We start from the raw sequence: 115,343 nt of genomic DNA on the forward strand, positions 1-115,343 counted from the left end.
TTTCAGCGTGGCTTCGGCAAATCGTAATAGTCCCGGTTTCAGCAGTTTCAGCTTCACCAGCCCCGTCCCGACCTGATGGAAAAATCCGGTGTGGTTCAACATAAACCGGAGTACGGCCTGCCCCGCCCGAGTGCTGGTGGCCGTCCTGAACCAGGGATCGTCGGTAATGCCATCGGGTGCCAGCAGGATCAGTTGATCCATTCGCTCGGTAAACAGCTCAGCCGTGACCAGCGCAAACCGCCCGCCCATGCTGAACCCCGCCACTGAAAAGCGGCCGATGTGGTGCGCAGTCAGGAAATCGGCCAATAACCTTTGCCAGTAGGGTTTGGTTATGGTAGCAGGCCAGTCAGCGTCCGGCCAGTCAGTAGCCAGTTGATTAGGTCCGTGGAAGGGCAGATTCAGCGAGTAGATCGTATGCGTTTGAGCCAATCGTTCGCCGAAAGGCGCAAAGCAACTGGCATCCTGCCCAATACCGTGCAATGCCAGCCAGACCGTTGGGCCCGTCCCGTATTTGGTATACTGAAGGCTGGCAATCGAATTCGAATCGTTGGGCACAGACGGGCGGCGTTTGGTTGGTCGTCAAATATCCGGCATCTAGTATCCAGTATCCAATACGCATCATGCAAACATTCCCAAACCTCGCCGCTTTTACGGCCCACGCCGGACAGGAACTCGGCACTACCGACTGGGTTACGATCAGTCAGGAACAGATTCAGCAATTTGCCGACGCTACCGGCGATCATCAATGGATTCACCTCGACATCGACCGGGCAACCCGCGAATCGCCCTACCAGACCACTATTGCCCACGGTTTTCTGACGCTCTCGCTGGCCCCGCGCTTGCTGGCCGACGTGTATGGGGTCGAGTCGGTTAAGATGGCGATCAACTACGGCGCGAATAAGATCCGGTTTACCAACGCCGTTCCCAGCGGGAGCCGCCTGCGCATGAAAGCCTGGTTGCACCACGTGGAACCCCAAAATGCCAACGAGGAGTCGTCTGGCGTTCGAGCGATCATCGAATGCGTCTTCGAGGTCGACGGTCAGCAGAAGCCCGCCTGTGTCGCTGAACTGATTATGCTGTTATTTGAATGATTTTAACCGTAGAGCCGCAATCCCTTGCGGCTTCTCAGGCGTCAGCAAATAACACGGTTGGGGCTAATGCTCTACAGGGTCTATTGCTAACGCACGAGGAGCCGCAAGGGATTGCGGCTCTACATGAGATAACTCCTTTATAAATTATGCGTTTAGCCAACAAAACGGCCATCATTACCGGCGGAGCTCGCGGCATTGGCCGGGCCGCCGCCGAACTCTTCACCCGCGAGGGTGCCGCTGTCGTGATCTGGGATATGCTAGACGAAGGCGAAGACGCCGCCCAAGCTCTGCGCGATCAGGGCTACAACGCCACCTTCATGCGGGTTAGCGTGACCGACGTACCCAGCGTGGAAGAGGCCGTCCGGGCGGTGCTCGAGCAATACGGACAGATCGACATTCTGGTCAACAACGCGGGCATTACCCGCGACCGTACCCTATTGAAAATGAGCCACCTGGAATGGCAGCAGGTGATCGACGTGAACCTTACGGGCGTGTTCAACTGCACTAAGGCCGTGGTGCCGCACATGGTTGAGCGGAAGTTCGGCCGCATTATCTGTACGTCGTCGGTGGTCGGCATTCATGGCAATTTCGGGCAAACCAATTACGCTGCTACTAAAGCGGGCGTGGTAGCCATGTGCCGCACCTGGGCCAAGGAATTAGGGTCGAAGGGGATTACCGCCAATGCGGTAGCACCCGGTTTTATCCGCACCGACATGACCGACGCCATGCCCGAAGAAGCCCGGCAGGCCACTATTCAACTAATTCCCGCCAAACGGATGGGCGAACCGCTGGACATCGCCTATGCCTACCTCTACCTGGCCTCCGACGAGGCCTCATTCGTGAACGGGCAGGTGCTAGGCGTGAACGGTGGTCAGGCTTCGTAAGTAGCTATCCCTTTCGAGCACCTACAACTGCCATTGGTGCTCGAAAGGAAACACGTAAAGCTTCAGCGGGTTAGCGTGACCTTGCCGCCAACACCACCCAGGCTCACTTCCATTTTGTTACACTCATTGGCATCGATTGATCCCGATAGCGTGCTGTTGACGTTCGTCGATCCACTTGTTCCGCTGAGTGTTAGCGTGAGCATATTGTTCTGCACAGCGTAGGTACGTTTGGTAACCGGTACGTTATAGATCGTAGTGGGCACCAGCAGGCTATTGCTTTCCTGAAAGGTACCATCTGTGTTGAACGTGATGTTGCTGGTTGCGGTGGCCGACGACGGCAAGCTGGCTTTCCAGGTACCAAGGATGTTCTTGTCGGCCGAAGGGGCTGTGCATACGGCAGCAGGTTCGCTTTTTTTGCAGGATAAGGTTGCTGTAAAGGCAATAGCGGCTATGAGTAGCCCATAAATACGGGTATGCATGCGTTTTATTGGTTGTAAAGAGGCCAAAATTGAAGACCAAACCTATACCCTGCCATCCCTGCATGCGGCTATCTACTGGATGGTAGCTTTTCAAAAACCGTATGCATGCATACTATTTCTGAAAAAATTGTAGTTTTGTGAAGGTTACGGTGGCAGCGGCGAAACGAACAGCACCGCTATCGGTACGTAGACCGACACCAGATGAAAAAAGAGAAAACCGTTGATTTCCATATAAAATGGGCCTGGCATGCGATCTCCCGCATGTACAACGCCCATGCCGGTAGCTTCGGCCTGACGATGGCAACGGGCTACGTGCTGCTTAACATTGATACGGAGCAGGGCACACCGGCGACCAAAATTGGCCCGCTGCTGGGCATGGAACCGCGCAGCCTGGTCAGGATGCTGAAAGGCCTGGAAGAGCGCGGGCTGATCCGGCGCGAAACCGACGAAGCCGACAAACGCTTCGTGCGCATCTACCTGACCGACGAAGGCCGCGCCAAGCGCGAAATGGCCCGCGAAGGCGTCATCGAATTCAATAAAATGATTCGGGAAAAGATCCCTCTCGACAAGCTGGTTGTGTTCTTCGACGTCATCAAAGAGATCAACCTGCTGGTCGAAGAGGAAAATAACAAACTCAAAGCCACCAACGCCCCGGTGGAAGACGTAGTATAATGACTATGGAACGCGGATGACGCCGATAAACCGAATTGATTCGGATTCTTTTTTGACACCTAACCAAATCAAAAATCCGTGTAAATCCGGTTCATCGGCGTCATCCGCGTTCCATCCCCCCTTTAATCTCATGGAAGCAACACTTGCAAAACCACAAACCCAGACGAAAAACCGCAATATCCGGCGTGTAGCCGTGTTGGGCTCTGGCATTATGGGCTCACGCATCGCCGCACATTTCGCCAACATCGGCGTCGACGTGCTGCTGCTCGACATCGTTCCGCGCGAACCCAACGCCGCCGAAGCCGCTAAAGGCCTAACCACCGATAGCCCTGCCGTGCGCAACCGACCCGTCAACGATGCCTGGCAAACGATGCTGAAAGCCTCACCGGCCTCGTTGTACACGCCCAAATTTGCCGACCGGGTCAAGCTCGGCAACTTCGACGATAACCTCAAAGACATCGCCACCTACGACTGGGTGATCGAAGTCGTGGTGGAGCGGCTCGACATCAAACGCTCCCTGTATGAGCGGGTGGAGCAGTTTCGCAAGCCAGGTACGTTGATTACCTCCAACACGTCGGGCATTCCGATGCATTTGCTGGTCGAAGGCCGGTCCGACGATTTCAAGCGGCATTTCTGCGGTACGCACTTCTTCAACCCGCCGCGCTACCTGCGCCTGCTCGAGATCATCCCCGGCCCCGATACCGACCCCGCCATCATCGATTTTCTGATGAGCTACGGCGATCTGTATCTGGGAAAAACCACCGTACTGGCCAAAGACACGCCGGGCTTCATCGCCAACCGGCTGGGCATTCATTCGCTGATCCAGACGATCCGCGTGGCCGAAGAGATGGAGTTGAGCGTTGAGGCGGTCGATAAGCTGACCGGCCCGGTGGTGGGGCGGCCCAAGTCAGGTACGTTCCGGCTGTCGGACGTGGTGGGGTTGGACACGACCGTCAACGTGGCGAGCAACTTGGTGAAGCTCGAATACGACGAGTCGCACAAGGCGTTTGAACTGCCTTCGACCATGCAGAAACTGAGCGACAACAAGTGGCTCGGCGACAAAACGGGGCAAGGTTTTTATAAGAAAATCAAAGACGAAAAGGGCAAATCGGTCATTCTGGCCCTGAACCTCAAAACGTTTGAGTACGAGCCGTCGCAGAAAGTAAAATTCGCGACGCTCGATAGCACCAAGGCTGTCGAAAGCCTGCGGAAGCGCTTCCCGATCCTGCTCGCCGGTACCGATAAAGCGGGTGAGTTTTACCGCCGCACGTTTGCCGACGGCTTCCAGTATGCCACCAACCGCATTCCCGAAGTCGCCGACGAACTCTACAAGATCGACGAAGCTATCAAAGCAGGTTTTGGCTGGCAGATGGGCCTGTTCGAAACCTGGGATGCGATTGGCGTGCAGGCCGGTATCGACATGATGGAGAAACTCGACCGGAAGCCTGCCCAGTGGGTGTACGACATGGTGGCTAGCGGCGCGACGAGTTTTTACAAGACGGAAGGCGGCAAGAAACAGTACTACGACATCCCGTCGAAGTCGTACAAGACGATCCCTGGCACCGAGTCGTTCCTCATTCTGGAAAGCCTGAGCGATAACGTTATCTGGAAAAACGCGGGATCTGCCATCTACGACCTTGGCGACGGCATCATCAACCTCGAATTCCGCTCGAAGATGAACACCTTCGGGGCGGAGGTGATCGAGGGGCTTAACAAAGCCATTTCACTGGCGGAGAAAGATTTCCGCGGCCTCGTTATCGGCAACGACTCAACAGAGGCTTTCTCGGCGGGGGCCAACCTGGCGACGCTGTTCATGTTTGCCCTGGAGCAGGAATACGACGAGATCAACCTGATGATCGCGCAGTTCCAGCAGACGATGATGCGGGCGCGGTATTCGGCCATTCCGGTGGTGGGTGCACCCCACTCGCTGGCGCTGGGTGGTGGCTGCGAAATCAACCTTCACTGCGATCGCGTTGTAGCCCATGCCGAAACCTACATGGGCTTGGTGGAAGTAGGCGTTGGCCTGATTCCGGCCGGGGGTGGCACCAAAGAAATGGCGGCCCGCTGCTCAGACCTTTACCAGACGGGCGACCCGGAGCTAAACATCCTGCAATCGGCCTTTATGAACATCGCTACAGCGAAGGTATCGACCTCGGCGCAGGAGGCCCGCGAGATGAACTACTTGCTGCCGTCGGCGCAGATTGTGCTGAACCGAAGCCGTCAGATTGCCGAAGCCAAGCAAGTGGCGATCGAACTGGCCGAAAACGGTTATACGCAACCCAAACAACGTACCGATATTAAGGTACAGGGCAAAACGGGCATTGCCTTGTTCCGGGCGGGTGTGACGGCCATGAAGATGGGCCGTTTCATTTCGGAACACGACGAAAAGATTGCCAACAAGCTCGCTTACGTGATCTGCGGCGGCGACCTCAGCAGCCCGCAGCTGGTATCGGAGAAATACCTCCTCGACCTGGAGCGCGAAGCCTTCCTCTCCCTGACCGGCGAGAAGAAAACCCTCGAACGCATCCAAAGCCTGCTGCAAGGCGGCAAGCCGTTACGGAATTAAGTAATACTTAAACCTATAAGGGCTGGGCGCCCCCGTCCAAGACCTTATAGGTTTTATAAAAAGAGGCCGTTTCCAGCAATGGGAACGGCCTCTTTTTATAAACCAGTTATGGGCATAACTTAGCTAAAAGAACCTTAAACTAACTTTTTCTCAATGTTTAGCAAACCTTTTACTTGACAGATATTTATATTTGTCAAGTGCTTTAATACAAAAGCCCCCTGTTCGTCAAAACAGAGGGCTTTCGGTAAGCGTGGACTGCTTACTGATGTCGATAGTAGGATATCAACATCGAGAAAGTAGTCCGTACCAACGTCGCAATCGTATTGATTAGAGGTTGGTACTTTTTAAGCTGGCTCAGAATTCGCTTTTCTAAGCTGTGCTTGTTTGACTTAGCCATAATAGTAGTTATGGTCTGGGTTGAACATAGTGACACGCTCTCCGCGCGTGACAACGGTTAAAAGGGCTGCGTCAACAGCCCTTTTTCTGTTTGCAAGATAACTCACTAAGGTATTGTTAAGCAGAGCAGAGATCTCTCTTTTCGACGTCGTTGGTGTAGATCCGCAACGTCGATCTTATGCTTCACAGGAAATTACTTGGCAAATAATAAGGTTTTGTTAGCTATTAGCTTTCAAAGCACGATCAGCTAAGCATTGATATATTTGGGAACTGTTCTCTACCAAACATCGGAAATACCGTACTATCTATTAAGGAGTCAGTATAAGTTGCTATGACCCCACCACGTACCTGCGCTCGTTGCCAGTCGGAGAAGATTATGTTTCCGGTGCGGTTCAACAACCACATCCACGAAATCTACGCGCAACCAGGTCTGTACCTGACGTCGCCCAAAGAGCCAGATGCCTGGTTTCAGCTTCCCGATGTGACAACATACCCAATGGTAGCAGCCGTTTGCGGAGCCTGTGGCTTCGTGGAACAGCACATCGTCGCACCCGACAATGCGTGGGCGAAATGGCAGAAAGGCTACAGGTAGTACACCGAACCGATCGCAACGAAACAAAGGCTGCTTCTTTTTGCTTATAGCTGCACAAGTCGTTTGGCTATCACTTCATCATGGATTTCGGAAAAGTCGCCAATACCGCCACCCTGGATAGCGCCACGCTTTCGCTGCCACCCGGCCATGCGTTCAACGCGCGGGTGTGGGCCAATGTGACACCCAATACCCGGCCCGAGGTGTTTATCGGCGGGCCGGTTTGGGCCAACAAAGACTACGTGGGCAAGGTGTACCCGAGCACGGCCAAGGAGAAAGATTTTCTGCATTACTACGTCCGGCAGTTCAACACCATCGAACTGAACCTCACGCACTACCAGATTCCCACCACGGCCATGATCGACAAATGGAAAACCGAAGCCGCTGGTAGTGGCCGACCGTTTGTCTACTGCCCCAAGTTTCCACAGATTATCAGCCACGAACGGTTGTTGCAGGGTGCCGAATCGCTAACCGACGAGTTTATCAATGCCATTTTTGGATTGGAAGAATTTCTGGGCATGTCGTTTCTACAATTGCCGCCCGTTTTCGGCCCCGACAAATGGCTGATTCTTGAACGCTACCTACGGATGTTGCCCGACGACCTCGACGTGGCCGTTGAATTCCGCCATCCCGACTGGTTTAAACCGGCCATCTGGACGCAGACGCTGGAACGGCTCCACGCGTTGCATCGGCATACCTTGATTACCGACGTAGCCGGCCGGCGCGACGTGCTGCACATGGGGCTGAGCAGTCCCGTGCTGACGTTGCGGTTCATCGCCAACGAAGGCCACCGAACCGACTATAGCCGTAGCGACGCCTGGATCGAGCGGCTCAAAAAATGGTTTGACAAGGGGCTGCAAACGGCCTATCTGTTCATCCACGGCGGTGGCGACAACGACACCGCGCCCGAGCTGATTCGGTATTGGGTACGTCAGCTCAACGAACACTGCGACCTGCACCTACAGGAACCCGTGCTACAACCTCAGGTCGTGCAGGGAAGCTTGTTTTAATGGCCTTCGATAAACCAACGGCAGCTATCCATGCAACGTACCTGACGAGGTATAAAAAAAGCCCCGCTTGGGGCTTTCTGTTTTTGTAAATTGGGGGAAACTAGGCTGCCCGTGAACTCACCGCTTTGCGCAACGTACCCGGCCGGATGGCACGCGGGTTATTGGCCTCTTCAACCGCCTCATCAGAAACGGCACCCATATGCTGCGCCCGTTTCAGCACATAGTCGAACGGCAGGTTGAAGTAGTTGGCCACTTCACTACGGAACGAGTCGGGGAAACGCGACAGCCGGATACCGAAGAATTTTTTCATCTCGGCTTCGGGCAGCAGCGACGCCAGCCCTACACGCTCGGCTTCGGCCAGGAGCTCGCGGCGGTTCGCGTAAAGGTGTTCCAGCCCTACAGAGGCCGTCAGAATCGTCAGGAATAGGTTTTTGTACATGCCTGATAACTCAGCGGGCAGGATAATCCAGCCCTGTTCCCGGAACTTCGCCGAGAAGCCCGTCAGGCCTGGTGTGCCGCGCAGTTCGCCCGCGATCATGTCGGCGGGGAAAACCAAACGATCGTCTTGCTTCTTAAGCCGGTAGACGACCGCTTCCACGGGGCTTTTTTGAAACAGCAGATCGGCCGGAATCACGCGGGTGCTCTCCCACTGATCAGTCATACGCACGAACAGGGCCTCATTTTGCGGCAGGTTTTCGGGCGTACCCAGACTAACCAGCATCTGGCGGAAAGCGGCCAGAAAATCAATCTGAAGTTGACTCGGATGATATTTGGTGCGTGCCATAAGCGCGAAAAAGCCGGAGTGTCGCCCAATAGGCGTTCCGGCATTCATTAGTGTTGTTAGTAGGCTTAAACTGTAGAGTAAAGTTAACCTACACACGGCACATTTGCAAGCCCGCAACCCAACTGACTGTCAGAAAAATAAGGCTCCTGTAAGCACTTATTTATTGCTCGTTGAACCTGGCAACGTACCTGACTCATACTGCCTGTCCAGGTACGTTGTAAAGGCCGATTTTGTGTGTTAGTTTGGTTGTTGGGGCAAGGTTTTCAGCCACGCCAGATTGAAGCGGTAGTGCAGGCTGCTGCTTAGCACATGAATCAGGTTGTCGGGCGTTTGGGTCATGGCCAGATAGCCTTTCGGTTCGGTATGGGTCTTATCCATCTGGAACGCGCCCGTCCAGGCACCGCCGTTCAGGTAGCGCTCCTGCCCATCGGTGAGGAGTTTGACAATGGGCCAGGTTTTACCGTCGTCAAACGACAGGGCAGCATACATGCCAAACCCCTGATAGGTGTTACCGCCTGCCGTTTTGAACGACATACCGGCGGTCTTTTCGTCGGGATGATGCGTGAACGACACCAGCAGCAGCGGCCCTTCGTTGAGTCTTGACAACACTAGCCGCTGCCCACTCCAGACCGGCGGAAACGGCGACGGCGCGTAGGTCCAGGTTTTGCCCATATCGTGCGACAGGCTCATCGGCATCCGCAGCCCTGAACTGTCGGGGGCAGGAATGTCATTTTTACGACCGAAAGCCAGCAGATCGCCGTTGGTCAGTTGCACCACCCCGGCATGAATACCCGCAATAAGCCCGCCTGTCTCGCCCGCCCGGAAACCGGGCGTTTGTTCGCCTTCATACGGGTTGGTCCAGGTACGTCCCCCGTCCCGGCTGATGTGGATCGCCGTGCCGCCCGTTGGCCCCGGATCGGCGTCGGCGGGCTGCACCAGCCAGCCTTCTCTGGTCTGCATCATCCCCGCAATGATCTGATGGTGTTTGGTGTGCTCAGGGGCTATTAACGCGGGGGCCGTCCAGGTGGCGCCATTGTCGCGGCTGGTTCGCAGCACCATCGCCAGGTCCTGCCAGTCGCCGTCGGTTTCCACGCCGTTCGTGTGGTAGAGAGTGCCCTTGCCGTCGTGCAACAGCGAAGCCCCAGTCATATTCCGGTCGGGCACCTTGAAAAACTCCGCCGGTTCGTCCCACTGCCCGGCCCGAAATCGGCTCGAGAGCACGGTCATTTCGCGGCCACTTTCCTCATCCGTCGAAAACCAGATCGCCAGCAGATCACCGTTGGGGCACCAGGTAACCGCCGGTTGATGGTTATGGCTGTAGAAAGGCACCTTGCGCCCACAGTCGGGTTCAAGCACGTAACGCAGTGGTTCGTGAAAAATGGGTTTTGCCGGGTCGACGCGTGACCACAAGGCTTTCTGTTGCGAAATGGCGCGGGGATAAGGTGGAGGCACTGCAACCGGCAGCGGAGCAGACGCGGGCATCGGTGCCTGTACCACCCGAAAACCAACCAGCCAGTTTTTATCGGCGGGAATCATCCCCAACCGGTTGGCCGATCGCAGAAACATAACGGGCGTGCCGTGACTGCCGCCGCGCGTTACCCGATACAAGCCCGAGACCCGCCCAACTGGGTCGCGCTGTTGACCAGACTGGTATGGCCCATACCAATCGAGGCACCACTCTTCCACGTTGCCGTGCATATCGAACAGCCCCCACGGGTTGGCGGGCGTCTGCCCTACTCGCAGCGGCACAACCTTGGCCTCACGGCTGGTTGCCTGACTTTTATGGTAGGCCACCGGCAGCGAGTTACCCATCGAGAAATCACTGATACTGCCCGCCCGGCAGGCATACTCCCATTCGGCTTCGGTGGGGAGGCGGTAGGGCTTCCCTTCCTTTCTTGATAGCCAGGCACAAAACGAGACCGCTTCCGGGTAGCTCACAAACACAACGGCTTCGTCGTCACCCGCGGAGAAACCCCGCTTCCCTCGAAGTTGGCGGTGCGCCGGGTCGAAAGCTTCATACTGGGCGTTGGTTACCTCGGTAGCCCCCATCAGAAAGCCACTGGTCATTGTTACGCGGTGTACAGGGCTTTCATCTATGTCTTTGCCCTTGCGTTCGGAACCCATGTAAAACGAGCCCGCCGGAACTGGCACAAGCGGCATGCCCAGCGAATTGGTGGCCTGCGCCAGACAGGTTGTTGTAAAGGTCGATAGTAGTAAAAGCACAAGTAGCAATGCTCGGGTAATCATGCGGATGAGTAGTTGATCTCTTGAATCAGCTTAGACAAGCCGATAGAGCAATCTACACACAACCCGCTATTGCCTCCATCGTAATGGCTTCGTTATCCGGTCTGAAAAGCCTCTGATGCCCAGCAAGTACCACGCCGAACGTACCCAGCAACAACTTGTTTAAGTTTTTACACACAACGTTAAACAAATTTTTTGCACGCTACGTTGATCAAGTGGTAACGAAGCCGGGTGAACAGCGGCCCGAAAAACGGGGTTTTACCTTGTTTGCGTAGCGGTTGGCCTGTACTTTTGCGCGGTCTTGGCGGTCCCGTAAATTGGCGGGCACGTAGGGACTTAGTCTGGTGTTTTTCAACTGTATATCTGTCACAATAACCTATGTCTTGGGTAACCCAAACGTTAGCCAGTTCGCTGGGCCGGAAAGTGATAATGGCACTAACCGGCTTGTTTCTCTGCACATTCCTGATCGTTCACGTAGCGGGCAATCTGCAATTGTTTAAAGGCGATGAAGGGCGGGCGTTCAACGAGTATAGCTACTTCATGACGCACAATCCGCTGATCATGACGGTCTCCTACCTGCTGTACACGTCCATTATTGTTCACGCGTTGATGGCCCTCATCCTGACGCGCCACAATCAGGCTTCCCGCCCGGTAAAATACGCCTACCAACGCCCTGAAGCCAACAGCCCCTGGTCGTCGCGCAACATGGGTATTCTGGGAACTATCCTGTTGATCTTCATCGTGATCCACATGCGGACGTTCTGGTACACCATGCACTTTGGCCCCATTCCGGTAGCCGAGTATGATGGTAAGGAATACAAAGACCTTTACAAAATTGTGGTCGAGGCGTTCTCCAACTGGTGGTACGTGCTGCTGTACGTCATCTCGATGGGTGCGCTGGGCTATCACCTCGTTCATGGCTTCAAGAGCGGTTTCCAGACGCTGGGCCTCCGCCACAAAAAGTACACGCCCCTGCTCGAATTTCTGGGGATATATGTTTTTGCCATCTTGATCCCGGCTCTGTTCGCAGCCATGCCGGTTTATTTTTACCTGAAACACGTAGGTGTCATCGGATAATTAGCTTTCCTAACTACGAGCGTCTATGAACTTAGAGTCAAAAATTCCGGAGGGACCGCTGGCCGAAAAATGGTCGCGGCACAAGTTTAGCCTGAAGCTGGTCAACCCAGCCAACAAGCGTAAATATGAAGTCATTGTCGTTGGAACGGGCTTGGCTGGGGCTTCGGCCGCTGCGTCGCTAGCCGAATTAGGCTACAACGTGAAAGCCTTCTGTTTCCAGGATAGCCCCCGCCGGGCCCACAGCATTGCGGCACAGGGTGGTATCAACGCGGCGAAAAACTACCAGAACGACGGCGACAGTGTGTTCCGTCTGTTCTACGATACGATCAAGGGCGGCGATTACCGCGCCCGTGAAGGCAACGTCTACCGCCTTGCCGAGGTCAGCGTCAATATCATCGACCAATGCGTGGCGCAGGGTGTACCCTTCGCCCGTGAATATGGCGGACTGCTGGCCAACCGGTCATTCGGTGGCGCGCAGGTAAGCCGCACGTTTTACGCACGGGGCCAAACCGGGCAGCAATTGTTGTTGGGGGCTTATTCGGCCCTGAGCCGGCAAGTTGCCAGCGGCAAAGTGAAGATGTTCCCCCGCACCGAGATGCTCGACGTGGTGGTAGAAGGCGGCAAAACGCGCGGCATCATCACCCGCAACCTGGTAACGGGCAAAATCGAGTCGCACTCGGCCCATGCCGTTCTGCTTTGCACGGGTGGTTACGGCAACGTATTCTACCTCTCGACTAACGCGATGGGGTCGAACGTCACGGCTGCTTGGCGGGCGCACAAGAAAGGGGCGCTCATGGCCAACCCATGCTTCACCCAAATCCACCCGACCTGTATCCCCGTAAAAGGCAAGTACCAGTCGAAGCTGACCCTGATGTCGGAATCGCTGCGGAACGACGGTCGCGTGTGGGTACCGAAGCGCAAAGAAGACGCCGAGAAGATCCGGAAAGGGCAGTTGAAACCAACCGATCTGAAAGAAGAGGACCGCGACTACTTCCTGGAGCGCCGGTATCCGTCGTTCGGTAACCTGGTTCCCCGCGATGTGGCGTCACGCAACGCGAAATACGTGTGTGACGAAGGGCGCGGCGTAGCGGCGACTGGTCTGGCCGTATACCTCGACTTTGCCGATGCCATCAAACGCGACGGCCGCAAGACTATCGAAGCCAAGTACGGTAACCTGTTCGAGATGTACGAAAAAATCGTCGACGACAATCCGTACGAGACGCCGATGATGATCTACCCCGCCGTGCACTACACGATGGGCGGTCTGTGGGTCGACTACAACCTGATGACGAGCATCCCCGGCCTCTACGCGCTGGGCGAAGCTAACTTCTCCGACCACGGCGCCAACCGCCTCGGGGCTTCGGCGCTGATGCAGGGGCTGGCCGACGGCTACTTCGTAATTCCTTACACGCTTGGCGACTATCTGGCGACCATCGGTCCGGCCGATAAACTACCTGTTGATGCACCCGCCTTTAAAGAAGCTGAGCAGAGCGTGAAGCACATGATTGATCGGCTGATCAACAGCAAAGGCGAACGTACCCCGGAAGAAATTCACCGTGAGTTGGGCCACATCATGTGGGACTACTGCGGCATGTCGCGTACGGCTGAAGGCCTGAAGAAAGCTAAAGGGCTGATTCAGAACTTGAAGCGTGAATTCTGGACGAATATGCGCGTGGTAGGCGACGCCGAAGAAATGAACCAGGCCCTCGAACAGGCTGGCCGCGTGGCCGACTTCATCGAGCTGGGCGAACTGATGGTCGACGACGCCCTCAACCGGGAAGAATCGTGCGGCGGTCACTTCCGCGAAGAACATCAGACCGAAGATGGTGAAGCCCTGCGCGACGATGCCAACTTTGCCTATGTGGCGGCTTGGGAATACAAAGGCGACAATCAGCCCGAGGTGCTTCACAAAGAAGAGCTTGCCTTCGAAAACGTGAAACTGACACAGCGGAGCTACAAATAAAAAATTAATCAGTTCACTGTCTTCTGTCCGCTATGGCTTCGCCCACCCGACTGGGTATGTTAGCAAAGCAACAGCGGACAGAAGACAGAGGACAGTGAACTGTTGACAAATGAAAATCAACCTCAAAGTCTGGAGACAAAAAAACGGGAATGCGGCGGGCAAACTCGTTGAGTATAGCTTAGATAACATCTCGCCCGACATGTCGTTCCTGGAAATGTTCGACGTGCTGAACGACGAGTTGATGCATAAAGGCGAAGAGCCGGTGGCCTTCGACCACGACTGCCGGGAGGGTATCTGCGGCATGTGCTCGATGTACATCAACGGCCGGGCGCACGGCCCCCAAACCGGCGCGACTACCTGCCAGTTGCATATGCGGAGCTTTGCCGATGGCGACACCATTATTGTCGAACCCTGGCGGGCACGGGCTTTCCCGGTTATCAAAGACCTGATGGTCGACCGGGCTGCTTTTGACCGCGTAGTACAAGCCGGTGGTTATATTTCGGTAAACACCGGCTCAGCCCGCGACGCCAACGAAACGCTGATTCCGCGCCCCATTGCCGACGAAGCTATGGATGCGGCTCAGTGCATTGGTTGCGGGGCCTGCGTAGCCGCCTGCAAAAATGCCTCGGCCATGCTGTTTGTCGCCGCCAAAGTATCGCACCTGGCGGTGTTGCCACAAGGCAAAGCCGAAGCCACTCAACGTGCCGAGAAAATGGTGGCCCAAATGGACGCCGAAGGCTTTGGTGCCTGCTCGTTTACGGGTGCCTGCTCGGTTGAGTGCCCCAAATCGATCTCTCTCGACCACATTGCCCGCCTCAACCGCGAGTATCTGGGGGCGAAGGTTACGTCAGAAGCCATATAGCGGATCCGGCTTTGCAATTCATTCCAAAAAGCCCCTGTACCAAACAGGGGCTTTTTTACTTTATTTAGGGAATGAAATCCATCTGGCCCTTCCTGCTTTTCTGCTTGCTAAGCCTATCAGCGGGAGCGCAGGTCTTTCGTCTGGACAGCCTGCCAGCAGAGGGCGTATGGCTTGATAAAGGCTGGCGATGGCAGGCGGGGGACAACCTCAACTGGCGGGCGCCGGCATTTGATGACAGCCGTTGGGATACCATCCCGGCTTTTCCAGGTAGCGACAGCCTGCCCGGATATCGGCAACATCGCATCGGCTGGATACGCATAGCGGTGGAAATTAGCCCTCGTCTGGTAGCGCAGCCCATTGCCATACAGGTGTATCAACGAGGCGCTGCCGACCTATATCTCGATGGACAGCTCATCCGGCGGTTTGGCAGCATTGGCCCTGGCGGGCAGCTACAGAGGGCCGAGGCATCGTATACCGACGAATACACCATTTCATCAAAGCTTACGACCGGGCGGCATGTGTTTGCGGTGCGGCTGGCAAAGACAGATTTGCCAGGTTATGTTCCCTCCTCTGTTGACCGCACGGCCACTGTATTGGCTCTAAAGCTGGCACCGACAGCGGGACTGGTGAAGCAAACGGCCAACAGGGCCTTTTTAAAAGCCGCCAACACGTTTTGGGTGCTGGGTTTTTTTCTGGCTCTGGCCGTGGTCCATCTGTTTTATTTCATCTACCGGCGTCAGCGTGTGAGCCTGGTCTTCGTGCTGACGATGCTGCTGGGAGCTGCCTACATTGGCCTGATGGACGGCGTACGTTTCATTACCAATCCCGTGATGTGGGCCTGGCTGGCACTGATCCGGGGCGTGGCGCTGGCGCTTTACCTCATTAGCCTGTTACTTACCTACCATCTGTTGCTGCGCTTCCGGCTCAATATTTTCTTCTGGATAGGGAGCGTGCTGATGCTTGGCAACGTGCTGCTCGACGGCTACACCTCTTTCCGGCACGGCGATACGCTGTTTAGCATTGGTATATCGGCCATGTTTACGTCGGGAATGGCGCTCAGCATCCGGGCGGTAAAAGCCCGTCAGTCAGACGGCTGGGTGACACTCGGCTGTATGATTGTGCTGATCATGGCCATGACCACACAGCTCTTTGTCAATCTGCTGTTTCCGGCAGCGTTTGCCGCCTACGCAGCCACGCTTAATGAACTGACCAGCTTTGTTTTTTTGCTTACGGTGCCGCTTACCCTGGCGCTGTTACTAGCCCGCGAGAACGCCAAAACCAATCAGCAGCTAGCGCAGAATCTGGCCGAGGTAAAGCAGTTGTCGGCCGAAAAGGAAGACATTCTGACGCAGCAAAAAGCCTTGCTGGAGCAGCAGGTAGCCGAACGTACCCAGGCCCTCCGCCAGTCGCTCGACGAGCTACGTACGACGCAGCAACAACTGGTGCAACGCGAAAAAATGGCATCGCTGGGTGAATTGACGGCCGGCATTGCTCACGAGATTCAGAACCCGCTCAACTTTGTCAATAATTTCACGGAAGTCAGCATCGAACTCGCACAGGAATTGGGCGAGGAACGTACCCGACCCGAACGCGATGAAGCGCTGGAGACCGAACTGCTAACGGACCTGACCCAGAACCTGGAGAAGATCGGCCATCATGGTAAACGGGCATCAAACATCGTGCGCGGCATGCTCGAGCACAGCCGAAGCAGCACCGGAGAGCGGCAACCCACCGACCTCAACGCGCTGGCCGACGAGTACCTGCGGCTCAGCTATCACGGCCTGCGCGCGAAAGACAAATCATTCAACGCAAAGCTTGTTACGGAGTTCGACCCGACTCTGCCGCGGCTATCGGTGGTTGGGCAAGACATCGGGCGGGTGCTGCTTAACCTCTTTAACAATGGATTCTACGCCGTTCAGGAGCGGGCCCGGCAGGCCCCGGCGGGTTACGAGCCAACCATTTCGGTAAAAACCGAACAGCTGCCCAACTGGGTACGTATCCGGGTCAGCGATAACGGGATGGGCATTCCGACGGCGTTACGGGAGAAAATCTTTCAGCCTTTTTTCACGACAAAACCCACTGGGCAGGGTACTGGTCTGGGACTTAGCCTCAGCTACGATATCATCAGTAAAGGCCACGCCGGTACGTTGCGCGTGGAGTCGGACGAAGGCGTAGGAACGACGTTTGTGATCGAATTGCCGACTAAAACTAGTGTCACCGGTAATTAGTTTTCCAAAGCTCAACTTATTTTCCTCATATCCAGTTATCTATATATCAGATTAGTGAAAGTCGCGACACCAACTACGTTTTCTGTCGACCGGTGCTTACTAAGCGGATATCACTCATCAGCGGGGCCAACCCGCTTTTCCCCCCGGTAAATGGAGACTTTCAGCAAAAAAGAGAAAGAGAAATTACGTCAGAAAAAACGCAAAGACAAAGAAGAAAAACGCGAGGAGCGCAAAGCCACCGCGAAAAAAGGCCTTAGCCTGGAAGAGATGATGGTCTATGTGGACGAGAATGGTAACATTACCTCGACACCACCCGACCCCAAACGCCGACGCGACATCAACCAGGAAGACATCCAGATTGGGGTGCAGCGGCAGGAAGACCGCGAGGCAGAAGACCCGATCCGCCAGGGTGTGGTTACGTTCTTCAATGCCTCAAAAGGGTATGGCTTCATCCGCGACCTTAAGAGCCAGGAGAGCATTTTTGTGCACATGAACGGGCTGGTGGATGCCATCACCGAAAAAGATAAAGTGACGTTTGAGATAACCATGACACCCAAGGGTGCCAGTGCTATCGGCGTTAAGAAAGTAGCCGCGTAGACAAGGTGTCCCTACGTCAGAGTTTATCATCCTTCACGTTTGCCAATTATGAGCGACAAGCCTGTTTATACGTCCATCCCGCCTACTACCGATAATGTGTATTGGCAGCTGAAGTTTTCGGATGGAAAAACCAGCATCTACGTACCTCGCGACAAGGAACTCGACCGGAAACTGAAGATTAAATTTCAGGCCGAAGTCGCCAGCCGCACCGCGCTCAAACGCAAACGAGGCAACTAATCGACTTAGCTAGCCTGCATCTGACTGCACAAAAAAGCCAATTGGGCCGACCCAATTGGCTTTTTCGATTATTCGTCTCTGAGGCTTAAACGCCCACTTCGGTTTCTACCAGGTCGTGTTTCATCAGGTATTCGGCAATCTGCACGGCGTTGGTAGCGGCCCCCTTGCGCAGGTTATCGGCCACGATCCAGAGATTCAGCGTGTTAGGCTGGCTTTCGTCGCGACGAATCCGGCCCACGAAGACCTCGTCTTTACCGTGTGCCGTCAACGGCATGGGGTAAATTTTGTTAGCCGGGTCGTCCTGCACAACGACACCTTCGGCTTCGCTCAACAGGCGAGTTACCTCAGCCAGATCGAAATCGCGCTCGAATTCAATGTTGACCGCCTCCGAGTGGCCACCGATCGTCGGGATACGCACCGTCGTGGCCGTAACCCGGATCGAGTCGTCGCCCATAATCTTGCAGGTTTCCTTCACCATCTTCATTTCCTCTTTCGTGTAGCCATTGTCGAGGAACACATCGATATGGGGCAGCACGTTCAGGTCGATGGGGTGCGGGTATACCTTCGCTACCGACTCATCGCCGTTGCGTTCGGCAAACAACTGATCAACAGCGGCTTTACCTGTGCCCGTTACCGACTGGTAGGTTGAGACAACCACGCGCTTGATGCCGTATTTTTCGTGCAACGGCTTCAGCACCACCACCATTTGAATGGTCGAGCAGTTCGGGTTGGCAATAATCTTATCGGCGGCGGTGAGCGTATCGGCGTTTACTTCGGGTACCACCAGTTTTTTGGTGGGGTCCATACGCCAGGCCGATGAGTTATCGATCACCGTGATGCCGGCTTCGGCAAAACGCGGGGCCAATTCGAGCGAGGTGCTGCCACCCGCCGAGAAAATGGCAATCGCGGGTTTCCGGGCAATGGCTTCGTCGTAGCTGACCACCGTTACGGGTTTACCCTTAAACATCACCTGTTTACCCACCGACCGCTCAGAAGCAACGGGAATCAACTCGGTAACGGGGAAATTCCGCTCCTCCAGCACCTTCAACATCTCGCCACCGACTAAGCCTGTGGCCCCAACGACTGCGATTTTCATAGAAATTGTTCGGTTTTATTGAAAAATTGACCGCAAAAGTACGCTCATTTTTGGAGAGTTGTTCGTTTGGCTGGAATATATATACTGGCTTTTATAGCGTATAGATATGCTTAAAACGCAAAAATCCGACTTGCCTATGCAAGTCGGATTTTCATACATTACCAAACCTGTTAGTTCCCGCCGAAGAAATAGCTTAGCGAAATACCGAACGCAGAGTTTTTGATGGTCACGTTAGTACCACTGTTACTGGGTGCCAAATTAGCCAGCCCCGGTGAATAATAGGCACTGATGCCAAGTCCTGAATTTAATTCGTAGCCCGCTGAAATATTCAGTCCAAAGTCGAACCGTTTCTGCGCGTCTGAATCGTTGAAGTCCAGATCCTCGGTTTCGCTCTGCCCGTTAACGGTGACCGTTGCCTTTCCACTCAGGGCATAAGCAAGATAGGGCCCTGCCCCCAGCACTACATTACCATCACCCGCTTCGATAGAGTAGGCTAGTTGAATAGGTACTTCGAGGTAATTGATGACCGCTTTTGTTTCTCCATTGCCCCCGAAGGTTGATCCCAATAGTTTGAGGCCTTTCGTCGAGTAAAGCAGTTGCGGACGAATCGACAATTGGTCAGTAATCGGTGCTTTCAAAATAAGCCCGGCCTGGAACCCTAATAGATTCTCGCCATTGATGGATATCCCCGAGGAGGTAATCTTTTCGTTGGCAAATTGTAAGCTTCCTTTTAAGCCGATAGCTACCTGAGCCATTGACGATGTGATTCCGACGGCAGAAATAGCGGCGGCCAGAAGTAATCTTTTCAGCATACTGATTAGTGATTTGATAAACCAAGTTTTTATATCAGTTGCAACAATACACAAAAGGCCCAGCTTCACGCAAAAAGCTACCACTTTCCATTGCCTAGTTTACTAAACGTGCATGGATCCTTGCGTACAGTCGTGGGTACGTTGCCGTTGTCAAGCCGGTAGTTAATTGCCACCAAAAAAATAACCGACGGAGAGCCCAAATGCTCGGTGATAGGCGCCACCTGTGTTTGCGGCCGAACCTGTTGAGGGGATAGTGGAACCAGCGGCTAAGTTGGCCAGACCCAGCGAATAGTAGGCCGAGACGGTAATGCCCATCGGCAGTTCATAGCCAGCCGAAGCATTGAGGCCATAATCGATTCGTTTTTCGTCTGCCAGATCATCTTTCAGGGTCTTCCCGTCGAACGTGTTGCTAACCCCTAACAAATACGCGGCGTACGGACCAGCCCCCAGCATAACCCGGCCAGGACCCGCGTCGAGCCCGTACATGACCTGAACGGGTAACTCCAGAAAATTGTAGTTGAGTGTTAGATCCAGCTGATTAGGATCAACGCCTGTAGGAACACCACCAAGCAGACCGCCCAGATTAAGCTTAGTGCCTTTGACAGAATAAAGCAGTTGCGGACGGACCGACAACTGCTCCGACACCGGAATGTCGGCCATTACTCCCGCCCGAAAACCCAATCGCTGCTTGGAGTAGTCAGTATAACTAGTCGCTCCCTGCCCTTGCGAAACGCTGGCGACGATATTGGCGAACTGACCGCTGCCCTGTACTCCAAACCGAACCTGAGCGAATAAGGCGTTGGTCATCAGCATGCAGCTGACCAGTAGATAGATGACTTTGCGCATGAAGAAAAGTTGAGAAGATATTGATTTGCGTACTGACTAATCCTAGATAAGGCTCACACCAGTTTGGTAAGGGTTGTTAGCGTAACCAGCAAGGGCTCAACGTAACCTGGTGGCAGCAATACGATCTCGGCTATGTTCCTTATAAACTAAAACTGCTACCTAATTGCCTGCGCCAAAGAAGTAGCCCACTGTAAGCCCGAAGGTCCGGTTATAAGCGTTAACACTGCCGCTGATTGTGTTGGGGGTTTCTACACCGGTACTCATGTTGGCTAACCCTAATAGATAATAGGCCGAAAGGGTAAGTCCACCCGGTAGCTCATATCCTGCAGAAGCCGTGAGCCCATAATCCAGCCGGTCCCCATTGGCCAGATTTGCCTGTACTTTGTTTCTACTTTTGATGGTTGACTCGCTGGCACTTAGCAGATACGCTACGTAAGGGCCAGTTCCCGCAACAACCTGCCCAACGCCTATCTTCAGGCTGTATGTTACCAGAACAGGTATCTCGAGATAATGGTAATCTAACGTAGAATTGAAGTCATTGAGGTCAACACCCGTTACAGTCGATAAGTGACTGAAATCGAATTTTGACCCTCTAGCAGCATAAAGAAGTTGGGGGCGTAGTGCCCATTTATCCTTGAGCCGAATGTCGGCCATTATACCAGCTCGAAAGCCAACGATCGGTTTGAAAAAGTTAGTTTCAAAGGTAGCTAATGCCGGTAAGTCGGAAGGAGCAATAAGCTTGAAACTGGCTATTTGGCCGCTACCCTGAATACCAAATCGAACCTGCCCAAAAGAGCCGGTAGCTCCTAATAGCAGGAACAGGGTAAAGCTGTATTTTTTTTGCATAACGTTGACACCGATGAAACTAGGATCAGTTTATACTAGATATGGATTACTATAGTTTGGTGAGTGTTTTCGTTAGCTACAACACGGTTGGGTACGTTACTGCTACCTAATTACCAGCGCCAAAGAAGAAACCTAGCGAGAGGCCGAAAGCGCGGGTATTAGCGGTGCCAGCCCCGTTGATGCTCAGCGACGGCGTAGCCCCGCCCGACGAGGATACACCCTGATCGGAGGACAGGTTAGTGAGGCCGTGTGAGTAATACACCGACGCCGTGATACCCATCGGCAACTCATAGCCAATCGACGCCTGCGCGCCTAGATCGATACGTTTGGCGCCGGTCAGGTCAACATCTTGTGTATCACCCGAAAACGTCACGTTGGCGTTGAGCAGGTAACCCACATAGGGGCCAACACCCAGCACTACCCGCCCCGGACCGGCGTCGAGCCCATACATCGCCTGGATGGGTAGTTCGATGAAATTGTAGTTAATCGGAGCCTGAAACACGCTTTTATCGACACTGCCGATACCACTTAGTAGGCTGCTCAAATCGAGCGTCGTGCCTTTTACCGAATAAAGCAGTTGGGGCCGCACCGACAGGTAATCGGTGATAGGGATGTCGGCCATCAGACCCGCCCGGAAACCAAACTTGGGTTTTAGATACGCTGATAGATCCGACACAATCTGCCGCCCGCCCACGGGTGCCGTTACGGCAATATTGGTCGACTGACCGCTTCCTTCAATACCAAACAGCACCTGCCCAAAACTGGTGAAGGCACTCAATAAACCAACGGTGGATAAGAGGTAAATTTTCCGCATGTACTTGCATTACTGATGAAACAATAATGCAAACTAATTGGCTGTTTCGTAGAAAAACAATAAACCAATTTATGATTTTTCGCTTATAAAAGCCCACCAATTTACTTGCATTGGCTCGACACAGGCAGCCAGCGGTACGTCGGTAGGCTCGACGGCATCTATGCGGGGGGTAGCCGGAAAAAACGACAGGCCGATGGTGGGGCAGGTGGGCGGAAGCTGGGCCAGAAACCGGTCGTAGTAGCCACCACCGTAACCTACCCGATGCCCCTGCGTATCGAAGGCCAGCAATGGTACCAGCACCAGCGTTGGCATAGGTACGTTGGCGGTCAGCGCTCCTTCTGGTTCGGGAATGCCCCAGCGGTTTTCGGTCAGGATCGTATCGGGGGTAAGCCGAAACGAGGTTAGCGTGTGCGTTGCCGGGTCGGTAATCGACGAGAGCACTACGACTTGCGACCACTCGGCCCAGATACGCCGGATGATAGGCCAGCTGTCCACTTCGTTCTGCCGACGGATGGGCAGGTACGTATGCAGCACTGCGTCAGGTACGTTCAGGTACGTTCGAATCCGATCGTCGGCAAAAAACCGATCGGCCAATTGCTGGCTTATAGCTGCGACGTCATCGGGCGATAGTTCGGCGCGGCGGGCTTTATAGTACTGGCGAATCTCGGCCTTTGTCATGATCCGTTAGCCCCTTACCAGCTTCTTTTCTTTAAGATAATCGTTGGTCAGTACAGGTTTATCGGGGTTCAGCACGACCTGTTTCAGCACTTCACAAACAAACAGTTCATGGTCGCCGGCGTCGATACTGTCGAGCACGCGGCATTGCGCGTAACCAACGGCTTCCGTCAGGTAAGGGCAGCCTCGTTCGTCGAGGGCATGGGGCAGGCGCACGAATTTGTTTTTGTCGCGCCCCGACTGCTGCCCGAGCTTGCGGATTAGGCCCGTTTGGTCCTGCGCCAAGAGGTTCACGTTGAGCAGGCCGCTTTCGCGCACCAGTTCGATCGTATAATCGACTTTGTAGAGCGCCACCGCCAACCGACCCCCGCCCAGCGCCGTCTGCATGACCCAGGTGGCAATGTTGGCGTTGCGCCGCTCACCCGACGACGTCGTTGCTGCGGTCGTAATCGAGTGAACGTCGTAATTCTTGAATTTGTGTAAACGCTTCATAATACAATAGGAACACGGATGAAGCGGATCGGGTGAATAATCACAGATTTATTCTTTTTGATAATGCAGTTGGCTAGTATCTATGAACAAGCTATCTGCAAACATCTGCCGGATCCACTTCATCCCTGTTCCGTTTTATCTCAAAAATCAGCAAGGCCAGCACAGGTACGTATTCGACGAGAAGCAGGACCGGTTTTTCATAGACGGGGCTGTATTGATAGGCGGCGTAGGACACCCAGATGAGACCCGACCAGAGCAATGGGTAGCGAAACGGGCGCGCGGTATCCGTTGCCGTAAAGACCGCAGCCGCCACCAGTGAGGTGATGTACCAGGGGTGTACCGTTGTGGCCATCAGAAAGTAGAGCGTCAGCATCCAGAGTGCCCGAACCGCCACCGGCACCCGTCGCCCCAGCCGGTTGAAGGCAATCAGTAACAAGCCGCCGGTGGTCAGCAACGACAGCCAGCCCCCGATGCTACTGAGCCAGTTATAATCGTAAAACCAGTATCCCGCCGCCCGAATAAGGTAATACAGGCTGGCGTTGAACTCGAACTTCCGAAAATACAGGTCGATGCTCATGAACATGTGCTGCACCATGTCGAGGTCGAAAAAGGGGATGAACAGCAGGGCTACCAGGCCACCCACCAGCCCGCTATACAGCATTCCCCGCCGCCAGCCCAACTGCGTGATAGCCAATGGCAGCAGCATCAGCGGGATCAGTTTAGTGCAAACACCCAGCGCAAACGCCCCGGCCGACAGCCCCATCCGGCTTGCCGCTGACCGGGGCGTTGGGGTCGGACGTACCCAGAGCCAGATCGCCAGCAGCACGAAGCCGATCATCATACCTTCAAAATGAACGTTGCCCGTCAGTTCCAGAATCACCAGCGGGTTGAGGGCGTAAAGCAGGGCCAGATTGGGGTCTTTTTTGTAATGTATCAGCAGTTTCACCATCAGCCCTATCGTCCCGATTTCGGCGAGGATAATCAGGCTGCGCATCAGCACCACGCTACCCAGCAAGCTGTTTGGCGATGCCCAGGCCGCCAGCGCAAAAATGGCTTGGTTGACAGGCGGATATACCGTGAAATAGTTGGGCGAATTGAGCAACGCATACAGGCTGGCGTCGATCGGGATAGTAGGTCCGGCCCCACCGGCCATCAGTTCAGACGGCAAATACCGAAACGGGTTCACGCCACTTAGCAGCAGGCGACCATCCCAGATAAAGCGGGCATAATCGTCGGACAGCGCGGGGAGCGCTCCGATCAGCAGCAGCCGAAACAGCAGGGCCGACCCAAACAGGAACCGATCGGGTTGGGGGTGCAAGGCCAGCGGCACGGTCGCCTCCAGCAGCGGCCGAACGCGCAGGTTATAGCCCCAGAAGAGCAGGAAGTAAAGACCAATCAGCCCCGAAAACTGTGTACGGGCAATGGTGTAACCCAACAAGCCAAACAGGCAGGCCGACAGCAACAGCCAGCCCCAGCGAAGAAACAAGGTATTCGTCATTTGCTGCGCGTTAGTGGTCGCTGGTCAGGGTGGGTACGTGCCGCGTAACCGATACGGGCAGGGAACCGACCAGCAACGCTCAGGCGGGCGTGTAGCGGCGCACGGTATGCAGCAGCGAATATACGAACACCGTGCCGAAGCCGACGGTCAGCATCCAGTGGAAAAACAGCATCCGGTAATCGTGCAGATGAAGACCCAGCGCAATCCCTGCGATGAAGTACAGCATCATGCCTCCTTCCAGCAAGGTTAGCCAGGGGAGCCCCTGCGTGATGTAGACATTGCCCCGCCAGTTATCCGAACCCTTCTGCACGTTGAATTTGGGCGTGCGGACAAACGGCGTTTTACGGCCAATGTATCCTTCGATTACGGCAATGGTGTTGTGCAACGACAGCCCCATCATCAGCGACGAATACATGGGGAAGAACCAGATAAACGCCGCGGCTCCAACGCCCGACTGCCGACGGGTAAGCCAGAAGGGAATGCCGTAGAACAGAATCAGGATGACCAGATTGAGCTGGAAAAAATTGATGAGGTAATACACCGTATCCCACTCGGGGTGGCGGCTGCGGATATACAACACCGGCACACTCAGCACGGCCAGCATAAACACCAGCAGGAAAGTAGAGCTACTGAACAGGTGAAAAAAGGCGTGGAGTTTGTTTACCAGCGGCACACGAGGCGAGCGCAACACGCTCATCATCAGCCGTCGGGCACATTCGGCGGCGCCCTTCATCCAGCGGTATTGCTGCGATTTGAGTGCATTCATCGCCACGGGCAATTCGGCAGGCGAGCCTACATCTTCGCGGTAGACGAACTTCCAGCCCTTTAGCTGCGCTCGGTAGCTCAGGTCGAGGTCTTCGGTAAGGGTGTCGCTGCTCCAGCCGCCGGCGTCGTAAATGGTTTGCTTGCGCCACACCCCGGCCGTTCCGTTGAAATTCATAAACAGATCGGCAGCATTACGCCCCCCCTGTTCGATGAAAAAGTGAGCATTCAAGCCAAACGCCTGCAACTGAGTCAGCAGCGAGTAGTCTTCGTTGAGGTGCGTCCAGCGGGTTTGTACAATACCCACCTTTTGATTGCTAAAATGCGGCACCGTTTTGATCAGGAAATCGGGGTCGGGCACGAAATCGGCGTCGAAAATGGCCACGAATTCACCCATCGCCCGGTCGAGGCCATACGCCAGCGCGCCTGCTTTAAAGCCAACCCGTTCGGGGCGACGAATCAGTTGAATATTGACGCCCCGTTGCTGGTACTCGACCACCTTCTTTTCACTCAGCAAAATCGAGTCGTCGGTCGAGTCGTCGAGCACCTGAATCTCCAGCTTATCGGCGGGATAATGCAGCGCGGCCACGGCGTCGATCAGCCGTTCCACCACGTAGCGTTCGTTGTAAAGGGGCAGTTGTACCGTTACTGTGGGCAACGAGTGCCAGTCGACCGAGCCGGGCATAATGATCTTCGCCTTCCGCTGCCGACCCGACCGGAGGTAAATCACAATGAGACTAAGTTGCCCGAGGTTATACGCAAACAGCAACAGAAGAATGGTTGCGTATAGGGCAATGATGAGCGATTCCATAAACAGACAACCAAGGTCTGACGAGTCTATAACGTTAGATGGCAGCGCTACCGATACCGAAAAATTGTGCTCAAAATCTTGTACCCGGCCAGCACCGTGCCTTTCAACGTACCTGAGATCTTCGAGTGACCAATCCGGCGGCGATACCGCACCGGCACTTCCCGACAGCGGAGGCCTAACTTGGCCGCTTTAAGTTGCATTTCCACCGTCCAGCCGTAGGTCTGATCACGCATATCGAGGGCCAGCAAGCTATCGAAGCGGATCGCCCGGAACGGACCCAGGTCGGTAAAGCGCACGTCGTACAGCCAATCCATCAGCCGGGTAGCCAGCCAATTGCCAAAAACCTGCTGCGGTGTCATGGAGCCCCGCTGCCGTTGCCCCAGTGCCCGCGACCCAATCACCAAATCGGCCTGATCAGCGAGCAGCGGCGCTACCACCTCGGTCATGTCGGTTGGGTAATCGGAGTAATCGGCATCGAGAAAAACGACGATGTCGGGCTTTTGTTGGCGATTTCGAGCGTAGGCGATACCCCGCAGGCAAGCCCGCCCGTATCCCTGCACGGGTTCGTCGAGCACGGTGGCGCCAGCGGCGGCCGCCTGCACCGCCGTTTGGTCGTTGGAGTTGTTGTTAACAACGATGACTTCGCTCACCAGTCCGGCGGGAATTTCACGAATAACCTGGCCTACGGAATTCTCTTCATTAAAGGCCGGGATGATGACGACGATGACGGGCGGTACAGCTGGATTCACAAGGATATATACAACAAAACCGCCGTAAAGGTGTCGGTGGCTCCACTCCTACCGGCTTTTCCTGCCTATTGCCACCTCCGCTGATGCAACCACTCGCCAAGTGAGTACCGACCGGCCCCGTTGAGCAATAGAAACAGACTGATTACCCAGAGGTTGAGCGACGGAAACGTAGCCTCATAGCTGTCGCCTATGCTGACGTGGGCCAGCATGACCGCCACCGTGAAGTTAATCAACAAAAACGCCGACGCCAGCCGGGTCTGGTAGCCAAGCACCCATAACAACCCGCCAATCAGTTCGGTGTAAATCGCCAGATAAGCCCCGACCGTCGGGAACGGAAACCCGATCGTACCCAGATAACCCATGAACTCGGGCATTTTTACCGACGGCGACGAGGCATAACCCCAGGCCCCACTAATCAGCTGATATCCAAAGGCCAGCCGGATGGCCAGCACGCCCAAATCACGATGTAGTTGCATAATGGTGTTAACTTAATTTTCCTTTCAGATCAGCCATTTCGGAGGCGGGCGAGGCCCCTTCGTAGAGAATGCGGTACACGGCTTCGGTGATGGGCAAGGATACGTTGTGCTCCTGATTGATGGCGTGAATACTCCGGACGGCGTAGTAGCCCTCGGCAATCATGTTCATCTCCATCTGCGCCGACTGAATGGTGTAGCCCCGCCCGATCAGGTGGCCAAAGGTACGGTTCCGACTAAACGGCGAATAGGATGTTACCAGCAAATCGCCCAGATAGGCCGAGCGGCTCAGGTCGCGCTGCATGGGGTACGTGGCATCGACAAACCGCCGAATCTCCTGCATGGCGTTGGAGACCAGCACGGCCTGAAAGTTATCGCCGTAGCCCAGCCCGTGTGTAATGCCGCAGGCCAGTGCGATGATGTTCTTCATCACGGCGCTGTATTCAACGCCATACAGATCGTTGAGCGGCGAGGCCTGCACGTAGCGGCACGTGAGCAGTTGGGCTACCTCTTCGGCGCAGTGCGTACCGGCGCTGGCGATGGTGAGATACGATTGCTTTTCGAGGGCCACTTCCTCGGCATGGCAGGGGCCGGCAATGCAACTGATCTTGCCGCTGGGTACGTCGTAGACGTCAGCGACCCAGTCGGTCACCAGCTGGTTGCTGGTAGGAATCATGCCTTTGATGGCCGAAATAACGCTTTTACCTTCGAAATGGCTGGCCTTCAGGCCTTTCAACGCATCGGCGATGAAAGCCGCTGGCACGGCCAGAATTACGTAGTCGGCATCCCGGATGGCCTCCCGAATCTTGGTGCAGACCTTCACTTTGCGCGTGTTGATCTGTACGTCGCTGAGGTAGCTCTTGTTGTGATGAAAGCGTTTGATGTGCTCGGCATCGGCCTGACTACGGAGCCACCAGCGAATGCTGACGTTGCCTTCCGACAAAATTTTGACGAGTGCCGTAGCCCAGCTACCGCCGCCAATCATGGCGAAGCGAACAGGTGTTGAGGGTTTCATACCGCAAAAAAAGACGAAAGTCTGGAAAGTCTGTTTTCGACCTGTCCGGGCGATCACCCAGTCAGGCATCAGCGCTCACCGGGTTTTAGCGCTTTTTTGAGGCACTAATTGTTATTCTATTGGCGTTGTAGGATATGCGTATGAGATATGTTCGTGTCGTAGGGTTGGTGAGTATGTGGCTCCTATCCCTAATAAGCTGTAACCGATCGGCCCTTCCCACAACCAAAACCGCCGACGCTAAAAAATCAACCGTTGCCCCCCTGCCCGAAGCAGCACAATGGCGGGCCAAACGCCAGACAGGCATCGATTTCGTGGCTGCTGGCATTACGCCAGCCGAGTGGTCGATGGACATCGATTTTTCGCGGCAGATTCTGTTCAAACCGTATAGCAGTGCCGCCCTGGTAGCCGAGATGCCCAAGCCGCAGCCCATTGGCAAGCGGAGTGGTGTATTGCTCGATGCGCGCGTTGGTCCCGGCCTGGTGGCTACCGCCAGCCGCAAGACTTACGCCGCCAATCGCCCCAGCCGTATGAAGGTATATATCGAGCCAACGGCCGCCCGCGATAACCTGACGGGGCGTACCTACGCCTACACCGTGCGGGTGGATGCCAACGGTCGGCGATATCTGGGCTATGGTTCCTTCATCAAAGGCAGCGACCGCCTCGACGGCATCTGGACGCTTGAAACCTTCAAAGGGCAGCGGGTGCGGGCCGGTCAGTTTCCCAGCAACGAACTGCCTCAGCTGATGATCGACCTGAATGATAATAAGGTGGAAGGCACCACAGGCTGCAATAAGCTGAAAGGCGAAATCATCGCCGATGGTGATCACGTGCAGTTTACCGTGAAAAACACGACGAATAAAAAGTGCGCCAATTCGTTTGAGGAGACGTACCTGGAAGCGCTTCAGCAGTCGACCCTTTTCCGTATCGGCAAAGATCGCCTGACGCTGCTGGCCAACGGGCAGTATGTGATGACGCTGACCAAAGCTCAGTAACCGGTCGAACACCGGTAATGGCTTCGGTTGTACATTCGTTCGGTATTTCTGCCCGCTGAACCCACTCTGGCTTTGCTTTACACCGTTACCGAACGCACCACGCTGCGCCGTGCCAGCGATGCCCCCAACGGACCATCGTTGCCCGACGAATTGCTGCTGCCCGACGAGGCGTTCGATACGGTGAAACAACTAGCCGCCACGCTGCCCGACGCCGATGGCCTGCTGACCTACTCACTCCACCGAAACCGCGAGATGATTCGGCTGCGTAACTACGTGGGTCTGCTCGAGCTGCGCGGCGGGCTTACATTCGATATACAGCCGCGCGTGGGCTACCTGCCTTCCTTGCTGCGGCACCTGACTGACCCACCCTTTCGGTATATCAATACGGCCCACAGCGGTCCCAGCCCGTTGCCGCTTTGGGAGGTATTTATTGATGCCTTTCTGCGGGAAACGGCGCAGGCGCTGAGCGGCGGTCTGGCCCGCGCCTACGTAACGCAGGAGGCCGACCTGCCTGTCTTGCGCGGCAAGCTGCGCCTCGCCGACCAACTTCGTCAGTACCGCCCCGATCAGCTGGCCGTTCGCTACGATGACCATACGCCCGACATTGCTCCTAACCGGCTGCTGAAATTGGCTTTGCTGCACGTTGCACAACGTACCCGGACTACCAGCAACCAGACGCGCTGCCGCCAATTGCTGGGTACGTTGGCCGACGTATCGACCCCGGCCCACAACCCTAATCGGCCGGGCGGGCTCGCGCCATTGCTGGCATCGCTGCATCAGGTCGGCCAGACCAGTCGGCTGCCCCGCACCTACGAACCGGCGTTGCGGCTGGCCGGGTGGCTACTGGGCGGCCGGGGAGCCAGCCTCTGCGAAGGCCCACAGGTATCGGCCTGCCTGCTGTTTCCAATTGAGCGGGTATTTGAGCAGTACGTAGCCGCGGGGTTCCGGCGGGTGGGTGCCGAGGTACAATCGGCCTCGGCCCATTTGATCGACGAGCACGAAGGCCAGCCCCGGTTCAAGCTTCGCCCCGACCTGTTGCTACGCCGCAACGGCCAGACGATCATCCTCGATACGAAGTGGAAGACAATCAACGCTCAGGACACCAACGGCCACTACGGCATCGATCAGGCTGATTTGTACCAGTTGTATGCCTACGGCAAAAAATACGACGCTACCCAACTGGTGCTGATCTACCCCGCCCACGAACACTTCCGGCAACCGCTGCGGGTTTTTGGGTATGATCCGTCACTCCGGCTCTACGTGGTGCCTTTCAACCTGGACAACCCGCTGATGGACGAAGTAGACGCCGTGCTGGCCGCGATCGAATCATAACATAATCCGCCGTAGAGACGCAATCCCTTGCGTCTAACCATCAAGATTACGCCGTTACGCACCAGCCGTCAGGGCCAGATACACGCCGTTTGTCCAGCCAAAGCCATCCTGGTTGGGATACTCGCCGCCACCTGTGGTAAGAGCCGCATCGACCACGTTGTATTTCTCCATCATCTTACCCGTCGCCCGGAATACCTTGTCGTTGAGGGTGAGCCACCGGTCGCGGCCTTCGTGGGCCGTTTGCGTAAAGCCATAGTTGATCAGGCCCTTGTACACAACCCATTGCAGAGGGGCCCAGCCATTGGGCCAATCCCATTGTTGCCCCGTTTGTCGCAGGGTAGTTACCCAACCACCAGCTTGCAGAAAATCGGCGCGGAGCCGGTCGTGCACGCGAGCTGCCTGTTCGGGAGTCGCAAATTGGCAAAAGAGCGGAAAAGCGGCGGCGAGCGTTAGGGCGGGGGTTAGTCCATTAGCATCTATATCGTAGTCGTGGAAAAAGCCCGTTTCGTCGTTCCAGAACGTACCCAGAACAAGCGATTGGCGGTCCGCCGCCACTTGCGTAAAGGCTTCCTGTTTCGCCGTATCACCCATTATCCCATAGGCTCGGGCCAGCGTTTGTTCAAGCGTGTAGAGCAGACAGTTCAGGTCGACGGGTACGATGTCGGCGGCGCGAATCGTTGCCATCTCCTGTTCGTCGGCAAACCACCGGCTACTGAAATCCCAACCCGATTCGCAGGCCGCCCGGATATGGGTATAAAGGGTTTCGGGCAACGTACCCAGCTGCTGGGCGTCGGGCGTCAGTTCCAGTTCCTGCCGATACGATTCGGGGCGGGGCGTGGGCGATGGATCCCAATGCCGATTCAGGATGGCTCTATTGGGCAGGCGCACGACCCGTTTACCAACCGGGCTGTCGGCCGAGAGCGCATCGGCACCCAGCATCCAGAAATCATACTCGCGTTGCAGTTGTGGCAGGTACGTTGCCAGCACGTCGGGACCATCTATCTCGGCCAGCAGTTGCACCATCAGCCCGAAAAACGGCGGTTGCGACCGGCTCAGAAAATACGTCCGGTTGCCATTAGGAATGAACCCGACGGTGTCGATGAGATAGGCGAAATTGGCAATCATATCCCGGATCAGGTCCGTGCGGCCCGATTCGCGCAGGCCAAGCATTGTGAAATAGCTGTCCCAATAGAAGATTTCGCGAAAACGCCCACCCGGCACCACATACGGGTGCGGCAGCGCCACGCGTGAATCGTTCGGCACAGGTACGTCGGCGGGGCGCGTGAGCCGCTCCCACAGCCGGTCGATATGTGCCGACGTGCTCAACCGGGTATCGCTGACATAATCGGTAGCGGGGCGTTCGGGCAGCGTAAAATGAGCCAGCACAAACGCCGACAGATCAAAATCGGGCTGTTGGCGGGCCTGTTCGTAGGCCGCTTCAATCACGGCCGGCTCGCCTTTGGGTATGCAATCGACAAACGTTTTCTGGTCAGGAAAAACCCGACCCATTTGCACGTCGTGGAAAAGAGACATAGAAACGTGGTTTTACCGCAATGGCACGACGGACGACGCGCAGGACGGACCCAATAAATTATATACTTTCTTCAATACGGGTAAGGCCCGAATGGTTGCGTTCTTTGCGTAATCTTCGCGTCTTTGCGGTAAAAATTCTCCACCATGCGCATAAAGCTTTCCCTCTTTCTCAATTACGTCGTGTTTGCGATCCTGCTCAACAGCGTTGGGACGGTGATTTTACAAGTACAAAACAACTACGGTGTATCGGCCACGGGCGCGTCGGTGCTCGAAGCGTTCAAAGACCTGTCGATTGCGTTTGTTTCGTTTGCCGTGGCTTCCTACATAACCCGTATCGGCTACAAACGAGCCATGCTCACGGCGCTGGGGTTGGTTACCGTTGCGTGTCTGCTTATGCCGCAGGTGCCCGCTTTCTGGACAACCAAGCTGCTCTTTGCCGCTGTCGGTGCCAGTTTTGCGCTAATTAAAGTCTCGGCCTTCGCCACGATCGGCCTTGTCACGCGCGACGCCGACGAACACGCCAGTTTCATGAATTTTCTGGAGTCGATTTTTATGATCGGCGTGCTGTCGGGGTATTTTCTCTTCAGCGCCTTTGTGGATAGCACGCAACCCCAATCGGCCAGTTGGCTGCGGGTGTACTACGTGCTGGCCGCCATTTCGGGAGCCGCTTTTTTATTGCTCCTGACCACCCCGCTCGACGAGTCGCAGGTACGTTCGGGCGAAACAGCCGTGGGGCTGAACAACATGGCCGATATGCTACGGCTGGCTATTACGCCCGTGGTGCTGGTATTCGTGCTGACGGCCTTTACGTATGTATTGATGGAGCAGGGCATCATGAGCTGGCTACCTACCTTCAACAACAAATACCTGAAACTGCCCGCGTCGCTGAGCATTCAGATGGCGAGCATTCTGGCGGCGAGTACGGCGCTGGGGCGTTTCTTGGCTGGTTTTATGCTACAGAAAGTATCGTGGTACTGGCTGCTGATGAGCTGCTTGGTAATTGCGGGCGGGTTGGTGCTGCTGGCACTTCCCCTGGCCGAACAGGCCGCGAACCAAGCTGTCATGAACAACGACTACGGTTGGGGCGACGCGCCCGTGGCGGCGTTTATTTTCCCTCTGATCGGGCTATTCATCGCGCCTATCTACCCGGCCATCAACTCAGCGATTCTGAGTAGCCTGCCCCTGCGCCAACACGGGCCGATGGCGGGGCTGATCGTCGTGTTTTCGGCACTGGGTGGCACCACAGGCTCACTCATCACGGGTCGTGTGTTTGAGACTTACGGCGGACAAACGGCTTTCTACGCCTCGCTGGTGCCGATTACGTTGCTCTTAATCCTGCTCACCGTCTTCCGGCGGATGCAGTCGCGGGTTGCTCCGCCAGTGGCTTAATAGCCCCAAGCGAGCAGCCCACCATCGAGGGCAAGTACCTGCCCGGTGATGTAGCTGGCGGCGGGCATGCTCAGGAACGATACCGCCGAGGCGACTTCCTCGGGTTCGCCCACGCGCTTCATTGGCGTGCGGGCCAGAATACCAGCCAGTTTATCGGGGTTGTCGAGCACGGGCGCGGCCAACGGCGTCCGGATGTACCAGGGCGCTACGGCGTTGACCCGGATACCATCGGTAGCCCACTCCACGGCCAGATTGCGCGTGAGCTGGTTGATGGCTGCCTTGCTCATGCCATAAAGCGAACCGCTGCTCGTATGGGTTTGGCCCGACACCGACGAGACGAACACAATGCTGGTCTGGCCAACGGCTTTCAGCAGTGGGTACGTTGCCTGCGAGAGTTCGTAAGCCTGCCGCAGGTTGGTGTTCATCACGTAATCATAATCGTCGGCCGAGTAGTCGGCGGTGGATTTGCGCACGTTCGTACCGACGTTGTTGACCAGCACCGTGATGCTGCCCCAGCCGTCGCGCACGGTCTGCACCAGTTTTTCGACCGCGTCGGGCTGGCTCATATCGATGGCGAGGCCTTCCACGGTATAACCCTGCTGCCGGTAGTCGGCAAGCTGCTGCTGAAGCAGGTCGTTGTCGCGGGCAACCATAAACACGGCCGCGCCGAGTTGCAGAAATTGCCGGGTGATGGCTTCACCAATGCCTTTGGTAGCCCCGGTGACCAATGCCCGCTGGCCCTGTAGTGAGAATAAGGTGTTCATCGAATCAGTTGTTGTGTGTGGGTAAACTTAACGGCGTTGGGATAGCGTATCGTACAATCCTTTGCCAAAAACCAGCACCACCAGCCCCGGTAGCAGGATGGCTCCCGCCCGAAAACCCGAGCCGGTCAGTTTGTATACGCCCGAATTGAACTGCCCTACACTGGTAATAAACCAGTAGCCGCTCAGTACGAGTAGCATCAGTAGTAACGCCAGTGACACAGCGCGCCCGGCCCGGCTACCCACCCAGGCCAGCAAAACGGCTAGCCCGACTACGGCCGCCACGGTACCCAGTGCCCGGGGAAAGGTTTTGAGGTAATTATAATCATAGAAAAAGATGCCCGCGCGCCCCAGCAGATTGGGGTGCGACATGAGCCAGCCGTCGAGCAGAACAAGCACAAGCAGCAGCACGTAGAAGAAGGGGTTTTTCATTGTTCGCAAAGGTTCAGCCAGCCGCTCAGAAATGCAACCCACGCACTCAGGTTCAAGTCACCAAAATGCGACGCGGCATTGCCGTTGTCCAACTATATTTGGTGAATTGTCCTAAACTACCATGACGAATCGACTGCTGCCAGCACTGGCCCTCCCTCTTGTGGCAGGGCTGGCGTTTACCTTCCTGCCAACTACACGGATGGCCGGGCCACGAGAGACAGACCCGCCCATCAAAACCGCTGGCGTCACCAATTGGTCCGATTACCTCGGTGGTCCCGACCGGACGCATTACTCGTCGCTAACGCAGATTACACCCGATAACGTACAAAACCTGCGCGTAGCCTGGACCTACGACGCCCCCGATGCCGGGCAGATGCAGTGCAACCCGATCATTGTCGATGGCGTGCTGTATGGGGTAACGGCTGCCGTGCAGGCCTTTGCGCTCGATGCGGCCACAGGCCGTGAACTGTGGCATTTCGACGGCGACAAGCTGAAAGCGTGGCACAGCACGAGCCGGGGCGTCTCCTACTGGCAGTCGGCCGACGGCAGCGATCGGCGCATACTGTATACGATGGGCAGCTACATCTACGCCCTCGATGCCCGCACCGGCAAAACCGTTCCCACCTTTGGCGAAAACGGCCGACTCGACCTGCACACCGGTTTGGGCGATACCAATAAGGACAAGTTTATCATCTCCAATACGCCGGGCGCCATCTACCAGAACCTGATTATCATGCCCGTGCGGGTGTCTGAAGAAGCGGGGGCCGCACCGGGCTACATACGCGCTTTCGATGTACAAACGGGTCGACTGGCCTGGACGTTCCGTACCATCCCACACCCCGGCGAGGCGGGCTATGAAACCTGGCCTAAAGACGCCTACAAAAACCCCGACATTGGCGGTGCCAACTGCTGGGCGGGCATGGCCGTCGACACCAAACGCGGGATTGTCTTTGTGCCCACGGGGTCGGCCTCCTATGATTTTTACGGCGGCAACCGCAAAGGGCAGAACCTGTATGCTAACTGCCTGCTTGCCCTCGACGCCAACACCGGCAAGCGACTCTGGCATTTTCAGTTTTTTCACCACGACATCTGGGACCGCGACTTGCCCTCGCCCCCTACGCTGCTGACCATTCAACAAAACGGCAAACCGGTCGATGTGGTGGCGCAAACGACCAAATCGGGCTACGTGTATGTGTTTGAACGGACCACCGGTCGACCCATCTTCCCGATTAAGGAGATCCCCGTGCCAAAATCCGACGTACCTGGCGAGACGACCTGGCCCACGCAGCCCGTACCGACTCTGCCCGCGCCCTTTGCCCGGCAGACCCTTACTGTCGACCAGTTAAATCCGTATTCGGTTGATAAGGACTCAATTACGGCCTTGTTCAAACAGATCGACAGCCGGCCGTTTGCGCCCATCAATCGCGGGGCAGGTACGTTGCTGTTTCCCGGTTGCGACGGCGGCGCCGAATGGGGCGGCTCAGCGGCCGATCAGTCAGGTACGTTGTACGTCAACGCCAACGAAATGGCCTGGATTTTTAAACTCCGCGAAACGCCTAAAGCCGACGAGCTGGCGCACCTTAGCCCTGGTCAACGCGTATATACGCTCAACTGCCAGAGTTGCCACGGGCCCGAGCGCAAAGGCAACCCCAAAAGCGGCTACCCGTCGCTGGTTGATATTGGTCAACGCCGCGACCGGGCCTATGTGTCACAGATCGTGAGTGGCGGCAAAGGCATGATGCCCGGCTTTACGCAACTGACCGCCGACGAGAAGAAAGCACTGGTGGACTTTCTGTTCGGTGTTGAAAAGCAGGAGGTCAGCGCCTATGCGACGTCTGCCACCTCGCGGCAGCCCTACCAGCCCTATAAAGTGACGGGCTACAACCGCTTTGTCGATAGTCAGGGCATGCCAGCCATTGCACCGCCCTGGGGCACCCTCACGGCGATCGACCTCAATACGGGCAAGCACCGCTGGCAGGTGCCACTGGGCGATGTGAAAGCCATTTCCGAAAAGAATGGAGGCACCCCTACCGGCACCGAGAACTACGGTGGCCCGGCCGTTACGGCGAGTGGGCTGTTGTTCATCGGGGCTACTAAAGACGAGCAGTTCCGCGTGTTCGACACCAAAACGGGGAAGGTACTCTGGCAGACGACGCTCCCGGCGGCGGCCTATGCCACACCGAGCATCTACGAAGTCGGTGGCAAGCAGTATGTCGTGATCGCCTGCGGGGGTAGCAAGCTAGGCACCAAAACCGGAAAGCAGTTCGTCGCCTTTTCGTTGTAACGTCATCCAGACGATAGACCTTACCATGGGCAGCGGACCGAGTTCGCTGCCCATTATCTTTACCGCCATGTCGGGTTCAATTTATTTTAAAGGGTTCAACGGGGTCCGGTTTATTGCGGCATCGGCGGTGATTGTCCACCATCTGGAAGAATACAAAACCGTGTTTCTGCTGGGGCGCGAAGACCTCTGGGCCCGGCCATTCATCTATCAGCTGGGTCGGCAGGGCGTGTCGCTCTTTTTTGTGCTCAGTGGCTTTCTGATCACGTACCTATTGCTGGCCGAACAGCAACGCACGGGCCGGGTCGACATTCGTAAATTCTACATCCGGCGTGTTCTTCGCATCTGGCCGCTATACTTTCTCACCGTATTGACGGGGCTGTTTGTCTGGCCGCATGTGCCGCTGCTGCAAACGCCCACCGAATTTCTGGGGCAGATCGGCCCCGGTGTGGCGCACTTCTGGACGCAGGTAGCCCTGTACTGTAGCATTTTTCCGAATGTGGCCGTAGCCCTTTACGGTGCCGCGCCGATGGTCTCGCATACCTGGTCGATTGGCGTGGAAGAGCAATTTTACCTGATGTGGCCCTGGCTGATTCTGAGTCCCAATCCAAAACGTACCCTTCAGGTTGTGCTGGGCGTAGTGGCATTGCTGGCGGGCTGGTTTCTTTATGAACGGTTCATCGTGCGGGCCATATACAGCAGCGATCTGAACCGGGAAAGTGTGTTTGGCTTTCTGGCTTATTTTCTGGCGCAATTCCGCATCGGCTGCATGGCCATTGGCGGCGCGGGGGCATGGCTACTGTTTCGGCGGCATCCCGTGTTGCCACTGCTGTTTCGGCGCGATGTGCAGTTGGGCGTCTATGCGTTGCTAGGCTTGGCGCTGGTATTCAGCATCAAACCCACGGGCTTCAACTACGAGTTCTACGCCTTGTTTTTCTGCTTCGCCATCCTGAATCTGGCTGGCAACCCCCACTCCCTGCTTAAACTCGACAATCCGCTTACACGCTTCATGGGCGACATTTCCTACGGGCTGTATATGTACCATCCGCTAGCGCTGACCTTGCTACTCAACGTGCTCATACGTACCTGGCCCACGCCGATGGTCGTCAACGGACAGGTGGATAATTGGCTGACAGCTACCCTCTACGCAACCACCTTCGGGCTGACTACGCTATTAGCCTGGCTGTCGTACCGTTTTTTCGAGCAGCCGTTCCTGCGCCTGAAAGATCGTTTCGCCGTGGTGGCGTCGAGCCGACGGGCGCCAGTGTCCTGATCCTATTCTACCAGCTTATAGCGGGCTTTGGCCTGGCGGCGGGAGAGTGCGTTGAAGTGCCACCATTCATAATTAATGGGCATAAATCCGCCTGCCTGCATGGCCTGACGCAGCAACCGCCGGTTATCAACCTGCTGCCGGGTGAGCTGCCCCGCTTGCAACAGTCGCTGTTCCTGCGTGGGATACGCTTTAGGGCCAAAGAAATCGTAAGGCGTACCCATGTCGAGCGGTTTTCCATCGGCGGTGGCGAGGGTCAGGTCAACGGCGCAACCGTAGCTATGGATGGAGCCCTCGCGCGGGTCGGCCACGTAGGTACGTCGCTGGCGTTCGCTGTATTGGGGCAGGGCATTCCAGAGTTTCCACTGCGCCGATTGAGGCCGGGCGGCATCGTACACCAATAGCCGCAAATCGGGCCGACGTACCTGAAGCCACTTGCTGGCAGCCACCAGTTTGCGGGCCGCCATCGGTTGCAGGTAGGCTTGCGTCAGGTCGCCATAGACATCTTTCTTGACGAAATTATCGGTTGTTGAGTATTTCAGTTCGACCAGAATCGACGGGTCGAGTTGCTGCACATCAACTAGTTGTGAATGAGCGGATGAGTGAATGAGTGAAAGTACAAGCAGGATACAGACGAAGCGGCGCATGAAGCAATGGGTTGTTTGCTGACGTTTCCGACTGTAAACTTACATCGGAACGAAGGCCTGCTCGCACTTTCGCTCATTCACTCTTTCGCTCATTGTAGTCCATGGCCCTCAATTACATCTGGGTAGGTTTTTTCATCGTTGCGTTTCTGGTCGCCCTGTTCAAACTCATCGTATTAGGCGACACGGAAATTTTCAAACTGCTGGTTGAGGGCCTGTTCGATTCCAGCAAAGTAGCGGTGATGGATATTGCCCTGCCACTCGCCGGCGTGATGACCTTCTTTTTGGGCCTGCTCAACATCGCCGAAAAGATTGGGGCGATCGGGGCGATTGCGCGGGTAATCGGGCCGTTTTTCAATAAGCTCTTTCCCGAAGTCCCCAAAGATCACCCCGCCAACGGGCAAATGATCATGAACTTCTCGGCGAATATGCTCGGCCTAGACAACGCCGCCACGCCGTTCGGGCTGAAAGCCATGCAGAGCTTACAGGAGCTGAACCCCACTAAAGACACGGCAAGCAATGCGCAGATCATGTTTCTGGTTCTGCACACCTCCGGCCTGACGATCATTCCGCTGGGGATTATGGCGCAACGGGCCATTTTAGGCGCCGCCGACCCGTCCGACGTGTTTATTCCCTGCCTTATCGGAACCTACGTCGCTACCGTGGCCAGCATCTTGATCGTAGGAATCAAGCAACGGCTTAATCTGATAAACCGAACCGTGCTGGGCGGTATCGGTGGCGTAACGGCCTTTCTGGGTCTGGCGCTCTGGTACCTGGGTCAGTTACCGAAAGAGCAATTGGAAACCGTATCGAAGGTAACGGGCAACGTACTGTTGATGAGCATCGTCGTCACGTTTCTGATCGGTGCCATTCGGCAGCGGATCGACGTGTTCGACACGTTTATCGAGGGGGCTAAAGCCGGTTTCGAGACATCCGTGCGCATCATTCCCTATCTGGTAGGCATGTTGGTGGCCATTGGTGCCTTCCGAAACTCCGGGGCGATGACCTACGTAGTCGATAGCATGAAATACGTAATTGGCCTGACGGGCGTCAACACCGACTTTACCGATGCGCTGCCCGTTGCGCTGATGCGGCCGCTGAGTGGTAGTGCTTCGCGAGCGTTGATGATCGACGCCATGAAGCAGTTCGGCCCGGATTCGTTCGTCGGTCGCCTGAGCTGCATTTTCCAGGGAGCCGCCGATACCACGTTCTACATCGTAGCTCTGTATTTCGGCTCGGTCGGCATCAAGAAAACCCGTTACGCCATCGTTGCCGGTCTGCTTGCCGACCTGATCGGTGTTATTGCGGGTATTGCCCTCGGGTATTTCTTTTTTCATTGATCAGGTACGTTGCCGGGCGAGCAGACCGGATGGCCTTAACTCAGCAACTTGTCCAGATTCAGGTCCGCTGACGCGGTTGTGTCGGCGCTCAGCACGCGCTCCATGTAGGCCAGCGCCTGTTGCGTGTTTCCGGCTGATCCGGATGCAATGCAGTCGGCGGGTACGGCTAGTTTCAGGTCACGCATGTAGGCGTCGATTGCCGAAAACTGAATGCACACGTCGGCGGCGATACCCGTCAGGATGAGCGTTTGGGTTTGCAGGTACGTTAGCAGTGTCTCGAGTGTCGTCGAGAAGAAAACCGAGTGTTTGGGTTTCAATACGATATAATCGTCGGCAGCGGGTTTCAGGCGTTCGACGATGGGTTTACCACGTACCTCGTCCGTAAGGCAATGGTGTAGCAGGTCATCGAAGCTCGATCGCCACTTACCGAAATTGTCGTTCACGTAGATCACCGGCACACCGGCGGCTTTGGCCCGCTGTTTCAGGGCCGCAATTCGATCGGCGGCGGCCAACGATGGCGCCAGAAAATCGGGGCCTTCGGGAAACTCCAGATCGTTGATCATATCGACAATCAGCAGCGCGACTGGCGACGAATCCGGAGCATTGCCATGCAGGTCTTCACTGGTACTGTTCATCGGTCAGTTGAGGGGAGGTTGGATGAACACAACCCGCACCGGCTCACAACGTACCTGAGAATTTAGGAAATGGATGGCCTACACCTTGATGATGATCCGGCGACGGTACATGATCCAGAGAATGACGGCCCAGATGCCCACGAACGTCAGCGCACCTACCAGCGACGACAGCCGCGGATCGATGGGGTCGAACGGCGGAGCAATGAACGTGCGGTACAGGTATTCTCGCAGGCCCATTTTGGTCCCCTCGGGGCCTTCAACCAGAATCAGGCTCATCATGCGCGGAATCAGGCCCGACAGGAAGAAGACGGTGATCGCATTGACGCCAAACGCTACGAATAATCCGCTCAGTTGAAACGCCCGGCGCACGTCGATGAGGTAGTAGAAAATAGCCAGCCCACACATCGCCAGCCCGCCCGCCAGCAACACGTAGCTGCTCGTCCAGAGCGCCTTGTTGATCGGAAAAACCGTATCGAACAACGTACCCACGAAGGCCATCAGCAGCCCGGCCAGAAACAGAAACAGGGCTTTCTGGCTTTCGCGCACGGTGGTGCCGTATCGCGTAGAGCGCAGCCACCGCCCTGTCAGCAGCCCCAGCAGGCCCGTCGCAATAGCCGGAATGGTGCTCAACAGGCCTTCGGGGTCCCACACTTTGGCTGAGCGGTAGCAGTGGGCCGGGGTCAGGATGGTCCGGTCGACCCAGGCCGCCAGGTTCGTTTCCGGCTCGAGGTTGGCATACCCGATTCCCGGCACCGGCACCATCGTCATCAGCAGGTAATAGCCAATCAGAATGAGCAAAATTAAATTGACCTGCTGCCGGGGCGAAGTGCGCAGAAACACCAGCGCACATACCGTGTAGACGATCCCGATGCGTTGCAAAACGCCCATGATCCGAACGTTGGCAAAGTCGAAACGGGGGAACAGGTTGAGGAAAAAGCCCAATGCGAACAGGGTTAACCCCCGCCGGATAATCTTCAGCCGTTGCGTCCGTTCGTCTTCCAGCAAACTTGTCTGCTTTTTGCTGAGCGCAAACGTAATCGATACGCCCACGATGAACAGAAAGAACGGGAAGATCAGGTCGGTGGGGGTCCAGCCGTTCCAGGGCGCGTGTTTCAGCGGGGCATAGCTGTGCGCCCAGTCACCGGCATTATTGACCAGAATCATGGCAGCGACAGTCAGGCCGCGAAACGCATCGAGCGAACGAAGGCGGGGGGTAAGAATCAGGCTCAAGGTTGGCTAATCGAAGTTCAACGTTCAAAGTAGCAGATTGTCGCGGAAACTTGGTTCTGCCGCCCTCATTAAACCTCGTTTGAGTTCCACATCACTCCCTCGCCGTAGCCCTGACCGCCGTAGCCAACGACCGGGACGCCGCCCTTATCAGCGGTTTACCCTGCAAGGCCTGAATGAAGATCGCCAGTGTTACGGCGCCATACAGCACACTTACCAACACCACCTGCCAGACATCTTTCAGCAGGTAGTACGCCAGCAGCGGTACCACCTGCAAGGCATGCATCCCCAGAAAATGCGCGATCCGGAGGTCACCGTAGCTTGTGCTCCAGTTTACGACGGGCAACCCAGGGCCACCATCGGCACCGCCAACCGTGTGGGCCATCCGACCACCCATAGCCAACCCCTGCATCGAAAAGAGCACAAACAGCACCAGCCCCAACCGAATTCCCCAGACATAGGTCGTGGGCAGTTCGGGAAAATCGTGCCGGAAAAACAACAGCCCAACTCGCGCCGTCCAGATCGAGATCCCCACCGCCGACACGGCCATAATCATCCAGAACGAAGCGGTTACGGGTGTACCTACGTTGAAATGCGATTGCTGCCCCCGCGCCGCCTGTACCACGATATACACCAGCTCAATCCCGAAGAGCGCCACCATGCCCCACGAGTACCAGGTGACGGTACTCCGCTCGGCCAGATACCCGGTGTACCAGGCCATCGACCAGACAAACACAGCCGTCGACAGGAAGAACTTCAACGGTTTATACCACGCATTGATACCCAACACCTGTATACGCGTAAACCAGATCAGGACAACACAAGCCAGCGCCAGCAGCAGGCAGATCAGGCCAAATTGAAAAAGCAGTTCGTTGCGTTCCCGCAATACAGTCAGCATCGATTTCATGAGTGAAAACTGGTTGGTGAATGAATTAACAGCGATTCAGCATTCTTTTTGAACTATGATTTACTATTGAACAATGTTCATTTTTAAGGCAAAAAAAATTATGACCGGTCGAGGATAAGCAACAACTCGGCAAACCCCTCTTCCACAGGTTTCTCCAGACCAACAACATCGGTTCGGTCAGCAATGGCCAGATGGCACATTCCGTGCACCGTGCTCCAGATCATAAAGGCCAGCGGCTTAGCCCGATGCCCCTTGAAATAGCCCGCCGCCAGACAGTCCTCCACAACGTGCAACAGAAAATCGAAGGCCGATTGCCCCTCGTTCCATGCTTCGTCGGCGCAGTCTTTCACAAAATCCAGTGGCGCTTTCATATTGAACATCAGGTCGTACATATCCGGGTTGGCTGCCGCAAACTCGATATACAGTCGACCCGACGCCCGCAACCGGTCCATTGGGTCCGATACCTGAGTCAGCGTCTGAAACTGATTACGTAGCGCGGCGAACCCTTCGATATGTAGCGCATGCAGGATCGCGTTCTTATCTTTGAAATAGACGTACACCGTGCCAACGCTGTATTCGACGGCTTCAGCAATGTTGCGGATCGTTACGTTCTCGACGCCTTTCTCGGCGAAAAGCGCCATAGCACCGTTCAGAATCAAGGTTCTGAGCTCTTCCTTTTCCCGCGCTTTCCGTTCCGATATTCCCATGACTTCACTTTACTCATGTAGATGACACAAACATACTGAACATTGTTCAAAAAAATAATTTGCGTTCAAATTTCCGATAAGCAGTATGACAAATAGCCTTTCATCCATCTATCCGGCACGTATGCCAATAATCCGATTACAGCGCGAATTCATCGCCAACGCTGTATCTTCAATCGACCATCTATTTGACTTAACCGATTCATGAACCCTGTTATTGACCTTGTTAATCTGGAGCAGTATTACGGCTCAACGAAAATTCTGAAGGGCATTAACCTCAGCGTGGATGCGGGCCAGGTTGTGGGTTATATTGGCCCCAATGGTGCAGGTAAATCCACCACGATCAAAACGCTGATCGGGATGCTACCCGATTTTCGGGGGGAGGTGCGGGTGCTGGGCCACGACCTGCGTACAGACGCCATGACCGTGAAACGGCGCATTGGGTACGTACCTGAAAACGCGGCGCTCTACGACCTGCTTAGCCCGATGGAATACCTGCGCTTTGTGGGACAACTCTACGAACTCGACAACGCCAGTATCGAACGCAAAGCCGCCGACCTCCTGCGCCTGTTTGGGCTGGAGTTTCAGGCCAACGACCGTATGACCACGTTCTCGAAAGGTATGCGGCAGAAGGTGTTGCTCATTTCGGGGTTGCTTCATAATCCTGACCTGCTTTTCCTCGACGAACCGCTCTCCGGACTCGACGCCAACGCGGTGGTGCTGGTGAAGCAGATTATCCGTCAGCTGGCCGACGCCGGCAAGACCGTCTTCTACAGCTCGCACATCATGGATGTGGTCGAGAAAATATCCGACCGCATCATCATCATCAATGCCGGTCAGGTGGTGGCCGATGGCTCCTACGCTCAATTACAGGCTCAGCGCGATTCCGAATCGCTCGAACAACTTTTCGGGCAGCTTACCGGCACCGGTACGCAGGACGCCGTCGCCGAAGAATTCATTCACACCCTCAATCAATAGGCCTGAGCACGTTTCTCGCCAGGCCCAATGCCTTTTTATGACTCTCTGGATTACTGACCGGCTGCTACCCCTATGGCGATTGCTGGGGGTGAATTATACCCAGATGCGGGCGATTCTGGCCGTAAAACTTTCGTTCGACAACCGCCGCCCCACGCCAGCCTTTACCAATTGGCGACAGAAAGAAGGCCATAGTACCAATGGGTACTGGAAGGCCATCGGCCTCTATGCATTTATGGGGCTGTTTGTGGCAATCCCGCTCGCCTTTGTGGACCCAACGGCCATTCTGGTGCCCGCCGTGCTGTTCTTTGGCTATGTTATGGCCATCTGCGCCATGACGCTTATCACCGACTTTTCGGCGGTTGTGCTCGACTCCACCGATAACCAGATTCTGCTGTTCAGGCCGGTAGATGGGCGCACGATTTTGGCCGCCCGGATCACGCACATCGCCAGCTACCTGCTCACGTTCGCGCTATCGGTGGGCGTGGTTGGTATCCTGATCATCGCCAGCCGCTTTGGGCCGGTGGCCGGGCTGCTGTCGCTGCTGCTGATTGTGCTGGTAGCGATTCTGTCGCTCTTCCTGACCAACGTATTTTACCTGCTGCTGATGCGCTTCATGAGCGAAGAACGGCTGCGCGAAACCATCAATTATTTCCAGATTGCGCTGGGTGTGCTGTTCTACGGCAGCTTCCAGTTGATGCCACGTTTTTTCGAAAACACCGATCCGCTCCACCCATCGTTACTGACTGGGCAATGGTGGATGCACCTGATTCCGCCCTTCTGGTGCGCCGCCAGCCTCGACCTGCTCGTTAACCGGGCTTCCGATAGCTGGCACTGGTTGGGCCTGGCCCTTATCCTGACCGTTCCGTTTCTGGGCCTTTGGGTCATGAGCCGTGTGTTGGGGCCAATTTTCGGCAACCGCATGGCTACCCTCGATCTGGCCACCAACTCAGCGGCTGCTCCCCAAACGGTCGTTGCCAACGTATCTGGCTCGCTGGCAAAACCATCGCTGGCCGATCGGCTGGCCGGCTGGCTGACGACCTCGGCCCTCGAACGCGCCACCTTCACCATGATCTGGCACCTCACCAGCCGCGACCGGAAGTTCAAGCTGAAAACGTACCCATCGCTGGCGTTCGGCATCGTTTATATCGTGATGATGAGCAGCCGACGATCGGGCATGGCTTCGTTCTCACAATCGCACCTGTTCATTCTGTACCTCAGCAGTTTGTATATGCTGGGCGCCATTATGCAGATTACCATTTCGGATAATTACAAAGCCGCCTGGATTTACGCCGCCACGCCTATCACCCGGCCCGGCGAACTACTGTCGGGTGGGCTGAAGGCCGTGATCGTGAAGCTGATGCTGCCTTACTTCGCCCTGCTGTCGGCCTATGTATTTTACCGAAAGGGCATCGACGTTCTACCCGATGTGTTGCTGGCACTAACGGGCTCGCTGGTGATGCTGCTGATTTCGGTGACGATGGGCGAGCGCAGTCTACCATTTTCGATGACACAGGACGCCGTGCAGCAAAACATAACAACGCGCTCGCTCCTCAGCATGCTGGTTATCGGGCTGGTGGGTGCGGCGCACTGGGGTCTGAGCTACATCCCGTATGGCGTGTGGGCGGCCATTCCCGTTATGCTGCTCATCGCATGGCTGCTGTTCCGGTCGTATCGCCAGACCGACTGGAGCGGCATCACCGTTGTCTGATCTTATTTCAGACTTTCGATCACGATCTCTTCAAAACCGGGGAGTGTCTTGTAGGCATAGGTAGCCCGCCAGAGCGTGTCCTTGTAGTCGTACGATACCTCCAGATAGGGTTTCTGCGATTTCCCGTCTGTGTCTGACACGCGTGTGTTGATGCGGACAGGAATGTTGTCGTAGTACTTGAAGTAGTTGGGGTGCGTCAGGTAACCCAGCGGCGTGGTGTCCCAAGGCACGAAGCCATCGGTGCCGAAGAGTTTTTTGTTGAGCAACTGCCAGGGCCGCAGGGTTTGGCTCAACCAACGGTCGCCCGCCGAGCCCCGCGCCAGAAAGTCTAGGTCGGTTCGTCCCAGGAAGGTATACACACTACACTCGTAGCCCGACAGCACCACCTTTACACCCGAGTCGAACAGCACCCGAAACGCCTCGGGGTCCATCTCGAAATTGTAGTCGCCCACCGTCAGCGTTTCCAGACCGGGCCGAAACGGCAGCCCCGGCGTACGACCCGCGCAAACCACCACCGACTCGATCTGTTTCGCCAGTTCGGGGTGATTTTTTAACACAGTAGCGACATTGGTAAGGGGCCCGATGGCTAGAATTGGCATTTTTTCGCGACGTAAGGCGGCTGCCATCGCCCTACTGGCATCCGTTTCGCGCCCAATGTCCCGCAACGTATCGGAGCCCTTATAAACCGGAATCTGACGTCCGGTTTTATTGTAATAGCCCAGCAGTTTCTGAGTAATTTCTTCCCCATACTTTACGTAAGTGACTGTACTGATACCGACCAGTTGCACTTTATCGGTATGTCGCAGGGCCATCATCAGGGCAATGGCATCGTCCACTTCACGAGCGCCGCTTTTATCGGGCATACCTACCATAATATCAGTATCGATCCAGATCCGTTTGGGAGGCGTTTGTGCAGGCAACGTACCTGGCTGAGCCAGTGCCCAAAGCATTAGTAAAAAGGAGAAAACGGCACTTACCCGGTATGCGCCCCGGCAGTTGCATGTTATGTGTTTCATGTGTTGTGAATGAACAGCTTCGGCGCCTGTTACGCCAATACCAGTTGCTCGCCCAGCGCCAGCAACGCCACTTTTTCGCCAAGCGACAGCGTAAGTGGCAATTGAGCCAGGCCAATCAGGCGGCGGAGTATCTCGATGCCCGTAAACTGGTTCAGAAGGCGCTCATCGAAGCCTTCGTGCCGAACGTACCCAGTCCTGACCAGCCGGATCAGGTCAGCACCCTGCCGGGCCATGTGCATGTGCGCCAGCATGACGCCTAGGTCAAATTCGGCGGGGCCGTAGAAGCAAAACTCCGGATCGATCACCCGTACCCCGTGGGCTGTCTGAAGCCAGCTGCCGGGGTAAAAGTCACCGTGCAACAGCGTCACCAACGTACCTGCGGGTGCTTCGCCAACATAGCGCTCGCCAAGGGTCCGCGCGGCCTCCTTCAAGGCTTCATTTTGCTTATACGGTAAGGCTGCATCCTGTAGACCCGGCTGCACCGTATCCAGGTCGAAGCCGTTCTCTTCGAGGAAAGGGTAACTGAAAATATGCTCATAATTGAGCCGCCTCATCGCTTCATTGGTAAACGCTGAATCAGGCTTATTCGTCTGGAATTGCGCATGCAGTAAGGATAAATACCCAACGAGCGTAGTTGCATCCTCGGCATGGATTTTGCTAGCCTGCTTGTAAAGCCAGGTGTAGTCGCTAGACGTACCCAAATCGTCCAGTACCAGAACCGATTCGCCCTCGTCCATACCCAGTAGTGCAGGCATAGCCTGCGCCAGTTGAGGGTTCGTTGCAATGCGCTGGTAAAACCGGCCTTCGATCACGGCGCGTTCGGTGGGGGCGGCAATACTTGGATATTTTTCAACGTACCCACGCGCCTGTTTGACAATCAGTGACCGGGTGTTAGTTTGTACCCGAAGCGTATAGTTCATATTGCCTTCACCGGGTTTGCTGAGCGCAACGATGGTTTCATCGTCGCAAAGCCAGCCGTTCCGGATCAGGTAGGTTTGCAGTTCAGTGGGATGCTGTGCATCAAGGTGCATAGTAGTCTGAGTTAATGGTGCAAAATTGTTTCCGCTGAGGAATAAACCGATTTAGCGCCTAATAAATGATTTTGTTTATCGTTCACCCATAAACGTATAGTGACAAATGAAAACCACCCCTACACATCTTAAGCAACTAAATTCAGGTATTCATTTCGTAAAGCTGGGCTTTCCCAGGGCAAGTTACTGCTGATTGACTGGTCTTTTGGACCGTTTGCTCCAATTGCCCGTCGGTTTGGGTACATCCCGTTGTAACTACCCGTTACGTCAACGATTTTCCCCTATTTTAGCCGTTCAAAAGGCCGTTGACCAGACTTAAAGCCCTTCACCCAGAAACGAAACAAACGCCTGTGTTACTGCCGTCTGCCCGCTGGGGCATCCTTCTTTTCCTGTGCCTACTGACTGATTTCGCGCTAAGTCAGGGAATGCCCACTGTACCCACCGAGGTTCAGTTTGCGGGCGTTACCGTGTACCTGACGGCCCCCAGTCAGCAGCGGGTTCAGCAGGAAATAGCCCGGCTTTACTCAGACCCAACAGGCCTGCGCAACGCCATTGAGCAGATGCGCAACATCGATTCAGTGCTGGAACCCCTGCTGGAAGAACACAACGCGCCCTCCGATTTCCGGTACGCCTGCCTCCCGTTCCAGCCCAACGGTGGTTATTGGGGACTCGACGCCACCCGCGCCAGCCTGTTGCACCTGCGGGTCGACAATATTGTTGATGAGCGGCTCAACCTGTCGTCGGCTTCCGATGCCACGCTCGCCGAACTTACCGCCCTGCTGCCCAAACGTACCAACTGGGCCCGTACCCTGATTGCCTTTCTGCAAGGACAACGCTCGACAATGGCCGCCGACGTACCGGCCAACGTACCCACGGCAACCAAAGGCACACTACAACTAGGTCTCGATAGCCCCGATGCCATCTGGACGGTATTGGCCCGCAAGCTGGTGTTTGAGCGCGAAGCACCACTCATCCGGCCGACCGATCAATTTCTACTCTACGACTACCGCCAGGGCCGGGGTAAATCGCTGGCTTCTATCGCCGCCGAGTTGGGCATCGAACAAAACCGGTTTGTGCCATTCAACGAGTGGCTCAAAGTACGCCTGATTCCTACCGACAAGACCTACCCGGTGCTGATCCGCCTGACGCCCAACGAGTATGTCTCGGTACGCAGCCAGGTGAATGCAACCGCGCAAACCCAGCAATCGCCCACGCAGCAATCCGTACGGCGCGACATGGGCTTCCCTATGTTGCGGCGTCTGCCTGTTTCCACCTCCAACGACCCGCTCACCCGGGCGTCGGCCATCTTCTACGAAATCAACGGGCATAAAGGCATTCAGGCCCAATCGTGCGACAACATTATTACCCTGTCGTATTACGGCGGCATGGCCCTCAAACGGTTTATGGAGGTCAACGACCTCACCGAGCGTGACCTGATCAGGCCCGGCGAGTTGTATTATCTGGAAATGAAAGACCGCAAAGCCAAGGTCCCTTTCCACGTTGTACAGCCCGGCCAGACCCTGCGCGATGTCTCGAACATGTATGGCGTTCGGCTCAAATCACTGCTGACGTTCAACCACATGGAGGCCAACCAGCGTGTGCAGCCGGGGCGCATTCTCTGGATGCAGGAACGCCGCCCCAAGAAGCAGCCGGTTGAATACCAGAAAATGCCCGATGTCTACCCCAACCCCGAACCGGCGCTCGCCCAGCGCAAACTCACGCGGGAAGATGAAGAGTCGGCCGTTGATAGTCCATCGCCTCCCAATTGGACCCTGTCCAACCCCGATTCGTCGCAACGAGCCATCTCGATGCGTATGGGAACGGCGACCCCACGTACCACCCCACCCGCCGACGGCGGCAATGCCAGCAAGGGGTTTGCATTTTATACCGTAAAGAAAGGCGATACACACTCCAGCGTCGCGCAGCAATTCAACCTGAAGCTCATCGACCTGATGTCGTGGAATAATCTGTCGTACCGCAAACCACTGGTTCCCGGTACACAGCTTATCGTAAGTCGCCCCCAGACGGTTGCCGATGAAGACCCCGCCCCGGCGCCCAGCCCGGTAGCCAACAACCCGAAACCGGCAGCTACGCCACCGACCGTGGCCGACAATGCAGCCCCGAGCCGCCCGGTGACTGGCGTACCGTCAACGACGGGCACGGCGGGCAACACGCGCCCAGCGACCCCACCCGTTACCACCCGCCCGGCCCCGGCCCCCACCAAACAGCGCGAGTACAGCGAATCGATCGTTGACATAGACAGCAAGTGGTCTGTTCCGCCACCCAGGTCAGTCATTCGGGCGCAGTCGAAAGGGGTGATCAACAATTTCCGGGTCGAGACGCCCAAGGTCAACGGCAAGCAGTTTTACCATGTCGTTCAGCCAGGACAAACGGTCTATCGGGTTGCGCTAATCAACAAAGTGAGCATCACCGACCTGATGCGCTGGAATAACCTGACCAACTATAACATTGAAGTTGGCCAGCGGTTATTGATTCGGAAGTAAGACAGCAGCGGCCCTGCTTTCCTACCGTATCGCTTCATCTGCTTTCTGGTATTTTGCCGTACATTTGTTATGTACGCTTCGGCCTGATTATTGTCTCTTGGCACGAAGCGTCAGTCAATTACCGTTCCGGCCCGACTGGCGCTGCATGGCAATACCAGCCCGTACTGAGGCGTTTGATAGGTAGCTTATTGGGTATGTATACGCGCACCACACAGGATACGAAAAGAAAAGCGGCGGCAATCGCGTGGCAACGGCGGTTGGTGGCGGTGAGCCTGGCCTGTCTCGTTGCTGGCGGCAGCGCGTGGGCACAGCAACGTACCCAGCCCGCAGCCCCGACGGCCCCCGCCTCCAGCACGCTCCCCGACAACGGAGCGATTGCTCAGCCAACCAGCAAATCGGATAAAGTCGTCGCCGAGGAAACCGAGTTTACCGACGCTTACCGGTATATTCTGGTCGACGAACCGACGAAGGCGATCACGGCCCTCGAAAAACTCATTCAGAAGAACCCCGCCAACGCTGCGGCTCAGTACGCGATGGCTACGGCGTTGATCAAGGCCGGTAAAACGAGCGAAGCGCTGCCCTTCGCGCAGAAAGCGTATCGCCTGAATTCGGGTAACTCGTACTACCTGCTTCAGGTAGCCGAACTGTATGTAAAACAGAAACGCTACGCCGAAGCCGAAGAACTCTACGAAACGCTGCTTCAGAAAGGGCAGGAAACCATCGAATACGGCGTCGAACTGGCGGCAATCTACCTCTTCGACGACAAACCCGACAAAGCCCTTGCTACCTACGACCGCGTGGAAAAGGCCATGGGCCTGAACGAAGAAATCACCCGCCAGAAGCAGCGCATCTACCTCAAGCAAAACAAGGTCGACAAGGCCATTGAAGAGGCTGAAAAGCTGATTGCCTCTGAACCCGCCGACCCCGATTTTCTGGTCGAGGGCGCCGAACTACTGGTAGCCAACGAGCGCGTGCCCATGGCCATTACCTGGCTCGAACGGGCGCTCAAGCTGAACCCCGACAGCCCGCAAGCCCACATGATGCTGGCCGACATATACCGCAAGCAGGGCAACATGGACAGGTCGGGCGAAGAATTGCAGAAAGTGCTGTCGAACCCGAACCTGGAAGCTGGTTTGAAAGCCCGCATTCTGTCGAGCTACATGGGTATAGCTGGCGACAGTCCCGTTGCTAAGCAGGACGCCCTGAAAATGGCCGAGAATCTGGCCAAACAGAGCCCCAACGACGCCAAAGCGCAGGTGATGCTGGCCGATTTGCTGACGCAGCAGAAACGGAAAGCCGAAGCCCGCGACGCCTATATGCACGCCGCCCGCCTCGACCCGTCGGTTTATGAAGTGTGGGGCGCCATCATCGAGCTGGACAGTGACCTCGGCCAGATCGACAGCGTTTTGGTGCACACTGAAAAAGCCCTTGAAGTCTTCCCGGCACAGGGGCGGCTATGGTTTGCCAATGGGTCGGCGCACCTCTACCGTCGCCACTATCAGCAGGCCGTCGATGCGCTCGATGAAAGCCGTAAGCTGCTATTCAGCAATACCCAGATGCTGGCCGAAATCAACGGGCAACTGGGCGATGCCTACAACGGGCTCCGCGACCATGCCCGCTCCGACGAAGCCTACGAAGCCGCCCTCAAAGCCGACCCGCTGAACGACCGGGTACTGAACAACTACAGCTATTTCCTGTCGTTGCGAAAAGAGAATCTGCCCCGAGCCAAAGCCATGTCGAGCAAGCTGGCCGAGCGGCACCCTAAAGATGCAACGTACCTGGACACCCACGCCTGGGTATTGTATACGCTTAAAGAATACGCCGAAGCCCGGAAGTTTCTGGAACAGGCCATCGCCGCCGAACCAGACAAAATCAGCGGGACCATTCGTGAGCATTATGGCGACGTGTTGTTTCAACTGGGTGAGAAAACGAAAGCCATTGAACAATGGCGCTTGGCCAAACAAAAAGGCGAGACCAGCGACCGGATCGATCAGAAGATCGCCGGCGGAAAATTGTATGAATAGAAGCCTGCTGCACGCACTCTTCCTGTTAGTTCTGTTGATGCAAGCGGCCTGTCACAGGCGGCAAGTGGTCACCAACTCTCCCTCGTCTGCCCCCGATTCGCTTGCCCAACGTCCCGGAACGTACTCAGCCTCTGATTCGACGCGGGTTGTTAGTGCCCCAACGCCCAGCACAACGGCGGCGCCCGTAACGCCTCCACCCGCGTCAACAACGGCCAACACCCGGCCCCGACCCGGTATCGAAGAAGCCCGCGCCAATGTAGCCGAGATCGACTTCCGCTACCTCACGGCCAAATCGAAGCTGTCGTTCAAGAGCAAAACGCAGGACATCAGCAACGCCAGCCTCAACCTGCGCGTGCGCAAAGACAGCCTCATCTGGATCAGCATTTCCAAACTGGGCATCGAAGCCGTGCGGGCGCTCATCAGCCGCGACTCGGTCGTGATCATGGACAAGCTGCAACAGGAATACATCGTCACCGATTTTCCCACCCTGAGCCGTCAGTTCAATTTCGAGATGAACTACGACCTGCTGCAAGCGCTCATCGTGGGCAACCTGCCCCTGCCCAAACGGCCCGCTCAGAAGATCAAAAACGAGCGCGATTACCTGCTGCTGCGGCAGGATGCCGGTAAAGTGCTGGTCGAAAACTACATCGGCGAAGACGACCGAAAGCTCAAACGCCTGATGGTGACGGAGCAGCCTACCAAAAACGCGCTTCGGCTGGATTACGAAGATTTTAACGCGCTCAATAACTTCGTGTTTCCGTATTCAAGTCTGGTCACGCTCGACTACACGTCTCAAACCGACGGGCAGTTCTACCAGACGCTGATTCGCATCAAACACAACAAAGTCGAGTTGGTGGATAAAAACCCCGGTTTCCCCTTCACCATCCCGGCGAAGTACAAAAGAAAATAAAGCGTGAATGAGTGCGGGCCGCGTTCGGCAATGAGTGAACGGGTGATGAAACTAATGCAACCATTCTTTCACTCTTTATCTCATTCACTCGTTCACCCATCCACCCTATGCGCTGCCTCGTTCTACTGCTTTTTATCCTGGTCTCCACCGCCCCCTTACTGGCTCAGAAGCGGGACCGGCAGGCGCTGGAGAATGAAAAGCGGCGCAACATGGCCAAACTCGCCGAATTGCAGGCCGTTCTGAAAAAGACCGCCTCCGAAAAGCAGGTGTCGATGAGTCAGCTCAAGGCCCTCAACGAGCAGATCGAGGCGCAGACCAAGCAGATTAACCTGCTTTCCGACGACATTAAGCTGAGCGAAACCGAGATCAGCGACCTGCGCCGCGCCAGTCAGGTGCTCGACAGCGACCTGAAAAAGCTGCGGGTCGAATACGCGCAGATGATCTACGCCGCCGACAAACGCCGCCAGCAGCTCAACCCGCTCGGGTTTCTGTTTTCGTCGGAAAACTTCAATCAGCTGGTGGCCCGGTATCGCTACCTGAAACAGTACGCCAAAGCCCGGCAGACCCAGAAAGTCCACATCGAGAATGTGCAGGACGAACTGACCACCAAGCGCAACGCCACCGAGCGCAAACGCCGCGAACAGAAAGGCGTGCTGACGGCCAAGGTGCAGGAAACCGAGAAGCTCGAAACGCTGAAGGATGATAAGAACAAGGTGGTGCAGCAGCTAAGCCAGAAAGAAAGCGAACTCCGCACCGAACTGGCCGAAAGCCGCCGCAACCTGGGCCGACTCGAAAACATGATCACGGCCATCATCGCCCGTGAAGCTCGCGAACGCGCTGCCCGTGCTGCCCGCGAACGCGCCGAACGAGCACGACTCGCCAAGATCGAAGCCGCCCGCCGCGCCGCCGAACGCCGCGAAGCCGAGCGCAAACGCGCCGAAGCCGTAGCCAAAGCCGCCGAAGAAGGCAAGCCCGCCCCGCCGCCCGTGGTGATTCCCGAGCCGGAGCCCGCCGCGGCCGCAGCCGACGCCACCCGCACGAGCAGCAACCTCAACCGCGAAGAACTGGCCCTCGGCTCGTCGTTTGCCGCCTCGCGCCGCCGCCTGCCGTGGCCCGTGCAGCGCGGCTTTGTGTCGGAGCGGTTTGGCGTGCATGCCCACCCGGTGCTGAAAGGCGTGAAAGTCTCGAACCCCGGCATTGATATTCAGACCAACGCGGGCGAACCCGTCCGGGCCATTTACGACGGCATCGTGATGAACGTCGAGTATGTGATGGGTAGCCAGAACGTAGTGGCCATTCAGCACGGCGACTACTACACCATCTACGCCAAGCTTAAAGACGTACGCGTGAAAGTAGGCGAGCGCGTAAAAGCCCGCGAGACTATCGGCGCCGTCAGCACCGACAGCCGCGGCAACGCCGAACTGCAATTCCAGATCTGGAAAGAGTTCGCCAAGATGAACCCCGAAGCCTGGCTGGCACCGCGGTAGCGACAAGTAACGCACGGCTCCAGCCGTGTCGTGTTGGGATGGCAGCCATACAATCCACACCCAGCAACGTACCCGCGCCAACCCTATAGTATATTTCTCTCCGTTGCGTTACATTTCGTCATAAACTGCGCCTTCCACACCGCCGCACATGACCGACGAACGTACCCGCAAACAACTCACTGCCGCCGAGTTTATCGACATCTGGGCAAATAAGTTTGTCGGTGTCAAGAAGGAGGACGGAAAGGGATATTGGGAAGGTCAACATCAAAGAAACGAACATATAGCTATCATAGAATCAATAGAATTAAGTGAAGATTTAGTTATATCAGATAGGAAGGGGCTCTCGCATCTCATAGTAAGAAACTGCAAATTCCATAAGATAGAAGTTATTAATTCCACAATAAAAGATCTATTTGTTGAAAATCAATGTACCATAGATGATATAAAAATTCATAATAAATCTACTTTAGAAGTAGTAAAAATTATAGAATCTGTTGTCGCAGGAAATATTTATATTCACTCATCAACCGTTGAAGAGCTCAGCATTGATGAAAATACAAATATAGAATCTATAAATATCAGTGCTTCTATTTTAAGAAAGATTCAAATCAGACGAGGTAGAACAAGCGACATATATATAAGTAATAAATCTAAGATTGAATATATTTCCATCAGTAACGGAACATCAATCAGAGATATAGAAATATACGACGATTCAACTATAGACAGAATTTATCTACGCAATAAAACTACGATTGGAAATTTACTAATTAGTACTTCTAAATTAGATTCGATTCATATAAATGATGAGGTCGAGACAGGTTATATAAACATTGACAGAGCTATCATATCAAATTCCCTAACAATTCAAGGAGAATCGAAGATATACGGTATAAATTTTCAAGCAAAAGAGCTTCGCAAGCTTTCCCTAAATGACAGCTATATACAAATTTTTAATTGGCGGCAAGATACACTTTGTATAGTCAATGTAAATCGATGTCAAATCGAGAGGCTTGCTTTCACGAATACTATTGTTCCAAAAGATTCTGTCTTTCAATTCGGAGAATGTGATATTTTACATTTTTATTTCAAATCTTTTACAAACACAGCATGGCTTAATATCAGTGGGCTAAAGCCTTTAACTAACTATTTAAGATTTCAAGGGGGAAGCGACACTCATGCACAGCAATCTTCCGTAGATAGCAAGTACAATTGGGTAAAAGGGTATAGTTTGGAAAAAACATCTCTAACATTTATCGCTTCCGATCTTGGCAAAACATCTCTTGTCGATTGTCGCTTAGATAAGTTTGTTTTCTATAATACAAAACTACTCGAAGTCTTTGTAGCAGGTACGCAATTACCCAAACAGATTTCATTACCGGAAGGCAAGACGGCTCAGCACGAACAAAACGAACAGGAACGACTGGCATTTGGGCAGTTCAAGCGCATTTATGAGAACCGGGGCGATACCGTATCGGCTACCGATTACCTCGCGCTGGAAATGGATGCGTACCATCGCTATCTAAAACAACCCGAAGTCATCCGAGAAAAAGGCAGTACCTGGGCTGAGCGGTTTACAATTGAACTCAATAGAGTTTCAAGTTACCATAACACCAACTGGTTTCAGGCAGTTGCTATGACACTGGGCATCAATGGGATCATGTTCGCCATTTACTGTTATTTTCTTGGTTATGAGCCCTACGTACCTTTTTATAGCAAAATTGACTGGCACACGACACTCAATTTATTCTCCTATTCCTTCGAATTTCTCAATCCTCTTCGCAAAGCCGACTTTTTAGATAAAGTCAATTTAGAACCGGTCCGCGATAGTTGGGATTGGGTCGCTCGATTTTGGGATTACGTCAGCCGTATCGTTGTTGCCTATTTCGTGTATCAGACCGTTCAGGCATTCCGGCGCTATGGCAAAACGAAGTAGTGTGGCTTGTACTGCTCTCAGTCACGGCACGATACGGCTGGAGCCGTGCGCTACGGGTACGGCAGGCGGCTCCGGCTAAGATTGACTGGACAAAAAGCCGTTCCATTCGTTATTCAGTAAACGACAGCGCAATGAACAAGGAAGGAACGTACCCGGCATGGCTTTTTCTGGTGGCCCTTTGTCTGATGACGGGCTGCGGCCACAGTCAGTCGACGGAGCAACGTACCCAGGCAACCACCCCCACGGCGGAACGTACCCAGCCCGCAACCGGCTACACCGAGAAGAAACCGGCCTACGATGGCATCGGCAAAGTCTACATGGGTCGCGAGATCGCGCAGGTGATGGGGCATCTGGGTGCCGAATGGCTCGAACGCCCCGAACGGCAGCAGGAAGAACGCACCGACCTACTCCTTGACATCCTCGACCTGAAGCCGACCGACGCCGTGGCCGACATCGGCGCCGGTACAGGCTATTTCTCATTTCGGCTCGCCAAAGCCCTGCCGCAGGGCAAGGTGTTCGCCGTCGATATTCAGCCGGAAATGATCGAGTACCTGAATCAGGGTAAGAAAAAAGCCGGAACGCCCAATGTGCAACCCGTTTTGAGCACCATCACCGATCCCAAACTACCGGCCAACAGCGTCGACATCGCCCTGATGGTCGACGCCTACCACGAGTTTGATCACCCCAACGAAATGGGGCTGGCGCTGGTGAAAGCGCTCAAACCGGGTGGCCGCATCGTGCTGGTCGAGTACCGCGGCGAGGATCCCAACGTACCCATCAAAGAGCACCACAAAATGACGGCCCAGCAAGCTACCCGCGAGATGGCAGCCCTCGGCCTGAAACTGCTCAAAAACGACGCCCGCCTCCCCCAGCAGCACGTGCTGATCTTCGGGAAAAACTAAAGAGTGAAAGAGTGTGGTTACAGCACTAGTGTGCAATCTCATAACCCACCACTCATTCGCTCTTTCACTCTTTGCCCTACGCCAGCTTGCTTTTGCGGTAGCCGTAGGAGAAATAAAGCACCAGCCCGATCACGAGCCAGATCACGAAAATGACCCAGTTGGTGATGCCCAGCTCTGTCATCAGGTAGAGGTTGGTGAGGATACCCAGCACCGGCAGCAACGAGAAATTCCGCCGGAAAGCCAGCACCGACAACGTACCCCAGACGAGCCAGAACACAATCAGCAGCGGTTTCTCGGCCAGACCCGCCGAAAAAGCGCCCGCGTTGAGTGCATAGGCCAGCGCCAGCACAAACCCGATACCGATGATGTATTTTCCGTTGACGTAGGGCACTTTAAACTTCGACTGTGCCGAGAGCCCACTGCTATCGAGGTACAGAATGCCGCCGCACACCAGAATAAAGGCGAAGAACGTACCCACGCTGGTCAGATCGATAAAGAACTGCATGTCCAGAAACAACGACGGAATGGCCACTAGTGCCCCCGTCACGATTGTTGCGAACGACGGCGTGTGGAAACGCGGGTGAATCTGGGCGAACTTAGGCCACAGCAGGCCATCGCGGCTCATGGTCATCCAGATACGCGGTTGCCCCAGTTGATACACCAGCAGCGCACTCGTAATGGCCACCACCGCACTGACCGAGATAACGCCCGCGATGAAGTTCATATCAACCTTCTGGAACACGTAGGCCAGCGGATCATCGACGCCCAGTTCCTTGTAATTCACCATCCCCGTCAGTACTAGCGTGATGAGTACATAGAGCGTGGTACAGATCGCGAGGCAGTAGAGCATGGCACGGGGTAAATCGCGCTGCGGATTCTTGCACTCTTCGGCCGTGGTCGAGATGGAGTCGAAACCGATAAACGCAAAGAACACCGACGCCACCGACCCCAGCACACCCTTAATGCCATTCGGGGCAAACGGCGACCAGTTTTCGGGTTTCACGAAGAAAGCACCCGCTATGATCACCAGGGCAATCACGGCCAGTTTCAGCACCACCAGCAGGTTGCTTGCCGCCCGCGACTCTTTAATACCGACATACACCAGCGCCGTAATCAGCACGGTAATAACCCCGGCAGGCAGATCCAGAATCACTTTCAAACCACCGATGCTTGGCGCGGCGTCGTAGGCAGCGGCCAGCATTTTTTCGCCGTCGGTCAGCGTTTCGGTGCCCGCTCGCAGTTTTTCGGCCGCCGTGGCCGCCGAGCCGTAATCGGTGCCCAGATAGTCGGGGAAGTGCACCCCAAAACCCGTTAGCATCGACGTAAAATATTCTGACCAGGAAATGGCCACCACCATGTTGGAAACGGCATATTCGAGAATGAGCGCCCAGCCGATTATCCAGGCGAATATTTCGCCAAACGACACATAGGCATACGTATAGGCACTGCCGCTCACGGGCACCGTGCTGGCAAACTGGGCGTAGCTCAGGGCCGTAAACACGCAGGCAATGGCCGTAAACACAAACAGCAGTGATACCGCCGGACCTCCCGCCAGGCTCGCCCGCCCGATGGTGCTGAAAATACCAGCCCCGATAATAGCAGCGATGCCAAAGGAAGTGAGGTCACGCACACCCAGGATTTTGGTAAGCTGATGCCCGCCCGTATCGCCAACGGCCTGCGTTACGGATTTTTTGCGAAGGATAGAATTGCTCATGAAATGCGTTCGTGGCGACGCACAGGGTTGTGCCGCTACGACTAAAATTGCTGTTTTTTGCCGAAAATACGTTATCTCCGTGCAATGTCGATTCAGATACAGAACCTAACCAAGCAATATAGCGCCAACGGAACCGATACCCGCCGGGCCGTAGACGACCTCACGTTTTCGGTAGCACCGGGGCAGATCGTTGGTTTTCTGGGGCCGAACGGAGCCGGAAAGTCTACCACAATGAAGATCGCCACGGGGTATTTGCCCCCCAGCAGTGGCACGGTGCTGGTCAACGGCCACGATGTACAAACCGACCCGATGGCCGTTCGGCGCAGCGTGGGTTATCTGCCCGAGCATAATCCGCTTTACCTGGATCTATACGTGAAAGAGTTTCTCCAGTTTGCAGGACGGCTCCATGCGTTAAGCGGGCAGACACTAAACCAGCGCATTGCCGACGTGCTGGAACAGGTGGGCCTGGGGCCAGAGCAGCACAAACGCATCGGTCAGCTCTCTAAAGGCTACCGGCAGCGCGTGGGGTTGGCACAGGCGCTGCTGCACAATCCCCCCGTGTTGATCCTCGACGAACCCACCACCGGCCTCGACCCCAATCAGCTGGCCGACATCCGGCAGGTAATCAAAACGGCCGGTCGCGACAAAACGGTGCTCTTCTCCACCCACATCATGCAGGAGGTGGAAGCCCTCTGCGACCGCGTCGTGATTATCAACAAGGGCCAACTCGTCGCCGACAGCCCGTTGACGGAACTTCGGGCGCGGTACGGTGGCGGCCAGCTTACCGACAGTGCAACGTACCTGGCCGAGTTTGAACGTGATTTACCCGACCCGGAACTCCTGCGCGGCCTGCCCGGCGTGACAGCAGTCGAGCAAATCGGGCCGGGTCAGTATCAGGTAATCGCTCCCGCCAACGCCGATCTGCGGGCCGCCATTTTCCGCCTCGCCGCCGACCGCAACCTTACGCTCATCGGCCTCCGTCAGCAGGAAACCTCTCTGGAAGGCGTGTTTAAGACGCTCACGGGAAGGAATGAATAATGTACAATGTATAATGAACGATGTACAATGGGCTGACGCGAAATCTGTTGCTGGCAGCACCATTGTACATCGTTCATTATACATTGTACATTATTCATTGACATGAATTGTATAGTGCGCGACGAAGGCACTTTTGGGCGTAACGCGCTGAATACCCTGCTTGCCTTCGATGGGGCGGGGTTTGTTTTCGGTGTCGGCGACGCCCAGCCAGGGTTCAATACACACAAACGAAGCACCCGGTTTAGCCCAGATACCCAGATACGGGAACAGGGCAAAATCGAGGCGGATATGGTGCGGATTTTTGTGGCTCCGCAACGTGACGCTGCGCGATTTGAGCGTCAGTAATACCAAAGCGTCGTTGTCGAACAGGGTGGGCGTCAGGTTCAGCCGCCGCTTGTCGAGGGCTACGGGCTGCTTTTCGCCCGATAGCAGTCCGCTGGAGGCCAACGTACTGGTTTCCAGCGCATCGTCCTCGGCGAATTCGATGTAATAATCGGTATAGGTTTCATCAGGTGCGAACGGCACAGCAAAGGCCGGGTGCGCCCCGAGCGACATGAACAGGTTGGTCGTCCCGAGGTTCTTGACGCGGTATTTAACTTCGAGTTCGCGGTCGTCGAGCGTGTAGCTGATCTCGAACACAAACTCGTACGGAAACTGCTGTTTGGTAGCCTCCGACGAGCGCAGTTCAAAAACGGCGTGCGTATCCGAAGATTCAGTACAGGTGAACGTGCTGGTCCGGGCAAAACCGTGGCGTTTCATCGGGTACGTTTGTCCGTCGATCAGCAATTGATCGTTGGTCTGGCCGCCCACCACGGGAAACAGATTAGGCGCATGCCAGGGCCATACGTTAGGGTCGGCCTGCCAGAGGTGTTCGGTTTGGGTCGTTAGGTCGAACAGGGACGTTAGTTCGGCTCCCTGCTCCTGGATGCCGACCCGTAGGTACTGATTTTGAAGTGTATAGGGCATGATCTGTGTGTTTCTTACTAACTACCGGCAATTGGGTCATACAGATTGGCGGAGTCACGTAAACGCAAACAACGCTTAGTAAACGGTAAACTAACCCGTACATTTTCTCCGCTGTTTTTATAACATTGCCCCCACGAAGCCGTTTATGCCATAACCTGTTAACAGTCAGTTTTGAAAAATAAATAGCGTATCGTGTTGCATTAGTGTTTTTTTTTACTTTTGCAGCCTCAAAAAATACGGACCATAAAAGCGTAATTTTTTCTACTATGTACTGGACTCTCGAACTTGCATCTTACCTGGAAGATGCTCCCTGGCCCGCCACCAAAGACGAACTCATTGACTTCTCGATCCGGTCGGGCGCCCCGCTGGAAGTGGTTGAAAACCTTCAGGAACTGGAAGACGACGGCCAACCCTACGAGAGCATCGAAGAGATCTGGCCCGACTACCCTACCAAAGACGATTTCTTCTTCAACGAAGACGAGTACTAATGAATAATGTACAATGCACGATGTACAATGGTGCTTACGACAACTGATTTCGCGTCAGCCCATTGTGCATCGTACATTATACATTATTCATTCTATGAAGAGTGATCGCTGACGATCAGCCAGCGACCGTTAATTTTACGCCATAAGAGCGTAAAATGCCCGCCTACGTCGCCAATCTGCGGGCGGGTCAGGTGCCACTTCCCAATCACGTAGGCTACACTGGGGGCCGGGAAGTCAACTTTCAGGATGGTGAACGCCAACGTACCCATCGATGCCCGGTCGGGGTAGCGTTTTTTGTAATTGGCCAGCGTAGCCGCGTAACCGTAGGTAATCCCGGCTTTTCCCACAAACGTTAGCGAATCGGACGGCCAATAACCGACCATAAACTGCTCGACACGACCGGCATTCCAGTCGGCGTTTTGGCGTTTCAAGGTACCGAGCACTTCCTTGCGGTCGGCTGCGGTCTGGGCCAGACTCGCCTGAGCAAGGGCCAACAAAACGATAAGGCAAAGCAGGTGTTTCATTTTTGGCGAACTTTAGGGCATGAAATGGTTACGTGATTTTTACCGGGAATATAAGCCCTACGTCTTCTCCGACGGGTGGTATTACATTTTCATTATTGTCTTTATTGCCCTGATGTTCCTGTTTTTTGCCTAGCTGATGCCCGCTCCTGACCTGCTCGTTATTATCAATCCGCTTTCAGGTACGTTGCCGCTGGCGCAGAAAGAAGCCCTTCGCACCTATATCGTCGCGGAGGCGCAACGTCAGGGTTTTCAGCCCGAGATCATCACGACTACCCACGCAGGCCACGCCACCGAATTGGCTACGCAGGCAGCCCAAAGCGGTATCCGGCGCGTGCTGGTGATGGGTGGCGACGGAACCGTCAACGAAACGGCCCGCGCGTTGCGCAAAACGTCCACAGCGCTGGGCATCGTTCCGATGGGCTCAGGCAACGGGCTGGCGCGGCACTTGGGTATTCCGATGAACCCGCAGAAAGCTATTCAGAAAGCCATCGGTGGGCGGCCTGTACTGATTGACAGCGCCGAGCTGAACGAACTGCCTTTTTTCTGCACAGCCGGACTCGGCTTCGAGGCCTACGTAGCCCACGAATTTGCTAAGCAGCCCGTGCGGGGTCTGCAAACGTACGTCCGCACGACGTATCAGGCTTTCTGGCATTATGAGCCTGCCAGCTACCTGATCAACAACGTACCTGCCGGGCCGCTTTTCTCGCTGACCGTCGCCAACGCCGCCCAATTTGGCAATAACGCCTGGATTGCGCCCAACGCCAACGTTTCCGATGGTCTGCTCGACGTATGCCTGATTCGGCCCTTTCCCGGTCATATGGCCGCCATGATTGGCTGGCAACTCTTCAATCGAACGATCAACCAATCATCGTACTGGCAAAGTCAGCCGATCCGGCAGGCCACGTTGACCAAAGTTACCGACGATACCCCGGATCTGGATGGGCCAGGTACGTTGCTGGCCCATGCCGATGGCGAACCCGTGCTGCTTCCGGGCAACCAATGCACGGTCCGGGTATTGCCCGCCAGCCTGCTGGTGCTGCTCTGACCAGCTCCCGCTCATACGTAGTTCTGATTGGCCGGATCGGTTTCCTTCGCCGACGCTTCGGGCAGGTGAATGGTACGATAGGCAATCACGCCCAGCGCCAGTGCGTAGAAGATGAAGGGAGCCCGCGCATCGACGGCTGTCAGCAGCGTAGTAGCCACGGCGGCCAGGAAACTCGCCACCCCACCCAACGCCTGTGTATCACCGAAAATACTGCCCTGCCCTTCGCCTTTAGAGACAAGCTGCGAGGTTAGGCCCGAGATTAGCCCGGCGAGCAGGCCAATACTTAGCGAATCAATCGTGGCTGTTACGTAGAGCATCACCACGCTACCGCCCGTAAACGCATACAGGCCCATCACGCCGATGCCCACAAAAGCCAGCGCGATCAGCATTTTGCGCTGATTGACGTGTTTAACGGCAAACTGAAAGAACAGCAGGTTGGTCGAGAAGGTGATCAGGCTGTAATAGATGAAAAAGAAGGAAGCCTGCCTGGGCGTCAGGCCTAGATCCCCCACGATCAGGTAGGCGATGAAGTAGTTGTAGTAGCCCAGCGCCAGCAGCGACAGCAGTTGCAGAATGTACAGGTTTTTAAACCCTTCCAGCTTTTTGTCGACGTCGGCAAGTTGATCCCAGAGCGTTTTCACCTTGATGGCGTTCAGGGCCTTCTGTTTCAATTCCTTAAGCTCGACCGGCTGCTTTTCCTTCTCGTTCGTCTCTTTGAAAATGAACGTCAGCACCACATTGAGCATAGCCAAGCCGATACACATGATCACCAGCGGAAGCGGGTCGAAACGGGCCTGCACCAGTGAGATAATCAGTATACCGCCCACTGCCGGGCCAAACAACGCACCCAGCGCCGTGATGCTGCCCTGCACGCTCGTCTGCTGCATCATATCTTCTTTGGGGGCCATATCCACTACCGCTGACCGCAGGATCGACGACATACCGTTGGTTGTCCCCTCTACGGCCCGGTTGCTCAGGTAGCCGCCGATGTTGACCGGAATTAGCAAAAACGGCGCTAGCAGTGAACCAAGCGCGGTACCAATCAGTACGGGTCGGCGCCCGATTTTGTCGGACAGTGCACCCAGCACCGGCGATAAGACCAGTTGCAGACCCAGCAAAAGGGCTGAGCCCGCCATGACCCAAACCTGCTTGGCCGACAGCGTTTCGGTGTATTTGTTGAACAGTGGGCCTACCCCGCCCGCTACGACGGCGTCAATGAAGGTGATACCGTAAACGAGCGCCAGTTTTGGATTTTTGAACATCAGCGTAAACACAAAAAAACCTGCCAACCGGCAGGCTATGTGCTACAGTAAGTAACTCGTTGTATAACCAGTTAGTCGACCCATTTAATAGGTTTGTAAGCCAATCTGCTTCATTAATTCACTAGCGGCCTGCTTACTAAGCCGTTAGCGAGGCCTATTTTCGGCACATTTCTTCAACAAATCGCCCCGATTCTCCCAACCTTTTCATTGATTGAACGCTCGAAGTAAAACCCGGAAACAGTAGACCACTTGCCTGCGTTACTAAACCATTATGCAAGATATTGAACCGTATTATGGCTGGGAGAAGTATTACACTGCCTCCGACGATGAGCAGTCGCCGTTCTATGAACGTACCTACAATACGATGCAGTACGAGAACGACATCTACGGCTACTACATCCACCCGCTTTGGGACGAGATCGGTTCCGAAACGCTGTATTGCAAGATTTTGTACGCCAACTACGAACGGCAGGCTGTGGTGATCGAATTGTTTGGCGAGTGGAATGACACGCTCCACAACGACATCATGCACCTGAAACGACAGGTGATCGACCCCTTGCTCAAACAGGATATCAAGTACTTCCTGCTGATTGGCGAAAACCTGCTGAACTTTCACGGCTCCGACGACAGCTACTACGAAGAGTGGTTCGACGAGGTTGAAGACGGCTGGATTACGGCCATCAACTTCCCGGATTTTGTCGAGCAGGAGTGGAAACGGTTCCGCCTCGATTACTACATCAACTTTGGTGGCACCCTGCACATTCCCAACTGGCGCACCCTGAAGCCGATGCAGCTGATCGACGTCGTTAACGGTCTGATGGTAAGACGGCTGGGATGAGCGGTTTGGAGTTTGCCGTTTGATGTCGGATGTTTGGCATTGCTTCGCCAGCGCCGCCATCAGGGCGCTACAGCGAAGCAACGTTGCACGTCAACTCGTAAACTACACATGGAACAGAAAACCACCGCCACCGAACAACTACAGGCCGCCAAAACGGCCGCCGCCGACAAACTGGAAGCGTTCAAAAACGAAGCCAGTCAGCATCTGTCCACCGCGGCGAATCAGCTCGACGAATTGAAGGATCAGTTGGTGGCTAAGGCGCGCGAAACGGGTAAGGACATCGACATCGAAGGCCTGAAAACCCAGGCCGCCGCCCACTTCGACAACGCCAAGGCGACCGCTGCCGAAACGCTGTCGTCGTTGCAGGCACAGGCCGAAACCACCTACGCTGCGGCCGCCGCCAAAGTAGATGAACTCGCCGACATCGCCGACGATAAGTTCGACGACGTTCGGGCCGAAGCCGCCGTGCAACTCGAAGCCGCCCAAGCCAAACTCGACGAAGTGAAAGCCGAAGCCGCCCTCCAGATCGAAGCCGCCAAAGAAAAGGCCAAAGCCCTCTGGAACTCGATCTTCAGTGAGTAATTAATGATGGGGTGATCATCCGGTTAATCTGCGTCATCCGCGTTCGATCACCCCATCAAAGCACCAATTGCTCGAATAGCGTCGTCAGCATGTCGGCAGGGTCGGTGCAGAAGCCAGGGTGCACGGGCGAGGTTTGTATCACTGTGCTGCGGGCGGCAGTGAGCCAGCGAAACCGCGAGGCGGGCGGCAATTGCCCGATAGGTCCACTCGCCGGTCCGCCCAGGCTTACCTGCTCAAAAGCCCGCAAACGGGCACTGATTTCGTCGCAGCGGTCAGCAAGGTCGGGCTCAGGTACGTTCGGCAGGAAGGCCCGCAGGCGATCGGTAGGTAATAGCCAGCGCGTTTGCAAGAACCGCTGCGAGGCACAGAACAGAATCACGCCTACATTCAGAAACTCTTCCCGCTCTACGCGCGGCACCACCCGGATCACGGCGTATTCAACTAAGTGCTTGTCGGGCATGGATCGCTTCCTGAATAAAGATGGACGAAGCCACCAGCCGGGCTTCCAGAAATTGAACATACATGGCCCGTTGCGCCGCTTCCGACTCGAAGGCCCGGTCGGTGAGCCATTCGTCAGGTACGTTGGCAACGATAGCCTGGATCAGGTCGGGCGTCAGACGAGCGCGGAAACCCGCATCGACGGCTTCCAGTTCGGTGGCGCGGGGCAACAGCACATGGTCTTTCACCTGTGTAAACGGGCGCTCTGCAAAGTCCTGCCACGGTTGGCCCGTGTGGTGAAAATACAGTGCCGCGCCGTGATCGATGAGCCACAGCTCTTTGTGCCACATCAGCATATTGGTGTTGCGGGCGGTACGGTCCACGTTCATGGTCAGGCAGTCGAGCCAGACAATTTCAGACGCCAGCCGCGTGTCGATGGTCGTCACGACGGGGTCGAACGTCATGGCGCCCGACAGGTAATGCAAGCCCAGATTCAGGCCGGTGCTGGCCTTCAGCAGATCCTGAATTTCTTCGTCAGGCTCGGTACGGCCAAACGCTTCATCGAGTTCGGCAAAGACCAGTTCGGGTACGCGCAAACCCAGTAACCGCGCCAGTTCGCCCACAATCAGTTCGGCAATCAGGGCCTTTTCCCCCTGCCCGGCGCCTCTGAATTTCAATACATACAGAAATCCGTCGTCGGCTTCGGCCAGAGCAGGCAGCGAGCCCCCCTCGCGCAGCGGCGTTACGTAGCGCGTTACCGCAACGGTTCGTAGTTGGTCTGTTGTCATACTGCAAATGTAGAAATCGCAGCGTTCTGCGTCCGACCGTGTAGTCCCTTGCCGCGTTCACGTCAGCCAATACCGTCCGTAAGGAGGTGTAGCCTATTAGTCGCTTATGCATCAGCCAATACCATCTGGCGGGAGACGCAAGGGATTGCGTCTCTACAGTTATACATTTATGACAAATTCCTAAACACATGCCTCTTCTCTTAACCTTCATTGGGATTCTTGCCCTCATTCTGCTCATTGCCTACGTTCACCTCGACACGTTCATCTCGTTTATTCTGGTTTCAATCGGCATCGGGTTGGCGGCGGGGATGGATGTGGGGGCTGTGGGTAAATCCATTCAGACCGGCATTGGCGGCACCCTGGGCGACTTGGTGCTGATTATCGGTTTCGGGGCCATGCTGGGCCGCGTGGTGGCCGAAAGTGGCGCCGCCCGCCGCATCACCGACGTACTCATTGGCTGGTTTGGCATAAAAAACATTCGCTGGGGGCTGGCGCTGGCGGGGTTCATCATCGGGATTCCGCTGTTCTACAATGCCGGTTTTATCATCGTAGTCCCCCTGATCTTTACCATCGCAGCCAGCACCAAGCTCCCCATGCTGACCATTGCCATCCCGATGCTCTCGGCGCTGTCGGTGGCACACGGTTACCTGCCGCCGCACCCTTCGCCCGCCGCGCTCGTGGGTCAGTTGCAGGCCGATATTGGTAAGACCCTGTTCTACGGCATCATCGTCGCCACGCCCGCCATCATCATCGCCGGACCCATTTTTGGCAAAACGTTGAGCCGTTTCACGCCTAAACCCGACCGCGAGGTATTCGATCCGACCGAAGCCCCCAAGACCGATTTGCCGGGCGCGGGCGTCAGTTTCTTCGTGGCCCTGCTCCCCGTCATCATGCTCACCATTTTCGGCCCGCTCCGAACGTACCTGAAAACGCATGGGCTGGAGCAAAGCGTGGGGGGTAAGGTGCTTTATCTGATGGGCGAGCCCTATGTAGGCATGTTGCTGTCGGTGCTGGTGGCCGTGTATACGCTGGCGATCCGGCGTGGACAAAGCACCAAATCGGCCATGAAAATGCTGGAAGAGGCTATTAAAGCCGCGGCTCCCATCCTACTGACCATTGCCGGAGCGGGGGCGCTCAAGCAAATCTTCAACGATTCGGGTACGAGCGTCTACATCGGTCAGCAACTGGCTGGCCTGCACATGCCCCCGCTGGTATTGGGCTGGGTCATGGCGGCACTCATCCGGGTGTGTGTCGGGTCGGCTACGATTGCGGGCCTCACCACGGCAGGAATTATGCTGCCATTACTACAAAGCCAGACCGGTGTTAATCCCGAACTCATGGTACTGGCGATTGGTGCGGGTAGCCTCATGCTGTCGCACATCAACGACGCTGGGTTCTGGCTGTTCAAGGAGTATTTTAACCTCAGCATTGCCGATACCCTACGTACTTGGTCCGTTATGGAAACTATCGTGGGAATCGTCGGTCTTCTGGGTGTGCTTGTTTTGGATACTATCTTGTAATAATTGCACTATCAAAAGGAGACTTACCTTATTTTTATTTGTCAATAATCTGATTTTGACAAATAAAAATAAACTATATAGCACGTTTTGCGAAAGTTAATTTTAATTTCGCAACTGATTAAAAAATGCAGGAACAAGCCCTTTTGGCAAACTAACCGTTGTGTTCAGCGTTACCTTCTTCTGAACTCATTCATCTGGCGTATGCAACAGCTTGGAGCGCATTCTGTTCCGCCCGTGACGGGGGATTTCGCCAACACGCCACTGGGCCGCGGCATCAAACTGATCGGTATCGGTAAATACGGCAGTAAACCCCTCTCGCCTGAACTGATTGTTGAGTGCCGCGAAGCGCTGCTGTCGGGCACAGCTCACCCGTTGCAGATGGGTGCCTTCATTGGTGCCCTGATCACGAAAGGCCCCACGCCCGAGGAGCAAACCCTGGAAACCTGCTTCGGACGCGATGCCTTCTCGCTCCCGACCTTTCTGGTCCAGAAACTCTGCCCGACGTTGCCGGAAAAGATGCTGCCCATTGCCGTTAAGCTGGTGCGGGGTCACACGTTGCAGGTCAGCGAAGCACGGCAGTTGGGCGATTACCTTTTTGGCGATCAATTGCCGGAATCGCAGTGCGAGCATTTTCGTGGGTTGGCCGTCAGTATCATGCGGGTGCGCCATGAAACCAACGACGAGTATGCGGGGCTGTATCAGGCCGCAATGGCGACACTGGTGCCGGGTTTTCAGGCCAAACCCACGCAGGCGGTGCGCCACATGGTGCAGCTCGCCGAACCCTTCGATGGCGTCGAGCATTCGTACCTGATCACGCCGCTGCTGGCCAATTTTGTGCAGCAACGCGGCTACGGGGCACTTTCGCTGGTGGGTCGCACGCCGGGTCCTAAACACGACCTCAACGCCCACGACCTGTACATGCACCTCGGCTGTGATTTCCTGCAAAGTCAGCACGAGTTGGATACCCCCCTCCCCGACTACGGTTGGGTACTCGACCAGAAAGCCATGTCGCCCGCCCTCAACCGCTGGGTCGACCGGCGGCGGATCTTGCTGAAACGGCCTTTTCTGGCTACGCTGGAAAAGCTGCTGAATCCGGCCCGTGCCAAGGTGCTGGTTACGTCGGTGTTCCACATTACGTACCAGATGAAAATGGCCGAGTTGGCCCTCATGGCCGGTTTTGACGCCGCTATTGTGCTGAAGCGGGGCCTGGAAGGTACGCTTGCTCCATCAACGTCGCGGGCGTCGGGCGTGCTGTGCGCCGTCAGAACAGCCTCTAACCACTTATTTTTCCAGCATTTCGACGCTGACCGGCCCGAATTCGCCGCTTACCGGACCGAGGCCGACAGTGAAGTGCCTTACCCGCAAGCCGCCGACAACGCCCGACTGATTCGCCAATTCCTGCACGAGCAACGTACCCAGAATGCCGAGTTCGATAATCGCGTTCGGTTTGGGCAGGCGCTTCTTGGCCGCGGCCTCGACTGGATCGAAGGGCAGCTGGAGCGAACCATTTGATTTGACCATTGGACAGCCTGAAGATGTTGAACACATCTCAACTCTTCGGCCGAAACACGTTCATAACCGACGCATTGGTCGTCAGGAAGGGACCACCGATCAGGTCAACACAGTAGGGAATTGCGGGAAAGACCACCGACAGGCACTGGCCGATGGCTTTGGGCTTGCCAGGCAGATTCAGTATGAGCGTCTGGTTACGGATGCCTGCCGTTTGCCGCGACAGAATGGCCGTGGGTACGTATTTCAGGCTCTCCTGCCGCATCAGTTCCCCAAAGCCGGGCATCATTTTTTGGCAAACGGCTTCGGTCGCTTCGGGCGTAACATCGCGCAGCGCCGGCCCCGTCCCCCCCGTCGTAACGATCAGACAGCATCCCTCGCGGTCAGCCATCTCGATCATCGCCGCTTCGAGCTGTTCCTGCTCGTCGGGAATAACACGGTAAACAGGCTCCCAGGGGCTGGTTAGCCATTCGGTCAGCAGCGCCACGACGGCTTTACCCGGAATATCTTCGTAAACGCCAGCACTCGCCCGATCGGATACGTTGATGATGCCGATGCGCGCAACGGCCGTTTGTTCTGTAGGCATGGGGCAAAAGTAGTGGTCAACAGACCATGCAAACCGGCGTTGATCTGTTTTTAACGGACATGATGCGCGAATTCCACTTTTTCCGGCACGTCAACCGCTGGCTTTTGCGGAAGTGGCTCGAGGGGACGTTCCGGGTTCAGTACATCGATTCGATAGCCGTCTACGGTTGGCAGGTAATAATAGTGCATCTGGGCACTGGCTATCTTTTGGCCTAAATTACCCCGCCGACGGCGCGTGCGGTACATCCGTTCGATGTAGCTGATGGCTAACGTAAACAGCAGCATCAGCGAGGGAAAGACCAGCAAAAGAAAAGCGTTTTTCATAGCACTTTATCGGCAGACAGGCGACGAGGTAATGGGTCTGCTATTGCTATAGATACGCTATTGGTAAAAAAGGTTGGAGTACTGTTGAAGGCTGTATCTTCCAGCCACGCTTAACGTTATTTAACGCCTCATATGCACTATTTTTGATGCCTCCCCTGTTTCTCTTCTAAACGCTTTCCTGTCGTGACCGATCGCCTTGTCATCATACCCACGTTCAACGAAATCGAGAATATCGAAGCCATTATCCGCAAGGTATTCAGCCTGCCGATGGCTTTCGATCTGCTCATTGTTGACGATGGTTCGCCCGACGGTACAGCCCAGGTTGTGAAACAGCTTCAGGCACAGTTTCCCCAACAGCTTCACCTGCTCGAACGGCGGGGTAAACTGGGGTTGGGTACCGCTTACATCGACGGCTTCAAATGGGCGCTGGCGAGGGGGTATGAATACCTCTTCGAGATGGACGCCGATTTTTCACATAACCCCGACGACCTGATGCGGCTGTATCGGGCCTGCGCTGACGAAGATGCGGCAGGCAAACGGGCCGACGTGGCCGTTGGCTCACGCTACATCAAAGGCGTGAACGTCGTCAACTGGCCCATCGGTCGGGTGCTGATGTCGTACGGGGCGGGTATCTATGTACGCTTCATCACGGGCATGCCGATCATGGACCCCACAGCGGGGTTTGTCTGCTACCGGGCGCACGTGCTGGATGTACTGCTTCAGAACCCCATCAAATTTGTTGGCTATGCCTTCCAGATCGAGATGAAATTCACCTGCTGGAAATATGGCTTCCACCTCGCCGAAGTGCCCATCATCTTCACCGACCGCACGCGCGGTGAATCCAAAATGTCGACTAAGATCTTCAAGGAAGCCATTCTGGGGGTAATTCAGATGAAACTGGGCAGCTTCTTCCGGCATTACATTCCGCAAACTAAGCCAACAGCGCATGTGGTTCAGGAACCTACCGAAGCTGTGCTATAAGACTTTGCCACCAACAAAAAGGGCCGATGCATCACTGCATCGGCCCTTTTCAATATATCCATTACTGGCTTACGCCATCGCAAACTTCTTCTCGTTGCGTTTACGCTCATTCTCGTCGAGGTAGATCTTCCGCATCCGAAGCGACTTGGGCGTTACTTCCAGGTACTCGTCTTTCTGGATGTACTCCATCGACTCTTCGAGTGAGAAATTGATCTTCGGCGCAATCTTAACGTTCGTGTCTGAACCCGAAGCCCGCATGTTGGTCAACTGCTTGGCTGTTTGCAGGTTAATCACGATATCGTTCTGACGGTTGTGTTCGCCAACGACCATCCCGGTGTAGATTTCTTCGCCCGGCTCCACAAAGAACACACCACGATCCTGTAGCTTGTCGATCGAGTAGGCCGTTGCCTGACCCGACGTCATCGAGATCATCGACCCGTTGATGCGCTCAGGAATAACGCCTTTGTAGGGTTGGTACTCTTTAAAGCGGTGCGACATCACGGCTTCACCGAAGGTAGCCGTCAGCACGTTTGACCGCAGACCGATCAGCCCCCGCGACGGGATGTCGAACTCGAGGTGTTGCAGATCGCCTTTCGGCTCCATGATCAGCAGCTCGCCTTTCCGTTGCGTAGCCAATTCGATCACCTTACCAGCTGTTTCTTCAGGTACGTCGACAACCAGCGTCTCGATGGGCTCCATCCGTTGGCCGTTTTCGTCTTCTTTGTACAATACCTGCGGCTGACCTACCTGCAATTCGTAACCTTCGCGACGCATTGTCTCGATCAGTACCGACAAGTGCAGGATACCCCGACCAAACACCAGGAAGCGGTCTTCACTGTCGGTTGTTTCTACACGCAGAGCAAGGTTTTTTTCCGTTTCCTTGAACAGACGCTCACGCAGGTGGCGCGAAGTCACGAACTTACCCTCTTTACCGAAGAACGGCGAGTTGTTGATCGTGAACAGCATGTTCATGGTCGGCTCGTCAACGGCAATACGAGCCAGCGCTTCGGGGTTCTCGGCATCGGTCAGCGTATCGCCAATCTCGAAGTCTTCGAGGCCGGTTACGGCGCAGATGTCGCCGCTCTGTACTTCGCTTACTTTTTGTTTGCCGAGGCCTTCAAAGATTTGCAATTCTTTGATGCGCACTTTCTTGACAACACCGTCAGCTTTCACGAGCGCCATGTTAGCACCTTCTTTCAACGTACCCCGGTGTACCCGGCCGATGGCGATCCGACCAACGAAGGCCGAATAATCGAGCGAGGTAATCTGCATTTGCGGCAAGCCCTCGTTTACGGGCGCCGCCGGAATGGTATCGACGATGGTATCGAGCAGGTACGTGATGTCGCCGGTCGGGGTTTTCCAGTCGGGACCCATCCAGCCTTGTTTCGATGAACCATAAACCGTCGGGAAATCGAGCTGATCTTCAGTCGCGCCGAGGTTGAACATCAAATCAAACACCTCTTCGTGTACTTCTTCAGGGCGGCAGTTTTCCTTGTCGACCTTGTTGACGATCACGATGGGCTTCAGACCCAGTGACAGGGCTTTGCTCAATACGAAACGCGTTTGGGGCATGGCGCCTTCAAACGCATCGACCAGCAGGCAAACGCCATCGGCCATTTTCAGGACGCGCTCCACCTCACCGCCGAAGTCACTGTGGCCCGGGGTATCGATGATGTTGATCTTAACGTCTTTGTAACGAACCGACACGTTTTTCGAAACGATCGTGATGCCGCGTTCGCGTTCCAGGTCATTGTTGTCGAGAATCAGGTCCTGGAATTCCTGGTTATCGCGAAATAATTTCGACGCGTGTATAATCTTGTCAACCAGCGTGGTTTTGCCGTGGTCAACGTGGGCGATAATGGCAATATTGCGGATGGATTGCATACAATAGCTGTGAAGTGTCTCTTCTAACAGGTTTAACGGAATACCGCTGGTTTTCGATCCGACCAGCGAATGCGCGTTGCTAGCTAACCCTGTCGGAAAAAGATACCGGCAAATTTCCCGCAAAGGTACAAAAATCTATACTGAAAAACAGTAATTTACAATTTATTAATCCGATTTTCGGCCACAATAGGCATTTGCACTTTTAGAAGTACAATTTTGACTATGATAAGTCAACGGCCAACTTTCTACCAAAAAAAGACGAGGACGTTGTGCCGATAGCTATCACAAGCCATTCGTCGGCACAACATCCCCGTCAGGGCTCGGAATGAGTGGGTACGTTACTTTGGTGCGGCCATCATGTCTTTGACGATTCCGTCTGAGACTTTGGCCGAGCGGAGGGCAATCAGGCCATCGACCGAGGTGTCGAATTTGTTTTTGCCGCGCTTGATTTTCTCGCTGATGAGCGTTTTCGACACCTTGGCGTTGGTCAGTTGTATAACGTGCTCGTTGGTCATCACATCGGTCATGGTGGTTTTGCCCATCATCACTTTCACGATGCCGTCGGGCACTTTGGCGGTTTCCAGCTCAATCAGTCCCTGTGGTGTCAGGTCAAATTTGGCCGGGCTGCTTTGAATCTTCGACTCGATGAGCGACTTGCCCACTTTACCCGTAATCATGGCGATCACGTCTTTGTTGGTCAATACTCCCTGGCCGAAGGCACTCACTCCGAGGCCCAGCCATACCGTTACGATCAATAAAAATTGCTTCATTCTCTGGATAGTAGCTTAGTTCTACCGCAAATAGAAGCAATGACGATGAAGTCGTTACGCACCAATTGAGCAAACGTACATTTAGTATAGCACCGGTAGGTTTCCGTATCGTTTTTGGTACAAAAGGCACAAGCCAACACTCGTGAACGTACCCAGCATGGACCCCACGAAGGTATCTTCTACAAAGTGCTGAAACAGGTACACCCGCGAATAGCCCGCCACAGCCGCCAGCCCGACCGCCAGCCAGCCCCACGCCTTGCGCTGCCATAAAAACGCCAGCATGGCAAATAGCGCAAACGCCGATGTGGTATGACCCGACGGGAAGCTATTGTACTCGTTGATGCGCAGGTCTTTGATGATATGGTACTCCCAGTTGGAGTGCTCAAAATAGCGAATCGGTCGTAGCCGCTCGGGGAACACAACGAGTTTGAGAAACAGGCTGATTAGCCCCGAAACTGCGAAGCTCACCAGCACCAGCCACCCCGCCCGCCGGTTTACGACGAGCAGCAGCACGCCCACGACGATCACAAACGAGCCGTCGCCCAGGTACGTCAGGTACGGAAAAAACACGTCGGCCACGGGCGTGTTGTGGGCATTGACAAACCGGATAAGTTGTTCTTTGGTGTAGGCCAGCATCAGGCCGCCAACGGTGAGCCAAAGCAACAGGTACGTTATGAAAAAGGCACGATTGCGCCGGAACAGATCAGACAGCGTCATGACGACAAAGGTACGAGCTGCCGTTGTTGGCATACATTGACCAACGCTATCTTTGAACTAACAAACCCAACCGCACTTTTTGATGAATCAGAGCGAAGTAGTAGCTAAACTTAATGAATTGTTAAGCTTACCTGCCGAGACGGAAATTGTTGAGTTCAAAGAAGCCAAAAACAGTTTTGACATCGAAAAGCTAGGTAAATATTTCTCAGCTATCAGTAATGAGGCAAACCTACGTGGGTTCAGAGAAGGGTGGCTTGTTTTTGGCGTTAACGACCAAAAACAAGTTGTAGGAACCAATTTCAGGCATGAGCGCGCTCACCTCGACAAGCTCAAGTCAGAAATTGCTAACAAGACCACCAACGCCACATCGTTCATCGAGATCTACGACTTATTGTTGCCAACAGGGCGTGTTGTAATGTTTCAGATTCCGGCAGCCCCTAGAGGTTTGCCAATAGCGTATTCCGGTTTTTGTTATGCTCGTGAAGGAGATGCCCAAACGCCATTAAGCCTTGAAAAGCAAGACCGAATTCGCCATCAGCCTGCTTTCGACGACTGGAGCGCTGTAGTTTGTCCAAGCGCAACGTTAGATGACCTTGATCCAAAGGCTGTATACAAGGCTAGGCAAAATTTTACAAGAAAAAACCCACATCTGGCTGAAGAAATAGGAAATTGGGACGATCTAACTTTTCTTAACAAGTCCAAATTGGCCTTGCAGGGAAAGATTACCCGGGCCACTATTTTATTATTGGGCAAATCTGAAGCTAGTCATTTTATTCATCCATCTATAGCACAGATAACGTGGATTTTAAAAGATCGAGACGGTGTCGAGCGCAGTTATGAACATTTCAGTTGTCCATTTTTGCTGGCTATTGATTACGTATTTTCCAAAATACGTAATCTACGTTATCAATATATGCCAAATGCACAAACTATTATTCCGGATGAAGTCGATCAGTATGAACCTTTTAATATTCGTGAAGCTCTTAATAATTGCATTGCTCATCAGGACTACACCCTAAACGGCAGGATTCAAGTTGTAGAACGAGAAGATGGTTACTTGATCTTCACAAATCCCGGTTCTTTTCTACCTGGCAGTATTGAGCAAGTTATTCAGAATGATGCTCCGTTCGAAAAATATCGAAACACCTTTTTGGCCCAGGCAATGGTAAATCTACAGATGATTGATACTATTGGTAGTGGCATAAGACGTATGTTTATTAATCAGCGCAAACGCTTCTTTCCTATGCCAGATTACGATTTTGAAGGCGGACGAGTGAAGGTTACTCTTACAGGCAAAATACTTGATTTAGATTACGCTCAAGTACTTGGGCGCAATACAGATTTAAGTCTCTTCGAAATTATAATGCTTGACAAGCTTCAGAAAAACCAATCATTGACTCCAGATGCTATCCGCCATTTACGAAAGAAAGGTTTAGTTGAAGGAAGTCGAAATCATCTACATATATCAAGACACATTGCCGCTTCTACCGGCCAAGAAGTAGAATACGCACTGGCCAAAGGATTAGATGATTATTATCTAAAACAGATGATCGTTCAATATATAGAATCTTTTGGCCCAGCTACACGCGGCAATATTGATCGCTTACTGCTAGATAAGCTTCCGAACACGTTTTCAGTAGAACAAAAGCAGATAAAAATAAAGAATCTATTAGCAAGTCTTCGCAGAGACAATTTTATCAGAATTGATAAGGGTAAACGGTGGGTCCTTTCTTACGCTAGCTAATCCCAACTTATCCGAAAAAGAATCGTATGACCCGGACCACGATACTAAATTTAGTACTGATAACCAACAAGATACACCTCAAACACCACAGATTTTATTATCCGAACTTATCCCAACTCACAATTCTAGTTCATTAGCATCATCCGCCAGCAACAGGTACGTTATGAAAAAGGCACGATTGCGCCGAAATAGATCAGACAGCGTCATGACGACAAAGGTACGGGGCAGTTTATTGCTATTAGTTGTCAGCGTTGTGTGCGAACTTTACCAACGACACAACCCTCTTCGTCAACCATGGTCAAACTTTTGCTCCGAAGCGTCCCGCTTATGCTTGTCTCCGCTGCTACGATGGCCCAAACGGCCTCTTTAACGTATCCAACGACCCGAAAAACGGATCAGACCGACACGTACCACGGCACTACCGTGCCCGACCCCTACCGCTGGCTGGAAGACGACCGCTCGGCCGAAACCGGCGAGTGGGTGAAGGCCCAGAATAAGGTGACGTTCGATTACCTGGCCCAGATCCCCTACCGCAAGCAGTTGCAGGACCGGCTCGAAAAGGTGTTCAACTACCCCAAATACTCGGCTCCGTCGCGAAAGGGTGATTGGTTCTATTTCTCGAAAAACGACGGCCTGCAAAATCAGTCGGTGCTGTACCGGCAAAAAGGGCTGGATGGCAAACCCGAAGTGGTCATCGACCCCAACAAACTCTCGGCCGACGGCACCACCCGCCTGACTGCGTTTTCGCTTTCGAAAAATGGTGAATATGCCGTAGTAGGTACGTCAAAAGGCGGCTCCGACTGGAACGAGTTCCGGGTTATGAAAATGGCCGACAAGAGCTATTTCCCCGAAACCATCGAGTGGGTGAAATTTTCGGGGGGAGCCTGGCAGGGCGATGGTTTCTACTACAGTCGCTACCCCAAGCCCGAAGGCTCAGCGCTGGCCGCCAAAAACGAGAACCACCAGGTATTCTTCCACAAAATCGGAACGCCGCAATCGGCTGACCGGCTGGTGTTTGAAGACAAAGCCAACGGGCAGCGGTTTCACTTCGTGCAGACGTCAGACGATGAACGGTATGCCTTCCTGAACGTGAGCGACCGGGGCAAAGGCCTCGACGGCAACGCACTGTACTTTATGGATCTGACAAAATCTTCAGGTGCAGCCAGTACGTTCCAACCCATCGTGTCCGAGATTACCAACTTCCAGTACCGGGTTATCGACAATGTGGGTACTGATTTTCTGATCGAGACCAACGCCGACGCTCCTAATAGCAAGGTGATGCGCTACGCCACAGCCAGCAAAAAATGGACAGTGGTACTGCCCGAAAAGCCCGAGCCGCTCACCAGCAGCAGCATGGCCGGTGGCAAGCTGTTTGCCGAGTATTCGAAAGATGTTACCTCGCGGGTGTATGTCTATGACCCGAACGGCAAACTCGAAAATGAGATCGGGCTGCCGGGCATCGGTACAGCGGGTGGCTTCGGCGGGGAGCGCGACGACAAGTTCGTTTTCTACACGTTTACGTCGTTTACGTTCCCGCCCACGATCTACCGCTACGACATCGCTACGAAGAAGAGCACGATCTTCCGTCAGCCTGAGGTCGACTTCAAACCAACCGATTACGAAACCAAGCAGGTTTTCTACGCGAGCAAAGACGGTACCCGCGTGCCCATGTTCATCACGTACCGAAAGGGCGTAAAGCTTGACGGCACTAGCCCCACGCTGCTTTACGGTTACGGTGGCTTCAACGTGAGCCTGCCGCCGTCGTTCTCGTCGCTACTGATTCCATTCCTGGAGCAGGGCGGTGTCTACGCTCAGGCCAACCTGCGTGGTGGTGCTGAATACGGTGAAAAATGGCACGAACAGGGGATGAAGCTGAAAAAACAGAATGTATTCGACGATTTCATCGCTGCCGCCGAGTACCTGATTGCCCAGAAATACACTAGTCCGGCCAAACTCGCCGTTCGGGGTGGTTCCAACGGTGGTCTGCTGGTGGGCGCGGTTATGAATCAGCGGCCCGATCTGTTCCGGGTGGCGATTCCGCAGGTTGGGGTAATGGACATGCTCCGGTTCCACAAGTTCACCATCGGTTGGAACTGGATTGCCGACTACGGCAGCGCCGACAACGCCGACGAGTTTAAGGCGCTCTATGCCTATTCACCCCTGCACAACCTGAAGCCCGGCCAACCTTACCCGGCTACGCTGATCACCACGGCCGACCACGACGACCGGGTTGTCCCGGCCCACTCGTTTAAATACGCTGCCACCTTGCAGGAGGTATACAAAGGCACTAACCCGGTGCTGATCCGGATCGATACCAACTCGGGCCACGGGGCCAGCAATACGAAGAAGAACATCGAGCAAACCGCCGATATCTATTCGTTTATTCTCTGGAATATGGGTGTCAGCACGCTGAAGGAAATGGCCAGCCGGTAACCTGAAACCAGGCAGAGCTTTCCTGAAAGCCTATAAAAACAAAACGCCCCGACCATCTGGCCGGGGCGTTTCAGTAAATAGCCGTGTTGCTTATTTACCGCCCAGTTTGAGCGTTACACCGAGTTTAAGCGTCGCCAGTGATGAACCCAGTTCAGCAAAGCCACCAACGTTATCGCTGAAGAAATAGCGACCACCAAGGTGGATAGGTACGTAGATCGCACCGTAGTTATCAGAAAAGCCACCGTACGAAAACGAGAAGTATGAAAGGCCAAGACCAGCGTACAGGTCGGCTTTGTCAGTCGTCAGGTTCAACAGTTCGTTGAAGTGGTATGACCCCCGGGCACCGATATCAAACGAACCATAGTTGTAGCCACTGAAGCTACCGTAGCTCTTATAACCAGCCACACCACCAACCGTAATGTTTGGCGCAACCCCAAAATCGGCCGATGCGTTGAAGCCAACGCCACCGCCACCGGTGAAGTAACCGTAACCACCAACACCGATACCAAGGTTTACAAACTTGGTACCTTTATCAATAGACATTTGGGCAAAGCTTGTTGTAGTAAGCAGCGAAAGGCTCAAAAGAGCGACAATTGCGAAAATCTTTTTCATTGTGGACAATTTTTTCCGTGAAACAATCGAACAAATAAAGGCACCTCATTTTGAACTGAAAAATATGCATTGTGATGAATTATTCATCGGTAGCCAATTATGCGTATTATCAGCTTCAATGTTGACCTTTTAAAGATACTTTTCGGATAATTGTTTCTACAGTTCGATTAAATATAGGTTAACTGTTTTACCCAAAGCATATGATATGCGCTGATTTACAGACAGAAAGGTTACTAGACTCAAGGCTTCGTCAACTCTTGAGTCACTCTATTCAGCAACTTTTCGTCTTTTTTTTACCGGTAGTGGGAACAATGGCTACCGGTAGCGCTCACTCATACTCCACCTGTAGGTACGTATGCAGGCAGGAGCCTATTAGCATAAACTCCCGATCTGTACGCAAAGGCATGCCTTCTCGTCGTAGGCAACTGTTGCAGAAGGCCAGCGCTCTGTAGTTAATTTAACAAAAGCAATTGTAAAGTTCTTCTTTCTGAGGATTTATAGTTAAGCAGTACACTTTTGTCTGCTCTATGAATCAATCCTTTCCAGCACAGATCATAAGTAGTTTTTTGCATCCCATAGGAATGGCGTATCGGGCAGACAGGTATGTGGTGCGGCTCTGTTTCTTTCCATAGAAAATAGATTATTCACTGTCAACCATATACCCTTATGGCATCTGTCGATACGAGTCAGCTTGAGGCTAGTCGCCGCGAGTTTTTAAAGATTTCTGGTCTTGTAACGGGCGGCGCGCTACTCTCGTCGCTTTCCAACGGTCTGTCAGCCGCCCCGCTCGGGGGGTTCCATTCATCCGTCGACGATACCATCAAGGTCGCGCTGATTGGTTGCGGAGGCCGGGGAAGAGGTGCCGCCATGCAGGCCCTCAACACCAAGCAGAACATCAAGATTGTCGCCATCGCTGATGCGTTTCAGGACCGGGTCGATGCGGCCTATAAGACGCTGACAAGTCGGCCGGACGTTGCGCAGAAAATCGACTTGCCCAAAGAGCGGCAGTTTGTAGGACTAGACGCTTACAAGCAAGCGATTCCGCTGGCCGACGTCGTTATTTTGGCCACCCCGCCGGGCTTCCGCCCCAGCCATTTTGAAGAGGCCGTGAAGCAGAACAAGCACATCTTCATGGAAAAGCCCGTTGCTACCGATGCACCGGGTATCCGCCGGGTGCTGGCAGCCGCTGAGGAAGCCAAGAAGAAAAAACTCAATGTGGTTGTGGGCTTGCAACGGCACTACCAAAGCAACTATCGTGAAGCGATGAAACGGATTCACGATGGGGCCATTGGTGATATCGTTGGGGGCAGCGTGTACTGGATCAGCGGTGGCGTCTGGAATAACCCACGACAGCCGAACCAGACGGAAATGGAATACCAGATGCGCAACTGGTATTATTTCAACTGGTTGTGCGGCGACCACATCACGGAACAGCACGTTCACAACATCGATGTAGCCAACTGGGCCAAGCGTGGCTATCCGGTTTCAGCACAAGGTACAGGTGGCCGTCAGGTACGTACCGGCAAGGAGTTTGGCGAGATCTTCGATCATCACATCGTTGATTTCGTTTACGCCGATGGCACCACGATCAACAGCCAGTGTCGCCATTACGAAGGAACCTACAGCAAAGTCGATGAGCAGTTCCTGGGTACAAAGGGCCGTATCGACTCCTTCAACGGCAACAAAACAATCCTGAAAACGTATAAAGGCCAGCCAATCTACGCCCACGGCAGCGCCAAAACAGATATTGACCCCTATCAGGTTGAACACAACGAGTTGTTTGAAGCCATTGCCAAGGGTCAGTACAAATTCGCCGATGCGGAGAACGGCGCTAAAAGCACCATGACCTCGATTATGGGCCGTATGGCTACTTACTCGGGCAACGTGGTGAAGTGGGACGACGCGATCAACTCGCAGATCGACCTGTTCCCCACGACGCTCGCCTGGGATGCCCAGCCAAAACTGCTCCCTAACGCCGATGGCTTCTACCCCGTAGCCGTACCAGGCAAGACCATCACGGTGTAAGAGCGTTTCGGTTTTTCAGCACAAAGCCCCGGAGGGCACAGAGATAATAACAAATATTCTCTGTGCCCTCCGGGGCTTTGTGCTGAAAACTCATTCTTCCTTCCATGAGGATTGCCAGTAGTAGCGCCAGAATAGCCAGCCTGCCGCCGCGAAATTGGTGCCCGCCAACAGCCAGAGCGGTATCCTGAACATGATCAGCAGGAAATAGGTAATCATCAGAATGTACAGATGGGGCAGGTTTCGCTCGAAATGACGCGGCACACGCAGGAACAACCCATACAGCAACGCAGGCAGGCTAATGGCAAAGGCCAGCGCCCCTACCGACCACCAAACAGGCTCGCCTACGGGCAGATGATAGAAAAAGAGCAGGACCTCGGGCAGCAACAGCAGCGCAAACTGACCAACGTACCTGGCCCAACGTACCCAGTCGGAAACCGGCATATTTCGGTACAGCCTGAGCCGCTCATGCTCGAAGCGGTACAGTTCGTAGACTAACGCAGCCTGACTCAGCCCGACAATCAGCCCACCCAGCCCGATCAGGCGCAGGTCATAGTCGGGCGTGCGAAACAGGTTGATCTGGTAATGATCAGTCGCGTAGAGCTTCAGAATACCCAGCCACACTAGCGACGTAGCGATTTTAGTCCGCCAGAATACGGTGGCTACGTTGGCCAGCAAATGCCGAATACCAAACAGCCAGTAGGGCGTCTGAAACCGACGCCGCAACGTACCTGACCAGCCCGCCAGTAGCCCAACCGGATGCGGGTGCCGGAGGGCATACTCGTACCAAGCCAACGTACCCAGACTCAGCAACAGCAAGCCACCCAGCACTACCGCCACCGTCGCAGGCAGTTGCTGTTTCCAGCCTACCCAGCACACAAATAATCCGTATGCAATCACGGGCAATAACAAGCTGATTTGAATGCGCCACAAGCCCCAGAGACGCCGGGGTCTCGGAATCAGCCTCAGGAGCAGCAACACGTCGTAGCGGTGAATCTGTGATACAGCAAAGCGTGTAGCAAACAGGCTGTAAAGTAACCAGATAAGGCCGTAGCCCGCCAGCAGAAAAGGCGTTCGCACGGCTTCCTGCGCCAGCGCGATGTGATCGTCGTTGCGCATGAAACCGCCCGCCACCAGCAAAACCATCGCAAAGGCCAGTGCGTTTTGGCGATAGAAGGGCGTAACCAGCGTTTTGGATAGCACTTCATGCATCGGCCACCACCTGTTTATCCCGAATCTGCCAGACCGAGTCGATGGGTAGTTGAGCCGTTTCGATGATCTGATGCGAAGCCAGTAAAAAACTAACGCCCTGCCGGTGCGTCGTTTCGATCAGGTTCACCACCGTTTGTGTCGCCGCCACGTCGAGCGTAACCAGCGGTTCGTCGAGCAAAATCAGCGCGGGTTGGCCCAGAAACGCCATTATCAGCGACGTTTTTTTCAGCATGCCACTCGAATACGTACCCACAGGCGCATGCATGAACGTACCCACACCAAACGCCTCGATGAGCGCATCGGCCTGACCCGCTGGCGCCTGTTTGGCATCGGCCACCCAGCCGATGAGTTCGTGCGCCGTCAGAAACGGCGGGAACGAGGGCTCAGCTTCGGCATAATTGATCCGCATCCGGTACGCCACCGCGTCGCGGCGACTATCGAAGTCATTCAACCGACAATCACCATCAAACGGCAGCATGCCCGCAATGGAGCGAAACAGCGTGGTTTTACCCGTACCGTTCGGCCCCTTTAACCAATGAATACCCGACGGCAGGTGCCAGTCAGGAATGGTCAGCACCGGCGCGGCGCCGTACGATTTTTGGAAGTTGGTGAGATGAAGCAAAATAAGATGGGAATGCAGATGGCGCGGATTTTATGGATGATCACGGATATTCAGTCGAAAGCGCTGCGAGACGAAGCCGTGTTTTCGCGAAAACGGCAATCAATTAATAAGTAGGGCCAAAAATCAGCGTAAATCCCCTTGAATCTGCGTCAACCATGTTCCCATCAGACCGTCTGTCATTTTTCTATAATCCAGACCCTTGCCTGCGGAAAGCGTTTTTGCAGGCGTTTTCGAGCGCCGGGGCGCGCCACGCTAAATACCTTCGTCAGCGCATCGGCATACGTACCTGTCGGAGCCATCACGGTGGCCTGCACAAACCGGCGTAGCCCCAGCCCCGAGCGCGGATTCATAATGTGTGAGTAGCGTTTACCATTGATGTCCAGATGCCGCTCTGTATCGCCGGAGGTAGTAATAGCCGCGTTTTTCAGAAGAATGACCGAATCGGCTTCGGCTACGTTCCCGCTATTGGGCCTACCCCGCTGAATACCAATGCGCCACCCTTCGGGCTGGCCGGGTCGGTTGGGCGGCGCATCGCCCACCAGAATGTCGCCGCCAATGTCGAGCAGGAACGACCGGATCCCGTGCTGATGCAACACCTTCTGTGCCTCATCGATAGCAAACCCCTGCCCAATGCCCCCCAGATCGAGCCGCATATGCCGCTTCCGCAGCAGGACGCGGGGCCGTACTCCCCGGTCGTTCAGCTCGATATAGTTGTATGAAACCAGTCGTCGCGCCCGCCGCAGCTCACTGGCTGGCGGCAGTTTCCGTTGGCGTACGGCCCGCCGCCAGATTTGGGAAAGCGGCCCAATGGTGGGGTCAAATCGCCCGCCCGACTGTCTGGCGATTGTGACGGCCTCAGCCAATACCGCAAACAGACTAGGCGACACATTCATCCAGGCACCCAGCCCACTGGAAGCCGATAATCGATTGATTTCGGACTCGTCCAGGTAGTCGCTCATTATGTAATTCAGCACATCCATCCGGGCCGAAACGGCCTCGTAGGCCTGCCGGGCGGCAAGGCTATCCGGGGCATACAGCATAACAGTAAAGGACGTACCCATAAGCGGGCGGCGAAACACATAGGGGCCCGGCTGCGCCCATGAAGCACCCGTACTCAGGCCAATCAGCAGACCAATCAGTAGCCAGCGATAAACTTTACCCGCCCACTTATTTTTTTGAATTAAACCCCCACCTAAATCGTTCTCTATCGTGCGAATGGGATATACTTGGACGCCATCCCAATTTGCTCCATTTTTGCCCACTTTTTTTGACATAACAATCAACCACAATCGCGCCGGTCGGCCCGCCCAACCGGCCAAGTCATCTTTTATGCGCCAACCGAAAGGATGAAGACGTACTATGACCTGATTGATCAGACGTTCGAGTTTCCCACGCTGGAATTCAACGTCGAGAACAACAACCTGTTGTTCAACAATGTACCCTTGATGGACATTGTGAAACAGTACGGCACCCCGCTGAAACTTACGTACCTACCGAAGATTTCGGAGCACATTGAGCAGGCCAAGTCGCTTTTCAAAAATGCGATGAAGCGGTACAATTACAAGGGGAACTATACGTACTGCTACTGTACGAAGTCGTCGCATTTTCGGTTTGTGCTCGATGAGGTGTTGAAAAACAACGTACACCTCGAAACGTCGTCAGCGTTTGATATTCCGATCATCCGCGAGCTGCACCGCACCGGCAAAATCAACAAGAGCACCTACATTATCTGCAACGGCTACAAACGGCCGCTCTACACGCAGTACATCAGCGAGCTGATTAATGAGGGGTTCAATGTGTTGCCTATCCTCGATAACCTGAAAGAGATTGAGGCGTACGAAAACTCAGTAACCGCCGATACCGTGAACCTCGGCATCCGGATCGCGACCGATGAAGAGCCCAATTTTGCGTTCTACACCTCACGGCTGGGTATCCGCTACAGCGACATCAATGAGCTGTATAAGAGCAAAATCCAGAACAGCGACAAGTTCAAGCTCAAGATGCTCCACTTCTTTATCAATACGGGCATCAAAGACAGCGCGTATTACTGGAGCGAACTGAGCCGGTTCATGTATAAATACTGCGAGCTTCGGAAAATCTGCCCCGACCTCGACAGCATCGACATTGGCGGTGGGTTGCCCATTCAGACCTCGTTTCAGTTCACTTACGACTATCAGGCCATGATCGATCAGATCGTGGAGTCGATTCAGTGGATCTGTAATAAGAACAACGTACCTGTGCCGCACATCTTCACCGAGTTCGGTTCGTATACGGTTGGGGAGAGCGGCGCCGTTATATACAAGGTTATCGACCAGAAACTCCAGAACGATAAGGAGTTGTGGTACATGATCGACGGCTCGTTTATTACGCAGTTGCCCGATTCGTGGGGACTGGGTCAGAAATACATCATGCTGTCGGTCAACAATTGGGATAACCCGTACCAGAAAGTAAATCTGGGCGGTTTAACCTGCGACTCGCACGATTTTTATAATACCGAAGTACACTCGGCCGACTTGTATCTGCCTATTTTTGATCAGGAGGCCGAAGATCAGTACGTGGGGCTGTTCCATACGGGTGCCTACCAGGAATCGCTCGGTGGATACGGTGGTATTCAGCACTGTCTGATTCCGGCTCCGCAACACGTGATTGTTGATAAAGACGAAGCTGGTAACCTCCGTACGCGCCTGTTTGCGCCGGAGCAACACAGCGAAACGATGCTTAAAATTCTGGGCTATGCCCCGTCTGATCTACCCCAGCCAACCGAGCTCGAAGCAGCGCAGGCGGCGGGCGAGGCCGAGGGTGGCGCTGACGGTGGCGAGGTTTTTGAGCAACCCTTGAGCGAGTTAGTAACTGAAGATAATTAAGCCAATCCAATTATGAAAAAGCTTACCATGCTGGCAGGCGCGGCCCTGCTGCTTACGTTGGGTGCCTGCTCACGCAAAAGTGCCTGCCCCGCTTATGGAGCTGCCAAACCGACAAAGCCCGCTGTAACGCGGGCCGCGTAACCAATGAGCTCATGGGTCGCCGATCCATGAGCTCATTTTTTGCCCAAAGCCGTATGCATGCATACTATTTTTCTATTTTTACTTCATCGTTCAACAGACCTATTCTATGACATCGGCAATCCAGGACCTTCAGGGCCTGAACTTTAACTTATCCGAAGAACACCTGGCTGTACAGGAGGCAGCTCGTGATTTTGCCCAGAACGAACTCCTTCCGGGCGTCATCGACCGCGACAACGCCCAACAGTTTCCCACCGAGCAGGTGAAGCGCATGGGCGAGCTGGGCTTTCTGGGCATGATGGTATCGCCCGACTATGGCGGTGGCGGCATGGACACCGTGTCGTATGCCATTGCCATCGAAGAAATTTCGAAGATCGACGCGTCGGCATCCGTGATTATGTCGGTCAACAACTCACTGGTTTGCTACGGCCTGGAAGCGTTTGGCACTGAAGAACAGAAACAAAAATACCTGACCAAACTGGCGTCGGGCGAAATGCTTGGTGCCTTCTGCCTGTCGGAACCGGAAGCCGGCTCGGATGCCACCTCGCAAAGCACCACGGCCGAAGACAAAGGCGACCATTACGTTATCAACGGCACCAAAAACTGGATCACCAACGGTGGCTCGTCGGGGGTGGCGTTGGTAATTGCCCAAACCGACCGCGAAAAAAAGCACCGGGGCATCAACTGCCTGATCGTTGAGAAAGGCACGCCGGGCTTCGTGGTTGGCAAAAAAGAAGACAAATTGGGGATTCGGGCGTCGGATACGCACTCGCTGTTATTTACCGACGTGAACGTACCCAAAGAAAACCGCATCGGCGAAGACGGCTTCGGCTTTAAGTTTGCCATGTCGACCCTGAACGGCGGGCGCATCGGTATCGCCGCGCAGGCGCTGGGTATTGCCGCAGGTGCCTATGAACTGGCCCTGAAATACAGTCAGGAGCGCAAAGCCTTCGGCAAAGCGATCTTCGAGCATCAGGCCATTCAGTTTAAACTGGCCGAGATGGTTACCAAAATTGAGGCCGCCCGGCTGCTCGTTTATAAAGCGGCCCGCCTCAAAGATGAGCACAAAGATTATGTGCAGGCGGCGGCGATGGCCAAGCTATATGCCTCAGAAATAGCGATGTGGGCGACTACAGAAGCCGTTCAGATTCACGGGGGTTACGGCTTCGTGAAGGAGTTCCACGTAGAGCGATGCATGCGCGATGCCAAGATCACCCAGATCTACGAAGGCACCTCAGAAATACAAAAATTAGTGATTGCCCGCGAGCTCGTTCGCTAAGGCATTTCTTAAAAAAACTATATTTTCATGAACTGGAGGCCCTATTTGACGCAAATAGGGCCTCTTTTTTTTAGCGAACGGAAACTTTTGCGCCTATATTAGTTTTGTACAATTTATTAGTTTTGTGCAATATTGCAGGCGACAACGCACCCTGTAACACGGTTCAGCTATGGAAGACTATAATAAAATCATCGAGTCGCTCGGCGTGAAGTTCATCAAGGCACGGAACATCCGCATCCTGCAACCGATAGTCATCAAGAATTTCTACGACGTGGAGAACACGTTGTTGATCCTATATAACGGTGAAGTGTCTTACGGCGACGAACACCAGAAAGTTGATATTGGCGATCTGTTGTTCATTCCCGGTGGCAAACACGTCACGGTAACGTATGGCGAACCCTCGAACCCCAAGCCGGTGACCAACGAGGAGTTCATGACGCACCGCGAGCAGTATTTCGAAGCCAACCGCGAACCCGCGAAGATCGGCAACATGCCCAATTCCTTTGGGTACGTATCGTTCGAGGCGAAGGTGTTCGATTCGGTTAACTTCTTTAACTCGCTCGACGTACCGCCGTTCATCATCAAGCACGACGAAACACTGGCAGCGGCCATTCGGCAAATTCTGGCCGAAGACATGACCGACGTAGCCGGCAAAGGGCGGGTGATCAAGATCAAGACCGAAGAGATCGTGATCGAGATTATCCGGTACATCCTGAAAAACAGGCTGTTTGTTGAACAGCTCGTTACCAACAGCACTTATTTCAAAGACCCCCGCCTGATCGACATCTTTGCCTACATCAAAGACAACATCGGCGGCGACCTCTCGAACAAGGTGCTGGCCAACGTAGCCAACGTATCGGAAGATTACGTGGGGCAATACTTCAAGATGCTGACGGGCATCAACCCGCAGGACTACATCGAGTACCAGCGTATGGAAGCGGCCGTTGGGCTGCTTCGTACCAGCAAAAAGAGCATTCGGGCCATTGGTGCCGAAGTGGGCTACAAAGACACGGCCTATTTCTGCCGCCGGTTCAAGATGATGTTCGGCATTCCGGCCGGCAAGATGCGCCGCAGAGAGTCGCTGATGAATGTATAATGAATAATGTACGATGTACAATGGCTGCGCAATCGCTCATTGTACATCGTACATTATTCATTATACATTATCAATGCTTTTTCTCGTAGTGCTCGCGGAGTAGATCGTCGCCGAAATCGTTGGTCAGGTCACGCACCACCGTGTGCACGTGATTGGCGTCGTTTTGCGTGTTGTCGTATTCGATCAGCAACATCGGGCCATGAATACGGTAATAGTAGCCTACGTTGTTGCCCGGTGTGGTATCACCTGCCCACGCGAAGCGAAGCTGATCGAGGCCTGCCTTCTCGATCCGGTCAAACTGCTGCTTGGCGAGCGTAATCCGGTAGCGGTTGAGGTAAAGCTTCAGTAGATCAAGGAATTGATTCTTTTGGCTGGCATTCATGTCGGCATACGTCAGGCCATCCATGCGCTCCAGGGAGGCGCGGCGGCTGTTGCCTGTTAGAATATTGCCAAACGCTTTTTTGGCCAATGTGGCCTGCACAAGCTGTCCATCGGTCAGACTGCGAAGAAAGTCGAAGGCGCGCTGCGTTTCTTCTTTCATGAGCTCGCGCCCTTTCTGAGGTACGTCGGCACGTACCTGACCGGGGTTGCTACCCATAAACAGCGGCGTCAGAGCCAGCACGCGCCCCGTCAGCGACGTAAACTGCACCGATAGGTGATGCCCCTCAAATCGCCAGCCCCACGGGTCGTTGCTGCCAATGTTGCCAAACAGCGACACATAATATCCTTCCGGATCGCGGTACGTATCGTTGGGAGGACGGTTTTCCACCACCCGCAACACATTTTCTAAATCCGTAATCTGCGTGGCCTTTTCGTAGCCGCCATCGCTGAGGCCGGTTTTCAGCAACGCCCACGCTAATTTGCGCTGATCGACCGTCATTTTCTTGAGCGGCAGGCCCTTACGCTCATGGGGAACGAAAAACCAGTTCACCCGCTCATCGTCGGTAAACGCAAAGCCCGTCTGGGTACGTTGCTCGGCCGTCAGCGACTTCCAGAAGGTCTGAGCCGCTTCGGCCATGTCGTCTTTAACCCGCTGGGGGGCCACTACCTGCGCTGAAGCCGAGAGCGCGATCGTTGACAGTAAAAAGAACAAAAGAGATTTCATACACCGGCCCATCATTGGGTTTCCTGGAGCAATTGCTCCCTGATTGACAGCACATTGCTGACTTACACAATACAAAGAGCAATTGGCGGATTCCCTAATATCTCTTTTCTATTCACCGTAAGCAGTTAGAACCGTCTTCTTAAAAAGGATAGCAGTTTATAGACAAAATTGAGATACAGAAAGCGCTCAGGAATAGTGATCATCCTGCGCCTACCCACCGGATTTGGTGAGCTATACTCACGAATAAACTGCTGAAGATACCGTCTCTTGCTAAAGCCTTCGTCCTGATTGGTTATGCATATTCGCTCATACATCAACATGGGCCGCGCATTAATCCAATGTTGTGCATAGGTCCAGTAACGCTCAATGCGTTTATTATTCAGGGGTCGAAAAGTAGTTAATGCCTTATTGACCGCATGCGGTAATTCTGTAGCAAAATGGGTTTTTACGAGCGAAAACCCGGTCATCATCGCGGTGAAAAGTTTGTATTGCTTCGCTTTAATAAGAATAGACTCCCAGTCTAGTTGATGTTCATATTCATTCATGAAGGCCATGAGGTCAACAAGATGCTTCAAACGTAACCAAAATTCTTTTCCGCCATGATGAAGAACCAACATCCAAAACATTGTTTCGGCGTCAGGTACGTTGCAAATCGTTGTGTAAAATGGCTTCTCGACTGATCGTGAAAATAACTCATTGTAATCTACCTGATAAGGCAGAAAAGTGTAGTTCAGCTGCCAATGTACATCTATAATTAATTTGCCTTTCTCCATACTCAATTCATACTTACCACTACTGTTCAGCATGTTATCTAGTCGAATGATCTCTTCCTCACTTGAAATTGGACCATCTTTTACTCGTAGCCTGTAACCATCTAACTGCAATAACCGTATAGCAGCGCGGACAGAATGCTGGAGAAACAAAAAGTCAATATCATCAACTTCTCTGGAAGTTTGTTTCGAATAAAATTCATGAATAAATAAATGCCCCTTATAAGGCAATACCGGGATAGTATGCTGTCTAAATAAATCTAAAAGTCGAACTGATTCGGCAACAAACAGCAGATTTTTAAAGGTTTGATATTTGTAGAAATCGAATAAGGGCTGACTATCGGGACTATTTATGGCATTAAGTTTAGTCAGTACAGTTACGAGTGTAGGCCTTATACGGTGAAAGGCAGCCAGACGACGTACTTCTATCCAATCTAATTTCTCAATATCGTCTCTACCGATAGGTACGTACTCGTTTTCGGAATAAATACATCTTATAGCATTTATAATAAAGTTTATCTGAATGTCATTATCCATAGATCTATAAATCAAATAATCTGTATCGAATTTATTTTGTTGTCGTTTATCAATATCAGACAACACAATATAAACGATATTTTAGAAAACAAAACTAAACATCTCTTTCAGACAGAACTTATCATAAAAATAGTATATTGTCTTAGTAGTGAGTTGTTTCGTTGACTAACATTCATAATGATGCCTAGATTATTCGCCTATCATCAATTCAAAAATTTTTTAGATCAGACTACACTGATTGATTTGTTAGATTTTACTTTAAAAAATGAAGCCAACTATGAACTGTCTAAAATAGCTAAAAGAGGGCATAAAGCTATCGATTTGGCGCAGCGGAAATCGTTAACGTCGTTTGAGTTGGGAGATTTTAAAGGACTGTTCATAAATCAGATAAACGAGCATTGTTCTGAGTTGTTCCATTGTTTGAGCATGGCACCATTCAGCATAAAAAAATATGAATTTCAATTAAGCGCTCACGGTGATGGGGCTTTCTTTAAGCAACATATTGATACAGCAGCTCATAAAGCTGACGGAGAAAGCAGTCGTGCAATAAGTATGGTATTTTATTACTACTCAGAACCCAAAGGATTTGAAGGTGGTGAGTTAGTTATTCATCCATTGCCATTTCTGCCGGGTCATGATCAGCCAGTAATAATTTCTCCACTAAATAATAGTTTGGTTGCCTTTCCTTCTATGGCGCCGCATGAAGTACTACCCGTCAGCACAAACCGCTCGGTTTTCGATCATTATCGGTTTAGCGTGAATTGTTGGCTACACAAATAATAGCTAGCATTTTTTCAAAAAGTACACTATTATGTTTTATTACCAAGCCTTTGGCATTCATATCGAATCAACTATTTTGTTGCCAGCTCTTGCAAGTGCGAATCAACATACTGATACAGGAAACTCAATCTTTGTCGAAGTAGGTACGTGTCCAGTAAAGCTTACTAACAATCCACTCTATACTATTCCAAATTGCCAGTTGAATGAATCCGAATTATTACTGACTATACCTGGCATTGCTCATTATTATGTGTGCCAAGGAAATTGGATAATAATTGAACCACTATCTACTTATTGGCCTTCGATCTACCTGTATTTTTATTCTAACTGTCTTGGCGCGCTCCTTTTACAACGGAATAGGCTAACAATGCATGTGTCGGGCGTATTTACGAAGCCTAATGAGGTTATTCTATTAGCAGCACCATCACGAACGGGAAAATCAACTACAGCGTTAAAATTGGCTGAACTTGGCTATCCGTTATTTACGGATGATACCGCCACATTACGTATCGCCGACAAGATTTGTTATGCTCGGGCCTCCTATCCAATGGCGAAGCTGTGGGGCGAAACGCTACCGCATCAGCAGGTATACACCGAAGCAACCAAGCAACTTCTGTATACGCCTGATCTGAACAAGTTTGGGTTCATGTACCATGACGCCTTTGTCGATACAGAAGTTGACGTTAAGGGCATCATTTTTTTAGAGGAAAAAGGAAACGATATAAGGATAAGTCTAGTCAAAGCAGCCGAGCAGATCGGCCTGATTGGCATCAACATCTACCGCAATGAATGGGCACTGGCCATGCAAAAACAACAGTTGATGTTTCAGTTTTGCGTTGATCTGGCCAGCACGGTGCCGGCCTGGCGCGCATGCCGACCCAGTGATTCTGATACATTTGATTCGTTTGCGGAGCAAATTGATCAACAGATTATTCGAGGGCTCATTGGATGATGTATGGAGCACGTACCTGTATAGAATAGCGTGCTCCTCAGCCCACAAAAACCGAATGAATCAGGTAATCAGCAGGGTTGCAGCGACCTGTAATCATGCGCCCACTGACGATTGTCCAGGCATGTCCCTGTATTTGCCCGGATGAGTCATCCCGGTTGAACCCCACATAGATGGTATAGGGTATACGATAGAATTGGCAGACTAGCTTTGCCTGGTAAGCCTGATGCCGACAAAGGTTAGGCCACCATGCGTACATGCTCACGATACGTATTGCAGCGGCAATGTCAGCTATTATTGATCTGTTGACAAAATCATGATCGGCCATATCACGAGTTATCTTCCCAAACGTAGCCTGCTTTGAAAAGTACCGAAATAATATGGTAGTATATAATGAAAGAAACAGAACAAGTACGGTTAATACTTTTACCCGAATCGGCAACCGTATCAGTTTCCTTATCAGTACCAGCATATTATATGATATACTGCTTTTCTTTTAGTTCTACTAGGCAACGTGCTACTTCTTGTGCACAGGTAATCGGATCAACGTTATATTCATTCACAAGTAACGCTACAATAGATTGCTCATTTTCTTGTTGTTCAAGTAGCATAAAGATACGTGTATAGGTAGCATTGAGGGTAACGTACTGGTTATTTTTAATATCAAAAATAACGCCGTCTTCTCCCATCTGCGTAAATAAAACGCGATCTGAATTGATCTGGTACATAGAAAGTTTCTGCTAAAAACAAATCAGGATTTAATTCGTTTATTATTGGTCAATGCAACAGGCTTTAACATGATTGCTTTGATAAAATTATTAAAAACCAGCAAAACGTCGACAAAAAAACCGTCTTTATTAAATTTGTTGTCAATTAGTCCTACATCAATTTTACGTAAACTTGGGACTGAGTAGGTACCAAATAGTTTATCCCAAAAAACAAATATTTGTCCAAAGTTTTTATCGAAATCCTGTTGATGTTTTGAATGGTGAACACGATGCGCGGCAGGCGATATTAATACGTACCTGCCAAGTACACCCCAACTAGACGGAATCGATGAATGTTGTAACAACTCAATGGTATACATAACCGCCAGTATTGGCAGTATCGTATATATAGAATTGCCCACTATCATAATTGGTAGATATGAAATTAGTCGTGAGCAAGTTGCTTCAAGAAAATGGTGCCTGTAGAACGCTAACACATTCAATTCTTCGGCAGAATGATGATAAGCATGCAATTGCCATAGAGGTTCTATCAAGTGAAAAAAGCGATGATACCAGTAGCGTAGAAAATCTGTTAGTACAAATACGACTAACACACTTCCAACGGTATACATGTTTAGCAGGTCATAATTTTTTGACTTATATTGGGGCAAAAAATGAGTAAAAGCATAAGTGAGTCCCAGCGAAAAAACTATTTCTAAAAAATAATAAAATTTAGTTAGACTAAGAAAAAACAAGGCAATATCAGCCTGTGTTGTTTTTCTAAAATCAATTAGCTTTTTTAAAGAAGATTGTTTCCACCCTAAGACAAAGAGATCAATCATTAGCACAACTACTGTAACGCATATAACCGTGATCGATCGTTTATAAACCAGATTCGATATTGTGAGGTGATTAGTTATAAATTCTAAGAAATCCATAAATAAGAAAGTTAAATGGACAACTAATACAATCTCCTACAATCAACAACTTATGAATTCAATTATAAATTATCAACTCGCTATCAGACAACATTGATATGCTAATTTTCCAAAAACCGATCGGATGAATAGAAAAAACAGAATCCTGTCCATGAATTGTCTGATCAACTTCAAAGCAAGTCATGTACAGGACTCTGTTTAGAACGTCGTCAACTTCCTGGAATCGGTGGATCACCCATCCGTAAGAATACATTTTCAACTTGTACAACTTCCATTTTAGGTTCTACCCAGTCTTTCTTCTGCAGATCCTTGGGCTCTTCCTCTTCATTTACGTTCTGAATCATAGTACACCTTGTTTAACAGTAAAACATCTCCTCACCAGTACTATCTCACAAATAGCGCATTTTCACTAGCTAAGACAGTCGATTCAACCAATAGTCACGTTACACAGAATAACATTAGCAAGAGGCTATTTATTTAATCTCTGTCAACGGAATACAAAGAGTATTTATTTTCGCCAATAATTCCCCCTAAATATATAGAATAGGACGAAAGTACAATCAAAAGGTAACCAACTGAATTTAAAAAATAGTAAAATCGATGCTGTATCAAGAATATATATCGTCAAATATAAATTTTCGTAAAGTATAAGTTTTAAGTTTTATTTAATCATAAACTATACACAAAATAGAAAGCGGGGTTTGATTTTCCTTTAAATCAAACCCCGCTTTCTATTTTCACTTCTTCTACATCGCTCCTTTACCTGCCAGATTGAGCATAAAGGCGTATTCCATTGCGATCTCTTTCAGTGCATTGAAGCGACCTGAAGCGCCACCGTGGCCGGCTTCCATATTGGTATGGAGGAGCAGCACATTACTGTCATTTTTCATGGTGCGCAGTTTAGCCACCCACTTGGCCGGCTCCCAATACTGTACCTGCGAGTCGTGCAGGCCGGTGGTAACGAGCAGGTTCGGGTAAGCTTTCTTCTCTACCTGGTCATAGGGTGAATACGATAGCATGTAGTCGTAATACTGCTTCTGCTTGGGATTTCCCCACTCTTCAAACTCACCGGTCGTCAGCGGAATGCTCTCATCGAGCATGGTTGTCACCACATCCACAAACGGCACGGCGGCTACTACGCCCCGGTACAGCTCGGGCGCTTGGTTGATGACGGCGCCCATCAACAATCCACCGGCTGAACCTCCAAGCGCAAACAGTTTGTCAGAAGCAGCGTACTTGTTGACTACCAGCCATTTTGATACATCGACAAAGTCGTTGAAGGTATTTTTCTTTTTCAGCAGTTTACCGTCTTCGTACCACTGTCGACCCATTTCCTGGCCACCGCGAATGTGTGCGATGGCGTAGATGAATCCACGATCGAGCAGGCTGAGGCGGCTGCTGCTAAAGCCTGGCTCGGTGTTGCTGCCATATGAACCATAGGCATACTGGAGCAGCGGTGCAGTGCCATCTTTGGGCGTGCCTTTGCGGTACACAATAGACACGGGCACCTTGGCACCGTCGCGAGCCGTCACGAACACGCGCTCCGATACGTAGTTGTTCTTATCAAAGCCACCCAACACTTCCTGTTGTTTCAGGAGCGTTTTGGCTTTGGTATCCATGTTGTAATCGTAGGTCGACGAGGGCGTCGTCAGCGACGAGTAGCCGTACCGCAGCACGTCTGTATTGAAATCGGGGTTGTAGCCGATGCCCGCCACATAGGCTGGCTCGCCGAAGTCGAGGTATTCGTCGGCTTTCGTCTTCTGATTAATTACCCGCAGTTTGGCCAAGCCTTCTTTGCGTTCGGCTAGCACGAGGTGGTTGGCAAAGACGTCCATCCCTTGCAAGAACACGTCGGCGCGGTGCGGAATCACTTCTTTCCAGGCGGCGCGGTTGGTCTGTTGGCCTTCGGGCACTTCCATCAGCCGGTAATTGGTGGCTTTGTAGTTGGTGCGCACGTAGAACTTATCCCTGAAGTGCTGAATATCGTATTCGTGACCACGCTCGCGCGGGCAGAAGACTTTGAAGTCACTATTAGGGGTTTTTGCGTCGAGCAGCCGGTATTCCGTCGCGACACCGTTATGGTCGCAGGCGATGGCGATGTACTTCTTCGACTTCATCCGGTACAGGCCCATGTAATACTGATTGTCTTTCTCTTCGTACACCAGTATATCTTTCTTGGGGTCGTTACCCAGCATGTGCCGCCACACCTGATAGCCCAACAGCGTTTGCGGGTCTTTCTTGATGTAGAAGAACGTTTTGTTGTCGGCGGCCCAGGCGAAGCTACCTGCCTCGACATTAGGAATCGTTTCGGGGTAAATCTGACCCGTTTTCAGGTTTTTCACCCGCAACGTGTACAGCCGACGGCTGACGGTATCTTCCGCAAAAACGGCCAATTCGTCGTTATCCGACACTTCATAGCCGCCCATGTTGTAATAATTGTGCCCTTTAGCCAGCGCGTTGCAGTCGAACATTACCTCTTCGGGAGCAGTTAGCGAGCCTTTCTTACGTACATAGATCGGGTATTCACCGCCCTGCACATAATTGGTCTGGTAATAGTAAGCACCTTCTTTGTACGGCACCGACTGATCCTGTTGCTTGATACGGCCTTTCATCTCGGCAAACAGTTTTTCTTCAAGTGGCTTCTGCGGTGCCAGTATGGCATCCGTGTAGGCATTTTCGGCATTGAGGTAGTTGATGACCTCTTTGTCTTCCCGCTGATTGAGCCAATAGTAATTATCGGTACGGGTGTGGCCATTGGTGGTCAGCGTCTTAGGCTTGATGGCCGCTACGGGGGGCGTTGCTCCCGCCGCTGAGGGAGCCGGGGCCGGTGATTGTGCGTTCGTCATGTAGGGAAGCGCAAGGGCTATAAAAGCCGGTACTAGTTGTTTGTTCATGAGACGTGCAAGAGGATAGAACGGTTCCAAAGAGCCCGTTACGCGAACTTACAGCCAAACCAAACAACAATCGGTGCCAAAATGACGGGCGGCTGGGTACGTTCCCCACCTCGGCTTAGTGTACGATCTACAGACCTACGATAGCCGCCTGCCCGGTTGCCTTCCACATCTTTCTAACCCCGGAAACTCACCCCCGTCCAATGGTGTTGATTTCTAGATAATACCTGAAAAAACGCTCAAAGCTTGATGGCTACAGTTCAGTGTCGGGCGGTTATGGCTTTTCTCGCCAAACAGCGCAACGTTGAACTCTGGGCATTGAGCGTTGAACCCACGTCAAAAAGTGATACAGGAACAACAAACAACACATACTGAGCCGGTTACCGTAGGTTCATCGCTTACCGACGTGCAACTCACGGGCTACGAGCAAATCGACGTGCTGGGTGCCCGCGAACATAACCTGAAAAACATCGACGTATCGATTCCCCGTAACAAACTGGTGGTCGTTACGGGTATCAGCGGATCGGGAAAATCGTCGTTGGCGTTCGACACGATTTATGCTGAGGGGCAACGGCGGTACATGGAAAGTTTCTCGGCCTACGCCCGCTCGTTTCTGGGCGATATGGAGCGGCCCGACGTGGATAAAATCAACGGGCTGAGTCCGGTGATTTCCATCGAACAGAAAACAACCTCGAAAAACCCCCGCTCAACCGTCGGTACGACGACCGAGATTTTCGATTTTCTACGCCTGCTCTATGCCCGGGCGGGCGAAGCTTTTTCGTATGCAACCGGCCGCAAAATGACCCGTCAATCGCAGGATCAGATTGTGGACGCGCTGCTGGACCAGAACGCCGGACGCAAAACCGTGCTACTGGCACCAGTCGTGCGGGGTCGGAAAGGGCACTACCGCGAACTGTTCGTGCAGATTGCCAAGATGGGCTACACCAAAGTGCGGGTCGATGGCACCGTGCAGGATATTGTCCCGAAGATGCAGGTCGACCGGTATAAGGTGCACGACATCGAGATCGTGATCGACCGGCTGGTGCCTAGTGCCGACGATCGCTTCCGGTTGAGCCAATCGGTACAAACGGCATTGAAGCAGGGCAAGGGCGCTATTCAGGTACTCGATCAGGACAATAAGCTGCACTATTTCTCGCAGAACCTGATGGACCCCGAGTCGGGCATTAGCTATGACGAACCCTCGCCCAACTCCTTTTCGTTCAATTCACCTTACGGCTGGTGTCCCACTTGCCAGGGCTTAGGCGTGGTGGAGGAGATCACCGAAGAGTCTGTCATTCCCGATAAATCGCTGAGCGTGAGCCGGGGGGCTATTGCGCCACTGGGCGAATACCGCGAGCTATGGTTTTTCAAGGAAGTCGAGGTCATCCTCAAAAAACACAAGCTGAGCCTGACCACGCCGGTCAGCAAATACCCGCCCGAACTGTTACACGTACTGTTGCACGGCTCTGAAGAAGAGACGCCGATTCCGTCGAAGAAATACCCCGGCGAGACGTACTACACCACCAAGTTTGAGGGCATTATCAACTTCCTGAAAAAGCAGCAGGAAACGGGTTCGGAGAAAATACAGGAGTGGCTGCGCGACTTTCTGGTGATCAACACCTGTCCCGACTGTAACGGCGCCCGCCTGAAAAAAGAGTCGCTCTATTTCCGCATTGCTGATAAGAATATTTCCGAACTGGCGAGCATGGACATTGCCGTACTGGCGGCTTGGTTCGTAGACATTGAGAATCGCCTGTCGGAGCGACAGAACGTCATTGCCAAGGAGATTCTGAAGGAAATCAGGAAGCGTATCGGCTTTCTGGTCGACATTGGGCTGGACTACCTCACGCTCGACCGTTCGTTGAAAACGCTGTCGGGCGGCGAGGCGCAGCGCATCCGGCTTGCCACGCAAATCGGCACGCAACTCGTTGGAGTTCTGTATATTATGGACGAACCGAGTATCGGTCTGCACCAGCGCGACAATGTGAAACTGATTGAGTCACTGAAAAATCTGCGCGACCTAGGCAACACAGTGCTGGTTGTCGAGCACGACAAAGACATGATGCTCGAGTCGGACTATATCCTCGACATTGGGCCGGGGGCGGGTCGGCATGGCGGGCAGGTGGTCAGTTATGGAACGCCGAGTGAGTTTATTCAGAAAGGCGGTACCACAGCCAATTACCTCAGCGGCCGCACGGCGATCGACGTACCTGGCGAACGCCGCAAAGGCAGCGGGAAGTTTTTGCAGATCAAAGGCGCGACGGGCCACAACCTCAAAAACGTAACGCTCAAATTACCCTTGGGCCGCATGGTTAGCATCACGGGCGTATCAGGTAGTGGCAAATCGTCGCTGATCCACGAGACGCTCTTCCCGATTCTGAACCATCATTTTTACAAGTCGAAACGCGAGCCATTAGCCTTCAAGAATGTCGAGGGGCTTGAGTTCATCGACAAAGTCATCGAGGTCGATCAGTCGCCGATTGGACGTACCCCGCGCTCGAACCCGGCTACGTATACGGGCATGTTCTCGGAGATACGTACCCTGTTTGCCGAGCTGCCCGAAGCCAAAATTCGGGGCTATAAACCAGGCCGTTTCTCGTTCAACGTGAAAGGCGGTCGGTGTGAAGAATGCGAAGGCGCCGGGATGAAAAAAATCGAGATGGAGTTTCTGCCCGACGTGCACGTACCCTGCGAAGTCTGCAAAGGCAAACGCTTCAACCGCGAAACGCTGGAGGTACGTTTCAAAGGCAAATCCATCGCCGACGTGCTCGACATGACCGTAGAGCAGGCGCTTGATTTCTTTCAGAGCCAGCCCAAAATTCTGCGTAAGGTGCAGACCCTCAGCGACGTCGGGCTAGGCTACATCACGCTGGGCCAACACGCCACGACCTTGAGCGGCGGCGAAGCACAGCGCGTGAAACTGGCGGAGGAACTGTCGAAGAAAGACACGGGCAAGACGCTGTATATTCTTGACGAACCCACGACGGGCCTGCACTTTCAGGATATTGCGCACCTGCTCGATGTGCTTAACAAGCTGGCCGACAAGGGCAATACGGTACTGGTGATTGAACACAACCTCGACGTGATCAAGGTTTCTGACTACGTAATCGACCTCGGCCCCGAAGGCGGCAGTAAAGGCGGGCAGATCATCGCCGAAGGCACACCCGAAAAAGTGGCCAAGGTGGCAGGTAGTTATACCGGCAAGTTTCTGGCAATGGAACTAGCCGAGGCGTAAAATAAGCCGGGTTACTCCATCGCTATAGAGTAACCCGGTCTATCTGTTGGCATAATTAGCGCATTGAGTGCAAAAAGGCAGGCCAGAGCAACACCTGCCTTTTTCCCCGTTGCACCGCTCGTAGCGTGGGCAAGAACCGCGCTTTGTCCGCAAACAAGCTATCAATGGCTGCTGATTCGAGATCGTATTTTCCTTTCAGCGGCCGATTTCCAGCACATCCGCTTTCTAGAGCAAAATCAACTGGTATTGCAATAACAATCGGGCCGTTGTTTCCCTTGTCGGCGTAGTGCCAAAACGGTTGGCTAGCCAGTATTTTAGACTCATAGAAATCGGTCAGCCATTCGGGCAAGTAATCACCGGTGATTCGAATACTGTCGATTTTATTGGGCGCAGTGAGCCGAAAATGAATCCAGTCGAAGCCATAAAAGCATCTAGGCAATTCCTGATAAGCACTTCGACACGCGTCCAGAATCCCACGGTGTAGAAAATCAGCGGGCGCAAAAGGTACGTTGGCGCGGGGATGCATCGCCGAAAAGGTGAGCTGAATTGTTGCTCTTTCTGGATGCGTTTTAGACTGGCTATAAACCAATGAGCCAGTCAAAACCGATAGTCCAATCAGCAAGTAAAGACACCGTATTCGTCTATTAATCATTAGGATATAGTTTATTAGCGTACGCTCTCCAATAGAATTGGGTAGAGCATTGAGCTCCGTTCGCCCGTTTGAATGCCCAAGATTGGAAGCAGATTAGCCGACGGAAACCGCAGCAACGTACCCAGCAGGTTATTTATATATACCGAATCCTGTTTTCCCCGACAGCCGACTTCAAACTGAATAAAAACAGGAACTGTGATTGATACCGGCCCCTTCGTTTCACAGTCGGCACATACCCAATAGGGCTTGCTCGCTTCCAGCCTATCATGGAACATTCCCGGCAAGTAATCAGGAAAGCCATCGCCCGCCACCTTGATCTGATCGATGACACCCGTTTTTACCACTCGAAAACGGATCTGTCCCGACGTTCGGAGGCAATTAAAATGACTGTAGTCGCCCACCTGTTTAGCAACATCCGTATACCGCTCCCATAAATAATTGGTGGCATAAACAGGTTTGTTATACTTAGGATCGATGTAGGTGAATGATATGCCAATCGGTTGTTGTGCCTGACCGTAGGCCGTTAACGACAGACTATAAACGAGCACAAAGACTTTATCTCGCCAATAGCGGTTTTGTTCCATACTTACGGTGGTTTCGCTTCTCTGTCAGTCAGCAAGTAGCCAAGGATAGCGGTTTATTTGCCTATTTCAATATTTATCCAAGAGCGAGTAAGCCTATAAAGCTAGTTTTTCATTTGTGTTGTATACATTATCAACCTTGGGGCACTAGCGATAATATTAGCCGTGATTTGTCTTCTGTTGACATTACTACTATTTTCCATTCGTCGGCACATGGCTTGTATGTATCGACACATAGTTTTCTATGTAAATACTACTTACTTAATTTGAAGCATACTTAAAATCCTCTAGTACACTCATGAAATTACTCGTAACCCCCATTGCTCTTCTGCTTTCGCTCTCGGCTGCCTATGCGCAAAGCTGGGGGCTCGACAAAGCCCACTCGCGCGTTGGCTTTACCGTGACTCACTTGTTACTCTCGGAAGTCGATGGCAATTTCAAGACGTTCGACGCCAACCTGACGGCCTCGAAGCCTGACCTTTCTGATGCCGTATTTGACCTGACGGCTGATGTAAACTCAGTCGACACTGACAACGAGCGTCGCGATGGTCACCTGAAAACGCCCGATTGGTTCGACACGGCTAAGTTCCCCACGCTGACGTTTAAGAGCACGTCGTTTAAGAAAGTAAGCGGCAAGAATTACAAACTTGCCGGTGACCTCACGATGCACGGCGTTACGAAGCCCGTTGTCCTTGACGCCGTACTGACGGGCCCCGTGACGATGGAAGGCCGCAACGGCAAGCAGGAAAAGGTTGGCCTGAAAGCGACCGGCACCATCAAGCGGACCGACTTTGGTGTTGGCTCGTCGGGCGGCGCTACGGTAAGCGAAGAAGTTGAGCTCAAGTTGAACGGCGAGTTTACCAAGAAGTAAGTTCATCCCGGCAACTGCCAATACAATCGCCAACGTACCTGGGTACGTTGGCGATTACTTTTTTCAGGCAATTAACATCCGCACTACGTTCCGCGGCGACCGGATGTACCACTGCGGCGGTAAAAACTCGTATTTTTGCGGCCTTAATCCGGTGCTAGCCACCGCCGACCGCATGATCGCCAAGATGTATTCGCCTACCGATATTGAAGCCAAGTGGTATCAGTATTGGCTTGACAATAAGCTGTTTTCTTCCACACCCGACGAGCGCGAACCCTACACCATCGTGATTCCGCCGCCCAACGTAACGGGCGTGCTGCACATGGGCCACATGCTCAACAACACCATTCAGGATGTGCTGATCCGGCACGCCCGCATGCAGGGCAAAAACGCCTGTTGGGTGCCCGGCACCGACCACGCCAGCATTGCTACGGAGGCGAAAGTCGTGGCCCGGTTGAAAGAGCAGGGCATCAGCAAGACCGATCTCACCCGCGAGCAATTTCTGGAACACGCCTGGGATTGGACGAACCAATATGGCGGCATTATTCTGCAACAACTGCGTAAACTGGGTGCTTCCTGCGACTGGGACCGCACGCGCTTTACCCTCGAACCGGCGCTCTATGAGTCGGTTATCGACGTATTCGTTGATCTTTACAATAAGGGGCAAATCTACCGCGGAGTGCGCATGGTCAACTGGGACCCGCAGGGCCGCACCGCCGTATCCGACGAAGAGGTTATTGTAAAAGAGGTACAGCAAAAGCTGACCTACATTCAGTATTCGATTGAGGGCGAAGCAGGGGAGTTTGTGACCATCGCTACGGTGCGGGCCGAAACCATCATGGCCGATGCCGCCATCGCCGTGAATCCCAACGATGAGCGTTACAAACACCTACACGGCAAACGGGCCATCATCCCCCTCATCAACCGAAGTATTCCGATCATTACCGACGAGTACGTAACGATTGAGTTCGGGACGGGTTGCCTGAAGGTAACGCCGGCTCACGATCTCAACGACTACGAACTGGGCGTGAAGCACAACCTGCCGGTTATCGACATCCTGAACGACGATGGCACGCTGAACGAGAAAGCCCAGATCCTGATCGGGATGGACCGGTTTGCCGCCCGGAAGGCGATCTTAACGATGCTGGAAGAGTCGGGCAATCTGGTAAAAGTTGAGGAGTACAAATCGAACGTGGGTACGTCGGAGCGGACGGGTGCCGTGATCGAGCCGAAGCTGTCGTTGCAGTGGTTCCTGAAGATGGACCAGATTTCGAAGCCCGCCTTGCAGGCCGTCATGGACGACGTGATCAACCTGGTGCCGCCCAAGTTCAAGAACATGTACCGGTCGTGGATGGAGAATCCGCACGACTGGTGTATCAGCCGCCAACTGTGGTGGGGGCAGCGTATTCCGGCCTTCTACATGCAGGACGGGACCATCATCGTGGCCAAAAACAAGCGGGAAGCCCTGCGGAAGGTGCAGCACGAAAAACTGCTGTTCGCCATGACCGAAGCCGACCTCACGCAAGACGACGACGTACTGGATACGTGGTTCTCGTCGTGGCTGTGGCCGATTTCGGTGTTCGATGGCATCCGCAACCCCGACAACGCCGATATCAACTATTACTACCCGACCAACGACCTCGTTACGGGCTTCGACATCATCTTCTTCTGGGTAGCGCGGATGGCGATGGCGGGCTTTGAGTTCCGGGGCGAACGGCCGTTCCGCAATGTGTACTTCACGGGCATGGTGCGCGATAAGCAGGGCCGGAAGATGTCGAAGCAGCTCGGCAACTCACCCGACCCGCTGGTGCTGATCGACCAATACGGGGCCGATGGCGTCCGTACGGGCATGCTGTTCAGTTCGGCCGCGGGCAACGATTTGCTATTCGACGAAAAATTGTGCGAACAGGGCCGTAACTTCTGCAACAAAATCTGGAATGCCTTCCGGTTGGTAAAGGGCTGGACGGTGAAAACGCGAACCGATGAACGCAACACCGATTCGTCGCAACTGGCCGTAAGGTGGTTCGAGGCTAAACTGAACGCGACGATCTCTGAAATTGAAAACCACCTAAGCAAATTCCGCATCTCGGATGCGCTGCAAAGCGTTTACAAACTCATTTGGGATGATTTCTGCTCGCAGTACCTGGAGCTGATCAAGCCATCGCAGTATACCGAAAAAGACGCCGACGGTAATTTCAGCGGCATCATCGATGAGGCTACGTACCTGTCTACGATCAATTTCTTCGAACGACTGATGGCGCTGGCGCATCCGTTTATGCCGTTTATTACGGAAGAAATCTGGCAGGATATCGCGCCGCGGCAACCGGGTGAGAGTCTGTGCGTCGCGCCGTTCCCGCCGGCCCAACCTGCCGATGCCGCCGTGCTCGCCGATTTCGAGTTGTTGTTCGAGATCATCAGCAGCATTCGTAACATCCGCAACGCCAAGCAGATTGCGCCTAAGACCGAACTGCCGCTTTCGATTCGAACCGACGTACCCAGCCGCTTTGCCCCGTTGGAAGGCCTGATCACGAAGATGGCCAACGTACCCACGATCAGTTACGTATCGGAGAAACCGGAAAACGCCACGTCGTTCCTGATTAAAGGCGACGAGTTCTTTATAGACCTCGCCGGCGAAATAGACGTGGAGCAGGAAATTGCCAACGCCGAACGTGATTTGGCCTACAACATCGGCTTCCGCGATTCGGTGATGAAAAAGCTGAGCAACGAACGTTTCGTAGCCAACGCCAAACCCGACGTAGTCGAGCGTGAACGGCAGAAAGCCGCCGATGCCGAAGCCAAAATTGCGGCATTACAGGAAACGTTGCGGCAACTGAAAGGATAGGCGCCGGTCTTGTAGGGGCATCCCACGTGGGTGCCCTACGCGGGCGTCAGCAACGTATCCAGTCAATCACAAACGCCCGGTTATCTGCGGATAGCCGGGCGTTTGCCATTTATCGAACCAGTCGTTTCACTGCATCCCACGTTTGCTTAAATTGATTACTGGAGCGAGGCGCCGGTGCGATAACGACTTCACCAAGTAATGTCAGCTGGCTTTCTTTCATCACAACGTGAATCGGCGGTTGCGCCTGCTGCGTTGAAATGGTAATCGATTGAGTTAGGAAACCTACGTATGAAAAGGTCAGCGTGCGGAATTTGGCCTTTTGATCGGTCTCATCAACGGCCAACTGAAAATAGCCTTCAGTATTGGTCTCGCATCCGCGGTATACAGATTGATAAGTCACATGTAAACCCGGAAGGGGTACGCCCAGGCTATCTGTGACGCGGCCTGTGATGTAAAAGAGGGCGGGTCTGGCGGATGTCGGTTTGGGTGTCGTTGGCTGTAGAGGCAAGTGGCGCAGCGATGAGGCTACCAACGGCGGCAGCGCCGGGTTTGCGCGCTGCCCTGATGGCGTGCTTTGTCCGTTTGCCGTTTGCCAGCCAAGCACCAATGCTACCGCCCAACGTACCCAGCCACCTATTCCACGCGGCACCGAACGTACCTGACCGATTGGGCGCTCCAACTGATCGACGCGAAAGCGCCCACAGGTCGCCTTGCCGTCGTGTCGCATCAGCCAATCGGCTAATTCACGATCTGTGTATGCCGAGAAATCCTGCACGGTTTTCTGACACATAGCACAATGACGACCACCTGCCACGGCGGTCATAGTCGACCACGACTCAACACAGGGTGCGGGAATGGCTATTTGGGCGGCAGATGCCATAATCGATCGATTTGGACCAATGTACACAATTTTTAAAATCTGTTCTACCTATCTGCCAACCAAGTTCCTTATCGACGTACCTGACCAGCTGCTTATTATCGCAACCAAATCAGCGTAACGGTATACCGTTACTTTGGTAAGCGAATCAAGTCATAGGCACGGACCACCATTCTACTACACACGTATGAACTTGAATTTTGCCAAATTATCGGATCAGTTCCTGGCGCTGCTGACCCTCTACGGCACCAAACTCCTGCTGGTCATTCTCATCCTGATCATTGGCCTGTGGGCCATCGGTCAATTGGTTAAGCTATTGTCGAGGGTGATGAACAACCGGCACGTAGACCGCGATGTGCAGCCGTTTTTATTATCGCTGTTTAGTGGCTTGCTGCGTGTGTTGCTGCTACTGAGCGTAGCCAGTACACTGGGCATCGAGACCACCTCGTTTGTCGCCATCATTGGCGCGGCCGGGCTGGCCGTCGGGTTGGCTTTGCAGGGGAGTTTATCCAACTTCGCGGGTGGCGTGTTGATCCTGATTTTCAAGCCATTCCGGGTGGGCGATCTGATCAGCGCGCAGGGCTTTACGGGCACCGTCGACGCCATTCAGATCTTCAATACCATTCTGGTTACGCCGGATAACAAAACCATCATTCTGCCTAATGGGCCTTTATCGACGGCACCAATCACCAACGTATCAGGCCGCAACCTCATCCGGGTTGATATGACCTTTGCGGTTAGCAATCAGAATGACCTGGCCGCTACCCGAGCGTCGATCAAGAAAGTCATCGACACCTGCCCCTCGGCACTTCCTGATCAGGCCCACGACATACTGGTTAATCACCTGAACAACAATGGAGTGGTGTATGATGTACGCGTCTGGACTAAGCCCGATACGTATTGGGATACCTACTATTACATGCAGGAAAACGTAGCGAGTCAGTTTAGAACCGATGGTATTTCGGGCCAGAAAAACGCGATTCTAATTCAGCAGGCTTAAATCAAAGCCAACAAAAAGGCCTCGGCTCAACCCATTTGACAGGTTAAGCCGAGGCTTTTTATTGGCAATCCGAAGCGCAGTTGCTGGCTTATTTGCCGTAGCGCTTGCGGAATTTGTCGACACGACCGGTCGTATCGAGCAGCACGTTCTTACCCGTGTAGAAGGGGTGCGATTGCGAGCTTACTTCAATTTTCACGAGGGGGTAGGTTTTGCCTTCAAACTCCATCGTGTCTTTCGTTTGTACCGTCGAGCGGGTCACGAATTTGTAATCGCTTGTCAGATCGTGAAACACAACCTCACGGTAATCGGGATGAATGCCCTTTTTCATAATGAATGTCTTGATTATCTGCCAAATTCGGTTTCCGTCCGAAAAGGATTGCAAAAGTACGGGCTTTTTGCCTGATACACAAGCGTTTTCCGGCCTCGTTCCATCATTTAACCATTACCTAACAAAAGGATCACAAAAAGCCGTCAGTCTCTGGCATTTACGGTTTCGGAAGCGCTATTTTGAAAACGTTCTTTGTGACCTTGGTCCACCCTTTATATACCCATTTATACAGATGACCATGTACGGATTGCTGCCGGGTTAGACTCAATAGCACCTTTTTTATAACCAACACCCGATAGGCTTTTATAAGTCGCTAACCCTCAGTTCAGAAGCATAAAACCACGGATAAAATCGAGTTTAATTTTTCCAAGGAGTTGTTGATACACTGCCGTTTCTGGCCGCTTTTCGGCTACCTTTAACACTAGCTTAACACGGATTCTAATCACACAGTCAACATATATCCGCTTTATTTTCAACACGTTACTATCTTTCTAACACCTACAATCCCATGTATGTAATCAAACGAGATGGCCGCCGGGAATCGGTCAAATTTGATAAGATTACCGCTCGCATCGAAAAGCTGTGCTATGGCCTCGACCCGGCCTACGTACAGCCCGTTGAAGTAGCCATGAAGGTTGTCAATGGCCTATATGATGGCGTAAAGACAACCGAATTGGACAACCTCGCCGCTGAGACAGCCGCGTCGATGACCACCAAGCACCCCGACTACGCGATTCTGGCAGCGCGGGTGGCCATTTCTAACCTGCATAAGGAAACCAACAAATCGTTTTCGGGCACCATCAAGCGGCTCTACACGTATATCGACCCCAAAACGGGCGAAAATGCGTCGCTGATTTCGAAAGAGGTGTATGACGTTATTCGTAACAACGCCGCCGTTCTCGACTCGACTATCATTTACGACCGCGATTACGGCTATGACTATTTCGGCTACAAAACGCTCGAAAAGTCGTACCTCCTGAAAATGGAGGGCCGCATTGCCGAGCGGCCTCAGCACATGCTGATGCGCGTGGCGGTGGGCATTCACATGGACGATATCGACGCGGCCATCGAAACCTACAACCTGCTTAGCGAAAAGTGGTTTACCCACGCTACGCCGACGCTGTTTAACGCCGGTACGCCGAAACCACAGATGTCGAGCTGCTTCCTGCTGACGATGAAAGACGACAGTATCGAGGGGATTTACGACACGCTGAAGCAGACGGCTAAAATCTCGCAGTCGGCGGGTGGTATTGGCCTGAGCATCCACAACGTACGGGCCACAGGTACGTATATCAAAGGCACCAATGGTACTTCAAACGGGATTGTGCCCATGCTGCGCGTATTCAACGACACCGCCAGGTACGTTGATCAGGGTGGTGGGAAGCGCAAAGGCTCGTTTGCCGTTTATCTGGAGCCCTGGCATGCCGACATTTTCGATTTCCTGCAACTGAAAAAGAACCACGGCAAGGAAGAACTCCGCGCCCGTGACCTGTTCTACGCCATCTGGACGCCCGACCTGTTCATGAAGCGCGTGGAAGACAACGATGTCTGGTCGCTGTTCTGCCCGCACGAGTGCCCCGGCCTGAGCGATGCCTACGGCGATGAGTTTGAAGAGCTATATACGCGCTACGAACGCGAAGGCCGCGCCCGCCGCACGGTGAAAGCGCAGGAACTGTGGTTCGAGATTCTGGAAGCCCAGACCGAGACCGGCACGCCCTACATGCTCTATAAAGATGCGGCTAACCGGAAATCGAACCAGAAGAACCTCGGCACTATCAAGTCGAGCAACCTCTGCACGGAGATCATGGAATACACCTCGCCCGACGAAGTGGCGGTGTGTAACCTGGCCAGCATTGCCCTGCCGAAGTTCATCACGAAAGGGACCGATGGCGTGTTGCGCTTCGATCACCAGAAACTGATGGAGGTCACTCAGATTGCCACGCGCAACCTGAACAAGATCATCGACCTGAACTACTACCCCGTTGAAGAGGCCCGTCGCAGCAACATGCGCCACCGGCCTATCGGACTGGGTGTGCAGGGGTTGGCCGATGCCTTCATCATGCTGCGGATGCCGTTTGAAAGCGACGAAGCCCGCCGCCTCAACGAAGACATCTTCGAAACGATTTATTTCGGTGCCATGACGGCTTCAATGGAGCTGGCGAAGAAAGACGGCCCCTACGAGACCTGGAAAGGCTCGCCCATCTCAAACGGGGAATTCCAGTTCGACATGTGGGGCGTAACGCCGAAATCGGGCCGCTGGGACTGGAACGCGCTACGTACCCAAGTGGTAGAGCATGGCGTGCGTAACTCGCTGTTGCTGGCACCCATGCCAACGGCTTCGACGAGCCAGATTCTGGGCAACAACGAGTGTTTCGAGCCGTACACGAGCAACATCTATACCCGCCGCGTACTGTCGGGCGAGTTTGTAGTCGTGAACAAGCACTTGCTGCGCGATCTGGTCAAGCTGGGTCTCTGGAACGAGGCCATGAAGAATAACCTGATCCTGGCCAACGGCTCGGTACAGGACATTCCGAACATCCCGCAGCACCTGAAAGATCTTTACAAAACGGTTTGGGAGATCAAGCAGAAGCACATTATCGACATGGCCGCCGACCGGGGCGCTTATATCTGCCAGTCGCAGTCGCTGAACATCCACATTCAGGATGCCAATTTCGGCAAGCTGACGTCGATGCACTTCTACGCCTGGAAAGCGGGCCTGAAAACGGGTATGTACTACCTGCGCACGAAGGCTGCTACCGACGCCGTGAAGTTCACCGTGGTGCAGCCGCAGGCCGAGCCGCAACTCGAACCCGCGATGGCCGAAACCGCGCCGATCGAGAAACCGCTCGACTACGTGGGCTACGCCAAAGAACACGCCGCTCAGGTAGTAGCGCAGACGCCGCAGGTATCGGAAGCCGAACTCGCCTACGCCGCTATGCAGTGCTCACTAGACGATCCAGAAGGCTGCGAAATGTGCGGATCTTAATATGTAAACATTAACACGTGCTTATCCTTCTAGCTATGCTTCTTGTAGCTAGAAGGATAAGTGAATATTCAACCAAGACCAAACGGCAGATAGCCCACTACATCAATTAGTCTCTAATAGCCAACTAATTGTGAATAACAACAAATACGACTTAAGAGTAAACAGTACAGGTGATGTGTTCGCCTTCAATAGTATCAGTGCTAGACGTACAATTTTTAAAGTCATTGAGTTTTCGCCCATCAATTTAGAAGACCTAGAGGGTACAGGGTTTGAAAACGTATATAATCTTGGCTTCGGTGACTATGATCCGGATACGGGTGAAGTAAACGATAGCGTCTCTTCCAATAACGAGGATCGGGATAAAGTACTGGCTACAGTTGCTGCAGCGGCACTTCATTTTCTATATAACAATCCTAGTTTTACATTATATGCTATAGGTAGTACCCCTGCTCGAACTCGGTTGTACCAGATGGGCTTGAACAGTCACTACGACTCTATCATAGAAGAATACAACCTGTACGGCCTCAGTAATCAACATGGCTGGCAGCCATTTGAACGAAATACAAATTATCTAGCGTTCGTTATGCGTAAACGGTGATACCGTATATTTCGCTCATGAATGCTTCGAAAGATCAGAAACCAGACAACCTTAAAGACATAACCGTCTCGAAAGACCTTGAACTAGATCGAATCTTCGGGGGTCGAGTCCTTTTTGCCGAGAAAAACAAGATGGCAGCGGAGCACATTCGTAAGCACAAGCTTCCTGCTATAACACAGAAAGGTAGTCTATCAAAATAGCATGAATTATTTGCGCGTATACATACTATTGTATAAGTAACGCTATATAGTACAAATAGTAACAATCTGCTGTGATATTAGTGAATTAGCCACAGCTCCTTTTTGATAGATTTGCAGTTATCCCACGACTCTCATTGCATAGGAGTTTCATAAACGGTTACTAATTAGCCCTCCCGGCCGAAGATGGCTGGAACCTAATGCTGTCGGGTATTCGGGCACGGCACCCTGAAACAGAAGGCAACGAACGCGCCTTTCGACAGGCTGTGCTGGCGCACTTGCAGCGTTTCAACCCGGCGGGGTATTGCTAAGTACGTATGGAGAACGTATAACGGGTTGGTCATCCGAAAAACGAACGTACCTGACCAACGTACCCATGGTGAGCAATTCAACCAGGTACGTTCCTTTTAGTCAACTTAAGGCATTTACAACTACGCTAGACTGGCCGGGTCAATGTCGTCGATGTTGCCGCGGTTGGCGTTGGTGTGGTTGCCGAACCGCTTTTCCAATTGCTTTTGCAGCTTCACCACCACGCTGTTGAGCAACGTATACCAATCGTCGCCATTATCGTCGGCGAAGACGTCGTTGCCCGGAACGCCGTATTTGATGCCTATGTGTTTTTCATTGCTCCGCTGATTGGGCTCCAGCTTCATGTAGACCTCGGCGGTAATCACGTCGCCTTTGTAGAAGCGACGCAACTTGGCCAGCGAGTCAATCACCGTCGCTTCCATCGTATCACTGAGGGTAAAGCCGACTGATTCAATATCGAGGCGGACATCGTCCATATTTTCCTGTACATCCATCGTTGCGTGTGTTTTGTTGATGCCAAATAGGCAACCCTATTGGCTCGCGCTTAGAGTAAGTACTCCACAACGACCAAAAGGTTGGTTAACGGCCCCATTTTGCGAGTGTAAGGGCATATACGCGCATAGCCCCGTGTTTAGGCCTGTTCCGTCGGGACACCACCTTGTCTTATACCGGCGCAACAGTGAGGGGCGAACTGAAGAGAGGCCCACTGTTTTTTGGTAGCTTTGTGCTTTCCCCACGACCTCACTGCATGAGAGTTGCTTTACTGACCGGGGCGCTTTGCCTCCTGAGCCTCGCGGTTCGTTCTCAATCGGCTACCGATACAACGGCTTACCCCCGCAAAGAGTGGTTTCCTAAAAACCACCTGTTTGCGCCCATCCTGCTCGATCCACTCGAAGCACAGGTCTATGGAAGTGCCCTCCCCTACTTCAACACCACCGGCGAGCGGCGCATCAACGCCACCGATTTCGACAAGCGCGACCGGGAGCTGAATCAGGGGACCATCGTTCCGTTTGCCTTCGGGTTTCATAAGCCTTTTTACCGTGTTACCACCGCCCCCGGGCAGGCCCACGAATTCGGGCTCGACGTGGCTTCGTACACGCAGTTTCAGGTCTTCAATGATACCTCGCGGCTGGCCAAAAAGCCGGGGCAACTGGTATACAAGATCATCAACACCGATTACCGGCTGAGTTTCTGGTACAACCTGCGCCGGGGCCGCAACAGCTACCGCATCCGGCTTTACCACATCTCGTCGCACCTTGGCGACGACTATGTGATCCGCTATCAGCTTAATTACTACACGCCTAACGCCGTTAACTACGAACTCCTCGACTTCACAGCCAGCCGCGACCTGCCCATCGGGCTACGCGTGTATGGCAACGTGGGCGTCTGCACGCGCAATACGCGGGAACGCGACCGATTCAACGCACAGGTTGGCGCGTACTACCGGCAGCCGGGCTCTATGCGGCAACGACTCGTGGCCGGTATCGACGCCAAATTCTGGCAGCAGACCGATTTTAAGCCGGGTATTCACGCCGGTGTTGGCTACGAACTGGGTCGTTCGTCGCAAAACCTGACGGCCATGCTCGATATGTATTATGGATACCGGCCCTATGGTCAGTATGAGTACCAAACCGTTTCCTGGGTCGGTCTTGGCCTGTATTTCAATCCATTCTAAACCAGTTTCGCG

Annotated in this window: 103 protein-coding genes (1 of these 103 only partly in view); 50 read left to right on the forward strand and 53 right to left on the reverse strand. The window is 53.6% G+C overall.

What is annotated here, in order from left to right:
* Positions 1-555 carry the 5' portion of an alpha/beta fold hydrolase gene (locus ACAW74_RS09275; RefSeq protein ID WP_370697910.1) on the reverse strand. Its footprint begins 255 nt before the window's first position, so the window shows 555 of its 810 coding nt (coding positions 1-555); its start codon is at positions 553-555; its stop codon lies off the left edge, out of view.
* Positions 556-620: 65 nt separating this feature from the next.
* On the opposite strand from ACAW74_RS09275, the gene ACAW74_RS09280 reads away from it, so the two are divergent.
* Together ACAW74_RS09280 and fabG are read left to right on the forward strand one after the other, a co-directional pair.
* Positions 621-1,091 (forward strand): MaoC family dehydratase, encoded by a 471-nt coding sequence (locus tag ACAW74_RS09280; protein ID WP_370697911.1) that lies wholly within the window; start codon positions 621-623, stop codon positions 1,089-1,091.
* A gap of 146 nt (positions 1,092-1,237) precedes the next feature.
* Positions 1,238-1,975 carry a 3-oxoacyl-[acyl-carrier-protein] reductase gene (fabG, locus tag ACAW74_RS09285; protein WP_370697912.1) on the forward strand — a complete coding sequence of 246 codons (738 nt, stop codon included), beginning with the start codon at positions 1,238-1,240 and terminating at the stop codon, positions 1,973-1,975.
* Positions 1,976-2,037: 62 nt separating this feature from the next.
* Here the strand turns inward: fabG and ACAW74_RS09290 are convergent, their stop codons facing one another.
* A complete protein-coding gene (locus ACAW74_RS09290; protein ID WP_370697913.1) occupies positions 2,038-2,454 on the reverse strand; it encodes a hypothetical protein in 417 nt (138 codons plus the stop codon).
* 201 nt (positions 2,455-2,655) lie between these two features.
* Between ACAW74_RS09290 and ACAW74_RS09295 the strand changes: the two genes are divergently transcribed.
* The 4 genes from ACAW74_RS09295 to ACAW74_RS09310 all read left to right on the forward strand — a co-directional run bounded on the left by ACAW74_RS09295 (position 2,656) and on the right by ACAW74_RS09310 (position 7,687).
* A complete protein-coding gene (locus tag ACAW74_RS09295) occupies positions 2,656-3,126 on the forward strand; it encodes a MarR family winged helix-turn-helix transcriptional regulator (protein WP_015329692.1) in 471 nt (156 codons plus the stop codon).
* Positions 3,127-3,256: 130 nt separating this feature from the next.
* The gene (locus ACAW74_RS09300; RefSeq protein ID WP_370697914.1) at positions 3,257-5,692 is read left to right on the forward strand and encodes a 3-hydroxyacyl-CoA dehydrogenase/enoyl-CoA hydratase family protein; all 2,436 of its coding nucleotides are present in this window, start codon (positions 3,257-3,259) and stop codon (positions 5,690-5,692) included.
* 727 nt (positions 5,693-6,419) lie between these two features.
* Positions 6,420-6,680, forward strand: a complete 261-nt coding sequence (locus tag ACAW74_RS09305) for a hypothetical protein (RefSeq protein WP_370697915.1) — start codon at positions 6,420-6,422, stop codon at positions 6,678-6,680.
* 80 nt (positions 6,681-6,760) lie between these two features.
* Complete coding sequence (locus tag ACAW74_RS09310) at positions 6,761-7,687, forward strand: DUF72 domain-containing protein (protein WP_370697916.1); 927 nt, start codon at positions 6,761-6,763, stop codon at positions 7,685-7,687.
* A gap of 100 nt (positions 7,688-7,787) precedes the next feature.
* Here ACAW74_RS09310 and ACAW74_RS09315 read toward each other — a convergent pair whose 3' ends face one another.
* Positions 7,788-8,471, reverse strand: coding sequence for a hypothetical protein (locus tag ACAW74_RS09315; RefSeq protein WP_370697917.1), 684 nt, complete (start codon positions 8,469-8,471; stop codon positions 7,788-7,790).
* A 237-nt stretch (positions 8,472-8,708) separates the two neighbouring features.
* The gene (locus ACAW74_RS09320) at positions 8,709-10,718 is read right to left on the reverse strand and encodes an SUMF1/EgtB/PvdO family nonheme iron enzyme (RefSeq protein WP_370697918.1); all 2,010 of its coding nucleotides are present in this window, start codon (positions 10,716-10,718) and stop codon (positions 8,709-8,711) included.
* Between the two features lie 375 nt (positions 10,719-11,093).
* On the opposite strand from ACAW74_RS09320, the gene ACAW74_RS09325 reads away from it, so the two are divergent.
* The 6 genes from ACAW74_RS09325 (at position 11,094) to ACAW74_RS09350 (ending at position 17,679) form a co-directional block, all read left to right on the forward strand.
* Positions 11,094-11,792 carry a succinate dehydrogenase cytochrome b subunit gene (locus ACAW74_RS09325; RefSeq protein WP_370697919.1) on the forward strand — a complete coding sequence of 233 codons (699 nt, stop codon included), beginning with the start codon at positions 11,094-11,096 and terminating at the stop codon, positions 11,790-11,792.
* A 25-nt stretch (positions 11,793-11,817) separates the two neighbouring features.
* Positions 11,818-13,755, forward strand: coding sequence for a fumarate reductase/succinate dehydrogenase flavoprotein subunit (locus ACAW74_RS09330; protein WP_370697920.1), 1,938 nt, complete (start codon positions 11,818-11,820; stop codon positions 13,753-13,755).
* 109 nt (positions 13,756-13,864) lie between these two features.
* Positions 13,865-14,617 carry a succinate dehydrogenase/fumarate reductase iron-sulfur subunit gene (locus ACAW74_RS09335; protein ID WP_370697921.1) on the forward strand — a complete coding sequence of 251 codons (753 nt, stop codon included), beginning with the start codon at positions 13,865-13,867 and terminating at the stop codon, positions 14,615-14,617.
* A 71-nt stretch (positions 14,618-14,688) separates the two neighbouring features.
* A complete protein-coding gene (locus tag ACAW74_RS09340) occupies positions 14,689-16,845 on the forward strand; it encodes a sensor histidine kinase (RefSeq protein WP_370697922.1) in 2,157 nt (718 codons plus the stop codon).
* 150 nt (positions 16,846-16,995) lie between these two features.
* Positions 16,996-17,442, forward strand: a complete 447-nt coding sequence (locus ACAW74_RS09345; protein WP_015329680.1) for a cold-shock protein — start codon at positions 16,996-16,998, stop codon at positions 17,440-17,442.
* Positions 17,443-17,490: 48 nt separating this feature from the next.
* Complete coding sequence (locus ACAW74_RS09350; protein WP_015329679.1) at positions 17,491-17,679, forward strand: hypothetical protein; 189 nt, start codon at positions 17,491-17,493, stop codon at positions 17,677-17,679.
* 85 nt (positions 17,680-17,764) lie between these two features.
* Here ACAW74_RS09350 and ACAW74_RS09355 read toward each other — a convergent pair whose 3' ends face one another.
* The 12 genes from ACAW74_RS09355 to ACAW74_RS09410 form a co-directional block, all read right to left on the reverse strand.
* Entirely contained in the window at positions 17,765-18,775 is a 1,011-nt protein-coding gene (locus ACAW74_RS09355; protein ID WP_370697923.1) for an aspartate-semialdehyde dehydrogenase, read from the reverse strand.
* A gap of 170 nt (positions 18,776-18,945) precedes the next feature.
* Positions 18,946-19,587: a porin family protein gene (locus ACAW74_RS09360; protein ID WP_370697924.1), complete on the reverse strand. Its 642-nt coding sequence runs from the start codon at positions 19,585-19,587 to the stop codon at positions 18,946-18,948.
* A gap of 162 nt (positions 19,588-19,749) precedes the next feature.
* Entirely contained in the window at positions 19,750-20,433 is a 684-nt protein-coding gene (locus ACAW74_RS09365; RefSeq protein ID WP_370697925.1) for a porin family protein, read from the reverse strand.
* 159 nt (positions 20,434-20,592) lie between these two features.
* Positions 20,593-21,279 (reverse strand): porin family protein, encoded by a 687-nt coding sequence (locus ACAW74_RS09370; protein ID WP_370697926.1) that lies wholly within the window; start codon positions 21,277-21,279, stop codon positions 20,593-20,595.
* Positions 21,280-21,385: 106 nt separating this feature from the next.
* Entirely contained in the window at positions 21,386-22,093 is a 708-nt protein-coding gene (locus ACAW74_RS09375) for a porin family protein (RefSeq protein ID WP_370697927.1), read from the reverse strand.
* Between the two features lie 69 nt (positions 22,094-22,162).
* Positions 22,163-22,771 (reverse strand): 5-formyltetrahydrofolate cyclo-ligase, encoded by a 609-nt coding sequence (locus ACAW74_RS09380; RefSeq protein WP_370697928.1) that lies wholly within the window; start codon positions 22,769-22,771, stop codon positions 22,163-22,165.
* A gap of 6 nt (positions 22,772-22,777) precedes the next feature.
* The gene (locus ACAW74_RS09385; RefSeq protein ID WP_370697929.1) at positions 22,778-23,260 is read right to left on the reverse strand and encodes a flavin reductase family protein; all 483 of its coding nucleotides are present in this window, start codon (positions 23,258-23,260) and stop codon (positions 22,778-22,780) included.
* 91 nt (positions 23,261-23,351) lie between these two features.
* Positions 23,352-24,758 (reverse strand): MptA/MptB family glycosyltransferase, encoded by a 1,407-nt coding sequence (locus tag ACAW74_RS09390; RefSeq protein ID WP_370697930.1) that lies wholly within the window; start codon positions 24,756-24,758, stop codon positions 23,352-23,354.
* A 79-nt stretch (positions 24,759-24,837) separates the two neighbouring features.
* On the reverse strand, positions 24,838-26,331 hold the full coding sequence (locus ACAW74_RS09395) for a cellulose synthase family protein (protein ID WP_370697931.1): 1,494 nt from the start codon (positions 26,329-26,331) through the stop codon (positions 24,838-24,840).
* A gap of 47 nt (positions 26,332-26,378) precedes the next feature.
* Complete coding sequence (locus tag ACAW74_RS09400; protein ID WP_370697932.1) at positions 26,379-27,080, reverse strand: glycosyltransferase family 2 protein; 702 nt, start codon at positions 27,078-27,080, stop codon at positions 26,379-26,381.
* A 65-nt stretch (positions 27,081-27,145) separates the two neighbouring features.
* The gene (locus ACAW74_RS09405) at positions 27,146-27,556 is read right to left on the reverse strand and encodes a DoxX family protein (RefSeq protein WP_370697933.1); all 411 of its coding nucleotides are present in this window, start codon (positions 27,554-27,556) and stop codon (positions 27,146-27,148) included.
* Positions 27,557-27,563: 7 nt separating this feature from the next.
* Entirely contained in the window at positions 27,564-28,568 is a 1,005-nt protein-coding gene (locus ACAW74_RS09410) for an NAD(P)H-dependent glycerol-3-phosphate dehydrogenase (protein WP_370697934.1), read from the reverse strand.
* Positions 28,569-28,741: 173 nt separating this feature from the next.
* On the opposite strand from ACAW74_RS09410, the gene ACAW74_RS09415 reads away from it, so the two are divergent.
* Complete coding sequence (locus ACAW74_RS09415; RefSeq protein ID WP_370697935.1) at positions 28,742-29,560, forward strand: META domain-containing protein; 819 nt, start codon at positions 28,742-28,744, stop codon at positions 29,558-29,560.
* Positions 29,561-29,632: 72 nt separating this feature from the next.
* Entirely contained in the window at positions 29,633-30,892 is a 1,260-nt protein-coding gene (locus ACAW74_RS09420; RefSeq protein WP_370697936.1) for an McrC family protein, read from the forward strand.
* A 54-nt stretch (positions 30,893-30,946) separates the two neighbouring features.
* Here ACAW74_RS09420 and treF read toward each other — a convergent pair whose 3' ends face one another.
* Positions 30,947-32,425 (reverse strand): alpha,alpha-trehalase TreF, encoded by a 1,479-nt coding sequence (gene treF, locus ACAW74_RS09425; RefSeq protein ID WP_370697937.1) that lies wholly within the window; start codon positions 32,423-32,425, stop codon positions 30,947-30,949.
* Between the two features lie 144 nt (positions 32,426-32,569).
* On the opposite strand from treF, the gene ACAW74_RS09430 reads away from it, so the two are divergent.
* Positions 32,570-33,814: an MFS transporter gene (locus ACAW74_RS09430; protein WP_370697938.1), complete on the forward strand. Its 1,245-nt coding sequence runs from the start codon at positions 32,570-32,572 to the stop codon at positions 33,812-33,814.
* Here ACAW74_RS09430 and ACAW74_RS09435 read toward each other — a convergent pair.
* Both ACAW74_RS09435 and ACAW74_RS09440 read right to left on the reverse strand, forming a co-directional pair.
* Entirely contained in the window at positions 33,811-34,578 is a 768-nt protein-coding gene (locus ACAW74_RS09435; protein ID WP_370697939.1) for an SDR family oxidoreductase, read from the reverse strand. The genes ACAW74_RS09430 and ACAW74_RS09435 overlap by 4 nt on opposite strands.
* A 27-nt stretch (positions 34,579-34,605) precedes the next feature.
* On the reverse strand, positions 34,606-35,007 hold the full coding sequence (locus tag ACAW74_RS09440) for a hypothetical protein (protein WP_370697940.1): 402 nt from the start codon (positions 35,005-35,007) through the stop codon (positions 34,606-34,608).
* A gap of 121 nt (positions 35,008-35,128) precedes the next feature.
* On the opposite strand from ACAW74_RS09440, the gene ACAW74_RS09445 reads away from it, so the two are divergent.
* Positions 35,129-37,291 (forward strand): outer membrane protein assembly factor BamB family protein, encoded by a 2,163-nt coding sequence (locus tag ACAW74_RS09445; RefSeq protein WP_370697941.1) that lies wholly within the window; start codon positions 35,129-35,131, stop codon positions 37,289-37,291.
* 67 nt (positions 37,292-37,358) lie between these two features.
* Positions 37,359-38,561 carry an acyltransferase family protein gene (locus tag ACAW74_RS09450; RefSeq protein ID WP_370697942.1) on the forward strand — a complete coding sequence of 401 codons (1,203 nt, stop codon included), beginning with the start codon at positions 37,359-37,361 and terminating at the stop codon, positions 38,559-38,561.
* Positions 38,562-38,563: 2 nt separating this feature from the next.
* Here the strand turns inward: ACAW74_RS09450 and ACAW74_RS09455 are convergent, their stop codons facing one another.
* On the reverse strand, positions 38,564-39,205 hold the full coding sequence (locus ACAW74_RS09455) for a M15 family metallopeptidase (protein ID WP_370697943.1): 642 nt from the start codon (positions 39,203-39,205) through the stop codon (positions 38,564-38,566).
* Between the two features lie 101 nt (positions 39,206-39,306).
* On the opposite strand from ACAW74_RS09455, the gene ACAW74_RS09460 reads away from it, so the two are divergent.
* Positions 39,307-40,542 (forward strand): spore maturation protein, encoded by a 1,236-nt coding sequence (locus ACAW74_RS09460; protein WP_370697944.1) that lies wholly within the window; start codon positions 39,307-39,309, stop codon positions 40,540-40,542.
* Positions 40,543-40,577: 35 nt separating this feature from the next.
* Here the strand turns inward: ACAW74_RS09460 and ACAW74_RS09465 are convergent, their stop codons facing one another.
* The 4 genes from ACAW74_RS09465 to ACAW74_RS09480 form a co-directional block, all read right to left on the reverse strand.
* Positions 40,578-41,177: a cysteine hydrolase family protein gene (locus ACAW74_RS09465; RefSeq protein WP_370697945.1), complete on the reverse strand. Its 600-nt coding sequence runs from the start codon at positions 41,175-41,177 to the stop codon at positions 40,578-40,580.
* Positions 41,178-41,255: 78 nt separating this feature from the next.
* Positions 41,256-42,407: an acyltransferase family protein gene (locus tag ACAW74_RS09470; RefSeq protein WP_370697946.1), complete on the reverse strand. Its 1,152-nt coding sequence runs from the start codon at positions 42,405-42,407 to the stop codon at positions 41,256-41,258.
* Between the two features lie 91 nt (positions 42,408-42,498).
* Complete coding sequence (locus ACAW74_RS09475) at positions 42,499-43,311, reverse strand: hypothetical protein (RefSeq protein ID WP_370697947.1); 813 nt, start codon at positions 43,309-43,311, stop codon at positions 42,499-42,501.
* 98 nt (positions 43,312-43,409) lie between these two features.
* Positions 43,410-44,018, reverse strand: coding sequence for a TetR/AcrR family transcriptional regulator (locus ACAW74_RS09480; RefSeq protein WP_370697948.1), 609 nt, complete (start codon positions 44,016-44,018; stop codon positions 43,410-43,412).
* 201 nt (positions 44,019-44,219) lie between these two features.
* On the opposite strand from ACAW74_RS09480, the gene ACAW74_RS09485 reads away from it, so the two are divergent.
* A complete protein-coding gene (locus ACAW74_RS09485) occupies positions 44,220-44,993 on the forward strand; it encodes an ABC transporter ATP-binding protein (RefSeq protein ID WP_370697949.1) in 774 nt (257 codons plus the stop codon).
* Between the two features lie 37 nt (positions 44,994-45,030).
* The gene (locus tag ACAW74_RS09490; protein ID WP_370697950.1) at positions 45,031-46,701 is read left to right on the forward strand and encodes a hypothetical protein; all 1,671 of its coding nucleotides are present in this window, start codon (positions 45,031-45,033) and stop codon (positions 46,699-46,701) included.
* A gap of 2 nt (positions 46,702-46,703) precedes the next feature.
* On the opposite strand, the gene ACAW74_RS09495 is transcribed toward ACAW74_RS09490, so the two are convergent.
* Both ACAW74_RS09495 and ACAW74_RS09500 read right to left on the reverse strand, forming a co-directional pair.
* Positions 46,704-47,717, reverse strand: coding sequence for a nucleoside hydrolase (locus tag ACAW74_RS09495; RefSeq protein WP_370697951.1), 1,014 nt, complete (start codon positions 47,715-47,717; stop codon positions 46,704-46,706).
* Positions 47,718-47,746: 29 nt separating this feature from the next.
* Positions 47,747-48,748, reverse strand: coding sequence for a phosphotransferase (locus ACAW74_RS09500; RefSeq protein WP_370697952.1), 1,002 nt, complete (start codon positions 48,746-48,748; stop codon positions 47,747-47,749).
* A gap of 350 nt (positions 48,749-49,098) precedes the next feature.
* Here ACAW74_RS09500 and ACAW74_RS09505 point away from each other — a divergent pair, with 350 nt between their 5' ends.
* From ACAW74_RS09505 to ACAW74_RS09530, 6 genes are all read left to right on the forward strand, one after another.
* Positions 49,099-51,252: a LysM peptidoglycan-binding domain-containing protein gene (locus ACAW74_RS09505; protein ID WP_370697954.1), complete on the forward strand. Its 2,154-nt coding sequence runs from the start codon at positions 49,099-49,101 to the stop codon at positions 51,250-51,252.
* Between the two features lie 194 nt (positions 51,253-51,446).
* Positions 51,447-53,276 carry a tetratricopeptide repeat protein gene (locus ACAW74_RS09510; RefSeq protein WP_370697955.1) on the forward strand — a complete coding sequence of 610 codons (1,830 nt, stop codon included), beginning with the start codon at positions 51,447-51,449 and terminating at the stop codon, positions 53,274-53,276.
* Positions 53,269-54,186 carry a lipoprotein insertase outer membrane protein LolB1 gene (gene lolB1, locus ACAW74_RS09515; protein WP_370697956.1) on the forward strand — a complete coding sequence of 306 codons (918 nt, stop codon included), beginning with the start codon at positions 53,269-53,271 and terminating at the stop codon, positions 54,184-54,186. Before ACAW74_RS09510 ends, lolB1 begins: the two co-directional genes overlap by 8 nt.
* Positions 54,187-54,293: 107 nt before the next feature.
* A complete protein-coding gene (locus ACAW74_RS09520; protein WP_370697957.1) occupies positions 54,294-55,673 on the forward strand; it encodes a murein hydrolase activator EnvC family protein in 1,380 nt (459 codons plus the stop codon).
* 148 nt (positions 55,674-55,821) lie between these two features.
* On the forward strand, positions 55,822-57,609 hold the full coding sequence (locus ACAW74_RS09525; protein ID WP_370697958.1) for a hypothetical protein: 1,788 nt from the start codon (positions 55,822-55,824) through the stop codon (positions 57,607-57,609).
* 131 nt (positions 57,610-57,740) lie between these two features.
* Positions 57,741-58,511: a class I SAM-dependent methyltransferase gene (locus tag ACAW74_RS09530; RefSeq protein ID WP_370697959.1), complete on the forward strand. Its 771-nt coding sequence runs from the start codon at positions 57,741-57,743 to the stop codon at positions 58,509-58,511.
* A 76-nt stretch (positions 58,512-58,587) separates the two neighbouring features.
* Here ACAW74_RS09530 and ACAW74_RS09535 read toward each other — a convergent pair whose 3' ends face one another.
* A complete protein-coding gene (locus ACAW74_RS09535; RefSeq protein WP_370697960.1) occupies positions 58,588-60,225 on the reverse strand; it encodes an amino acid permease in 1,638 nt (545 codons plus the stop codon).
* An 84-nt stretch (positions 60,226-60,309) separates the two neighbouring features.
* On the opposite strand from ACAW74_RS09535, the gene gldA reads away from it, so the two are divergent.
* Positions 60,310-61,263 carry a gliding motility-associated ABC transporter ATP-binding subunit GldA gene (gldA, locus tag ACAW74_RS09540; protein ID WP_370697961.1) on the forward strand — a complete coding sequence of 318 codons (954 nt, stop codon included), beginning with the start codon at positions 60,310-60,312 and terminating at the stop codon, positions 61,261-61,263.
* Positions 61,264-61,353: 90 nt separating this feature from the next.
* Here the strand turns inward: gldA and ACAW74_RS09545 are convergent, their stop codons facing one another.
* A complete protein-coding gene (locus tag ACAW74_RS09545) occupies positions 61,354-62,229 on the reverse strand; it encodes an aldose 1-epimerase family protein (protein WP_370697962.1) in 876 nt (291 codons plus the stop codon).
* A 266-nt stretch (positions 62,230-62,495) separates the two neighbouring features.
* On the opposite strand from ACAW74_RS09545, the gene ACAW74_RS09550 reads away from it, so the two are divergent.
* Positions 62,496-62,717, forward strand: a complete 222-nt coding sequence (locus tag ACAW74_RS09550; RefSeq protein WP_015329640.1) for a DUF2795 domain-containing protein — start codon at positions 62,496-62,498, stop codon at positions 62,715-62,717.
* A 92-nt stretch (positions 62,718-62,809) separates the two neighbouring features.
* Here ACAW74_RS09550 and ACAW74_RS09555 read toward each other — a convergent pair whose 3' ends face one another.
* Positions 62,810-63,241: a YybH family protein gene (locus tag ACAW74_RS09555; RefSeq protein WP_370697963.1), complete on the reverse strand. Its 432-nt coding sequence runs from the start codon at positions 63,239-63,241 to the stop codon at positions 62,810-62,812.
* A gap of 136 nt (positions 63,242-63,377) precedes the next feature.
* Here ACAW74_RS09555 and ACAW74_RS09560 point away from each other — a divergent pair, with 136 nt between their 5' ends.
* Entirely contained in the window at positions 63,378-64,286 is a 909-nt protein-coding gene (locus tag ACAW74_RS09560) for a diacylglycerol/lipid kinase family protein (protein ID WP_370697964.1), read from the forward strand.
* Positions 64,287-64,297: 11 nt separating this feature from the next.
* Here ACAW74_RS09560 and ACAW74_RS09565 read toward each other — a convergent pair whose 3' ends face one another.
* Complete coding sequence (locus tag ACAW74_RS09565; protein WP_370697965.1) at positions 64,298-65,548, reverse strand: MFS transporter; 1,251 nt, start codon at positions 65,546-65,548, stop codon at positions 64,298-64,300.
* A 271-nt stretch (positions 65,549-65,819) separates the two neighbouring features.
* Here ACAW74_RS09565 and ACAW74_RS09570 point away from each other — a divergent pair, with 271 nt between their 5' ends.
* Together ACAW74_RS09570 and ACAW74_RS09575 are read left to right on the forward strand one after the other, a co-directional pair.
* Positions 65,820-66,386, forward strand: coding sequence for a hypothetical protein (locus ACAW74_RS09570; RefSeq protein WP_370697966.1), 567 nt, complete (start codon positions 65,820-65,822; stop codon positions 66,384-66,386).
* 108 nt (positions 66,387-66,494) lie between these two features.
* Positions 66,495-66,968: a hypothetical protein gene (locus ACAW74_RS09575; RefSeq protein ID WP_370697967.1), complete on the forward strand. Its 474-nt coding sequence runs from the start codon at positions 66,495-66,497 to the stop codon at positions 66,966-66,968.
* Positions 66,969-67,023: 55 nt separating this feature from the next.
* Here the strand turns inward: ACAW74_RS09575 and ACAW74_RS09580 are convergent, their stop codons facing one another.
* Together ACAW74_RS09580 and ACAW74_RS09585 are read right to left on the reverse strand one after the other, a co-directional pair.
* Positions 67,024-67,428 (reverse strand): DUF3037 domain-containing protein, encoded by a 405-nt coding sequence (locus ACAW74_RS09580; protein WP_370697968.1) that lies wholly within the window; start codon positions 67,426-67,428, stop codon positions 67,024-67,026.
* Positions 67,406-68,194 carry a HipA family kinase gene (locus tag ACAW74_RS09585; protein WP_370697969.1) on the reverse strand — a complete coding sequence of 263 codons (789 nt, stop codon included), beginning with the start codon at positions 68,192-68,194 and terminating at the stop codon, positions 67,406-67,408. Before ACAW74_RS09585 ends, ACAW74_RS09580 begins: the two co-directional genes overlap by 23 nt.
* A 188-nt stretch (positions 68,195-68,382) precedes the next feature.
* Between ACAW74_RS09585 and ACAW74_RS09590 the strand changes: the two genes are divergently transcribed.
* Both ACAW74_RS09590 and ACAW74_RS09595 read left to right on the forward strand, forming a co-directional pair.
* Positions 68,383-69,714, forward strand: a complete 1,332-nt coding sequence (locus ACAW74_RS09590; protein ID WP_370697970.1) for a GntT/GntP/DsdX family permease — start codon at positions 68,383-68,385, stop codon at positions 69,712-69,714.
* Positions 69,715-69,915: 201 nt separating this feature from the next.
* Entirely contained in the window at positions 69,916-71,226 is a 1,311-nt protein-coding gene (locus ACAW74_RS09595) for an anthranilate phosphoribosyltransferase (RefSeq protein ID WP_370697971.1), read from the forward strand.
* 37 nt (positions 71,227-71,263) lie between these two features.
* On the opposite strand, the gene mog is transcribed toward ACAW74_RS09595, so the two are convergent.
* Together mog and ACAW74_RS09605 are read right to left on the reverse strand one after the other, a co-directional pair.
* Entirely contained in the window at positions 71,264-71,809 is a 546-nt protein-coding gene (mog, locus tag ACAW74_RS09600) for a molybdopterin adenylyltransferase (RefSeq protein WP_370697972.1), read from the reverse strand.
* A 50-nt stretch (positions 71,810-71,859) separates the two neighbouring features.
* Positions 71,860-72,132, reverse strand: a complete 273-nt coding sequence (locus ACAW74_RS09605) for a hypothetical protein (RefSeq protein ID WP_370697973.1) — start codon at positions 72,130-72,132, stop codon at positions 71,860-71,862.
* A 183-nt stretch (positions 72,133-72,315) separates the two neighbouring features.
* On the opposite strand from ACAW74_RS09605, the gene ACAW74_RS09610 reads away from it, so the two are divergent.
* Positions 72,316-73,113, forward strand: a complete 798-nt coding sequence (locus tag ACAW74_RS09610) for a polyprenol monophosphomannose synthase (RefSeq protein ID WP_370697974.1) — start codon at positions 72,316-72,318, stop codon at positions 73,111-73,113.
* Positions 73,114-73,182: 69 nt separating this feature from the next.
* Here ACAW74_RS09610 and typA read toward each other — a convergent pair whose 3' ends face one another.
* The 3 genes from typA to ACAW74_RS09625 all read right to left on the reverse strand — a co-directional run bounded on the left by typA (position 73,183) and on the right by ACAW74_RS09625 (position 76,484).
* Positions 73,183-74,997, reverse strand: a complete 1,815-nt coding sequence (gene typA, locus ACAW74_RS09615; protein ID WP_370697975.1) for a translational GTPase TypA — start codon at positions 74,995-74,997, stop codon at positions 73,183-73,185.
* A gap of 338 nt (positions 74,998-75,335) precedes the next feature.
* Complete coding sequence (locus tag ACAW74_RS09620; RefSeq protein ID WP_370697976.1) at positions 75,336-75,767, reverse strand: hypothetical protein; 432 nt, start codon at positions 75,765-75,767, stop codon at positions 75,336-75,338.
* A gap of 81 nt (positions 75,768-75,848) precedes the next feature.
* Positions 75,849-76,484 carry a phosphatase PAP2 family protein gene (locus ACAW74_RS09625; RefSeq protein WP_370697977.1) on the reverse strand — a complete coding sequence of 212 codons (636 nt, stop codon included), beginning with the start codon at positions 76,482-76,484 and terminating at the stop codon, positions 75,849-75,851.
* Positions 76,485-76,566: 82 nt separating this feature from the next.
* Between ACAW74_RS09625 and ACAW74_RS09630 the strand changes: the two genes are divergently transcribed.
* On the forward strand, positions 76,567-78,228 hold the full coding sequence (locus ACAW74_RS09630) for an RNA-binding domain-containing protein (RefSeq protein WP_370697978.1): 1,662 nt from the start codon (positions 76,567-76,569) through the stop codon (positions 78,226-78,228).
* 327 nt (positions 78,229-78,555) lie between these two features.
* Complete coding sequence (locus ACAW74_RS09635; RefSeq protein ID WP_370697979.1) at positions 78,556-80,661, forward strand: prolyl oligopeptidase family serine peptidase; 2,106 nt, start codon at positions 78,556-78,558, stop codon at positions 80,659-80,661.
* Between the two features lie 90 nt (positions 80,662-80,751).
* Here the strand turns inward: ACAW74_RS09635 and ACAW74_RS09640 are convergent, their stop codons facing one another.
* Entirely contained in the window at positions 80,752-81,204 is a 453-nt protein-coding gene (locus ACAW74_RS09640) for a hypothetical protein (RefSeq protein ID WP_370697980.1), read from the reverse strand.
* Positions 81,205-81,939: 735 nt separating this feature from the next.
* On the opposite strand from ACAW74_RS09640, the gene ACAW74_RS09645 reads away from it, so the two are divergent.
* On the forward strand, positions 81,940-83,298 hold the full coding sequence (locus ACAW74_RS09645; protein ID WP_370697981.1) for a Gfo/Idh/MocA family protein: 1,359 nt from the start codon (positions 81,940-81,942) through the stop codon (positions 83,296-83,298).
* 90 nt (positions 83,299-83,388) lie between these two features.
* Here ACAW74_RS09645 and ACAW74_RS09650 read toward each other — a convergent pair whose 3' ends face one another.
* The 3 genes from ACAW74_RS09650 to ACAW74_RS09660 all read right to left on the reverse strand — a co-directional run bounded on the left by ACAW74_RS09650 (position 83,389) and on the right by ACAW74_RS09660 (position 86,190).
* Positions 83,389-84,507, reverse strand: coding sequence for a hypothetical protein (locus ACAW74_RS09650; protein WP_370697982.1), 1,119 nt, complete (start codon positions 84,505-84,507; stop codon positions 83,389-83,391).
* Positions 84,500-85,129, reverse strand: a complete 630-nt coding sequence (locus ACAW74_RS09655; RefSeq protein WP_370697983.1) for an ABC transporter ATP-binding protein — start codon at positions 85,127-85,129, stop codon at positions 84,500-84,502. Before ACAW74_RS09655 ends, ACAW74_RS09650 begins: the two co-directional genes overlap by 8 nt.
* Before the next feature lie 176 nt (positions 85,130-85,305).
* On the reverse strand, positions 85,306-86,190 hold the full coding sequence (locus tag ACAW74_RS09660) for an FAD:protein FMN transferase (protein WP_370697984.1): 885 nt from the start codon (positions 86,188-86,190) through the stop codon (positions 85,306-85,308).
* Between the two features lie 285 nt (positions 86,191-86,475).
* Here ACAW74_RS09660 and ACAW74_RS09665 point away from each other — a divergent pair, with 285 nt between their 5' ends.
* The 4 genes from ACAW74_RS09665 to ACAW74_RS09680 all read left to right on the forward strand — a co-directional run bounded on the left by ACAW74_RS09665 (position 86,476) and on the right by ACAW74_RS09680 (position 90,506).
* Complete coding sequence (locus tag ACAW74_RS09665) at positions 86,476-87,993, forward strand: type III PLP-dependent enzyme domain-containing protein (protein ID WP_370697985.1); 1,518 nt, start codon at positions 86,476-86,478, stop codon at positions 87,991-87,993.
* A 12-nt stretch (positions 87,994-88,005) separates the two neighbouring features.
* Positions 88,006-88,134 (forward strand): hypothetical protein, encoded by a 129-nt coding sequence (locus tag ACAW74_RS09670; RefSeq protein ID WP_015329614.1) that lies wholly within the window; start codon positions 88,006-88,008, stop codon positions 88,132-88,134.
* Between the two features lie 136 nt (positions 88,135-88,270).
* Positions 88,271-89,410, forward strand: a complete 1,140-nt coding sequence (locus ACAW74_RS09675; protein WP_502918610.1) for an acyl-CoA dehydrogenase — start codon at positions 88,271-88,273, stop codon at positions 89,408-89,410.
* Between the two features lie 169 nt (positions 89,411-89,579).
* On the forward strand, positions 89,580-90,506 hold the full coding sequence (locus ACAW74_RS09680) for an AraC family transcriptional regulator (RefSeq protein ID WP_370697988.1): 927 nt from the start codon (positions 89,580-89,582) through the stop codon (positions 90,504-90,506).
* 70 nt (positions 90,507-90,576) lie between these two features.
* Here the strand turns inward: ACAW74_RS09680 and ACAW74_RS09685 are convergent, their stop codons facing one another.
* Positions 90,577-91,611 carry a DUF3500 domain-containing protein gene (locus ACAW74_RS09685; protein WP_370697989.1) on the reverse strand — a complete coding sequence of 345 codons (1,035 nt, stop codon included), beginning with the start codon at positions 91,609-91,611 and terminating at the stop codon, positions 90,577-90,579.
* Between the two features lie 125 nt (positions 91,612-91,736).
* Positions 91,737-92,918 carry a nucleotidyltransferase family protein gene (locus tag ACAW74_RS09690; RefSeq protein WP_370697990.1) on the reverse strand — a complete coding sequence of 394 codons (1,182 nt, stop codon included), beginning with the start codon at positions 92,916-92,918 and terminating at the stop codon, positions 91,737-91,739.
* 177 nt (positions 92,919-93,095) lie between these two features.
* Here ACAW74_RS09690 and ACAW74_RS09695 point away from each other — a divergent pair, with 177 nt between their 5' ends.
* Positions 93,096-93,698, forward strand: coding sequence for a 2OG-Fe(II) oxygenase (locus ACAW74_RS09695; RefSeq protein WP_370697991.1), 603 nt, complete (start codon positions 93,096-93,098; stop codon positions 93,696-93,698).
* A gap of 31 nt (positions 93,699-93,729) precedes the next feature.
* Positions 93,730-94,650, forward strand: a complete 921-nt coding sequence (locus ACAW74_RS09700; RefSeq protein ID WP_370697992.1) for a hypothetical protein — start codon at positions 93,730-93,732, stop codon at positions 94,648-94,650.
* 37 nt (positions 94,651-94,687) lie between these two features.
* Here the strand turns inward: ACAW74_RS09700 and ACAW74_RS09705 are convergent, their stop codons facing one another.
* The 5 genes from ACAW74_RS09705 to ACAW74_RS09725 form a co-directional block, all read right to left on the reverse strand.
* Positions 94,688-95,119, reverse strand: a complete 432-nt coding sequence (locus ACAW74_RS09705; RefSeq protein WP_370697993.1) for a lasso peptide biosynthesis B2 protein — start codon at positions 95,117-95,119, stop codon at positions 94,688-94,690.
* 1 nt (position 95,120) lies between these two features.
* On the reverse strand, positions 95,121-95,375 hold the full coding sequence (locus ACAW74_RS09710) for a PqqD family protein (protein WP_370697994.1): 255 nt from the start codon (positions 95,373-95,375) through the stop codon (positions 95,121-95,123).
* A 23-nt stretch (positions 95,376-95,398) separates the two neighbouring features.
* Positions 95,399-96,196 (reverse strand): sterol desaturase family protein, encoded by a 798-nt coding sequence (locus tag ACAW74_RS09715; RefSeq protein WP_370697995.1) that lies wholly within the window; start codon positions 96,194-96,196, stop codon positions 95,399-95,401.
* A 305-nt stretch (positions 96,197-96,501) separates the two neighbouring features.
* A complete protein-coding gene (locus tag ACAW74_RS09720; protein WP_370697996.1) occupies positions 96,502-96,636 on the reverse strand; it encodes a hypothetical protein in 135 nt (44 codons plus the stop codon).
* 402 nt (positions 96,637-97,038) lie between these two features.
* Positions 97,039-99,186 carry a S9 family peptidase gene (locus ACAW74_RS09725; protein WP_370697997.1) on the reverse strand — a complete coding sequence of 716 codons (2,148 nt, stop codon included), beginning with the start codon at positions 99,184-99,186 and terminating at the stop codon, positions 97,039-97,041.
* Between the two features lie 340 nt (positions 99,187-99,526).
* On the opposite strand from ACAW74_RS09725, the gene uvrA reads away from it, so the two are divergent.
* Entirely contained in the window at positions 99,527-102,418 is a 2,892-nt protein-coding gene (gene uvrA, locus ACAW74_RS09730) for an excinuclease ABC subunit UvrA (protein ID WP_370697998.1), read from the forward strand.
* 55 nt (positions 102,419-102,473) lie between these two features.
* Here the strand turns inward: uvrA and ACAW74_RS09735 are convergent, their stop codons facing one another.
* Both ACAW74_RS09735 and ACAW74_RS09740 read right to left on the reverse strand, forming a co-directional pair.
* On the reverse strand, positions 102,474-103,040 hold the full coding sequence (locus ACAW74_RS09735; RefSeq protein ID WP_370697999.1) for a hypothetical protein: 567 nt from the start codon (positions 103,038-103,040) through the stop codon (positions 102,474-102,476).
* 44 nt (positions 103,041-103,084) lie between these two features.
* On the reverse strand, positions 103,085-103,654 hold the full coding sequence (locus ACAW74_RS09740) for a hypothetical protein (protein ID WP_370698000.1): 570 nt from the start codon (positions 103,652-103,654) through the stop codon (positions 103,085-103,087).
* 295 nt (positions 103,655-103,949) lie between these two features.
* Between ACAW74_RS09740 and ACAW74_RS09745 the strand changes: the two genes are divergently transcribed.
* The gene (locus tag ACAW74_RS09745) at positions 103,950-104,522 is read left to right on the forward strand and encodes a YceI family protein (protein WP_370698001.1); all 573 of its coding nucleotides are present in this window, start codon (positions 103,950-103,952) and stop codon (positions 104,520-104,522) included.
* A 172-nt stretch (positions 104,523-104,694) separates the two neighbouring features.
* On the forward strand, positions 104,695-107,361 hold the full coding sequence (locus tag ACAW74_RS09750) for a valine--tRNA ligase (protein WP_370698032.1): 2,667 nt from the start codon (positions 104,695-104,697) through the stop codon (positions 107,359-107,361).
* A 109-nt stretch (positions 107,362-107,470) separates the two neighbouring features.
* Here the strand turns inward: ACAW74_RS09750 and ACAW74_RS09755 are convergent, their stop codons facing one another.
* Positions 107,471-108,241, reverse strand: coding sequence for a carboxypeptidase-like regulatory domain-containing protein (locus ACAW74_RS09755; RefSeq protein WP_370698002.1), 771 nt, complete (start codon positions 108,239-108,241; stop codon positions 107,471-107,473).
* Positions 108,242-108,425: 184 nt separating this feature from the next.
* Between ACAW74_RS09755 and ACAW74_RS09760 the strand changes: the two genes are divergently transcribed.
* Entirely contained in the window at positions 108,426-109,238 is an 813-nt protein-coding gene (locus tag ACAW74_RS09760; RefSeq protein WP_370698003.1) for a mechanosensitive ion channel family protein, read from the forward strand.
* A gap of 88 nt (positions 109,239-109,326) precedes the next feature.
* Here ACAW74_RS09760 and ACAW74_RS09765 read toward each other — a convergent pair whose 3' ends face one another.
* Positions 109,327-109,566, reverse strand: a complete 240-nt coding sequence (locus ACAW74_RS09765) for a type B 50S ribosomal protein L31 (RefSeq protein ID WP_015329603.1) — start codon at positions 109,564-109,566, stop codon at positions 109,327-109,329.
* 508 nt (positions 109,567-110,074) lie between these two features.
* On the opposite strand from ACAW74_RS09765, the gene ACAW74_RS09770 reads away from it, so the two are divergent.
* Positions 110,075-112,552 carry a ribonucleoside-diphosphate reductase subunit alpha gene (locus tag ACAW74_RS09770; RefSeq protein ID WP_370698004.1) on the forward strand — a complete coding sequence of 826 codons (2,478 nt, stop codon included), beginning with the start codon at positions 110,075-110,077 and terminating at the stop codon, positions 112,550-112,552.
* Between the two features lie 130 nt (positions 112,553-112,682).
* Entirely contained in the window at positions 112,683-113,150 is a 468-nt protein-coding gene (locus ACAW74_RS09775; RefSeq protein ID WP_370698005.1) for a DUF6934 family protein, read from the forward strand.
* Between the two features lie 628 nt (positions 113,151-113,778).
* Here ACAW74_RS09775 and ACAW74_RS09780 read toward each other — a convergent pair.
* A complete protein-coding gene (locus ACAW74_RS09780) occupies positions 113,779-114,150 on the reverse strand; it encodes an HPF/RaiA family ribosome-associated protein (RefSeq protein WP_370698006.1) in 372 nt (123 codons plus the stop codon).
* Between the two features lie 254 nt (positions 114,151-114,404).
* On the opposite strand from ACAW74_RS09780, the gene ACAW74_RS09785 reads away from it, so the two are divergent.
* Positions 114,405-115,331: a DUF1207 domain-containing protein gene (locus ACAW74_RS09785; RefSeq protein WP_370698007.1), complete on the forward strand. Its 927-nt coding sequence runs from the start codon at positions 114,405-114,407 to the stop codon at positions 115,329-115,331.
* The last annotated feature ends 12 nt before the right edge of the window (positions 115,332-115,343 follow it).

It is taken from the genome of Fibrella musci, assembly GCF_041321105.1.
GTDB lineage: Bacteria > Bacteroidota > Bacteroidia > Cytophagales > Spirosomataceae > Fibrella > Fibrella musci.

Coding starts and splice junctions, on each gene's coding strand:
- gldA (WP_370697961.1), top strand. CDS start 60,310: ATGTCGATTCAGATACAGAACCTAACCAAGCAATATAGCGCCAACGGA.
- ACAW74_RS09290 (WP_370697913.1), bottom strand. CDS start 2,454: ATGCATACCCGTATTTATGGGCTACTCATAGCCGCTATTGCCTTTACA.
- treF (WP_370697937.1), bottom strand. CDS start 32,425: ATGTCTCTTTTCCACGACGTGCAAATGGGTCGGGTTTTTCCTGACCAG.
- ACAW74_RS09295 (WP_015329692.1), top strand. CDS start 2,656: ATGAAAAAAGAGAAAACCGTTGATTTCCATATAAAATGGGCCTGGCAT.
- ACAW74_RS09325 (WP_370697919.1), top strand. CDS start 11,094: ATGTCTTGGGTAACCCAAACGTTAGCCAGTTCGCTGGGCCGGAAAGTG.
- ACAW74_RS09345 (WP_015329680.1), top strand. CDS start 16,996: ATGGAGACTTTCAGCAAAAAAGAGAAAGAGAAATTACGTCAGAAAAAA.
- ACAW74_RS09480 (WP_370697948.1), bottom strand. CDS start 44,018: ATGGGAATATCGGAACGGAAAGCGCGGGAAAAGGAAGAGCTCAGAACC.
- ACAW74_RS09370 (WP_370697926.1), bottom strand. CDS start 21,279: ATGCAAAAAAAATACAGCTTTACCCTGTTCCTGCTATTAGGAGCTACC.
- ACAW74_RS09560 (WP_370697964.1), top strand. CDS start 63,378: ATGCCCGCTCCTGACCTGCTCGTTATTATCAATCCGCTTTCAGGTACG.
- ACAW74_RS09780 (WP_370698006.1), bottom strand. CDS start 114,150: ATGGATGTACAGGAAAATATGGACGATGTCCGCCTCGATATTGAATCA.
- ACAW74_RS09300 (WP_370697914.1), top strand. CDS start 3,257: ATGGAAGCAACACTTGCAAAACCACAAACCCAGACGAAAAACCGCAAT.
- ACAW74_RS09305 (WP_370697915.1), top strand. CDS start 6,420: ATGACCCCACCACGTACCTGCGCTCGTTGCCAGTCGGAGAAGATTATG.
- ACAW74_RS09475 (WP_370697947.1), bottom strand. CDS start 43,311: ATGAAATCGATGCTGACTGTATTGCGGGAACGCAACGAACTGCTTTTT.
- lolB1 (WP_370697956.1), top strand. CDS start 53,269: ATGAATAGAAGCCTGCTGCACGCACTCTTCCTGTTAGTTCTGTTGATG.
- ACAW74_RS09670 (WP_015329614.1), top strand. CDS start 88,006: ATGAAAAAGCTTACCATGCTGGCAGGCGCGGCCCTGCTGCTTACGTTG.
- ACAW74_RS09665 (WP_370697985.1), top strand. CDS start 86,476: ATGAAGACGTACTATGACCTGATTGATCAGACGTTCGAGTTTCCCACG.
- ACAW74_RS09760 (WP_370698003.1), top strand. CDS start 108,426: ATGAACTTGAATTTTGCCAAATTATCGGATCAGTTCCTGGCGCTGCTG.
- ACAW74_RS09525 (WP_370697958.1), top strand. CDS start 55,822: ATGACCGACGAACGTACCCGCAAACAACTCACTGCCGCCGAGTTTATC.
- ACAW74_RS09385 (WP_370697929.1), bottom strand. CDS start 23,260: ATGAAGCGTTTACACAAATTCAAGAATTACGACGTTCACTCGATTACG.
- ACAW74_RS09725 (WP_370697997.1), bottom strand. CDS start 99,186: ATGAACAAACAACTAGTACCGGCTTTTATAGCCCTTGCGCTTCCCTAC.
- ACAW74_RS09575 (WP_370697967.1), top strand. CDS start 66,495: ATGGAACAGAAAACCACCGCCACCGAACAACTACAGGCCGCCAAAACG.
- ACAW74_RS09310 (WP_370697916.1), top strand. CDS start 6,761: ATGGATTTCGGAAAAGTCGCCAATACCGCCACCCTGGATAGCGCCACG.
- ACAW74_RS09685 (WP_370697989.1), bottom strand. CDS start 91,611: ATGAAATCTCTTTTGTTCTTTTTACTGTCAACGATCGCGCTCTCGGCT.
- ACAW74_RS09280 (WP_370697911.1), top strand. CDS start 621: ATGCAAACATTCCCAAACCTCGCCGCTTTTACGGCCCACGCCGGACAG.
- ACAW74_RS09580 (WP_370697968.1), bottom strand. CDS start 67,428: ATGCCCGACAAGCACTTAGTTGAATACGCCGTGATCCGGGTGGTGCCG.
- ACAW74_RS09590 (WP_370697970.1), top strand. CDS start 68,383: ATGCCTCTTCTCTTAACCTTCATTGGGATTCTTGCCCTCATTCTGCTC.
- fabG (WP_370697912.1), top strand. CDS start 1,238: ATGCGTTTAGCCAACAAAACGGCCATCATTACCGGCGGAGCTCGCGGC.
- ACAW74_RS09680 (WP_370697988.1), top strand. CDS start 89,580: ATGGAAGACTATAATAAAATCATCGAGTCGCTCGGCGTGAAGTTCATC.
- ACAW74_RS09620 (WP_370697976.1), bottom strand. CDS start 75,767: ATGAAGCAATTTTTATTGATCGTAACGGTATGGCTGGGCCTCGGAGTG.
- ACAW74_RS09440 (WP_370697940.1), bottom strand. CDS start 35,007: ATGAAAAACCCCTTCTTCTACGTGCTGCTGCTTGTGCTTGTTCTGCTC.
- ACAW74_RS09485 (WP_370697949.1), top strand. CDS start 44,220: ATGAACCCTGTTATTGACCTTGTTAATCTGGAGCAGTATTACGGCTCA.
- ACAW74_RS09750 (WP_370698032.1), top strand. CDS start 104,695: ATGATCGCCAAGATGTATTCGCCTACCGATATTGAAGCCAAGTGGTAT.
- ACAW74_RS09640 (WP_370697980.1), bottom strand. CDS start 81,204: ATGTCTATTGATAAAGGTACCAAGTTTGTAAACCTTGGTATCGGTGTT.
- ACAW74_RS09390 (WP_370697930.1), bottom strand. CDS start 24,758: ATGACGAATACCTTGTTTCTTCGCTGGGGCTGGCTGTTGCTGTCGGCC.
- ACAW74_RS09360 (WP_370697924.1), bottom strand. CDS start 19,587: ATGCTGAAAAGATTACTTCTGGCCGCCGCTATTTCTGCCGTCGGAATC.
- ACAW74_RS09555 (WP_370697963.1), bottom strand. CDS start 63,241: ATGAAACACCTGCTTTGCCTTATCGTTTTGTTGGCCCTTGCTCAGGCG.
- ACAW74_RS09435 (WP_370697939.1), bottom strand. CDS start 34,578: ATGAACACCTTATTCTCACTACAGGGCCAGCGGGCATTGGTCACCGGG.
- ACAW74_RS09415 (WP_370697935.1), top strand. CDS start 28,742: ATGTGGCTCCTATCCCTAATAAGCTGTAACCGATCGGCCCTTCCCACA.
- ACAW74_RS09350 (WP_015329679.1), top strand. CDS start 17,491: ATGAGCGACAAGCCTGTTTATACGTCCATCCCGCCTACTACCGATAAT.
- ACAW74_RS09705 (WP_370697993.1), bottom strand. CDS start 95,119: ATGCTGGTACTGATAAGGAAACTGATACGGTTGCCGATTCGGGTAAAA.
- ACAW74_RS09490 (WP_370697950.1), top strand. CDS start 45,031: ATGACTCTCTGGATTACTGACCGGCTGCTACCCCTATGGCGATTGCTG.
- ACAW74_RS09405 (WP_370697933.1), bottom strand. CDS start 27,556: ATGCAACTACATCGTGATTTGGGCGTGCTGGCCATCCGGCTGGCCTTT.
- ACAW74_RS09465 (WP_370697945.1), bottom strand. CDS start 41,177: ATGAACAGTACCAGTGAAGACCTGCATGGCAATGCTCCGGATTCGTCG.
- ACAW74_RS09445 (WP_370697941.1), top strand. CDS start 35,129: ATGACGAATCGACTGCTGCCAGCACTGGCCCTCCCTCTTGTGGCAGGG.
- ACAW74_RS09630 (WP_370697978.1), top strand. CDS start 76,567: ATGAATCAGAGCGAAGTAGTAGCTAAACTTAATGAATTGTTAAGCTTA.
- ACAW74_RS09545 (WP_370697962.1), bottom strand. CDS start 62,229: ATGCCCTATACACTTCAAAATCAGTACCTACGGGTCGGCATCCAGGAG.
- ACAW74_RS09460 (WP_370697944.1), top strand. CDS start 39,307: ATGGCCCTCAATTACATCTGGGTAGGTTTTTTCATCGTTGCGTTTCTG.
- ACAW74_RS09710 (WP_370697994.1), bottom strand. CDS start 95,375: ATGTACCAGATCAATTCAGATCGCGTTTTATTTACGCAGATGGGAGAA.
- ACAW74_RS09330 (WP_370697920.1), top strand. CDS start 11,818: ATGAACTTAGAGTCAAAAATTCCGGAGGGACCGCTGGCCGAAAAATGG.
- ACAW74_RS09625 (WP_370697977.1), bottom strand. CDS start 76,484: ATGACGCTGTCTGATCTGTTCCGGCGCAATCGTGCCTTTTTCATAACG.
- ACAW74_RS09455 (WP_370697943.1), bottom strand. CDS start 39,205: ATGCGCCGCTTCGTCTGTATCCTGCTTGTACTTTCACTCATTCACTCA.
- ACAW74_RS09520 (WP_370697957.1), top strand. CDS start 54,294: ATGCGCTGCCTCGTTCTACTGCTTTTTATCCTGGTCTCCACCGCCCCC.
- ACAW74_RS09650 (WP_370697982.1), bottom strand. CDS start 84,507: ATGCATGAAGTGCTATCCAAAACGCTGGTTACGCCCTTCTATCGCCAA.
- ACAW74_RS09380 (WP_370697928.1), bottom strand. CDS start 22,771: ATGACAAAGGCCGAGATTCGCCAGTACTATAAAGCCCGCCGCGCCGAA.
- ACAW74_RS09755 (WP_370698002.1), bottom strand. CDS start 108,241: ATGGCATCTGCCGCCCAAATAGCCATTCCCGCACCCTGTGTTGAGTCG.
- ACAW74_RS09785 (WP_370698007.1), top strand. CDS start 114,405: ATGAGAGTTGCTTTACTGACCGGGGCGCTTTGCCTCCTGAGCCTCGCG.
- ACAW74_RS09365 (WP_370697925.1), bottom strand. CDS start 20,433: ATGCGCAAAGTCATCTATCTACTGGTCAGCTGCATGCTGATGACCAAC.
- ACAW74_RS09340 (WP_370697922.1), top strand. CDS start 14,689: ATGAAATCCATCTGGCCCTTCCTGCTTTTCTGCTTGCTAAGCCTATCA.
- mog (WP_370697972.1), bottom strand. CDS start 71,809: ATGCCTACAGAACAAACGGCCGTTGCGCGCATCGGCATCATCAACGTA.
- ACAW74_RS09535 (WP_370697960.1), bottom strand. CDS start 60,225: ATGAGCAATTCTATCCTTCGCAAAAAATCCGTAACGCAGGCCGTTGGC.
- ACAW74_RS09500 (WP_370697952.1), bottom strand. CDS start 48,748: ATGCACCTTGATGCACAGCATCCCACTGAACTGCAAACCTACCTGATC.
- typA (WP_370697975.1), bottom strand. CDS start 74,997: ATGCAATCCATCCGCAATATTGCCATTATCGCCCACGTTGACCACGGC.
- ACAW74_RS09530 (WP_370697959.1), top strand. CDS start 57,741: ATGAACAAGGAAGGAACGTACCCGGCATGGCTTTTTCTGGTGGCCCTT.
- ACAW74_RS09635 (WP_370697979.1), top strand. CDS start 78,556: ATGCTTGTCTCCGCTGCTACGATGGCCCAAACGGCCTCTTTAACGTAT.
- ACAW74_RS09320 (WP_370697918.1), bottom strand. CDS start 10,718: ATGATTACCCGAGCATTGCTACTTGTGCTTTTACTACTATCGACCTTT.
- ACAW74_RS09765 (WP_015329603.1), bottom strand. CDS start 109,566: ATGAAAAAGGGCATTCATCCCGATTACCGTGAGGTTGTGTTTCACGAT.
- ACAW74_RS09375 (WP_370697927.1), bottom strand. CDS start 22,093: ATGCGGAAAATTTACCTCTTATCCACCGTTGGTTTATTGAGTGCCTTC.
- ACAW74_RS09660 (WP_370697984.1), bottom strand. CDS start 86,190: ATGGGTACGTCCTTTACTGTTATGCTGTATGCCCCGGATAGCCTTGCC.
- ACAW74_RS09510 (WP_370697955.1), top strand. CDS start 51,447: ATGTATACGCGCACCACACAGGATACGAAAAGAAAAGCGGCGGCAATC.
- ACAW74_RS09335 (WP_370697921.1), top strand. CDS start 13,865: ATGAAAATCAACCTCAAAGTCTGGAGACAAAAAAACGGGAATGCGGCG.
- ACAW74_RS09430 (WP_370697938.1), top strand. CDS start 32,570: ATGCGCATAAAGCTTTCCCTCTTTCTCAATTACGTCGTGTTTGCGATC.
- ACAW74_RS09565 (WP_370697965.1), bottom strand. CDS start 65,548: ATGTTCAAAAATCCAAAACTGGCGCTCGTTTACGGTATCACCTTCATT.
- ACAW74_RS09770 (WP_370698004.1), top strand. CDS start 110,075: ATGTATGTAATCAAACGAGATGGCCGCCGGGAATCGGTCAAATTTGAT.
- ACAW74_RS09550 (WP_015329640.1), top strand. CDS start 62,496: ATGTACTGGACTCTCGAACTTGCATCTTACCTGGAAGATGCTCCCTGG.
- ACAW74_RS09395 (WP_370697931.1), bottom strand. CDS start 26,331: ATGGAATCGCTCATCATTGCCCTATACGCAACCATTCTTCTGTTGCTG.
- ACAW74_RS09645 (WP_370697981.1), top strand. CDS start 81,940: ATGGCATCTGTCGATACGAGTCAGCTTGAGGCTAGTCGCCGCGAGTTT.
- ACAW74_RS09315 (WP_370697917.1), bottom strand. CDS start 8,471: ATGGCACGCACCAAATATCATCCGAGTCAACTTCAGATTGATTTTCTG.
- ACAW74_RS09585 (WP_370697969.1), bottom strand. CDS start 68,194: ATGACAACAGACCAACTACGAACCGTTGCGGTAACGCGCTACGTAACG.
- ACAW74_RS09715 (WP_370697995.1), bottom strand. CDS start 96,196: ATGATTGATCTCTTTGTCTTAGGGTGGAAACAATCTTCTTTAAAAAAG.
- ACAW74_RS09740 (WP_370698000.1), bottom strand. CDS start 103,654: ATGGAACAAAACCGCTATTGGCGAGATAAAGTCTTTGTGCTCGTTTAT.
- ACAW74_RS09690 (WP_370697990.1), bottom strand. CDS start 92,918: ATGGATAATGACATTCAGATAAACTTTATTATAAATGCTATAAGATGT.
- ACAW74_RS09410 (WP_370697934.1), bottom strand. CDS start 28,568: ATGAAACCCTCAACACCTGTTCGCTTCGCCATGATTGGCGGCGGTAGC.
- ACAW74_RS09355 (WP_370697923.1), bottom strand. CDS start 18,775: ATGAAAATCGCAGTCGTTGGGGCCACAGGCTTAGTCGGTGGCGAGATG.
- ACAW74_RS09570 (WP_370697966.1), top strand. CDS start 65,820: ATGCAAGATATTGAACCGTATTATGGCTGGGAGAAGTATTACACTGCC.
- ACAW74_RS09695 (WP_370697991.1), top strand. CDS start 93,096: ATGATGCCTAGATTATTCGCCTATCATCAATTCAAAAATTTTTTAGAT.
- ACAW74_RS09720 (WP_370697996.1), bottom strand. CDS start 96,636: ATGATTCAGAACGTAAATGAAGAGGAAGAGCCCAAGGATCTGCAGAAG.
- ACAW74_RS09605 (WP_370697973.1), bottom strand. CDS start 72,132: ATGAAAAACGCTTTTCTTTTGCTGGTCTTTCCCTCGCTGATGCTGCTG.
- ACAW74_RS09450 (WP_370697942.1), top strand. CDS start 37,359: ATGTCGGGTTCAATTTATTTTAAAGGGTTCAACGGGGTCCGGTTTATT.
- ACAW74_RS09495 (WP_370697951.1), bottom strand. CDS start 47,717: ATGAAACACATAACATGCAACTGCCGGGGCGCATACCGGGTAAGTGCC.
- ACAW74_RS09745 (WP_370698001.1), top strand. CDS start 103,950: ATGAAATTACTCGTAACCCCCATTGCTCTTCTGCTTTCGCTCTCGGCT.
- ACAW74_RS09595 (WP_370697971.1), top strand. CDS start 69,916: ATGCAACAGCTTGGAGCGCATTCTGTTCCGCCCGTGACGGGGGATTTC.
- ACAW74_RS09700 (WP_370697992.1), top strand. CDS start 93,730: ATGTTTTATTACCAAGCCTTTGGCATTCATATCGAATCAACTATTTTG.